General features: G+C 60.2%; 77 protein-coding genes, 2 tRNA genes, 1 other RNA gene, 1 pseudogene and 1 riboswitch (1 of these 82 only partly in view). Of the genes and pseudogenes, 15 read left to right on the forward strand and 66 right to left on the reverse strand.

The window, feature by feature from the left end:
• The 4 genes from hyfB to DXD16_RS03295 all read right to left on the reverse strand — a co-directional run.
• On the reverse strand, positions 1-1,092 hold the 5' portion of the coding sequence (gene hyfB / locus DXD16_RS03280) for a hydrogenase 4 subunit B (RefSeq protein ID WP_099431573.1). It extends 927 nt beyond the left edge of the window; only the first 1,092 of its 2,019 coding nucleotides appear in the window; it begins with the start codon at positions 1,090-1,092; its stop codon lies off the left edge, out of view.
• Positions 1,085-1,702 carry a 4Fe-4S dicluster domain-containing protein gene (locus DXD16_RS03285; protein WP_022095203.1) on the reverse strand — a complete coding sequence of 206 codons (618 nt, stop codon included), beginning with the start codon at positions 1,700-1,702 and terminating at the stop codon, positions 1,085-1,087. The genes hyfB and DXD16_RS03285 overlap by 8 nt, the downstream gene beginning before the upstream one ends.
• A 78-nt stretch (positions 1,703-1,780) precedes the next feature.
• Positions 1,781-4,003 carry a formate dehydrogenase subunit alpha gene (gene fdhF, locus DXD16_RS03290; protein ID WP_117655107.1) on the reverse strand — a complete coding sequence of 741 codons (2,223 nt, stop codon included), beginning with the start codon at positions 4,001-4,003 and terminating at the stop codon, positions 1,781-1,783.
• A gap of 76 nt (positions 4,004-4,079) precedes the next feature.
• On the reverse strand, positions 4,080-4,772 hold the full coding sequence (locus DXD16_RS03295; RefSeq protein ID WP_369831462.1) for a 4Fe-4S dicluster domain-containing protein: 693 nt from the start codon (positions 4,770-4,772) through the stop codon (positions 4,080-4,082).
• 253 nt (positions 4,773-5,025) lie between these two features.
• Here DXD16_RS03295 and DXD16_RS03300 point away from each other — a divergent pair, with 253 nt between their 5' ends.
• Both DXD16_RS03300 and DXD16_RS03305 read left to right on the forward strand, forming a co-directional pair.
• Positions 5,026-5,349, forward strand: a complete 324-nt coding sequence (locus tag DXD16_RS03300) for a type II toxin-antitoxin system RelB/DinJ family antitoxin (protein ID WP_117655108.1) — start codon at positions 5,026-5,028, stop codon at positions 5,347-5,349.
• Positions 5,342-5,797: a PIN domain-containing protein gene (locus tag DXD16_RS03305; RefSeq protein WP_199408082.1), complete on the forward strand. Its 456-nt coding sequence runs from the start codon at positions 5,342-5,344 to the stop codon at positions 5,795-5,797. Before DXD16_RS03300 ends, DXD16_RS03305 begins: the two co-directional genes overlap by 8 nt.
• 310 nt (positions 5,798-6,107) lie before the next feature.
• On the opposite strand, the gene DXD16_RS03310 is transcribed toward DXD16_RS03305, so the two are convergent.
• The 15 genes from DXD16_RS03310 to glp form a co-directional block, all read right to left on the reverse strand.
• Positions 6,108-6,181, reverse strand: a tRNA-Gly gene (locus DXD16_RS03310).
• Positions 6,182-6,187: 6 nt separating this feature from the next.
• Positions 6,188-6,264 (reverse strand) — tRNA-Pro (locus DXD16_RS03315).
• Positions 6,265-6,355: 91 nt separating this feature from the next.
• Positions 6,356-7,714 (reverse strand): branched-chain amino acid transport system II carrier protein, encoded by a 1,359-nt coding sequence (gene brnQ / locus DXD16_RS03320; RefSeq protein ID WP_117655109.1) that lies wholly within the window; start codon positions 7,712-7,714, stop codon positions 6,356-6,358.
• 76 nt (positions 7,715-7,790) lie between these two features.
• Positions 7,791-8,930 (reverse strand): aminotransferase class V-fold PLP-dependent enzyme, encoded by a 1,140-nt coding sequence (locus DXD16_RS03325; RefSeq protein ID WP_117655110.1) that lies wholly within the window; start codon positions 8,928-8,930, stop codon positions 7,791-7,793.
• A complete protein-coding gene (locus DXD16_RS03330) occupies positions 8,927-9,178 on the reverse strand; it encodes a DUF3343 domain-containing protein (RefSeq protein ID WP_022095212.1) in 252 nt (83 codons plus the stop codon). The genes DXD16_RS03325 and DXD16_RS03330 overlap by 4 nt, the downstream gene beginning before the upstream one ends.
• 19 nt (positions 9,179-9,197) lie before the next feature.
• A complete protein-coding gene (yedF, locus tag DXD16_RS03335) occupies positions 9,198-9,824 on the reverse strand; it encodes a sulfurtransferase-like selenium metabolism protein YedF (protein WP_055286145.1) in 627 nt (208 codons plus the stop codon).
• A gap of 59 nt (positions 9,825-9,883) precedes the next feature.
• On the reverse strand, positions 9,884-10,933 hold the full coding sequence (gene selD, locus DXD16_RS03340; RefSeq protein ID WP_117655111.1) for a selenide, water dikinase SelD: 1,050 nt from the start codon (positions 10,931-10,933) through the stop codon (positions 9,884-9,886).
• 70 nt (positions 10,934-11,003) lie between these two features.
• Positions 11,004-11,768 carry an acyl-CoA dehydratase activase gene (locus DXD16_RS03345; RefSeq protein ID WP_117655112.1) on the reverse strand — a complete coding sequence of 255 codons (765 nt, stop codon included), beginning with the start codon at positions 11,766-11,768 and terminating at the stop codon, positions 11,004-11,006.
• Positions 11,769-11,927: 159 nt separating this feature from the next.
• Positions 11,928-13,091, reverse strand: a complete 1,164-nt coding sequence (locus DXD16_RS03350) for a double-cubane-cluster-containing anaerobic reductase (protein ID WP_117655113.1) — start codon at positions 13,089-13,091, stop codon at positions 11,928-11,930.
• A gap of 150 nt (positions 13,092-13,241) precedes the next feature.
• A complete protein-coding gene (locus tag DXD16_RS03355; RefSeq protein WP_117655114.1) occupies positions 13,242-14,525 on the reverse strand; it encodes a double-cubane-cluster-containing anaerobic reductase in 1,284 nt (427 codons plus the stop codon).
• A gap of 431 nt (positions 14,526-14,956) precedes the next feature.
• Entirely contained in the window at positions 14,957-16,027 is a 1,071-nt protein-coding gene (locus DXD16_RS03360; RefSeq protein ID WP_117655115.1) for a sulfate/molybdate ABC transporter ATP-binding protein, read from the reverse strand.
• Between the two features lie 3 nt (positions 16,028-16,030).
• The gene (gene modB / locus DXD16_RS03365; RefSeq protein ID WP_233502594.1) at positions 16,031-17,473 is read right to left on the reverse strand and encodes a molybdate ABC transporter permease subunit; all 1,443 of its coding nucleotides are present in this window, start codon (positions 17,471-17,473) and stop codon (positions 16,031-16,033) included.
• A 68-nt stretch (positions 17,474-17,541) separates the two neighbouring features.
• Entirely contained in the window at positions 17,542-18,414 is an 873-nt protein-coding gene (gene modA / locus DXD16_RS03370; RefSeq protein WP_117655117.1) for a molybdate ABC transporter substrate-binding protein, read from the reverse strand.
• A 171-nt stretch (positions 18,415-18,585) separates the two neighbouring features.
• On the reverse strand, positions 18,586-19,065 hold the full coding sequence (locus DXD16_RS03375) for a molybdenum cofactor biosynthesis protein B (RefSeq protein ID WP_117655118.1): 480 nt from the start codon (positions 19,063-19,065) through the stop codon (positions 18,586-18,588).
• 10 nt (positions 19,066-19,075) lie between these two features.
• Complete coding sequence (glp, locus tag DXD16_RS03380; RefSeq protein ID WP_117655119.1) at positions 19,076-20,338, reverse strand: gephyrin-like molybdotransferase Glp; 1,263 nt, start codon at positions 20,336-20,338, stop codon at positions 19,076-19,078.
• A gap of 211 nt (positions 20,339-20,549) precedes the next feature.
• Here glp and DXD16_RS03385 point away from each other — a divergent pair, with 211 nt between their 5' ends.
• Together DXD16_RS03385 and DXD16_RS03390 are read left to right on the forward strand one after the other, a co-directional pair.
• Positions 20,550-21,971, forward strand: coding sequence for a chloride channel protein (locus tag DXD16_RS03385; protein WP_199408086.1), 1,422 nt, complete (start codon positions 20,550-20,552; stop codon positions 21,969-21,971).
• A gap of 86 nt (positions 21,972-22,057) precedes the next feature.
• Positions 22,058-23,020 (forward strand): diacylglycerol kinase family protein, encoded by a 963-nt coding sequence (locus tag DXD16_RS03390; protein WP_117655120.1) that lies wholly within the window; start codon positions 22,058-22,060, stop codon positions 23,018-23,020.
• 87 nt (positions 23,021-23,107) lie between these two features.
• Here DXD16_RS03390 and DXD16_RS03395 read toward each other — a convergent pair.
• From DXD16_RS03395 to DXD16_RS03410, 4 genes and pseudogenes are all read right to left on the reverse strand, one after another.
• Positions 23,108-23,419, reverse strand: a pseudogene (locus tag DXD16_RS03395) (peptide chain release factor-like protein); the annotation flags it as partial.
• 152 nt (positions 23,420-23,571) lie between these two features.
• Positions 23,572-24,150 (reverse strand): xanthine phosphoribosyltransferase, encoded by a 579-nt coding sequence (locus tag DXD16_RS03400; RefSeq protein ID WP_117639195.1) that lies wholly within the window; start codon positions 24,148-24,150, stop codon positions 23,572-23,574.
• Positions 24,151-24,308: 158 nt separating this feature from the next.
• On the reverse strand, positions 24,309-25,613 hold the full coding sequence (locus DXD16_RS03405) for an MFS transporter (RefSeq protein ID WP_117655121.1): 1,305 nt from the start codon (positions 25,611-25,613) through the stop codon (positions 24,309-24,311).
• Positions 25,614-25,754: 141 nt separating this feature from the next.
• Entirely contained in the window at positions 25,755-27,038 is a 1,284-nt protein-coding gene (locus tag DXD16_RS03410) for an O-acetylhomoserine aminocarboxypropyltransferase/cysteine synthase family protein (RefSeq protein WP_117655122.1), read from the reverse strand.
• A 229-nt stretch (positions 27,039-27,267) separates the two neighbouring features.
• On the opposite strand from DXD16_RS03410, the gene DXD16_RS03415 reads away from it, so the two are divergent.
• Entirely contained in the window at positions 27,268-27,714 is a 447-nt protein-coding gene (locus DXD16_RS03415; protein ID WP_117655123.1) for a C-GCAxxG-C-C family protein, read from the forward strand.
• Between the two features lie 67 nt (positions 27,715-27,781).
• Here DXD16_RS03415 and DXD16_RS03420 read toward each other — a convergent pair whose 3' ends face one another.
• The 3 genes from DXD16_RS03420 to rpsA all read right to left on the reverse strand — a co-directional run bounded on the left by DXD16_RS03420 (position 27,782) and on the right by rpsA (position 30,513).
• Entirely contained in the window at positions 27,782-28,420 is a 639-nt protein-coding gene (locus DXD16_RS03420) for a YigZ family protein (RefSeq protein WP_199408088.1), read from the reverse strand.
• A gap of 224 nt (positions 28,421-28,644) precedes the next feature.
• Positions 28,645-29,006, reverse strand: an RNA gene (gene rnpB / locus DXD16_RS03425) — RNase P RNA component class A.
• 340 nt (positions 29,007-29,346) lie between these two features.
• The gene (gene rpsA / locus DXD16_RS03430; RefSeq protein ID WP_022095232.1) at positions 29,347-30,513 is read right to left on the reverse strand and encodes a 30S ribosomal protein S1; all 1,167 of its coding nucleotides are present in this window, start codon (positions 30,511-30,513) and stop codon (positions 29,347-29,349) included.
• 315 nt (positions 30,514-30,828) lie between these two features.
• On the opposite strand from rpsA, the gene DXD16_RS03435 reads away from it, so the two are divergent.
• On the forward strand, positions 30,829-31,587 hold the full coding sequence (locus DXD16_RS03435) for an HAD family hydrolase (protein WP_117655125.1): 759 nt from the start codon (positions 30,829-30,831) through the stop codon (positions 31,585-31,587).
• On the opposite strand, the gene DXD16_RS03440 is transcribed toward DXD16_RS03435, so the two are convergent.
• Positions 31,584-32,903 carry a serine dehydratase subunit alpha family protein gene (locus DXD16_RS03440; RefSeq protein WP_117655126.1) on the reverse strand — a complete coding sequence of 440 codons (1,320 nt, stop codon included), beginning with the start codon at positions 32,901-32,903 and terminating at the stop codon, positions 31,584-31,586. The genes DXD16_RS03435 and DXD16_RS03440 overlap by 4 nt on opposite strands.
• 270 nt (positions 32,904-33,173) lie before the next feature.
• On the opposite strand from DXD16_RS03440, the gene rpiB reads away from it, so the two are divergent.
• Positions 33,174-33,641 (forward strand): ribose 5-phosphate isomerase B, encoded by a 468-nt coding sequence (gene rpiB / locus DXD16_RS03445; RefSeq protein WP_035138007.1) that lies wholly within the window; start codon positions 33,174-33,176, stop codon positions 33,639-33,641.
• Positions 33,642-33,821: 180 nt separating this feature from the next.
• Here rpiB and ndk read toward each other — a convergent pair whose 3' ends face one another.
• From ndk to DXD16_RS03460, 4 genes are all read right to left on the reverse strand, one after another.
• Complete coding sequence (gene ndk, locus DXD16_RS03450) at positions 33,822-34,226, reverse strand: nucleoside-diphosphate kinase (RefSeq protein WP_055251725.1); 405 nt, start codon at positions 34,224-34,226, stop codon at positions 33,822-33,824.
• A 377-nt stretch (positions 34,227-34,603) separates the two neighbouring features.
• A complete protein-coding gene (argH, locus tag DXD16_RS03455; protein WP_117655127.1) occupies positions 34,604-36,034 on the reverse strand; it encodes an argininosuccinate lyase in 1,431 nt (476 codons plus the stop codon).
• 118 nt (positions 36,035-36,152) lie between these two features.
• The gene (locus DXD16_RS10290) at positions 36,153-36,323 is read right to left on the reverse strand and encodes a hypothetical protein (protein WP_156058436.1); all 171 of its coding nucleotides are present in this window, start codon (positions 36,321-36,323) and stop codon (positions 36,153-36,155) included.
• Between the two features lie 233 nt (positions 36,324-36,556).
• A complete protein-coding gene (locus tag DXD16_RS03460; protein ID WP_117655128.1) occupies positions 36,557-37,783 on the reverse strand; it encodes an argininosuccinate synthase in 1,227 nt (408 codons plus the stop codon).
• A 554-nt stretch (positions 37,784-38,337) separates the two neighbouring features.
• Between DXD16_RS03460 and DXD16_RS03465 the strand changes: the two genes are divergently transcribed.
• Complete coding sequence (locus DXD16_RS03465) at positions 38,338-39,165, forward strand: Cof-type HAD-IIB family hydrolase (RefSeq protein ID WP_117655129.1); 828 nt, start codon at positions 38,338-38,340, stop codon at positions 39,163-39,165.
• A 211-nt stretch (positions 39,166-39,376) separates the two neighbouring features.
• Here the strand turns inward: DXD16_RS03465 and polA are convergent, their stop codons facing one another.
• Entirely contained in the window at positions 39,377-42,121 is a 2,745-nt protein-coding gene (gene polA, locus DXD16_RS03470) for a DNA polymerase I (RefSeq protein WP_117655130.1), read from the reverse strand.
• A 166-nt stretch (positions 42,122-42,287) separates the two neighbouring features.
• Here polA and DXD16_RS03475 point away from each other — a divergent pair, with 166 nt between their 5' ends.
• Both DXD16_RS03475 and DXD16_RS03480 read left to right on the forward strand, forming a co-directional pair.
• Positions 42,288-43,685 (forward strand): aminopeptidase, encoded by a 1,398-nt coding sequence (locus DXD16_RS03475; RefSeq protein ID WP_117655131.1) that lies wholly within the window; start codon positions 42,288-42,290, stop codon positions 43,683-43,685.
• 103 nt (positions 43,686-43,788) lie between these two features.
• Positions 43,789-44,598 (forward strand): YaaA family protein, encoded by an 810-nt coding sequence (locus DXD16_RS03480; RefSeq protein ID WP_117655132.1) that lies wholly within the window; start codon positions 43,789-43,791, stop codon positions 44,596-44,598.
• Positions 44,599-44,621: 23 nt separating this feature from the next.
• Here the strand turns inward: DXD16_RS03480 and DXD16_RS03485 are convergent, their stop codons facing one another.
• Positions 44,622-45,137, reverse strand: coding sequence for a hypothetical protein (locus DXD16_RS03485; protein WP_117786656.1), 516 nt, complete (start codon positions 45,135-45,137; stop codon positions 44,622-44,624).
• Positions 45,138-45,200: 63 nt separating this feature from the next.
• Positions 45,201-45,316, forward strand: a riboswitch (TPP riboswitch).
• On the opposite strand from DXD16_RS03485, the gene thiC reads away from it, so the two are divergent.
• A complete protein-coding gene (gene thiC, locus DXD16_RS03490; RefSeq protein WP_117655134.1) occupies positions 45,309-46,643 on the forward strand; it encodes a phosphomethylpyrimidine synthase ThiC in 1,335 nt (444 codons plus the stop codon). (Overlaps the previous riboswitch by 8 nt.)
• A gap of 182 nt (positions 46,644-46,825) precedes the next feature.
• Positions 46,826-47,656 (forward strand): bifunctional hydroxymethylpyrimidine kinase/phosphomethylpyrimidine kinase, encoded by an 831-nt coding sequence (gene thiD / locus DXD16_RS03495; protein WP_117655135.1) that lies wholly within the window; start codon positions 46,826-46,828, stop codon positions 47,654-47,656.
• Between the two features lie 252 nt (positions 47,657-47,908).
• Here the strand turns inward: thiD and DXD16_RS03500 are convergent, their stop codons facing one another.
• The 4 genes from DXD16_RS03500 to DXD16_RS03515 form a co-directional block, all read right to left on the reverse strand.
• Positions 47,909-48,568: an SGNH/GDSL hydrolase family protein gene (locus DXD16_RS03500; protein ID WP_117655136.1), complete on the reverse strand. Its 660-nt coding sequence runs from the start codon at positions 48,566-48,568 to the stop codon at positions 47,909-47,911.
• 78 nt (positions 48,569-48,646) lie between these two features.
• Positions 48,647-49,780, reverse strand: coding sequence for a TIGR02452 family protein (locus DXD16_RS03505; RefSeq protein WP_022094505.1), 1,134 nt, complete (start codon positions 49,778-49,780; stop codon positions 48,647-48,649).
• 137 nt (positions 49,781-49,917) lie between these two features.
• Complete coding sequence (locus DXD16_RS03510; protein WP_117655137.1) at positions 49,918-50,613, reverse strand: Bax inhibitor-1 family protein; 696 nt, start codon at positions 50,611-50,613, stop codon at positions 49,918-49,920.
• 84 nt (positions 50,614-50,697) lie between these two features.
• Positions 50,698-51,036 (reverse strand): hypothetical protein, encoded by a 339-nt coding sequence (locus DXD16_RS03515; RefSeq protein WP_138374472.1) that lies wholly within the window; start codon positions 51,034-51,036, stop codon positions 50,698-50,700.
• Positions 51,037-51,285: 249 nt separating this feature from the next.
• On the opposite strand from DXD16_RS03515, the gene DXD16_RS03520 reads away from it, so the two are divergent.
• The 3 genes from DXD16_RS03520 (at position 51,286) to DXD16_RS03530 (ending at position 53,842) form a co-directional block, all read left to right on the forward strand.
• Positions 51,286-52,335 (forward strand): inorganic phosphate transporter, encoded by a 1,050-nt coding sequence (locus tag DXD16_RS03520; protein WP_117655139.1) that lies wholly within the window; start codon positions 51,286-51,288, stop codon positions 52,333-52,335.
• 67 nt (positions 52,336-52,402) lie between these two features.
• Positions 52,403-53,026 carry a DUF47 domain-containing protein gene (locus tag DXD16_RS03525; RefSeq protein WP_117655140.1) on the forward strand — a complete coding sequence of 208 codons (624 nt, stop codon included), beginning with the start codon at positions 52,403-52,405 and terminating at the stop codon, positions 53,024-53,026.
• Positions 53,027-53,311: 285 nt separating this feature from the next.
• Positions 53,312-53,842: a nitroreductase family protein gene (locus DXD16_RS03530; RefSeq protein ID WP_117655141.1), complete on the forward strand. Its 531-nt coding sequence runs from the start codon at positions 53,312-53,314 to the stop codon at positions 53,840-53,842.
• 165 nt (positions 53,843-54,007) lie between these two features.
• On the opposite strand, the gene DXD16_RS03535 is transcribed toward DXD16_RS03530, so the two are convergent.
• From DXD16_RS03535 to argF, 29 genes are all read right to left on the reverse strand, one after another.
• Positions 54,008-54,685, reverse strand: coding sequence for a DivIVA domain-containing protein (locus DXD16_RS03535; RefSeq protein WP_117640320.1), 678 nt, complete (start codon positions 54,683-54,685; stop codon positions 54,008-54,010).
• A 61-nt stretch (positions 54,686-54,746) separates the two neighbouring features.
• A complete protein-coding gene (locus DXD16_RS03540) occupies positions 54,747-55,034 on the reverse strand; it encodes a YggT family protein (RefSeq protein WP_164473347.1) in 288 nt (95 codons plus the stop codon).
• Between the two features lie 15 nt (positions 55,035-55,049).
• Entirely contained in the window at positions 55,050-55,772 is a 723-nt protein-coding gene (locus tag DXD16_RS03545) for a cell division protein SepF (protein ID WP_022094497.1), read from the reverse strand.
• Positions 55,773-55,832: 60 nt separating this feature from the next.
• Positions 55,833-56,570 carry a YggS family pyridoxal phosphate-dependent enzyme gene (locus tag DXD16_RS03550; RefSeq protein WP_117655142.1) on the reverse strand — a complete coding sequence of 246 codons (738 nt, stop codon included), beginning with the start codon at positions 56,568-56,570 and terminating at the stop codon, positions 55,833-55,835.
• 119 nt (positions 56,571-56,689) lie between these two features.
• Complete coding sequence (locus DXD16_RS03555) at positions 56,690-57,547, reverse strand: PhoU domain-containing protein (RefSeq protein WP_117655143.1); 858 nt, start codon at positions 57,545-57,547, stop codon at positions 56,690-56,692.
• 92 nt (positions 57,548-57,639) lie between these two features.
• Complete coding sequence (pstB, locus tag DXD16_RS03560; RefSeq protein WP_089571588.1) at positions 57,640-58,443, reverse strand: phosphate ABC transporter ATP-binding protein PstB; 804 nt, start codon at positions 58,441-58,443, stop codon at positions 57,640-57,642.
• A 12-nt stretch (positions 58,444-58,455) separates the two neighbouring features.
• Positions 58,456-59,361 (reverse strand): phosphate ABC transporter permease PstA, encoded by a 906-nt coding sequence (pstA, locus tag DXD16_RS03565; RefSeq protein ID WP_055251684.1) that lies wholly within the window; start codon positions 59,359-59,361, stop codon positions 58,456-58,458.
• 3 nt (positions 59,362-59,364) lie between these two features.
• On the reverse strand, positions 59,365-60,291 hold the full coding sequence (gene pstC, locus DXD16_RS03570; RefSeq protein ID WP_117584223.1) for a phosphate ABC transporter permease subunit PstC: 927 nt from the start codon (positions 60,289-60,291) through the stop codon (positions 59,365-59,367).
• A gap of 1 nt (position 60,292) precedes the next feature.
• Positions 60,293-61,129, reverse strand: a complete 837-nt coding sequence (locus tag DXD16_RS03575) for a phosphate ABC transporter substrate-binding protein (RefSeq protein ID WP_055251678.1) — start codon at positions 61,127-61,129, stop codon at positions 60,293-60,295.
• Positions 61,126-61,926: a polyphenol oxidase family protein gene (locus tag DXD16_RS03580; RefSeq protein ID WP_117655144.1), complete on the reverse strand. Its 801-nt coding sequence runs from the start codon at positions 61,924-61,926 to the stop codon at positions 61,126-61,128. The genes DXD16_RS03575 and DXD16_RS03580 overlap by 4 nt, the downstream gene beginning before the upstream one ends.
• Positions 61,927-62,136: 210 nt before the next feature.
• Positions 62,137-63,291 carry a cell division protein FtsZ gene (gene ftsZ, locus DXD16_RS03585; protein ID WP_055251674.1) on the reverse strand — a complete coding sequence of 385 codons (1,155 nt, stop codon included), beginning with the start codon at positions 63,289-63,291 and terminating at the stop codon, positions 62,137-62,139.
• Positions 63,292-63,490: 199 nt separating this feature from the next.
• Positions 63,491-64,279 carry a cell division protein FtsQ/DivIB gene (locus DXD16_RS03590; RefSeq protein WP_233502595.1) on the reverse strand — a complete coding sequence of 263 codons (789 nt, stop codon included), beginning with the start codon at positions 64,277-64,279 and terminating at the stop codon, positions 63,491-63,493.
• 424 nt (positions 64,280-64,703) lie between these two features.
• Entirely contained in the window at positions 64,704-65,615 is a 912-nt protein-coding gene (murB, locus tag DXD16_RS03595) for a UDP-N-acetylmuramate dehydrogenase (RefSeq protein WP_117655146.1), read from the reverse strand.
• Positions 65,616-65,620: 5 nt separating this feature from the next.
• Complete coding sequence (murC, locus tag DXD16_RS03600) at positions 65,621-67,039, reverse strand: UDP-N-acetylmuramate--L-alanine ligase (protein WP_099431529.1); 1,419 nt, start codon at positions 67,037-67,039, stop codon at positions 65,621-65,623.
• A 97-nt stretch (positions 67,040-67,136) separates the two neighbouring features.
• Positions 67,137-68,252 (reverse strand): undecaprenyldiphospho-muramoylpentapeptide beta-N-acetylglucosaminyltransferase, encoded by a 1,116-nt coding sequence (gene murG, locus DXD16_RS03605; protein ID WP_117655147.1) that lies wholly within the window; start codon positions 68,250-68,252, stop codon positions 67,137-67,139.
• Positions 68,242-69,735 carry a putative lipid II flippase FtsW gene (gene ftsW / locus DXD16_RS03610; protein ID WP_117655148.1) on the reverse strand — a complete coding sequence of 498 codons (1,494 nt, stop codon included), beginning with the start codon at positions 69,733-69,735 and terminating at the stop codon, positions 68,242-68,244. Before ftsW ends, murG begins: the two co-directional genes overlap by 11 nt.
• Positions 69,736-69,771: 36 nt before the next feature.
• Positions 69,772-71,178 (reverse strand): UDP-N-acetylmuramoyl-L-alanine--D-glutamate ligase, encoded by a 1,407-nt coding sequence (gene murD / locus DXD16_RS03615; protein ID WP_117655149.1) that lies wholly within the window; start codon positions 71,176-71,178, stop codon positions 69,772-69,774.
• A gap of 9 nt (positions 71,179-71,187) precedes the next feature.
• Positions 71,188-72,207, reverse strand: coding sequence for a phospho-N-acetylmuramoyl-pentapeptide-transferase (gene mraY, locus DXD16_RS03620; RefSeq protein ID WP_089571579.1), 1,020 nt, complete (start codon positions 72,205-72,207; stop codon positions 71,188-71,190).
• A 3-nt stretch (positions 72,208-72,210) separates the two neighbouring features.
• On the reverse strand, positions 72,211-73,635 hold the full coding sequence (gene murF / locus DXD16_RS03625) for a UDP-N-acetylmuramoyl-tripeptide--D-alanyl-D-alanine ligase (RefSeq protein WP_117655150.1): 1,425 nt from the start codon (positions 73,633-73,635) through the stop codon (positions 72,211-72,213).
• A gap of 128 nt (positions 73,636-73,763) precedes the next feature.
• The gene (locus DXD16_RS03630; protein ID WP_233502596.1) at positions 73,764-75,464 is read right to left on the reverse strand and encodes a penicillin-binding protein 2; all 1,701 of its coding nucleotides are present in this window, start codon (positions 75,462-75,464) and stop codon (positions 73,764-73,766) included.
• Positions 75,465-75,646: 182 nt separating this feature from the next.
• Positions 75,647-76,117 (reverse strand): hypothetical protein, encoded by a 471-nt coding sequence (locus DXD16_RS03635; RefSeq protein WP_117655152.1) that lies wholly within the window; start codon positions 76,115-76,117, stop codon positions 75,647-75,649.
• Between the two features lie 90 nt (positions 76,118-76,207).
• Positions 76,208-77,173 (reverse strand): 16S rRNA (cytosine(1402)-N(4))-methyltransferase RsmH, encoded by a 966-nt coding sequence (rsmH, locus tag DXD16_RS03640; RefSeq protein WP_006234266.1) that lies wholly within the window; start codon positions 77,171-77,173, stop codon positions 76,208-76,210.
• Between the two features lie 20 nt (positions 77,174-77,193).
• The gene (locus DXD16_RS03645; RefSeq protein ID WP_006234269.1) at positions 77,194-77,628 is read right to left on the reverse strand and encodes a division/cell wall cluster transcriptional repressor MraZ; all 435 of its coding nucleotides are present in this window, start codon (positions 77,626-77,628) and stop codon (positions 77,194-77,196) included.
• Between the two features lie 462 nt (positions 77,629-78,090).
• Positions 78,091-79,032: a site-specific tyrosine recombinase XerD gene (xerD, locus tag DXD16_RS03650; protein ID WP_199407928.1), complete on the reverse strand. Its 942-nt coding sequence runs from the start codon at positions 79,030-79,032 to the stop codon at positions 78,091-78,093.
• 2 nt (positions 79,033-79,034) lie between these two features.
• The gene (locus DXD16_RS03655; protein WP_117655153.1) at positions 79,035-80,696 is read right to left on the reverse strand and encodes a CTP synthase; all 1,662 of its coding nucleotides are present in this window, start codon (positions 80,694-80,696) and stop codon (positions 79,035-79,037) included.
• Positions 80,697-80,874: 178 nt separating this feature from the next.
• A complete protein-coding gene (locus tag DXD16_RS03660) occupies positions 80,875-81,213 on the reverse strand; it encodes a hypothetical protein (protein WP_117655154.1) in 339 nt (112 codons plus the stop codon).
• A gap of 256 nt (positions 81,214-81,469) precedes the next feature.
• Positions 81,470-82,951: a DUF1846 domain-containing protein gene (locus DXD16_RS03665; protein WP_117564670.1), complete on the reverse strand. Its 1,482-nt coding sequence runs from the start codon at positions 82,949-82,951 to the stop codon at positions 81,470-81,472.
• 556 nt (positions 82,952-83,507) lie between these two features.
• Positions 83,508-84,995 carry a YfcC family protein gene (locus DXD16_RS03670; RefSeq protein WP_369831463.1) on the reverse strand — a complete coding sequence of 496 codons (1,488 nt, stop codon included), beginning with the start codon at positions 84,993-84,995 and terminating at the stop codon, positions 83,508-83,510.
• Between the two features lie 138 nt (positions 84,996-85,133).
• The gene (gene argF, locus DXD16_RS03675) at positions 85,134-86,129 is read right to left on the reverse strand and encodes an ornithine carbamoyltransferase (protein ID WP_117564674.1); all 996 of its coding nucleotides are present in this window, start codon (positions 86,127-86,129) and stop codon (positions 85,134-85,136) included.
• Positions 86,130-86,288 lie beyond the last annotated feature (159 nt).

Consider the following 86,288-nt stretch of genomic DNA (forward strand, 5'->3'; position numbering starts at 1 on the left):
GGCATAGAGCAGGGAGCCCGCGCCGAGGAACAGCTCGCCCTTGAACATGGCGTGGTTGAGCGTGTGGTAGAGGGCGGCCATGAGCGCGATCGTCGCGATGACGTCGTTGCCCAGGGCGTGCGCCGTCATGGACGCGCCGACACCGAGCAAGATGATGCCGATGTTCTCGACGGAGTGATAGGCAAGCAGGCGCTTGATGTCGTGCTCGTGGAGGGCGTAGACGACACCCAGGACCGACGAGATGGATCCGAAGACCAGGACCATGAGGCCCCACCAGAGCTGGACGCCCGAACCCGCGAGCAGGTCGAGACCGACCTTGAGGATTCCCAGGATGCCGATCTTGATCATGCCGCCGGACATGAGGGCGGACACGTTGGACGGCGCCTCGGGGTGCGCCTGGGGCAGCCAGGAGTGCAGCGGGATGATACCGGCCTTCGCGCCAAATCCGAAGAACGCGAGGACGAAGCACGCGGAGGAGACGGCGGGTCCAAAGTCATGCGTACGGAAATCACTGAAGCTGAAGGAACCGCCCACGCCGTTGGTCATGAGCAGGAAGCTCGCCATGATGAGAACGAAGCCCACGTGCGCGATGACGAAGTAGAGCCAACCGCCCCTAATGGAGTTCTTGTTCTCCTCGATAACGACAAGGAAGTAGCTCGTAAGGGACATGAGCTCAAAGGCGACCAGGAACCAGAACACGTTGTCGGCGGTGATGACGAGCATCATCGAGGCGACGAAGGTGTTCATAAAGAAGCCGGCGCGCCCGACCTTGCCCGGGTACTCGTCGAAGTAGGACAGACCGTAGATGAAGCCCGCAAAGGCGAGAATCGAGATGAGGACCACGATCAGGCCCGCAAGGCCGTTGAGCAAGAGCTCGAGACGGGCGAACGGGAAGAAGAAGACCGTGTTGAGGGACGAAACGTCGCCAAGCACGGCCTCGAGGCCCGCGATGAACGAAAGCACCGCGGCGACGGCGCCGATAAGGCAGCCGGCGGTCTTGGCGGCGTTATCGGCCTTGATCAGCAGAACCGAGGCGAGCGCACCGATGCACGAGACGGCAAGCGATGCGATAAACAGCGTCATGCTATCCATTGTTTACGCTCCCTTCTGCTTTCTCGGACAGGCCCTGGGCCACAGCGGTAACGTCGACGACCGGACCGTTTTCGATCGAGCGCAGGCGCTTGGCCTCGTCGAGCTCGCGATCGGCCGCGCCGCCCATGACGGTCAGCGCCTTGGTGGGGCACGCCGCCACACAATGCGGGCCGTCCGGATCGAAGGCGCACAGGTCGCACTTGACAGCGCAGGTGTACTGGCCGGGAGCCCACGTAAGAAGGCTGCTCAGGGACTTAGGATACGAAGGCGTCGGGTCGCACATGCCTGCGACACCGGCGATAGACGTGCCATCGGGGTGGATGGCTCCGAAGGGGCACGCGATGGCGCACAGCCTGCACCCGATGCACTCCTGCTCCTTGACGTGGATGCGATCGCCATCGTGCTCGATGGCATTCACCGGGCAGACCTCGGCGCAGGGGGCACCCTCGCAATGGTGGCAGGCAAGGGCGGCCGAAATACCGCCGGTCTTCACGAGCGCCAGGCGCGGCGTATCCTGAAGACCCTGCATCCGGTGGGCGTCGGCACAGGCGGACTGGCATGTTCCGCAGCCGATGCACCTCTCCGGGTTGATGTCGATGAAGCGGTTCATCCCCACTTCCTTTCAAAATAACGGGCCGGGCTCCCGAACGTACGGGACGCCCGGCCCAAAAAGCCAACGAGAACGGGACTACACGATTTGGTTCACGTGCGTCTCGTCGTCGAACTTGGCGGCGCCAGGCTCAACGTCCTGGGGAGCGGCGGCGTCGACCAGAGCCTGCTTGAGCTCGGTGTACTGGCGCTCGACTTCGCCCTCGGCCCAAACCTGGTCGGCAATGGCGTCGACCTGGCAGGCGGAGAACTTGTCCTCGGGCGTGTGCGAGACCGGGTCGACCTTGTGCATGGTCAGCTCGTTGCACTTGCCGATCCACCACTGGTAGGTCATATAGACCGTGCCCTTGTTGATACGGTCGCTCACGTCGGCGCGGCTGTATACCTGGCCGCGGCGGCTGTGAATCGAGACGATGTCGCCGTTCTTGATGCCGCGCGCCTGGGCGTCCGCGGGATTCATGCGGACAAAGCCGGGCTCGTCGGCAAGCAGCGCCAGCGTCTTGCAGTTGCCGGTCATCGAGCGGCAGCTGTAGTGGCCGACCTCGCGGACGGTGCACAGGATGAGCGGGTACTCATCGTCGGGAAGCTCGGAGGGCGCCTCCCAGTCGTGCGCCATCAGGTTGGCGCGGCCGTCCTTGGTGGTGAACTTGCCACCAGCGAACATGTCGGCCGTGCCGTGGTCGTTCACATCGGTGCTCTTGACGGGCCACTGGGCGTAGCCGCCCTCGGGAGCCATCTTCTCGTAGGTCGCGCCCACAAAGTTGGGGCACAGGCTAATGCACTCGTTCCAGATCTGCTCGGTGTTGTCGTAGTGCATGGGATAGCCCATACGCGTGGACAGGTCCGCGAAGATCTCCCAGTCGTGACGGCACTCGCCCTTGGGCGGAACGGCCGCGTCAAAGTGCTGGAAGCTACGGTCGGATGCGGTAAAGACACCCTCGTGCTCGCCCCAAGAGGTAGCGGGCAGGATGACGTCGGCGAGCATGGTCGTCTGCGTCATAAAGATGTCCTGGCAAATGAACAGATCCAGCTCGGAGAGCGTCTTGCGCATACCGGCCGAATCGGGCTCGGTCTGCACCGGGTCCTCGCCGTAGTTGTAGAAGCAGTGCACCTTGCCCTCGTCGACCAGGTGGCCCAGGTCGGTGAGCTTGTAGCCCTCCTCGAGCGGGAGCTTTTCCTCGGGCACGCCCCAAGCCTTGGCAAACTTGGCGCGAGCGGCGGGGTCGGTGACTTTCTGGTAGCCAGGGTACAGGTTGGGCAGCATGCCCATATCGCAGGAGCCCTGGACGTTATTCTGACCGCGCACGGGCGCGAGGCCGGAGTTGGGTTTGCCGATCTGGCCGGCAACGCAGGCGATGGAGGCGATGGTGTGCACCGTCTTCAGGTTCTGCTTCTGCTGGCATACGCCCATGCCCCAGCCAATGATGGCAGAAGGCTTCGCCGTGGCGTACATCTCGGCAGCTTGGTGGATCAGCGCGGGATCGACACCCGTGATGTCCTGTACGGATTCGGGAGTGTAGTTCTTGATGGTCTCCCACCACTCGTCAAAGCCGTTCGTATGCTCGGCGACGAATTCCTTGTCGTAGAGGCCATCATTGACCAGACAGTTGGCAAAGGCGTTGAGGAACGCAACATTGCAACCGTTCTTGATCGGAAGGTAGAGATCGGCGATACGCGCGGTTTCGATATGGCGCGGGTCGGCGACGATGATCTTGCAACCCTTTTCTTTGGCTCGCACGATACGCCTTGCGACGATGGGGTGCGAATCGGCAGGGTTATAGCCGAAGAGGAAAATGCAGCCCGCATCCTCCATACCGGGGATGGAGCATGACATGCAACCTGAACCAACCGTGTCCATCAGACCGAGGACAGTAGGGCCGTGTCAAGTACGGGCGCAGTTGTCCACGCTGTGGGTGCCGATGCACGCACGCGTAAACTTCTGCATGACGTAGTTCGCCTCATTGCCGCCGCCTCGCGAAGAGCCGGTGGTCATGACAGCGTTAGGACCATATTCGTCAATTATGGCCTGCATCTTAGATGCGGTGAAATCCAGTGCCTCGTCCCAGCTTACGCGCTCAAGATCCGCGCCCTTGGTGCGGCGGATCATCGGGTGCAGTACGCGAGGAGTCAAGATCTTGGTGTCGTTGATGAAGTCGTAGCCACTCATGCCCTTAAGGCACAGCTCGCCCTGGTTGGTGATGCCGTTAAGCGGTTCGGTACCCACGACCTGGCCGTTTTGGACCAAGAGGTTAAACTGGCAACCGGCACCGCAGTACGGGCAGATCACTTTATGCTTCTCCATGACACCCTCCTTCCTTTCTCTGCTACCGATTAATCGGTTCTTGTTTGACAATCATTGGGCCTGTATGGCCGCCCGCCTACGCCTCGTTTTCGATGGTGGCGCGGGCACGCTCGGCGGTCAGTTCCGCCAGGCGCTCCTCGTCTACCAGGGTGAGGCCCTTAGTCGGGCACGCTTCGGCACACGCCGGACCGCCGGGACGGTCCACGCACAGGTCGCACTTGAGCACGAAGCTCTTGGTCTGCGAACCCACGCGCACGTCGCCCATCAAGACGGGGACCTGCGTGGTCGCCACGCTCACGGCGCCAAAGGGGCAGGCCATGACGCAGCTCTTGCAGCCGATGCAGTTGTCCTCGTTGACGCCGATGCGATGGTTCTTTGGATCAAAGAACAAGGCGCCCGTGGGGCAGGCCTTAGCGCACGGGGCATCCTCGCAGTGATGGCAAGCCACCGGTGCGGAGATCTCGTACGTACGCGTCACGCGCAGACGCGGCGCGGCAATGTTGCCGGGGATGTCGTGTGCCTCGATACACGCTGCCATGCAGGTTTGGCACCCAATGCAGCGCGATGAATCGGCTACGACTCGTTTATTGCCCATGTTGTTCACTCCCTCCTGAATCCCATGCCGGAGAGACCCTGTCGACGTTGCCCCGGACCGCCCGTGATCCGGCATCGGCGTATCGAGAGCATGCGGCGAAACAGGCACTCGGTAGAATATCTCCAACGGTATACAGGTTAAATATACGCAGTTGCAGGGGGTAAACTTGAGCATAGGCCCTGCATTACGAGTGTATTGCAGGGGTTTGGGCTGGTTAGGATTATTCTTGAGTAGCTATAAAGGTGAGTGTATTACATGCGTACGCCCAAGAAAGATTTCCCGCTCGTTTCTGGTGAATGTAGTACGTTTGTAATATCGTTTACACTCAATTACTCGAGTGCAATAAGGTCGTGGGTAAAAGATTGGCTATTGTCAGCACATATCGTATTGACCATTCTTATTGCACGCTCATTAAGGGAGGCCAGTGATGTCATCGACTCAAAAAAGAGCCATCCTGCAGGTGCGCATTCACGAGGAAGACAAGCAGCATGCCGAGCGTCTCTACGACGCCATGGGCACATCGCTCGCCGAGGCCGTACGTCTATTTGTCGCGCAGAGCATTTTGATGCGCAAGCTCCCCTTTCAGCCGGTCGCCGTACGCTCAAAGGACGGCACCGCCGCCTATGGATCGCTTAAAGCATATGGGGACCCCAATCGTCGCTCCGAGGAGCGCAATGCCTGGATTGAATACCTTGCTACAGAAAGCGACGATTCGATTTTGGGTCCCGAGGAAGTAGATATCCATGAGTAGCACCATCATCGACGAGACCGTCATCCTGCGCTATCTGCTCGACGACGACGAAGTCCTGTCACCGCGCGCCGCCAAGGTCATCGCCACCCGCACCGCTCGTGTCTACCCCGAAATCATCACGCGCGTCGTAGTCACGCTGCGCGACGTCTATAAGGTTCCCCGCGTTGAGATTGCTGCGGCCATGAAAAGGCCGCTCGATGACGTCATGGTCGACGAGCCCACCGTTGTCGCCCTTGCCGTCAAACTCTTTGGCAAGACTCATATGGACTTTACCGACTGCCTCCTCGCAGCCCGAACCGCCATCTACAACGATGATGTCGTGAGCTTTGGCAAACCCATCATCCAAGGCATGATCGATTACCGCCGCAAGCGCCAAACCGCAGCCGAAGCCCGCAGCCGAAGCATCGACTCCACCATCGACAAGCTCCGTCATCGCCCCCGCAGCTAACCCCATGCCCACCTAAGTTGCGGTGCGGGATCGATTTCCATCACCCGGCACACTTATGAAAATGGCTCTGTTCCCAAAGGAAACCAAAGCCGTTAAAACAATTCATATGGAGCGGGCGACGGGAAGTCCAAGGATTCGCTTCGCAAATCCTTGTTTCGCTGCGGGCCTTCGGCCCTTGCGTGCTGCGCTGGAAAATGCTCACGCATTTTCTCAGCTCCGCACCCTGGCGGGTTCGATTCCCGTCGCCCGGCGCGTAAACGAAAACAGCTCTGATTCCCAAAGGAAACCAAAGCCGTTAAAACAATTCATATGGAGCGGGCGACGGGAATCGAACCCGCGTCATCAGCTTGGAAGGCTGGGGTTCTACCATTGAACTACGCCCGCAAGATATGGTCGGGACGACAGGATTTGAACCTGCGACATCCTGCTCCCAAAGCAGGCGCGCTACCAAACTGCGCCACGTCCCGAAGGTGTTGAGCAGCTAAGGTCTAAACCTTGCGTGTCCCAAAGCGAAGGAAATTATAGGGGAGACTCCCCGCCTGTGCAAGCATTGATGCCTTAGCTCCTCGAATGTGCGACAAAACGACTATGGAGCAGACCGATCACAAAGGCAACCACGGCAACCGGCGCCCACGCGGCACCGATATCCGCCAGCGGCAACGCATCGAACGGCAGCCACGCGCCCGCAAAGAACGCGTCGCGGACCGAGGTAATCACGCTCTGCACTGCGACAACGCCGCCGACCCAGACCCACACCTGCGGATGCGCGTCGCAAAAACCGTGCACCAGACCCATAAGCACCAGCACGATGGCGACGGGGTACAGGGCGTTGAGCATGGGCACCGAGAACATAAGAATCACGTCGAGGCCCACGTTGGAAAGCACGCACGAAAACGCCGCGAACACAAAGGCGAGAGCCGCAAAGGGGCGGCGCATGGCCTCCTCGGAAGCCTCCGCTCCCCCTTTGACCACATACGTCTCGCAGAAATAGCGCGAACAGCAGCTGATAAGGCCGATGCACACGTTCATGCAAGCAAGGAAGAAGATCGCAAAGACCACGACCGTGCCGGCGAGGCCAAAGTGCATAGAGGCGGAACGGGCGAGGATGGCGGCACCGTTGGTGGCATCGGGCATCACGGTGCTGAGCTGCGCGCCGGCAAGGCCCAAGCCGCAGTAGATGATGGCCATGAGCACACCGGCGATCACGCCGGAGCGCGAAATCTCGAAGGCAACGCGCTTGTCATCGGTAACACCCAGCTCGTGGATGGTCTCGGCGATGATGATGCCAAAGGCGAGCGACGCGAGCAGGTCCATGGTCTGATAGCCGGTCAAAAAGCCCTGTACGGCAGCGCCAGCATTATAGGGAGCCTGCGGCGCGGCAGCGGAGCCCAGCGGCGAGACCACAGCGGCACCCACGACCAATACGATAAGGGCAATGAGCGCGGGGCCCGTAATGCGGCCGAGCACGCGCGTGATGACGCCGGGGCGCAGCGTGAGCGCAAACGCGATGATAAAGAATCCAACGGCAAACACCAGGCGTGCCGTGCTGAGCGAGACGCCCTCGGGCAGCAGCGGCACCAGCATCTCGAAGGCCGTGGAGCTCGTGCGCGGAATGGCCAGGCACGGGCCAATGGCCAGATACACCGCCGCAACAAAGAACTCGCCAAACTTGGGGTGCACGCGGCCGGCAAGCTCGCGCGCCGTTCCGGCAAGCGCAACGGCGATAAAGCCCATGACGGGCAGGCCGATGGCGGCAATGAGAAAGCCAAGCATGGCAACCGGCGTGGCAGAGCCTGCCTGCAGCGCCAGCAGCGGCGGGATAATAAGGTTGCCGGCGCCAAAGAGCATCGAGAACAGGGCGATGCCGACGGTGACGACATGGTCGGAGCGCAGACCGCGCGGTGCAGATGAGGGCATAGGCACACCTTTCGGGTCGAAACAAAAACGGGACGGGCAAAATACCCGTCCCGCAAGTATAAACGGTCCAGCAGCTTTAGCAGACTAAATTGCGCAGAGCATCGATAGCCGTGTCGACTTCTTCGGTCGTGTTGAAATACCCAAACGAGAAGCGAACGACACCCTGGCGCTCGGTACCTAACGCGCGGTGCATGAGCGGAGCGCAATGGGCACCGGAGCGCGTCGCAATCCCCCACCCTTGCATGAGCGCGTCCGAGATCTCGGCAGAGTCGATATCGCCCACGTTGAGCGACACGATCGCCGAGCGCGCAGGTTGGTCAAACGCACCGTAAAGTACAATGCTGGGGATTTCGCGAGCGCCGGAGAGGAAACGTTCGGCGAGTGCGCGTTCGTGAGCTGCAATCGTCTCCACCCCGCCTTGTGCCTCGATAAAATCAAGGCCTGCGGAAAGGCCCGCTATGCCGTGACCGTTGAGCGTGCCCGCCTCGAGCCGCGTGGGCCACTCCATGGGCTGTAACGCATCGAAGCTGTGCACGCCCGTGCCGCCCATGGCCCAGGGCGCCACGTCGACGCCCTCCGCCACGGCCAGGCCGCCGGTGCCCTGCGGGCCCATGAGCCCCTTGTGGCCGGTAAAGCACACCACGTCGAGCCCCATGGCCTGCATATCGATATGCGCCGTACCGGCAGACTGCGAGGCATCGACGATCACGAGCGCACCCGCGGCATGTGCCAAGGCCGCCACGCGCGCAATGTCGACCGCGTTGCCGGTCACATTAGAGGCATGCGTCACCACCACGGCACGCGTACCGGGCGTGACCAGCCGCTCGAGCTCGTCATAGTGGAGCACGCCGCTTACGTCACAGCCCGCATGCTCAACGGTCACACCCCGCTCCGCTGCCAGGCGGTTGAGCGGACGCAGCACGGAGTTGTGCTCGAGCACCGTCGTGACCACGCGGTCGCCGGGGCGCACCACGCCACAGATGGCGGTGTTGAGCGCCGCCGTAGAGTTGGGCGTAAAGCACACATGGTCCGCCCTCGGGCAACCTAAAAGGCGCGCGAGCTTGGCACGGCAACCGTGAATCGTACGAGCGGCATCGAGGGCACCCGACGTGGCGCCGCGCCCGGCATTGCCGAGCGAGCACATCGCCTGCGTCACGGCATCGATGACCGTCTGCGGCTTGTGCATGGTCGTCGCCGCGTTATCCAGGTAGATCATCGCACGACCTCCCACATATCAATCACGGTATAGCCCTCGGTGGGAACGCCCGCCGCGGCGAGTTCGCCGCGCAGCAGCTCCTCATCGGCAGGCAACGCTTTCCACGCCAGACCACAGCCGGCAGCGACCTCCCCGGGCACGGGAATCGTTCGCCCGGGAAGGCCGCGCTCGATGCACAGGGACTCGCAGCCCATGGCGGCAGCCGTGGTGGGAAACGTGATGACAAGCGCTGGGCGCTTCTCCCTCATGGCAACTCCAACCAATACGCTACGGGCGCACGACGCGCACGGCCTGTTCCATCTTCTCCACGATCACATACATGTTCGTGACCTCGCCCACGGCAAGCTGGTCCTTAATGCCATAGTGGTCGAGGCAGGTGCCACAGGTGAGGATTTCGACGCCCTGCTCAGCCAGCCCCTTCAGGTCGTCGAGTACCGGCGAGCCCTCGACGGTGAGCTTGGCGCCGCCGTTGTAGAACAGCATGGTCGCGGGCAGCTCCTCCTGCTGCGTCACGGCAAAGATGAAGGCCTTCATGAGCTTGTGGCCCAGCTCGTCGTCGCCGCGGCCCATGCAGTCGGTGTAGACGGAAATGACGAGCTTGCCCTTGCCGGCGCTGGCATCACAGAAGGCAGCGCCATCTTGCTCGGGATCGGCAACGGCAACGGCGCCAGAGGTCGCCACGGTCACGTGCCACTCGGCGTCAGAAACCTTCTCGACCGAGGCCGTGCAGCCTTTCTCCTGCGCCATCTTGGAGATGTTCTTGACGGCGGTCTCGTTGTCGACCGAGGTCACCACAGCGCCCTCGCCATCAAGCTGCTTCAGAGCTTTGAGCGTCTTGACGACGGGCAGCGGGCAGGCATCGCCCATGGCATTAACTTCAATTTTGGTAGACATAGTTTTTCCTTTCAAAAGGGACCGCCCAGAACAACGGACGGTCGCATAAACGGTTTTCCTTAATGAACAACACGAACGGCAGGACCGCCCGGCACCGCCTCGCATACGCGACCGATAACGGCAGCGATGCGATCCTCAGCATGCAGACGGTGCGCGAGCTCATCCACATCGGCAGCAGGCGCCGCGATGAGCAAACCACCCGAGGTCTGCGGATCGTACAGCGCATCCAACATGCCCGGCTCCAGGTCCTCGTCGGCAGCCACGCGCGGGCCAAAGAAGTCCTGGTTGCGGTAGGAGCCAGCGGGGATAATGCCCAGACGCGCCATGTCGAGCACCTGGTCAAAGAGCGGCACCGCCCCCGACGCAAGCTCAATCTGCACGCCCGAGCCCTCGGCCATCTCGCACGCATGCCCAATCAGGCCAAAGCCCGTAATGTCGGTGCAGCCGTGAAGTTCGAGCCCCTCGGCCAAACGGATCGGGGCCTCGTTGAGGGTGCGCATAGAATCAAACATCCGGCTGGCCTCGTCCTGATCGATGAGCTTGCCCTTAATGGCCGTGGTGATAATGCCCGAGCCGATCGCCTTGGTCAGCAGTAGGACATCGCCCACGCGCGCACCGCTGTTGGCGAGCATGCGGTCGAGTGGCACAAAACCGCTCACGGACAGGCCGTACTTGGGCTCGTCGTCGTTGATGGTGTGGCCGCCCGCGATGGTGCAGCCAGCCTCGACGCACTTGTCGGCGCCACCCGCCAAAATCTGCCCGGCAACCTCAACGCCCAGGCAATTGGGAATGCACAGCAGGTTCATAGCATGACTCGGTCGTCCACCCATGGCGTATATGTCCGACAGCGAGTTTGCCGCCGCGATCTGGCCAAACAGGAACGGGTCGTCGACCATCGGCGGGAAGAAGTCGATGGACTGCACGAGGCCCAGGTTATCGCCGACGCGGAAGACGCTCGCATCGTCGGAGGTATCGAACCCCACGAGCAGGTTGTCGTTATGCACATTGGGTAAGTCGCCCAAGACCTGGGCGAGGGCTCCAGGAGCCAACTTAGCGGCTCAACCGCTCGCGGCAGTCATAGACGTGAGCTTAATCTGATCGTCAGGCATCGATACCTCCTCTCATCGGTCAATCATTTTCTCTCAGTATACGCATGAATGCGAGCCCAAGGCGGATGCATTAATTGAGCGCCTGTGCGCGAATCGCCGCGCCGATGGCACCGGCAAAGCGAGCCTGGGGCGAGGTGGTCACCGGCGACCCCAGTAGCTCGCCCAACCGCTCCACCACGAAGGTGTTCTCGCACAGGCCACCGGTCAGGTAGTACGGGGCGCCCGCCGCCTGCCCGGCCATGGTCGCCACGCGCGAGACCACGCTGTCGATCACGCCACGCGCAATGTTCTCGCGCGGCTCGCCGCGGCCGATCAGGCTGATGACCTCGCTTTCGGCAAACACCGTGCACATGCTGCTGATCTTGGTGGGCTCGCCGGAACGCGCCAGGTCGGCCATCTGCTGCTGGGTAATGCCCAGGCGGTCGGCCATGATCTCCAGAAAGCGCCCCGTGCCTGCGGCGCACTTGTCGTTCATGGCGAACTTGGCCACGCGGCCGCCCTTGAGTTGGATGACCTTGGTATCCTGACCGCCAACGTCGATCACCGTGCCGTGATCGCCAAACAGGCGCACGGCACCGGTGCCGTGGCAGGTGATCTCGGTCACGACCTTGTGCGCATAGGGCACGGCGACACGACCGTAGCCGGTCGCGATCACGCGCACGTCGTCGTCAGCCACGTCATAGCCAGCCGCTGCCAGTGCCTCGCGCAGCCGCTCGGAAGCATCGACCGAGGAGAACCCGGTTGGCTGCACGCACGTCCACGCCAATGAACCCTCCCCGTCGACCACAGCAGCCTTAGCCGCCGTAGACCCGATATCGATCCCGATCCCTATCATGGCTCTCTCCTAATCAGCAAGAAAATCAAACGATCAGACACTGCTGCAACAACGGCCCTCTGGCGTCTGAGGTGCCCGAGATTCCGAGCGACAAGCCCGACGAAGCGTACTCAAGGTACGCGAGGAGGGTTGGAGCCGGAAGGTCGGGCGCCTCAGACGTCAGAGGGTTTCGATAAAGGCGGCGATGCGCGTCTCGATCTGGCCCATGTCACCGTTGCTGTAGTCGGTCTCGATCTTCATGTACGGAATGCCCGCGCCCTCAACGGCCTCTTGCATTCGCGCACTCTCCACGTTAAAGGTGTGGCAGGCCTGCAGCACGCTCTCCACTACGCCATCGACGTGATACTTCTCGCACATGGCCAGCGTGTTTTCCATACGACCGTCATTGGGCGTCATGACCGAGCAGTTGATATCCAGGTAGCGGTCGGCGATGGCGCGCAGGATGTCGGGAGCCTCCGGGTCGATCATCATGGCCGCCGTGCGCTCGCCCGAGCAGTCGTCCATGCACACGACCACACCGCCGTTGGACTCGATGGTGCGACCGATCTTGTTAATCACGCCGCCCACGGGGCAGCCGGTGATCAGAATGCGCTTGGCATCCGCCGCGACCGGGCGCTCGCCCGCGTCGTAGGCCTCGCGCAGCTTGGCGACCTTTTGCTCCAGCTGCTGCGTATAGGCCTCGATATCAAAGCTGAACGTACCGGCAAACATGGTGCTCATCAGGTCGACGCCGCTCATGGCCGCCGGCTGGTTAGCCTGCAGCGCAAACATCTCGAGCTGGGCCGCACGCAAGCGGTTGCGACGACGGACGGCAGCGCGCAGGTCATCGTCGGTAATCGTGATGCCGTAGAAGCCCTCGAGCTCCTCCTTGAGCAGGCGGCACTCCTCGTACCAGCCTTCACGCTCGTAGGCACGATCGCGACCCTGCGGAAGATGCAGAATGTGCGTGCGCTTGAGCTCGTTGAGTAGCTCGTACATCTTCTTCTTGCCGTCGCAGGTGGTCTCGCCGATGATCATGTCGCTAAAGTACGTAAACGGGCACTTTTGCGAGTAGGCAAAACCGTAGGTCGACTTAATGAGCGGGCAGAGGTTCGCGGGCAGCACCTTCTCGGCCTCGGGAATCACCTCATCGGACGTACCGCACAGAGCCACGCTCGCAGCCCCCGCGGCATCGATAATCTCGAGCGGCGTATAGCTGCACAAAAAGCCGACCAGGCGATTACCCGCCTGCTTATAATCCTTGACGCGAATAAACGCCGCTTTGCGTTGCTCGTTGAACTCCTCAAACGTGCGCGGCAACGGCTGTTCATTATTTTCCGACATATAACTCCTAAACCTTTTAACCAACCAAGGAAACGGCTTTCCCAGGTGCCCGAGGTTGCCGTGAAAGAGGAGCGCCGCGTACTTTGGTATGCAAGCGACGGTTTGAACGGCAAGATCGGGTGCCTGGGGAAGCCGCCAGGACGAATAGTCCTAAATGGTTTCCAAGAAAGCCTCAATCCTGGTTTGCAGTTGGCCTGCATCCTCGCCGGCGTAGTCGGTCGTGATGTGCATAAACGGAATGCCGGCCTCCTCGGCAGCCTTCTCCACGGCAAACGACTCCATCTCGTAGAGCGTGCAGAACTGCAGGGCCACGTCGACAATGCCGTCGGCATGCAGGTTCTTGGCCATCTGGACAATGTCCTTCATACGCTGGTCGTTGGGCGTAAAGACGGCACAGTTGATCTTAAAGTAGCGCTCGGCGATAGCATCGAGCATCTCGTCAACCGTCTCACCGGACTCATCGACCAAGTCCTTGTAATAGCGCGAACCCGTGCAGGACTCCTCGCCCACCACAACGCCGCCGGCCTTCTCGATGAGGTTGAACAGCTTCCAGTTGGGCACGGCCATGGGCGTGCCGGTGTACAGGATGCGCTTGGTTCCCTTGGGCGCCACGCCCTCTCCGGCCTCGACACGCTGCTCACACTCGGCCGCCATATCGTTGATGGCTCCGCTCAGACGCGGCGTGTCGTCCATAAAGGCGGCCTGAACGGTCAGCAGGCTGTCGAGACCGCTGATGGGCGCTGGGTCGGCAGCGCGCGTGGCAGCGAGGCGCTGCAGGGCGCGACGCTTCTCATTGACGGCGTGGATGGCGGCCTTCAGACGCTCAGGCGTAATCGTAACGCCGCACTCTTCCTCGATCTTGGCGGCGAGCTTCTTGACCTCGGCCTTCCAGGTCACGAGCGTCGACTCGTTGTGCACGTTGGGAATATCCATGACGTACATGTTCTTTTGCGTGGCAAAAAACTCGTAGGCCTTCTTCTTGCCATCGCAGGTGTTCTCGCCTACCACCAAGTCACTCGACTCAATGTAGGGGCAGACCTCGCCCAGCTTAAAGCCGGCAAAGCTCTTGATAAGCGGACAAGTGTTGCGCGGCAAGTGCTCCTCGACCTTGTCCGTTGCCCAATCGGCACCCGAGCACAGACCAACGGGAATGCCGTCACAGGCAAGCACGATCTCCTCGGGCACGTAGACGCAGAACGAGCCCACGATCTTGGTGGCCTCGCCAGCCTCCTTCTTGTCGAGCATCTCCTTAATGCGGCCGCTATGGATGTTGGTGGCCACAAAGTCCAGATAGGACGTGGACTTGGGGCGGTTGTTCTGCGTCAGGTACATATCCCCGTACATCTGGCCCACAGCGCCCAGCAGCATGTCGTGGTCGGCAAGATTCATGCCCAGGCTCTGCCACATCGGATGGAAATCAAATTCTTCAGCCATGACGGTTCCCCTCTCGAACCAAATATGAATAGCTACGGTATTGCTGCACGGTGGGTGGCGAAAACCCAGCCGCGCCTAAACCCGGAATTTTGGGGAACCTGCCTTGCGGTCGATTATTTAGCTGTGCGTCGTCTCTCCCGGAGCCGTGAACATACCTGCTCATATGCGACTCCGAGCCATATACAGGGCGCGCGCGGCAACGCGGCGAATGTATGTCGTCTGCGGCATGTGCGCACCCTCCTTAACAAGTTGAAGTCAACTATATCAACGGTCATTGACCATTCGAACACCGTTGACATTCGTACGACAGCGTCGTGTTCCGTCATTCAATAAATTATTATCTTGATTGATAAGAGTTTGTCATCCCTCATTCGGCGAACGGCAAAAACAAAGCCGCCGAGGCTTATATCCCCCGACGACATTACCCGGCGCTATCGACAAACCAAATGAATCCTGCTCGCATCAAAATGCATGCGCAAGGTCTCCCCCGCCTGTGGCAACTCCTCTACAGGTACGCCCACCTTGTTGACCTTCCACTGCAGGCGCGTGGGCGCATCGACACGTGGCACGTCCAACAGCACCAGCCGTTCAAAGCGTGAATCGCTCACACGGGCCACATGCAAATCGTAGCTGTTGCGACCCCGCTCGGCACGGTTGTCCACATGGAAGTAGCTCGCACGAATACCCAGGTACGCCACGTTATCGGGAACATCACGGCCCACGTTGAAGGTCATGCCCCAGTCCAGGGCTTCAACTTCCTGAAGCTCGATCTTGCGCGCGCGGCTCGTATTCTTGCAGCCCGTCAGACGCAGCGCAGCCAAGGTTTGCGGCCGGCGGACCACGTCCTCGACGGAGCCGATCTCCTCCACATGCCCGTTATGCATCACACAGATGCGCTCGCACAGGCGGCACGCCTCGTCAATATCGTGGCTCACGTAGAGCACGGTGCGGTTGCACACGTCGAACAGGTCGAGCATGTTCTGCTCGAGCGCGCTCTTAAGGTAAGCATCGAGCGCGCTCATGGGCTCGTCGAACATAAAGATGCCCGGGTGTGCCGCCACCATGCGCGCGAGCGCCACGCGCTGCTGCTGGCCGCCCGAGAGACGCGCGGGATAGCGGTCGGCAAAGTCGGCCAGTCCAAAGATACTCAGGTAACGCTCGGCAAGTTGCTTGCGCGCCGCGGCGTCGCCCGCATCCTTTACGCCGGCGCACACGTTATCGGCCACCGTCATGTTGGGAAACAGCTGATAGTTTTGGAACAGCAGGGCGCATTTGCGCTCCTGGGGCGACAGGTTGATGCCCGCGACCGAGTCAAAAAAGGTCACGCCGTTGACGACGATTTTGCCCTCGTCGGGCGTCTCCACACCGGCAATGCAGCGCAGCGTACAGCTCTTGCCGCAACCCGAGGCGCCCAGCAGCGCCACACACTCCTCGCCGGCTTCGAGTTGGATGTCGAGGGTGAACCCCGGATAGCGCTTTTTGATATCCAGAACAAGCGACATGGCTTATCGACCTCCCTTTGCGACCGTATCATCGCGCATGAGCTCGGCCAGCGCCTCGCGATCGACACGCAGCGCATCGCCGCCGACTGGGTCGAGCGAATCGGTCTGGCCGCCCAGCTGCTTGGCCTGCTTGCGCTCCGCGCGGGACAGGCCGCGCTCGCGGTACTTTTGCGAATGCGCCGTGTACATATTGATGAACAGAATGACCAGGAAGCTGAACGCGATTACGACCACGACCCAAAAGAGGGCCACCGACGTATTGCCGCCCATCCACTCAAAGTAAATCGCAATGGGAATGGTCTGCGTAATGCCGGCATAGTTGCCCGCAAAGAACAGCGTGCAGCCAAACTCGCCCATCGCGCGAGCGAAGGCGAGCACCGTGCCGGCAGCAATCGAGGGCCAGCCGAGCGGCATCATGAGCTTGGCAAAGATGCGGCGCTCGGACCAGCCCAGCGTGCGCGCCGCATCGAGCATCTGCGTGTCGAGGCTCTCGAAGGCACCGAGCGCCGTACGGTAGACCAGGGGAAACGACACCACCACGGCAGATATCACCGCCGCGGACCAGGTAAAGACAATCGAGATGCCATGCGCGATGAGCCACTGGCCCACCGCGGTCGAGCGGCCAAACAGCATGAGGAGCAGAAAGCCGCAGACCGTGGGCGGCAGCACCATAGGAATCGTAAAGACCGAATCGAGCAGGCCCTTGATGCGACTCGAGGTACCCATAGTCTTCCACGCGGCGAACAGGCCCAGCGCAAAGGAGATCAGCAGGGCAAGGCCGCTCGTTTTAACGGACACCCAAAACGGGCTATAGTCGATGTCGCCTAAAAAGGAGGCCAAAGAGGTCAAGGGGCCCTGCTCATCCCGCAACACGACAGACGATGCTTCAACCATTTGAGCACTATCAAGCCAACGCGCGCCGCCCTTGGCATCACCCGAGGCTGATGCAATCACCACATAGCGGTCCCCATCCGCACCGCGCTCATCAAAGTTATAGGTATACCCGCCGGCATCAAACGTTGTTTCCGCCGTGACATACCAAGGAAGATCCACGTCCCCTAGCTGCGCACCTCCCATGCAGTTTGCGCTGTCGAGCTCACAGACGAGGGCCTTGAGACCCGATACGCACTCGTTATCCTGCGGATCCAATCCATACTTCTCGACCGCCTTGGGCGATATCCACGCCACAACGCGATCGGCAGCAGGTGCCACTACAAGGTCCACGTCCTCGTCAACGGGAAACCGGTAGCCCTCAGGCTGGCCCTCCATGGCACGAGCGGTCCCCTTGGCCAACCGCTCAAAACCCTCGATCCCATAGGAAAGCCCATGAGCGGTCGCAGCAACCTGGGCCCCGTCCTCAGCGGCCCCAGCAAACGCAAACCCCGGCACCCAGCAAAGCGCGAAAGTCAAAGCACAGGCGACAAGCATGCGAAATCTATTAAGCACGAAAAGCTCCAAGCGAATACAAGGACGGAGTGAAACACAAAACGATGGAATTATCGCGCCAAGCCGCACTACGCGGAAAGCTCAAAGCCGTATTTGGCCCAAATCTTCTGGGCCTTCTTGTTGGACAGGCAAAAGTCGATAAACGCCTTGGCCTCGTCGGCATGTTCGGAGCCATCGGCGACAGCGCCCGGATACACGATGGGCTTATGCGAGTCCTCGGGACACACAAAGGCCTCCTCGATGCCATCGTAGCGGAAGATGTCGGAGCTATAGACAAAGCCAGCCACGCAGTCGCCCGTAGAGACGTAGGACGCAGCAGTGCCGACCTTATCGGCCAGGGCCACCATGTCGGCGATCTCGGGGGCGTACTCGCCGTCGTCGCCCTCGGTGCCGGTGTAGAGGCCCACGGAGGCCAGGGCCTGGTTGGCGTACTTGCCGGCGGGAACGGTCTCGGCGTCGCCGATGGCGATCTTGCCGTCCAGGTTCGCAACGTCGGCGATGGCCTCGACCTTGGTATCGGAGCCCTCGGCGCGAATGATCACAAGGTCGTTGACGAACATATCCTCACGGGTGTCGGCGTCGACGAGCTCGGCAGTCTCGGCGTCATCCATGGTGCCCTTGGAAGCGGTGATGAGCACGTCGACGGCGGCACCGGCGCGCATCTGCTCGACGAGGTCGCCAGATGCCTTAAACTGCGTGTCGGCAAACGTGGCGCCGGTCTGCTCGGTGTAAAGCTCCTGAACCTCGGGCAGAGCTTTCTCGAGCGAGTTGGCGGCAAAGACCTGCAGCTCGACAGCGTTCTTGGACGAAGTCTTGGCGGAGCCGGCATCGGAGCCAGTCGACTCAGGCGCCTTATTGCCGGAGCACCCGGCAAGGCCAAGGCCGGCAGCGGCAACAGCAGAAAGCGAGACGAATCCGCGGCGAGAAACCATATCGAACATGTTCAACCCTTTCGGACCTTGTGCCCGGGTGCCCCACCGCGGGCTTTGTTCTGTTACTAGATCATACTGTCGCGCGAATAATATCAGCGATAAAGCCTTCTCGTCTGATAATTTTCTTTTGCTGATAGTCTCAGGACGTACCGCGCTGTCGCCCCGCCGCAGGCAGTGCGCTTATTTGGCGTGCCCGCCGCCCGCCGTCATCTGGGCCGCATGCTCCAGCTGGTCGCTCACAGCCTCCCAGCTTTCGCGGGCCGCTTTCGTGGATCCCGGAAAGTTGATGACAAGCGTATACCCACGCTGCATGCACACAGCACGCGAGAGCATGGCGCGGCGTGTCTTGGTCATGGAGTACGCACGGATTGCCTCTGCAATACCCGGCACATCGCGGTCGCAGACGGCACGCGTCGCCTCGGGCGTTACATCGCGCATCGAAAGCCCCGTGCCGCCGCAGGTGAGCACGACATTGGCGTGGCACTCATCGGCGGCTTCCACAATGGCATCACCGATCTCGCTGACGTCGTCGCGCACGACCATATGCGAGGCGACCGTCCAGCCCCGCGCCTCGATAAGTTCCTCGAGTGCGGCTCCGGCCTCATCCTGGGCAAGATCGCGCGTGTCCGAACACGTCACGATCGATATCTTCAGCTCCATAGCATTCCTCCTACAACACGGCGCCCTCAGGCAGATCGACACGAACGACGCCCACGACGTCGCCCGGCTTGAGCTCACACGGCCCTTCGTCAATACGCAGCAGACAGTTGGCCCGCTGCATCGTGCCGAGCAGCGCCGAATTCTGCGTCTTGGCCTCGGTCACCAACAGCTCACCGGTCTCGGGGTCGCGCAAAACCGTGGCGCGATCGAAGAAGCGTCGGTCCTGGCGCTTCTTTACGCCGTGCGTCAATATCGCCTGCTGCACGGGGCGCGTACCCTCGGCAAAGCCGCGCATCTTGCGGATCGCGGGGCGGGCGAGCACCTCAAAGCCCACATACGCCGCCGCGGGATTGCCCGAAAGCCCCAAATACGGCTTGCCCCCAAGCAGGCCAAACGTGATGGCTTTGCCGGGACGCATCGAGATGCGGTCGAAGAGCACCTCGCCCTCGCGCCGGACGAGCGCCGTCACATAGTCGTAATCGCCCGCCGAGGCACCGCCGCTCGTAATGACAAAATCGCACTCCTGCACGGCGCGATGCACGAGCTCGGCGATTGCCTGCTCATCATCGGGAGCGATGCCAAAGAACACCGGCTCGGCGCCGGCATCGAGTGCCTCGGCCATCAACGCCGACGAGTTGGAGTCGCGAATCTGCCCGCGCGCCGGCAGCTCACCCGGCGCGACCAGCTCCGTGCCCAGCGAGATAATGCCCACACGCGGCGCGGCATGCACCTTCACGCTCGCATACCCGGCGCTCGCCAGCAGGCCAGCGCCGGCCGGGGCCACAACCTCGCCGGCGTGCATCACAACATCGCCGACATGGGCCTCCTCGGCGGCAGAGCGAACGTTCTCCCCCACCTTGGCAGGCGCCGAGAAGCTCACGTGCGAGCCCTCGTTGCCGTCGCCGTCAAGCACCTCGACGATCTCGTATTTCACCACGGCATCGGCACCTTCGGGTACCGGCGCGCCCGTCATGATGCGGACCGTCTCGCCCACGCCGACCACGCCCTCAAAGACATGGCCCGCGGCCTCGTGTCCGACAACGTCGAGCGTCACCGGCGCCTCGCCAGATGCCTGCGCCAAGTCCGCCGAGCGCACGGCATATCCGTCCATAGCGCTGTTGGCAAACGGCGAAATGTCGATATCGGCCACCGCGTCCTCTGCCAAGGGAAGACCGGCGGCCTGCCACACGGGAATCTCGACAACTTCGGTGCGATTCACGTGCGACAAGACGATCGCCTGTGCGTCCTCCAACGGAATGAGTTTCTCAGCCATATGCACCTCTTAATGCCACGGCGCACAACAGGAGCGCCGATTCTTTATGCTTGTCTCAGTATAATCCCCCGACGCACGACCGCGACTCGGCCTGTACCCGCAAATACACCTGTCGGTTGCAAGCCGCGAAACAGAATGGAAACCAACCCACCGGCTCGTCGCGTTTACCGCGTTTTATAATGCTCGTGTTGCAACCCAAAAAGAGGAACGTATGGCTTTTACCGACAAACCCGAAAGCGCAAACGAGGCGCAGGATCATTCCCAGCCGCTCGACGACGGCGGCCTTTTCTCCCTTAACGACGTCATCATGGCAGGCAGGCAACAGCTCACCCGCTCCGAGCATCTCTTGGCTGCCGACACGCGCCGCAACGCCCGCAACCTACTAGCGAGCGCTAAGTTGCTCGTACTCGTCGCCATCGTCTCGCTCGCCATGGGCGTTGCCGCTTGGGCGTTTTTGGCCTCGCTGAATATCGCGACCGACTATCGCGAGCACCATGAGTGGATCTACGCCCTGCTCCCCGTTGTGGGCGTTGCCACCGCATGGGTGTACAAAAACCACGGCCTCGCCGCCAAGCGTGGCAACAACCTGGTCATCGACTCCGCTCTGGGCACACGCCTCATCCATATGCGCATGGCCGTCCTCACCTTCGTCTGTTCCACGCTCACGCACCTAACGGGCGGATCGGCCGGTCGCGAGGGAGCCGCGGTGCAGATTGGCGGCACCATCGCCAGCAACATCTCGAACCTCGCCCACCTCAAAAAGCATGACCACCACGACCTCATGCTCGCCGGCATCTCGTCGGCCTTTGGAGCCGTATTCGGTTCGCCCCTTGCCGGAGCTTTCTTTGGCATGGAGATGTGCTTTATCGGCAAGATCGACTACACCGCGGGCATCTACTGCCTGGTCGCCTCGTTTACCGGCTACTTTACATCACTCGCCCTGGGTACCGAGTACGAAGTGAATGTCATCGCCAGCGTCCCCGACATGACGCCGCGGACGGTTGCCATCGTTGTTATCAGCGCCATTATCTTTGGTCTCACCGCGCGCCTCTTTGCGTGGTCGGTTCGAACCGTCAAGAACCTGTACGGTCGCTTTATCACCAATTACCTCATTCGCGCACTTATAGGCGCACTCGTGGTTTTGGCCGCCTATGCCCTCCTCGACGCCTGGGACTACGCCGGCCTTTCCACGTGGCTTTCCGGCGCCGGATTTGCAGGCAACACCACCCTGGCGGACGCAGCCATCAAGTTGGTCGTCACAGCGCTTACCCTGGGCGCGGGCTTCCAAGGCGGCGAGGTCACGCCCCTGTTTGGCATTGGTGCGGCACTCGGTGGCTGGATCGGTTGCCTTACCGGGCTTGACCCCAGTTTTCTGGCGGCTCTCGGCATGCTCGGCGTGTTCTGCTCCGGCCTCAACGTGCCCATCACCACCTGCATGATGGCCATCGACCTGTTCCACGGCACGGCCGCCGGGTTCTTTGTCATCGTGGCCTTTATCAGCTACCTAACCGGCGGACACCGCGGCGTGTACCCCGCCCAGCGCATCATCTCACCCAAGCGCCGTTCGCTTATTGTGGATGAGGGCGGTACGGTAGCGGATGCTATCGAGCGCCACAACGACCTGATAGAGTAGATGTAATAATCGCCGTGCAGCCACAATCGGGGGCAATTCGACCTGAGCGCGACCGCACTGTCATGCCACACGCCGGGAGTCGCCCCATGCACGCAACTGATTTTGGTCGCACGCTCATCATCGCCAACCCAGCCGCCCAGTCGGGCGCGGCACGCGAAGTTGCCGAGCGCCTGCAACGCTTTTTGGACATGACTGCACGCGCATCCCAGTTTGACCTGGTGTTGACCGAGCGTACGGGACACGCCAAGGAGCTGGCAGCGCAGGCTCAGGGCTATCGCACCGTTATCGCCCTTGGCGGCGACGGCGTGATTCACGAGGTCGTCAACGGGCTTATGACGCAAAAGGAGGACGCCCGCCCCGCTCTTGCCGTCCTGCCCGTGGGCTCCGGAAACGATTTTGCCCAGACGCTCGGCATCGACGATTTCTCCGGCAAGGATTTTGGCGCGCTGCTCACCTGCGAGCTGCAGCGTCAGGATATCGGACGCATTCGCTCGTGGAGCCCTGCGAGCGGCAGCGGCGAGGCTACCGTTGAGTACTACGACCAGACGCTCTCGGTCGGCATCGACGCTGCCATCGGCCTTGGCACCACCGAGCTGCGCAAAAAGACCGGCTTGACGGGCGCGCCGCTCTACACCCTCTCGGGACTTGAGCAGTTTGGTCTGCGCTATCGCAACTACCCCATGACAGTCAGCTTTGACGGCGCGCCCGCCGAGCGCGTGAGGGCGATCATCATGGCAATTCAGCTGGGCCCCACCTATGGCTCGGGCTATCGCATCTGTCCCGATGCCGATCCCTGCGACGGCATACTCGACGTCTGCTACGCCTGCGGCCCCGTCCCACGCGCGGTTGCCCTGCCAATGTTCCTTTCGGCCAAAGACGGCCACCATACCAAACTGCCGCCGATTCGCATGCGCCGCTGCCGCCATGCCGAGCTAACTTTTGAGGAGCCCGACTACCCCATCCAGGCCGACGGCGAGCCCGTTGTCGCCTCGCGCATCGAGGTCGACATCCTACCCGGCGCCCTCCAAGTCTGGCACCCAACCCGCTAACCCCACCTAAGTTGCAGTGAAATAGGGACTGTTTATGCAGCTAAAGCCGCGAAACAGTCCCTATTTCACCGCAACTTATTGAGAAGATCATTCCTCCCCGCCCGGCTTGCGACGGTTGGCCTTTTTAATCGCGTTGAAGTGCTTGTCATTGAGCCTGCGCTGGCGAGAGCGCAGAGGCACCTTAGTCTTTACGCGTCGGCGCGGTGGACGCCCGCGACGCTCCAGCTCAGCGCGCAGCTTACGCAGACAGCTCGCGCGATTCTGAAACTGACTACGGCTCTCGCGCGCCGTCACGACAATCCCCGTGGGCCCATGCTTCATACGCACCGCCGAGTCCGTCGTGTTCACGCCCTGCCCGCCCGGACCCGTCGCGCGAAACACCTGCACCTCGCAATCGCGCGCCAACTCCTCGACCGACATCTCGGCATAGCGCGCATATTCGCGCCATCCCATCTTGTTCTCATCCATATCAACACCTCCCCTCATACAAAAAATGTGACAAAGGGACGGTCCCTTTGTCACATCGCATACCAATCGCTTGTGTTGCGCGCTTAGGCGAAGGTGATCTCGCCGGTCTCGCAGTCCATATCGGCGATACGGGCCAGGCTCTCAACGCGGAAGCCGCGCTCGCGGAGCTTATCACCGCCGCCCTGGAAGCCCTTCTCCACCGCAATGCCAATACCGGACACCTCGGCACCCGCAGCCTCGCAGATCTTGATAAGACCCTCGAGCGCGCAGCCGTTGGCCAAGAAGTCGTCGATGATCAGGACCTTGTCGCCCTCGGACAGGAAACGCTTGCCAACGATGACCGGGTACTCCTTCTGCTTGGTAAAGGAGTAGATGGTCGTGGCATACTGCTCGCCGTCGAGGTTGATGGACTGGGCCTTCTTGGCAAAGACCACCGGCACGCCGCCAAAGTGCTGGGCTGCAATGCAAGCCATACCAATGCCCGAAGCCTCAATCGTCAGGATCTTGTTGATCTCGACATTCTTGAACAGACGGGCCCACTCGGCGCCCATGTGGTCGAACAGCTCAACGTCGCACTGGTGGTTGAGGAAGGCATCAACCTTAAGGACGTTACCGGCCTTTACGATGCCGTCATGGCGAATACGATCCTCAAGCTCCTGCATGGCGCAACCCCTTCTCGCGGCAACGATACCGCGCGATTAATAAACGTTGTTCGATAGTCTACCACGGACCGACCCCCGCCTGTCCCACAAGCCGCATCGCACCACAAACCAGTCTTTTTGGGACGGCGCGAATACGTGGCAGGCAGCCTCCCAACACGCTAATGGCGGGCGCGCATCCTCACCAAACGCACCATGGCGAGCGCAAAACCCACAGCGGCCACAGCCATAAGCACGTAGAACACCGAGCGAAAACCGAATAGGAATACATCCGGACGGCCTGCAACGAAACTGGTCACGGCCTCGCCCATCGCCACGCTCATCTGCCCATACAGGATATGCGACGCCACCGTAATGCCGAATGCCATGCCAGCGTAGCGCGCCAAACTGCCCAAGCTGCCCGCAAAACCGAGCGCCTCGCGCGGGGCCGAACCCATATACAGGGAGTTGTTAGGGCTTTGGAAAATCGACGTACCGAGCGACATAAATGCGACGCAGCACACGATCGCAAGGATGGAGGAATGCTCGTTGAGCGTGCTCACCGCAAAGAGACCGCACACGTACACACCCAGGCCGACTGCCGTGGGGCCCTCGCAGCCAACACGGTCCGAAACCGTGCCCGAAAGCGGGCCGATAAAGGCATTCACCATCGGCAGCGCCAAAAAGAGTAGCCCAGAGATGTCGGAACCAAAGCCGTGGGCGTCCTGAAAATAGAACGGCAGAATAAACTCGGATGCGCCAATACCAACGAACACGATGAGCATGCAAGCAAGGTTGATGGTGAAGGCCGAATTTGCAAAGCAGCGACGAGCGGCCTCGATCAGGGACATGGGGCGCTCGCCGGCCTCCGGCTTAACATGCGGTAGTGTATAGAGTCCCACGATAAACGAGATGACGCCAATGGGCAGGTTGATGAGGAAGATGCTCTCCCAGGGAAAGCTTGCCACCAGCATGCCGCCGAGCACGGGGCCGCACATCATGCCGAGGGCCACGAAGGTCGCGAGAATACCCATGGCACGACCGCGCTCGCGCGCCGGAAACGACTCGGTGATGATACCCATGTTGTTAGCCATGGCCGCCGCGCAACCGACGCCCTGAACAATGCGTGCCAGGATAAGAACCTCGAGCGAGGCCGAAAGGCCGCACAGCAGCGAACCGACCGTAAAGACGATGACGCCCAGCTGGAATACGCCCACCTTGCCGCGCACGTCGCCCAGACGGCCAAACGGCAACATAGCCACGCATGTCGCAAGCAGATACACCGAGCTCACCAGCTGAATGCGATCGAGGCCCACGCCCAGCTCCTTTTGCATCACGGGCAGCGCCACGGTCACGACGGTCGAATCCAGACACACCATAAACGTCATGATGAGCACGGTAAACAGAATCGCCCATTTGTTCTTGCCATGGGTGTCGCCCTCTAGGGCAATGCGCTCGCGGCGCAGCTGCTCTGCAGTTTTTTCCATATCCATCCTTTCGAGTGGTGCAACGCAAAAACGGGGCCCCAATCGCCTGCGAACAGTCGCGATTGGGGTCCCGCCTACGGAATCGGAACGAAAGGTCACCGAAGCTTTCTGCTGGCATCGGCGACTTATGCGAACGCTAGCCTAGCACTGCTCGAGCGCCTGCTCAAGGTCGGCAATCAGATCGGCCGTGTCCTCGAGGCCGCACGACAGGCGCACCATGTCGGCGGAGATGCCGCAGGCGATGAGCTCCTCATCGTTCATCTGGCGATGCGTAGCGTTAGCGGGATGCAGGCAGCAAGTGCGGGCGTCGGCCACATGCGTGGCGATCTGGGCGAGCTTGAGGCTCTTCATAAAGGTCTCGGCCGCCGCGCGACCACCGTTAAAGCCAAAGCTCACAACGCCGCAAGTACCGTTGGGCATGTACTTCTGAGCCAGGTCATAGTACTTATCGCCCTCCAGGCCCGGATAGCTCACGAAGCGCACCTTGGGATGGCTCTGCAGGAACTTGGCAACGGCAAAGCCGTTCTCGCAATGACGCGGCATGCGCACATGCAGGCTCTCGAGCGAGCTGTTCAAGAAGAATGCCGCCTGCGGGTTCTGCATGGGGCCGAGGTCGCGCATGAGCTGCGCGGTGGCCTTGGTAATAAAGGCGCCCTCACGGCCGAACTTCTCGGCATAGGTCACGCCGTGGTAGCTCTCGTCAGGCGTGGTGAGACCCGGGAACTTGTCCGCATGGGCCATCCAGTCAAACTGGCCGTGGTCGACAATCACGCCGCCCAGGTAGGCAGCATGTCCATCCATGTACTTGGTGGTGGAGTGCGTAACGATGTCGGCGCCCCACTCAAAGGGACGGCACATCACGGGCGTCGGGAAGGTGTTGTCGACCATCAGCGGCACGCCGTGGTCATGCGCGGCCTTGGCAAAGCGCTCAATATCGAGCACGGCAAGGGCGGGGTTGGCAATCGTCTCGCCAAAGACAAGCTTGGTATTGGGCTCAAAGGCTGCCTCGAGCTCCTCATCGGTGCAGTCGGGGGCGACGAACGTGCAAGTCACGCCCATGCGGCCCATGGTATGGGCAAGCAGGTTGTAGGTACCGCCGTAGATAGCAGAGCTCGCGACCACGTGATCACCGGCACCGGCCACGTTAAAGATCGCGAGGAAGTTCGCGGCCATGCCCGAGCTCGTGAGCATCGCAGCGGTGCCGCCCTCCATCTCGCAGATCTTGGCGGCAACCAGATCGCACGTGGGATTCTGCAGACGGCTGTAGAAGTAGCCCGACTCCTCCAGGTCAAACAGCTTGCCCATGTGCTCGGACGTGTCGTATTTCCACGTGGTGGACTGGTAGATGGGCACCTGGCGCGGCTCCGCATCTCCCGGGTGATAGCCGCCCTGAACACATGTAGTACCGATGGTCTGCTCGCTCATATCCAACTCCCTTACTTGGGTTTTGTTTTATTCGGTTCACGATACCGCTACCCCGCACCCCTCTCAACCCATCCCGCCGATAGGTTATGGGACAAATGAATCAGGGGCATTCGTCTCAGCCTTAGGCATTTGTTCGATGGATATAAATGAGGCATACCTGAAGCTCTCAATGATTACATACACCGGCAAGGGTACCATAGGCGGGTACACCGTAATCAAGGAGACACCGATGAAGCAAATCGATACAGCCCAGCTCGGCATCACCGCCTGTCAGGCTCAGGCTGCCGAGTACCACGCCCGCGGCTTTAACTGCGCGCAGGCCGTCGCCTGCACGCTCGCGCCCGCCGTCGGGCTCGACCCCCAGGTCGCCTTTACCCTCACCGAGGGCTTTGGCGCCGGCATGGGCGGCATGACCGAAACCTGCGGCGCCATCTCGGGTGCCGTGGCCATCATGGGCTTTGTAATGAGTGAAGGCATGGAGAACCCCAAGACCAAGGGTCAGACCTACAAGCTGTCGCGCGAAATCGCCAAGCGTTTTGGCGAGAAGAACACGACGACCGTCTGCGGCACGCTCAAGGGCATCGGATCGGACAAGGGTCCGCTCCGCAGCTGCCCCGGCTGCATCGACGATGCCGTCGAGATCGCCTGCGATGTGCTAAAGCAGCTCGCCGAGTAAACGGCAGCAACATAAAACGACAGCCGGCGCGCTTGGGATTCATCCAAATGCACGCCGGCCGTCGTCGTTAGAACTCAGCAAACACGGGAGCGCTGACCTCAATCTCCTCGCGCCCCGCCATAAGCTCGCACATCTTAGCGCAAAACGGCTCTTGCTCCCCCGCTTTAAACACCAAGTGAAGTGTCACAGCATCCGCGTAATCGGTATCCGAAACCTTGGCGCCCGAATCCTGCGCCAAGCGAAGCACCTGCTCATACTGTGGATAGGCCACATGCACATCAACCGGCACGACGCTCGTCATCTCGACGATCTGCCCGGCCTCCTGAGCCGCGGCCAACGCCGCCTGCGTCGCCGCGGTATAGGCACGCACCAAACCACCAGGCCCCAACAGCGTGCCACCAAAATAGCGCGTTACTACGCAGCAAACATTTTTGAGCCCCGCACCGCGCAGCACCTCGAGCGTCGGCATACCACTCGTGCGGCTCGGTTCACCATCATCGCTCTGGCGCTCGCGTCCATCGACCAAAATCCACGCGGGAACATTGTGTCGAGCGTCATAATGACGCTTGCGAACCATCTCGATAAAGGCATTCGCCTCATCCTCGGACTCAATATGGACCAGCTGGGCAATAAACCGGCTCTTGCGGTCCACAAACTCGCCCGAAGCCTCATTATTCGATTGCAGAGTAAAATAGCTGTCCAACAAAGCCCCTCAACAACAAGCAAAGCAACAAACAGCCTCAATAATACGGCAAAGAGTACTTCGGCTACCTCACCAAAAAGAACGGAGCCACCGATGATAAGGCAAAAACAGCGAGACGGCGTCAGCTGAGTCGATTTGGCCCGAAAGAGGAGGGAGCACGCCTTATGGCGGCGACCGACGAATGAGCGACAAATCGGCCAGCTGACGCCGTCGCAGCGTCAACAAGAAAGCTGAGTGGGCCTGTAAGCCGGGTTCTGTCGTGAACGGTCATTTATCTTGTCTGCACGTTACCGTGCAGCTCCACGCACGCTACCCGAACGCGGACCGGGCCGGCCCATAGCGTTCCTATTCGCGCTTGCTCCGGATGGGGCTTGCCAAGCCGCCGTGTTGCCACGACGCTGGTGGTCTCTTACACCACCGTTTCAGCTTTTCCCTTTACGCCTTGCGACGCAGGTGGGAGTCTTCTTTTCTGCGGCGCTTTCCGTCGGATCACTCCGCCCGGCCGTTAGCCGGCATCCCGCCCTCTGGAGCCCGGACTTTCCTCACGCGTGCTGCAAGCAGCACATCGCGCGACCGTCTGGCCCACTCAGCAGTGCAAGAGTGTAGCACACCGTTGCCGCAGGCAACGGCACAACACAAGCGCTCGCACGATAAACCAAGAACCACCCATGCGCTACAATAATCACGTCGATGGGCAACGTCGTCAGTCGAGACGCGACCGCGCTCCGCACCCCTCCGTCTACTCGGTGCGTTCCCGCCTCCTCCCCGAGGCGGGATGTCGGCATTTTTCATGCACCGACAACCCAATAGCCTGTGGACAGCCCGGACATCATTGCGCACGAGCAGCATCGCGCGCATCAGCAGCAGATACAAAAAGGGACCCATCCATTACGGACGGATCCCTTAAAACAAGTGATCGTCAAACCGATTTACTCGGCGTCGGTCTCCTCGTCCTTCTTCTCGGAAGGCAGCGGAGTAACCTCGATCTCGACGCCCAGAGTCTCAGCAGCGGACTTCATGGACAGGGAGATACGACGACGGTCGAGGTCGATCTCCATGACCTTGACCTGAACCTTGTCGCCCACGTGGGTGACCTGAGAAGGCTGATCGACGTGCTTGTTGGCCATCTCGGAGATGTGCACCAGGCCCTCGATGCCCTCGCCCAGGTCGACGAAAGCGCCGAACGGGACAAGCTTGGTCACAGTGCCCTCGACGATAGCACCGACGGGATACTTCTTGACCAGTGCGCGCCACGGATCCTCGGTGGTCTGCTTGAGACCCAGGGAGATACGCTCGCGGTTGAGGTCGACGTCGAGAACCTCGACCTCGACCTCCTGGCCGACCTTGACAACCTCGGAAGGATGGTTGACGTGGTTCCAGGAGAGCTCGGAGATGTGGATGAGGCCGTCGATGCCGCCGAGGTCGACGAAGGCGCCGAAGTCGACGATGGAGGAAACAGTGCCCTGGAGACGCATGCCAGACTTGAGCTTGGACAGGATCTCGGAGCGCTCGGCCTTACGGGACTCCTCGAGCACGACGCGACGGGAGAGGACGACGTTGTTGCGGTTGCGGTCCATCTCGATGACGCGGGCCTCGATGCGGGTACCCATGTAGGACGTGAGGTCCTTGACGCGACGGAGGTCGACGAGGGAAGCGGGCAGGAAGCCACGCAGGCCGATGTCGAGGATCAGGCCGCCCTTGACAACCTCGATAACCTCGCCCTCGACGTTCTCGCCAGAGTTGAACTTCTCCTCGATGCGGTTCCAAGCACGCTCGTACTCGGCACGCTTCTTGGACAGGACCAGACGACCGTCCTTATCCTCCTTCTGGAGAACCAGTGCCTCGATGGGATCACCGAGTGCAACGATGTCTGCAGGGTTAGCGTCCTTGCGGATGGACAGCTCGCGGACCGGGATAACGCCCTCGGACTTGAATCCGATGTCAACGAGCACCTCGTCATGCTCGATCTTAACGACAGTGCCGTTAACGAGATCGCCCTCATCAAAGTCGGTAATCGTACCGTCGATGAGGTTGTTCATCTCCTCCTCGTTGACATCGTCAAGAGAGAAAATGGACGAGTTCTGAATCTCACTCAAAGGTGGACCCCTTTCGAACTACGGGGCCCCGATTGCTAGGACCTACAGAAGGGTGCGACAAGCACACAACGTTTAGGAACACTCGGGAGCCGACAGATACTAATGTGACGCTTATGCAATCACGTTCGTATAGGTTACGGGGAAATCATTTCGATTTCAAGCGTGAACTGCGATTTTTTACTCGTATGGAGACTTTTTCGCAATCTTGTGAACGACTGTCTCCACAAGTTGACGATAAGCAGTGAAGCATACTGCTTTGGGGTAAAGTATCCCAGACATACGATTCTGGAACGATTTTTCGAGAAAGGTGCCCGCGTGCTCAAAGCAGTCGTTTTCGATATGGACGAGACGCTTCTTAGCATCAACCTCAACGCGTTCATCCTTCGCTATTTTAAGGATGTCTCATCGATGCTCGCGGATATCGGACGTCGCAGCCGCGGGGGCACGATGGCACGCCTCGGCACCATCCTGGTCGACCTCAACGCCAATCGTCGCAACAGTACGGACAATCGCACCAATCTTGAGTTTTACCAGGAAGAGGTTGAGCGCCGGTGCGGCATTTGCCTCTCGGACCCACTCATCTACGAGGCGTTTACCTACTACGATCGCGAAGTCCTGCCGTACAAGAATGACGAACTCATCAACGCCCATGCCATGCCGGGCGCACACGCCGCGCTCCAGGCCGTACAGGACGCAGGGCTGCGCTGCGCGCTCTTTACCAACCCCAGCTTTCCGCAGGGGGCCATCGAGTGCCGCATGGGTTGGGGCGACCTGGCCGACGCCCCCTTTGAGCTCGTCACGCACATGGGAAACGCCACCCGCTGCAAGCCTGATGCCACCTACTATCTAGAGCAGCTTCAGGTGATGGGGCTCGAACCGCACGAGGTCCTTATGGTGGGCAACGATCCCAAACGCGACTTCCCTAGCCCCGCCTGCGGCATTCAGACTGCCTATGTAGGCCAGGGCAAGCCCAACCGAGTCACCTGGCGCGGAACCATGGAAGGCTTCGCCCGCGACTTTAACGCCGTAGTAGAAGCCTTCTACGAACACCAAGTAGCGGAAGAGTTGTCCTAACAGACTCGAGTCTTGCCGATCATGATGTTGAGGATCTCGACGTCGGTGTCCTTCATGCCCACGCGGCCTACGTAGCCCATACTGGCGATTGTCTGCTCAACGGTATCTTGGATCAGGCCCTCGCCGGCGCGGAAGCCGCGACCCTGCATGGCCAAATCATGGCCCAGGATCGCTGCATCGACGGCAGCCGAGATCTTGGCGGCACAGCTCGCCTTGGCGCCATCGCACACGATGCCGCCAACGTTACCGAGCGTGTTCGAAACCGTCGCGCCAATCTGCTCGCGCGTGCCACCGCACAGCCAGGTAATCGCAGCACCGGCACCGCACGCAGCGCAAATAGCACCGCAAAACGCCGAGAGCGCACCAATATAGCTCTTGATATGCACGGCGATAAGATCGGACAGCATCACGGCGCGCACCAGGCGCTCGTGGTCGCAGCGCAGGTACTCGGCATACTCCATGACGGGCAGTGCGCAGGTAATGCCCTGATTGCCCGAGCCGCACACAATGGCGACCGGCAGCGCGCAACCGTTCATGCGGGCGTCGGACCCGGCGGCCGCACGGGCACGGGCACGGCAGGCGACGTCATCGGCACGAGCACCCAGCAGCGTACGACCCACCTCGGCGCCCCAAGCGTGCGCAAGGCCCTCGGCACTGATTGCGCCATTCAGCTCAATCTGACGCTCAACGGCAGCGCGGGCGCCCTCAATGTCACCGTCCTCGATAAAGTCGATGATGGAATCAATGGACATGGGCGTATCGGCGTTATCTGCCGCACGCTCGGCCACCACGCGCTCGGCGCAGGCGGCGCACTCCCCCGCCGACTTGCCGCATACCGGAATACCATCGAGCGTATGGCACGTGACATTAGTGTGGTGATCGGTAATCTCGACGACCGCGGTATGGCCCCCGGCCGTCGCAGTCACCTTGATGTAGAGGTTGGGCACACCCTCGACAAGCGACACATCGCAGTAGCCGGCGTCGGCGAGGAGCTCGGCCACGCGAGCGCGGTCTTCATCGTTAACGCTCTCGAGCACCTCGAGCGCGCTCTTAGCGTCGCCGCCCACGGCACCCAGCACGGCCGCGGCTTCAATACCGTGCATACCGCCCGAGTTGGGCACGGTCACGCTCTTAACGTTCTTGATAATGTTGCCCGAGCAGGCAACATCCATATGATCGGGTTCGCAACCGAGCGTCTGGCTCGCCAGCGCCGCTGCATAGGCAACGGCAATGGGCTCGGTGCAGCCGAGTGCACAGACAAGCTCGCGGTTCAAAACATCGCAAAACGCGGCATCACGGATGGAATCGGTAGGCATAGGTATCTCCTGCTTGCATAACGGGCTGGACTTTCAAAAAAGTTGGCTCCTTTATTTGATAACAATGCATCAAAAACCGCAACCACGGTTCCGGCGGACGGCGCTCAAGCACAAATTGGCGGCATTATTCATGAGAGGCCGGTCTTGTTGCCTGCTAAAGCGTTTGACCAAAAAACGCCCGAGCGTTTACGCAAAAGTCGCGCTATCATGCAGTCGAACGCGGTAAACACCTTTAGCATTTGCGCCGCACAGACCAGAGAGGAACCATCCATGAAGATCGGTATCGGTAACGACCACGCCGCCGTCGAGCTCAAGAACATCATTTCCGAGCACCTGAAGGAGCGCGGCTGCGAGGTCGTGAACTTTGGCACCGACACCTCCGAGAGCTTCGACTACCCCATCGCCGGTTACAAAGTGGGCAAGGCCGTTGCCAACGGCGACGTTGACCTGGGTATCCTGATCTGCGGCACCGGCGTCGGGATCAGTCTGGCTGCCAACAAGGTCGAGGGCGTACGCGCCGTCGTGTGCTCCGAGCCCTTCAGCGCCAAGCTCTCGCGCATGCACAACAACACCAACGTGCTCGCCTTTGGCGCCCGCGTCGTTGGCTCCGAGCTCGCCAAGATGATCGTCGACGAGTGGCTCGACGCCGAGTTTGAGGGCGGCCGTCACGAGCGTCGCGTTAACCTCCTCAACGAGATCGACCACACGCGCGGCCTTAAGATCGTCGACGAGGCCTAAAGATTCACAAAGCCATACGACGCTAACGCCAGCCCCCGCCCGGAAGAAACATCCGGACGGGGGCTCTTTAGTAGATTTGTGGGGGTTTACCAAAAGTCTACTGGAATAAAAAGGGCGCCGCGGATGAAGTTCCGCGGCGCCCAAGCCACACGCTAACAGCTTTAAGGAGTCAAAGCTGGTTTAGCCAAAAAAGCGCTTGATCTCGATCTCGGCGTTCTCCAGGCAGTCGGAGCCGTGGATCACGTTGGCGTTGACATCGACAGCAAAGTCGCCGCGAATGGTGCCGGGGGCAGCATCAAGCGGGTTGGTGGCGCCCATAAGGGTGCGCATCTTGGAGACAGCGGAGAGGCCGGAAACGACCATCTTGACGACCGGACCGCTCGTCATAAAGTCGCAGAGACCGCCAAAGAAGGGCTTGTCGGCCAGATGGGCGTAGTGCTCCTCGACGGTAGCGCGCTCGAGCGTGGTCATCTCCATGCGCTCGATAACAAGGCCGCTGCGCTCAATGCGAGCAACGATCTCGCCGATCTTGCGATCGCGCACGGCGTCGGGCTTAATCATGATGAAGGTCTTCTCGATAGCCATAAGGTAGCCTTTCAAGTAGGTTCGCGCGTGCCCAAGTCCCATTCCGGCACCCGCCCGGACTGCATCGTAACAGAGTTCTAGCTGCAGTTAAACAAAAAGCCGTTTATTGAAGCGTTATTATTTATTAAAGCGCTCCATATGTGTCACTTCTGTTTCGAAGCCCGACTAGAGTACCATCCGTCCCACTTTCAACTGCAACGAACAGAACGGGCGGTCGATTGTCGCCCGTGAACGCACCCCCTTCACAACCTGCGCAAATGTCCTACAGAAGTTCTCGACAAGCTCCTTCCTTCTCTATAACAAAACGGGTGCCCACCATAGCGGGCACCCGTAAAGGCAAAATATGATGAACACACCAGACAGACGCATCCAATAAGCTAATTAGCTCCGTGGCCCATCTCGACGACCTTGGATAACGAGCCAAACACACCCTCATCGGCCGCGAGCTGCGCCTCGGCGCTTCCCAACTGCACGGCAACGGCAGCAGGGGCGGTACCACCCTCGGTCGTGCGCGCGGCGACAATCGACGGGATGTCGAGTGCCTCGGTAATGTCGCGCTCAAAGAGCGGACTTGCCTCCTGAAACACCTCAAACGGCAGGTCCTCAAGATTGCAGCCGCGCTTCTCACACATCAGGACAAGATGACCCACCACGGCATGTGCCTCGCGGAACGGCAGGCCGCGCTTTGCCAGGTAATCGGCAACATCAGTGGCTGCCAAGTGGCCCACACCACACTCGCGCGCCATGGCATCCTCGTTGACGGTCCAGGTCGAAATCATTCCGGCCATAACGGACAGGCACTGCATGAGCGTGTGAGCGGTATCGAGCGCGCCCTCCTTGTCCTCCTGCAAGTCCTTGTTATAAGCGAGCGGCAGGCCCTTCATGGTCACCAGCAGCTGCACCAGGTTGCCGTACACGCGACCGCTCTTACCGCGGATAAGCTCGGCAAAGTCGGGATTCTTCTTCTGCGGCATGATGGACGAGCCGGTGGAGTAGGAGTCTGAAAGCGTGATAAAGCCAAATTCGGAGCTCGACCACAGCACGATCTCCTCGGAAAGACGCGACAGGTGCATCGCCATGACGGATCCGGCGTAATGCAGATCGAGCAGGAAATCACGGTCGGAAACCGCATCGAGCGAGTTGGGAATCACGCCCGCAAAGCCAAGTTCGGCAGCCGTCATCTGGCGATCGAGCGGATAGCTCGTACCGGCAAGCGCGGCAGCACCCAGCGGGCAGTTGTCGGCGGCATCAAAGGCGGCCTTCAGGCGCGTAAAGTCGCGCGCGAACATCCAGGAATACGCCAGCAGATGATGCGAGAGCAGCACGGGCTGAGCGTGCTGCATATGCGTGTAGCCCGGAAGAATCACCTTGTCGTACTTCTTGGCCGCATCCACCAGCACATGGCGCAGCTCAAGATTGGCCTCCATGAGCTCCTTGGCCAGCGCCTTGACGCCCAGGCGCGTATCGGTCGCCACCTGGTCGTTGCGCGAACGCCCAGTATGCAAGCGTTTGCCAGCCTCGCCGATACGACGCGTCAGCTCGCTTTCGATGGACATATGAATGTCCTCGTCGTTGATATCAAAGGTGAAGTTGCCGGCATCGATATCCTGTTCGATTCCGGTCAGGCCCTCGGCAATCGCCTGCTCGTCCTCGGCGCTGATAATGCCCTGGGCCGCCAGCATCTTGGCATGTGCCTTAGATCCGGCGATATCCTGCTTATAGAGATGTTTGTCAACCGGCAACGACGCGCCAAACTCCTGCGTGACCTCGGCCACGCCTGCCTCAAAACGACCGCCCCAAAGAGCCATGGAACCGTCCCCTTTCATCAAATCCCAAAACAAGCGCCCAAAGCAATGCGCCCTGTCGCTAAAGCGATTTCTCAACCGCTAGTTTTGTATATTCCCCACCATGTGCGAGGCCATATAGCTAATTTGCAAAGAAGTGACGCGCCATGCACTTGGCGCCCAACGTCTCCCTCCGAATGTTGCCCTGCGAACCATCGATCCAGGCCTTTAGGCTCATAGGAACGTCCTCGACCTTTGCAGCATCGAACTCGGGCGCGAGGGCAAGTAAAGCATGCGCGATAGCATTGAACATAATGGATACTCCCCATATATATAGGCGCAGGGCCGTCAAATTGATAGGAGGAGCCCCGCCGGACAACCCCGGCGGGGCTCGGACTCAGCCGCAGACGCGGCATCATATATGCGGGCGGAACGTAGGGGCCACCGATGTTAAGAAGTGTCAGCAAGCATAACGAAAGGTAGGGACCCCATGCGCCCGTTATGTATCACGCGGATGGGCCGCGCGGATACCAAAGGAAGGAGGCGCTAGGCCTGGGCGGCAGCAGAGCTGGGGCCCTGGACCTTAGCCCACGTCTTGAGCGACAGCGTATCGATCTCGATAAAGCCGGCGCTGGCCTTCTCGTCAAACGTAGTGTCGCGGTCGTAGGTAGCCAGACCGTAGTCATACAGGCTAAACGGGCTCTTGCGGCCGACGACATGGCAGTTGCCCTTAAAGAACTTCAGACGGACGGTGCCGGTCACGAACTTCTGGGTGTCGGCCATAAAGGCATCGAGCGCGTTTTTGAGCGGGCTGTACCACTGGCCGTTGTACACGGCGGTGGCCCAATCCTGCTCGAGCTTAATCTTGGTCTTGAGCAGGTCGCCCTCGACGCAGATGTCCTCGAGCGCCTTGTGGGCGGTGATGAGCGTCAGGGCGCCAGGAACCTCGTAGCACTCGCGACTCTTGAGGCCCACCAGACGATCCTCGACCAGGTCGAGACGGCCAAAGCCGTTGTCACCCGAAATCTTGTTGAGGGCGATGACGATCTCGGAGAGTTTCATCTTCTTGCCATCGACGGCGACGGGCTTGCCCGCCTCAAACTCAATCTCGGTGCAGGTCGGGGTGTCCGGCGTGTCCTCGGGGTTCTTGGTCATAACCCAGGCGTCGTCGAGCGGCTCGTTCCAGGGATCCTCCAGGTGACCGCACTCGATGGCGCGACCCCACAGGTTGTCGTCGATGGAATAGGGGTTGTCGTTGGCGCCCTCGGGAACCGGCACGTTGTGGGCGTGAGCATAGGCAACCTCATCGGGACGGCACTTCAGATCCCACTCGCGAACCGGGGCGATAACCTTAAGCTCGGGGTCGAGGGCCTTGACGGCAGCCTCAAAACGAACCTGGTCGTTACCCTTGCCGGTGCAGCCGTGGGCGACGTAGGTCGCGCCAAACTCGTGAGCGACCTCGACAAGCTTCTTGGCGAGCAGCGGGCGAGACAGCGCGGAGAGCAGCGGGTACTTGTTCTCGTACATGGAGTTTGCGGCGATGGCCTTAGTCAGGAACTCATCGGAGAACTCGTCGCGCAGGTCGAGCACCTGGCAATCGAGAACGCCCAGGTCAAGCGCCTTCTGCTTCTTGGCATCCAAGCCGGTCTCCTCCTGGCCCACGTTGCCGCAGACGCAAACGACATCGAGATTCTTCTCGTCCTGGAGCCACTTGACACATACGGATGTATCAAGACCACCGGAATATGCGAGAACGACTTTTTCCTTGCTCATGGCTGTTTCCTTTCGCCCTTGGTAGCTAGTTAGAACATCGGTCAGCTGCAAGTCATTTCGAGGTCAAAAAACCGTGCAATATCAGGTTAAATAGCAAAAAGCAGCACAGCATGCCCTAGAAACATGCGTTTATATCGTGCTAAAACCCAACGACCTCAAAATGACTCTGTTGGGGCATTTCACCCCATACGAACAGAGACGATTGCTATCGTCGTCGGGAAATTGCGCGCTGGCGTCGGATGGCATTATCTGCAGTGGTGATGATCTTTACGAACTGCATCTGCCTCTCCTTTCACCTATCGCCGGGCGCAATTCTAATATCGTAAACGGTACCTTTTCTTCGGTAAGCGGTTGTATTTCCGTCTCCGTTTTCGATGGTCGCTATATTACGCTAAAGTGCCCGCAGCACAAGCGACAAATTCAAATTTCTGAAAAGTTTTTTCATTACTTTGTGAAGCGTGGTGCAAATACGCTCCGTTCCTGCGACAATACGCTCAGTTACTGGTTGATGGTTATAACGTCTGAAACAATTTCGAAACGAAAGGCGCGCTTTTATGCAAACTTACGAATCGGACACCAATATCGGAAGCATTAAGATTCTCGCCGTCGACATGGACAAGACGCTACTCACCGACAAGCGCGTGTTGCCGCAGGGTCTTGATGAGCGCCTGGACAAGCTCGCCGACGCAGGCATTGTATTCTGCCCCGCCAGCGGACGCCCCGCCCCCAAACTCGAGGAAATGTTCGAGAGCATTAAGAACCGCCTTGCTTTTTGTCCCGACAACGGAGCCTGCGTCATCTATCGCGGCAGCTATATCTATAAGAGCAACATCGATGTGGCGCTGTATCAGCAGGTGCTCGCCCGTGCCTCGGAGGACCCGCGTGCCGTTCCCGTCTTGTGCTGCTACGACGAGTTCTATGTGCTCGCCCGCGACCATCAGTACCACGACGAGATCAGCGTGTACTACAACACGATCAACTACGTCGATAGCTTTGAGGGCCTTGATATCGAGTCCAACAAGATTTCGATCTTCTTCCCCGCCTACGACGCCGAGCCCGCTTTCCGCGAGACCTATAACCCCGAGTTCTCGGACAAGCTCTACGTCACCAACGCCGGGCGCGAGTGGATCGACTTTATGAACCTGGGCGTCGACAAGGGCGCCGGCGTCGCGCACCTGTGCGAGCACCTGGGCATCGATATTGCCGATGCTGCCGCCGTGGGCGACACCTACAACGACATCCCCATGCTGGAGCGCGTCGGGCATAGCTTTATCGTGGACAATGCCGAGGAGCACATGAACGCGCATGCTAAATGGCGCATTCCGAGCAACAACGACGGGGGCGTACTGACGCTCATCGACGCCATCTTGGCGGCTCGTTAACGTGGCTCGTCGGACCCGGCCGGGCGCCAAGATGGCGTCTTGAGTGTCTAGATACTTAGCTGAAATGATTTGAGCAGAGGGGAGCTCCTTGTTGGGAGGGGCTCCCCTCTGTTTTGGTTACTGTGGGACAAATTAATCAGTAGTGTTTGTCCCAAATCTTAAGTATGTGGGGGCTTGCGTCTTGGGCGAGCCTGCCTTACCGAGTGCTTTCCTATTTCGCGTCGGCCCAGGTTATGCCGGTGCTGGCTTCGGCAATGAGGGGTACGCGGAGGCCTACTACGTGCTCCATGACGTCGCGGACCATGGCGGTGAGGCGCTCGACTTCGTCGACGGGGCACTCAAAGTCCAGTTCGTCGTGCACTTGCAGGATCATGTGAGCGGCAAAGCCCTCTTCTTCCAGGCGGCTGCTTACGCGGGCCATTGCGATCTTGATGATGTCGGCCGCGGTTCCCTGCATGGGGTGGTTCATGGCCGTGCGCTCGCCAAAACCGCGGAGCTGCGGATTTTTGGCCTTGAGCTCGGGAATATGGCGACGACGGCCGTACATGGTCTCGGCGTAACTCGTCTGCTTGGCACGCGCCACCACGTTGTCGAGGAACGTGCGTACGCCCGGGTATGCCTCGTAGTAGCGGTCAATCATGTCGCGCGCCTCGGCCATCGAGATATGCAGCGACTGCGACAGACCGTAAGCCTGCTGACCATACACGATGCCGAAGTTCACGGCCTTGGCGCGGCTGCGCAGGTCGGGCGTCACCTCGGACACCGGCACGCCAAATACGCGCGCGGCCGTCTCGGCATGGAAGTCCTCGCCCTCGTTAAAGGCGCGCACCAGATGCTCGTCGCCCGAAAGATGCGCGAGCAGGCGCAGCTCGATCTGTGAGTAGTCCACCGCCAAAAAGACGCTGCCCTCGCCTGCCGAGAACGCCGTCTTGACGGTACGTCCCAGCTCCGAGCGCGTCGGAATGTTTTGCAGGTTGGGGTCGCTCGAAGACAGACGTCCCGTCGCGGTGATGGTCTGGTTGTACGTGGTGTGCACACGCCCGTCACCACGGCGCAGCGGACCTAGCGTGTCCAGATAGGTCGACTTAATCTTGGACTTCTCACGCCAGTCCAAAATCAGGCGCACGATCTCATGGTCGCGGGCAAGGTCGCTCAGCACCTTGGCGTTGGTCGAATAATAGCCGCGCTTGGTCTTTTTGAGGCCCTTGGTCGGAAGCCCCATAACATCAAACAGCACGTGCGAGAGCTGCATGGGGCTGCCGATGTTAAAGGCCTCGTCGCCGGCCAGATCGCGAATGCTCCGCTCGACCTCGGCAATCTGGGTCGCCAGACCCTCGGACAGACTGTGCAGGCGGTCGGGATCCACGAGCATGCCCGCGCGCTCCATCTTGGCAAGCACCGGAACGAGCGGCATCTCGATGCCATCGAACACGTTGGCGGCGTTCTCGCGGGCCATGCGGTCACGCAGCGGTGCAACCAGCGCCAGCGTCAAGGCCGCCGTGCGAGCGGCGGGCGCAGGAGCGTCCTCGCCAGCACCCTCTGCGCCGCGCGCCGCAGGCAGCGCCATCTGCAGATACGTATCGGCCAGATACACCTCGTCAAACTCGGAGCGGTCGGAATCCAACAGGTAGGCGGCAACAACGGTATCGAAGATGCGCGTGGAATCGACTGCCAGCGGATCCATGAGCTCGAGCTCAGAAGAATCGATGGGCGAAAGCTCATGCAAAAGCGCCTTCATATCCGGGCTCGCCACACGGCCTTCCATAAACAGACGCGCGAGCACGCCGGCAATCACGCCGTGGGCGAAGTTGAAGCCCTCAACCTCAGCCGCCGCACCGCTGTCGCCCTCCTCGAGCGCAAACAGGCCCTTGGACGTCGCCAACCACAGCGTGCGCGTCAGCCCAAAGAGCGCGCCCTCTTCCTTGTCATCGTCCACCACGGCGGCGACCCACTCGCCGGCATCAATCACGCGGGAGACCTCAGCCGCAACGGCACCAAGCGCGCCAGCATCGCCGGCGGCTGCGCGCAAAACGGCGGGAATCTCAAACGTGCTGGCAGCTGCCCCGCCCTCGCCGCCGATCAGCGCCAAGAAACGGTTCTGCATGGCGGTGATACCAAGCGTGCCCAGCGCCGCGGAAACCTCATCGGCGGAAAACGCCGGGAAGGACGTCGCCTCAAAATCGAGCTCAACGGGTGCATCGGTGCGGATGGTCGCCACCTTACGGCTCAGCAGCGCGTCGTCGATGTGTGCGCGCAGGTTTTCTCCCATCTTGCCCTTGACCTCGTCAGCATGCGCGATGACCTCGTCCAGGCTACCGTACTGCGCAATGAGCGCGCTCGCCTTTTTGGGGCCGATGCCCGGTACGCCGGGAATGTTATCGGACGTGTCGCCCTTCAGACCATAAAAATCGGGCACGAGCGCCGGCGTGATGCCGTGATACAGGTCGTCCACGCTCTCGGGCGTCATGATCGCCACGTCGGACAGGCCCTTGCGAGTCGAGACCACGTTGACGTGCTCGGTCACGAGCTGATACATGTCGCGGTCGCCGGTCACCAGCAGCATGTCGCAGCCGGCCTCCTCGCCCAGGCGCGCCATGGTTCCCAGGATATCGTCGCCTTCCCAGCCCTCGGACTGCAAAATGGGCACGTTGAGCGCGGCGAGCAGCTCCTTGATCATGGGGAACTGCGCGTGCAGGTCGGGGTCCATGGGCGGGCGCTGCGCCTTGTACTGCGGCAGCATCTCCATACGCACGCGCGGCTTGCCCTTGTCAAACGCCACGACAACGCCGTCGGGATTAAAGGCATCGATCATCTTGAGGAACATGTTCAGAAAACCAAAGATCGCGTTGGTGGGGCGACCGTCCGGCGCGTTCATGGTCGGCGGCACGGCGTGGAAGGCGCGATGCATGAGCGAGTTGCCGTCGATGACGGCAAAGGTACGGCGCTTTTCAGACATATTGAATACCTCGCTTTGGGCTGGGCACGGTTTGCTCACACCAGTTTACACGCTCCCCGCCCCGCGGCCACCGCACATCAGGCTTCCCTGCCGCCGCGGGCCCGCGCGTGATACGATGGCTCACGGTACATCAACCAGCACGATCGATCCGAAAGGAGCCTGCGTCATGGAGCGTCCCAGCGCATGGAAAAAGTACACGCCACAGCAGATCGAGGAGCTCGAGGAGCTTTGCCGCGGCTATAAGCAGTTTTTGAGTGAGAACAAGACCGAGCGCCTGTGCGTCAAGGCCGGTATCAAGATGGCCGAGGAGGCGGGCTACGTCAATCTGGAGACCGTGATCGCCGAGGGCCGCGCGCTCAAGGCCGGCGACAAGGTGTACGCCGCCAACCACGGCAAGGACCTCATGCTCGTCAACCTGGGCACCGCCCCGCTCGAGCAGGGCTTTAACATCCTGGGCGCCCACGTGGACTCGCCGCGCCTGGACCTCAAGCAGAACCCCGCCTTCGAGGCCGGCGACATGGCTTATCTCGACACGCACTACTATGGCGGCGTCAAGAGCTACCACTGGGTCGCTTCCCCGCTCGCACTCGTGGGCGTCATCTGCAAAAAGGACGGCACCACCGTCGACATCAACATCGGTGACAAGGCCGACGACCCGGTCTTTACCATCTCCGACCTGCTGATCCACCTCTCGAGCGAGCAGATGGCCAAGCCCGCCAAGGACGCCGTCGACGCCGAGATCCTCGACGTGATCGTGGGCGGCCGCCCCGTCAAGTTTGACGAGGACGACAAGGACGCTCCCAAGGAGCCCGTCAAGCAGATGTTCCTGGATATCCTCAAGGAGCAGTACGACGTCGAGGAGGAGGACTTCCTCTCCGCCGAGATCGAGGTCGTGCCCGCCGGCCCCGCCCGTGACATGGGCCTCGACCGCTCCATGATTCTGGGCTATGGCCACGACGACCGTGTCTGCGCCTATCCGTCCATGCTCGCCCAGATCAACGTCGCCAACGTGGAGCGCACGAGCATCACACTCATCGTAGACAAGGAGGAGATCGGTTCCGTGGGTGCCACCGGCATGACGAGCCGCTTCTTCGAGAACACCGTCGCCGAGATCATGACGCTCGCCGGCGAGGATAGCCCGCTGGCCCTGCGCCGCGCGCTCGCCCGCAGCCGCATGCTCTCCTCCGACGTGTCCGCCGGCTTCGACCCGGGCTACGCCGGCAAGTTCGAAACCAAGAACGCAGCCTTTATGGGTCGCGGCCTGTGCTTTAACAAGTACACGGGCAGCCGCGGCAAGGGCGGCTCTAACGACGCCGACGCCGAGTATGTGGCCCTCATCCGCGACATCATGGACGAGGCGGGCGTGGACTTCCAGACCTGTGAGCTCGGCCGCGTCAACGCGGGCGGCGGTGGCACCATCGCCTACATCATGGCCAAGTACGGCATGAACGTCATCGACTCCGGTGTTGCCGTCCTGTCCATGCACGCCCTGTGGGAGGTCGCCAACAAGGCCGACATCTACGAGGCCTATCGCGGCTACAAGGCCTTCATCGAGCGCGCCTAACCAACCCTTCATCAGTTGCGGTGAAATACGGACTAAACTGGCCCATAAACGGCCAAAACAGACCGTATTCCACCGCAACTTCCTTTTTGGCAGAGGAGAGTCCATGCTGCAGGTCATCATTTCGCCCGCCAAGCAGATGCGTGCGGCCCAAGATGCTTTTGAAGTCCTGGGCATTCCACCTTTTGCGCACGAGACGGCTCACCTCCACCGCGCACTGCTAGATATCGAGCGGAATGAAGGCAGCGGTGGCCTGCAGGCGCTCTGGAACGTGAGTGACAAACTGCTGGGGCCTTGCCTCAACACCCTGCATGAGTTCCGGCCCATCCTGAATAAGAGCGATCTCGACAATCCCGCACTCGCCCGCCACCTCTCCCCTGCCGTCATGTCCTATCACGGCATTCAATACCAGAGCATGGCACCCGAGGTGATGGATTCCGCGCAGCTCGCATGGCTGCAAGACCATCTGTGGATCCTCTCGGGCCTTTACGGATGCGTACGCCCCTTTCATGCCGTTGAACCGTATCGGCTGGAGATGGGCGCGAAGCTTGCCGTCGACGATGCCCGAGACCTCTACGCGTTTTGGGGCGACAAGCTCGCACGGGCCATCGCTCCGGCGGGCTCCAACATCACGATCGTCAACCTCGCCAGCATAGAGTATGCCAAAGCCGTTCTGCCCTGCCTCGCGTGCGACGCCACGGCCGTCACATGCCTCTTTGGCGAAGGCATTCGCAACGGCAAGCCCATCCAGCGCTCGACCGCCAGCAAAAAGGCGCGCGGCTCCATGGTGCGCTGGATGGCAGAAAACAAGCTCGAGGATGTAAGCGGGCTCACCGCGTTCGATGTTGGCTATCGCCACTTTCCCGAGCTTTCAGACAAAAACACCCTGGTTTTCATGAACGCGCAGGCACAATAGACCCGCCGTTTCCAAACACCTCGTTACTCCGCCAAGCCATCGGCCTTTGCAATCTCGCTCGTCGAGCCATCTTGGTAGGTAATCTTAACGTGCTCCACCTCGGATACCGCAGCGCCCGCCGGGGGCTCCAAGCGCCATTCCGTCAGCGCAATGTCCATGGTCGTGGGCACGTCCCCTTGATCTTTGAGCTTCACCGTCAGCGTTTTGAGCGTCGCATCAAACGTCACGCGTTCGATTTCTTCGCCCGGAATAGACCCGCCGCTCAGCTGCAGCTGCACAAACTCGTCGCGCGGATACCAATAGTCGCCCGGCGCGGCAACGGTATTGCCGCCCGTAACCTTCACTGTCATGATCGGCAGGGCATCGTCGGCCTCGAACTCCCATGCAGCGCCGCCGCGACCACCAAACGTCCAGATACAAAAGGCAATCACCAGCACGGCAAGCACCGCAAAACCAATCGCGACCAACCCATGGTGCGCACGGCTTTCCTCGGCCGATACATCCCATTGTGTCTCTCGATATAGATGCTTGTCTTCCATGTACGCCTCCCCACAGGCACGCTCGTTAGGCCAATCGTACCCATTCGAGCTATACTTGAGCCCATTACATAAACGGGGAGCTTGCAGGACAAGACGGCAGGCTGAGACTGGGCGCGCCCGCCCTGACCCGCAAACCTGATATGGGTAATGCCAACGAAGGGAGCCGTGCCAATGAGCACACAGACCGAGCCCAAGCTCGTCACGCAAATCGACTTCGCCCGTGCCGGGCAGATCACGCCGCAGATGAAGGAAGTCGCCGAGCGCGAGCATCGCGACCCCGAGTACATCCGCGAGCGCGTGGCCGACGGCCGTATCGCCATTCCCGCCAACATCGTGCACATCAAAAAAGGCATGCGCGCCTTTGGCGTCGGTGAAGGCCTGTCCACCAAGGTCAACGTGAACTTGGGCATCTCGGGCGACAAGGCCGATGCCGCCGAGGAATGGAAGAAGGTCAAGATCGCCGAGGACTACGGCGCCGACGCCATCATGGACCTCTCCAACTCGGGCAAGACGCGCCAGTTCCGCCAGCAGCTCATCGACGAGACGCCGCTCATGGTGGGCACCGTCCCCATGTACGACGCCATCGGCTACATGGAAAAGCCGCTGGTCAAGCTCACCAAGGACGACCTGTTCGAGGTCGTGCGCGCGCACGCCGAGGACGGCGTGGACTTTATGACCATCCACTGCGGCATCAACAAGTCGGTCACCAAGACTTTTAAGGAGACCGGCCGCCTGATGAACATCGTGAGCCGCGGCGGTTCACTGCTGTTTGGCTGGATGGAGGTCACCGGTAACGAGAACCCGTTCTATGAGTTCTACGACGAGTTGCTCGAGATTTGCCACGAGTACGACGTGACGATTTCGCTCGGCGACTCCTGCCGCCCGGGCTGTCTCTACGACTCCAACGACGCCACCGAGACCGCTGAGATGATCGAGCTGGGCAAGCTGTGCAAGCGCGCTTGGGCCGCCGGCGTCCAGGTCATGGTCGAGGGCCCGGGTCACATGGCGCTCGACGAGATCGCCGCCAACATGAAACTGCAGAAGCGCCTGTGCCACAATGCTCCGTTCTATGTGCTCGGACCGCTGGTGACCGATATCGGCGTGGGTTACGACCACATCACCGCCGCCATCGGCGGCGCCATCTCCGCCAGCTCCGGTGCCGACTTCCTGTGCTACGTGACACCGGCCGAGCACCTATGCCTGCCTAACGCCCAGGATGTGCTCGACGGCCTCATGGCCACCAAGATCGCCGCACACGCCGCCGATATCGCCAAGAAGGTGCCCCACGCCCGCGGCATGGACGACAGGATGGGCCAGGCACGCCGCAAGCTCGACTGGGACGCCATGTGGAAGTGCGCGCTCGACCCGGTTACGGGCAAGAAGCGCTATGAGGAGTCCCCCGCCGCCACCGAGGGCACTTGCACCATGTGTGGCAAGATGTGCGCCGTCCGAACCGTCAACAAGATCTTCGAGGGCACCACGATCGACCTTGGCATGGAGGACTAGCCCTGTCGCCGCGGCCGCTTCTGGCGGCGAGCCGGTGCCTGTCAATTGTTGACGTGTGAACATTTGCTTGCATTTGCGTAAAGATTGCATCGCCCGCCCGGGTTCGACATAGAGTCGGCCCGGGCATCTTTATAATGCTGGCTTATAGACCCATTTGATTCCGACCGAACAAGGGAGCGAACATGGATCGCAGTAAGGTACCTGCCGTTCTATCCATCGCAGGATCCGATTCCAGCGGTGGCGCCGGCATTCAGGCCGACATCAAGACCATCACGGCGCACCGCCTGTATGCCGAGACGGCCATCACCGCCATCACCGCACAGAACACCCTGGGCGTCACCGCCGTGCAGAACATCTCCCCGGATATTGTCGCGGCGCAGATCGATGCCGTTTTTGACGATATCCGCCCCAACGCCGTCAAGATTGGCATGGTTTCCTCTGCCGAGATTATCGATGTTATCGCCGACCGCCTGAGCGCCTGGAACGCGACAAACGTGGTCGTCGACCCCGTCATGGTAGCCACCTCGGGCGCGCGGCTGATTGCCGAAGATGCCGCCGAGGCGCTCACCCGCCGCCTGTTCCCGCTAGCGACGGTTATCACACCCAATATTCCCGAGGCCATGGCCCTGCTCGACTACGAGGTCGACTCCGAGCGCACGCAGCAAAATGCTGCCATGCTCCTCACCCGCCGCTTTGGTTGCGCATCCCTCGTTAAGGGTGGACATCTTGTCAACGAGGCCAACGATGTACTGGCCGAACCCGCGCCACTCGATGACGAGGGCAACCATCTGGGAGATCCACTCACCACGTGGTTCCGCCACAAGCGCATCGAGACCGACAACACACACGGCACCGGCTGCACGCTCTCGTCCGCCATCGCCTGCGCGCTGGCCCAGGGTATGGATCTTGCCGATGCCGTCAACGCGGACAAGGCATACCTGACAGGCGCTCTGGCCGCCGGCCTGAACATGGGCAAAGGCTCCGGCCCTGTCAACCACATGTGGCAATATTAAGATTCGCAGCCCAAAACCGCCGCAAAGGGGACAGGCACCTTTGCGGTGACTCCCACAAACATCTCGATCTGTAACAGTAACTCGGCAAAATCGACCCTAGATGTTACAGATCAAGACAAACAATCGATATCGACCTAAATAATCTTAATCTGTAACATCTAGCCCGTTTTCGGCCTTGGAACTGTTACAGATCAAGACAAACAAACGAAACAAGCCCCCGCAAGGGGAACTCTGTGGTGGTTTGGGGCCGTGCTACTCACCGAGCATCTCTTGGAGCTTGGCTGCCACGGCATGTCCCAAGCTCTCGTGGCTTTCGGGCATCATATGCAGATAGTCGATATCGCCCGGCTCGGCAAACTCCGCTGCATTCAAAAAGTCGCAGCCAAACTGCTTGGCTACGTGCGCATAGTATTCAGCAAAATGCTCCGAGGCCTCGACGGAACGCTCGTCAAAATCGGTCATATATACATCGGCGATTTGCGGCTTGATCTTGATAGGTGCCATCAGCAGAATACGCGGGCAGGGTGCGACATTGGTCCAGGGAAATGCACGCACCGCGCGAATCAGTGCCATGGTGCCACGGGCAATATCGGAGGCCGTCACACCAAAGACCGTCTTGCAATCGTTAGTTCCCAGCATAATAACGATCGCATCCAGCGGCTTATGGGCCTCGAGCAGCATCGGCAGCGCGCGGATGCCGTTAAGATTGGTATCCAGATGGCACATGTCGTCGCGTACCGTCGTGCGGCCGTTGAGGCCTTCTTCAATTACATGCCAGCCCTCGCCTAAGTCACGTTGGGCCACGCCGCACCAGCGCACATCCTGCGCATAGCGCACCGCGGTGCCGTCGCGCATGCCCGCCGGATCGTAACCATAGGTGTTGCTGTCGCCAAAGCATAGAACGTTTTTCATCGTAAGCCCCTCGCTCAGTAAAAAGCCGACGGAAGCAGCCTCTCCCGTCGGCTCGGCCTATCTGTCAGCACGTACCGATTACAGGTACTTGCGCCAATCGTCCTCGTCCTCATCATCCTCGGTAGCAGCCTGGGCCTGCTCGGCGGCGCGAGCTGCCGCAGCGCGAGCGGCAACCTGGGCATAGGACTCCTCGTTGCGCTCGGGGAAGTTTGCCAGCACGTGCTCGAACTTGGCAAAATCCTCATCCCAGCGCGTAGAAGGCACGGCAAAGAAGACCTGCTTGACCTTAAAGTCGCCCGACGCGAGCTCCTTGCGGAAGAGCTCGGCCACGGTCTCTGCGTCAAAGCCGTTGTTGTCGCAGCCCCAAGCGCCCAGCACGAGCTTCTCGCGACCCAGCTCGTCGCAGATGGCAAGCACAAAGCGAATGCGGTCGCGCAGGGCATCCAGCAGAGCATCGTCGCTCACGCGATACTCCTGGCGGGCGCGCTTGACGTTGGGCGCGGCGGCCACGATCACGTCGGCGTATGCATGCACGTGGTTGCGGTCGAAGCGCACCGCAGGCACCACCAGCGCACGGTTTCGGTAAAGCTCGCAGTTGATGTTGCGGCGACGGTTCTCGCCGTACCATTTGCGCTGCTTATCGAGAACGTTGTACAGATACGAATCGGCGCACAGCGTGGCCTCCTGGCCCAGATAACCCTGAATATAGCCACCGCCCGGGTTGGTGAACGAGGCAAAGGCGAGCACGGCCATGTCGCAGAACTGCGCATAGCCACGACCGTTGTCCAGGATGGCCTGCGTGGCGGAGGCATCGAGCACGGTGACCTCGGGCAGAACCGGAGCGGGCTCCTCAGCAGGCGCGGACTCAGCTTCAGCGATTTCCTCGGCAGACTCCTCGACGGGCTCAGGCGCTGCCTCGGTCTCGGGCGCCGCCTCGGTCTCGGCAGCCTCCGCGCCCTCGACGTCCTCGGCAACCTGTTCTTCGGCGGCCACAGCACTCTGAACCTTGGCCTTCATCGCCGCGACAAAGCCGGCAGGCATACCGTCAAACTCGCGAACACCGGCAAGCGAACGCTCGATATCCTTGGCGCACGCTTCGGACACAGTTGCCACGTGACGCTCGGCGGCCTTGGCACGGGCCTCGCGCTTGGGATTGGGCTGACCCGCGCGATTAGACCTGCGGTTACGGTTCCTGTTGTCGACGTCTGCCATACGTGGCCACCTTTCCTGTCGCTGCCGCTATCGGCTTTTTCCATCCATGATACCCCGCCGCATACAAAAAAGACGGCCCCGAAGGACCGCCTTTCGCATCGATTTACACGCACGGCGAGCACCACCGCAATTCGCCACTAGTCGCGACGGCCAAGGATGTTCAGGATGCGCAGGAACACGTTGATAATGTCCACGAACAGATTGGACGCCATGAGCACGGCGTTGGGCAGTGTAGGCGGCACTGTCGTGGCAACATAGGTGTCGTAGCCAATAAAGCCGGCGAACACCACGATCACGATCAGGTCGGTGATGGTCTGCGAGACGCCCATGAACATCAGCACGATCTCAACCAGAATAGTGGCGAGCAGAATGCCAAAACCGATGCCATATACGCGCTGGAAAAACTTGGGGAACGTCACGCCCAAGGCGCCAAAGACAAAGGTGATGGCGGCCGTGGCGATAAAGGCAGTGTTGATGGTGGGCAGGTCGTAGTTGGCAAGGCCAAACGACGCGGTCAGGCCAAAGGTACTCGCAAAGATTACGTAGCCCACAAGGGACAGGCCCACGGACTGTTTGCTGGCAGCAGCCGACATCATAACCATGCCGACGATGGTCAAAATAAACGAGCCAAAGACCAGCGGCAAGGCGGCGCCGCTCATCATCATGCGCGCAAACGACATGGTGCTCGTAAAGTAGGCGCCGGCGCCCATGGCGCAAAAGCCCAAGAAGATCAGGGCAGACATGGTGAGATTGTACGCGCGCGGCGACATCTCCTTGGCGCGGCTTGCGCCGCTCTCGACGGGGCCGTTCTGATAGCCCTGGATATCGTTCATAGGTTCGTCCTTTCAAAAAGCGCCACAAATAACGGCGCAGTAGCTGACAAGATTCCTGTCATTGTACCCGAACGCCGTGCGTCCTTACCTACGGCGCTCGCCCTCAAGCGTACGGTCGAATGCCCACACCCACCAACGCATCAGGTGGGCCTGCGAGCCATCTGGTCGTTCGCGCGTCTGGTCCTCCAGATACAACTCGGTCGCGTGCCCGCCAAAACGCACCTTATAGGTTGCCGTACGGATGCCGTGAACCGTCAGGCCAAACCCAGCGGTCGAGACAATCTCGTCAATCGTAAAGCAACGACCGTCGACCCAGCAGACGGTGACCGGCACGACCTGTCCGCCCGCGAGGATGCGAGCCACGACGTCCACATACTGCTTGTGCACGCGCCGAGTTTTGCCATCTGTCTGTCGATATTCCATGTCTCCTATTATCGAACGCATGTTTGCATGTTGTAAAGCGAACAGACTGTGGTTTTGGAGTGTCGGAGCGAACGCGCGTGTCCGCATGGCGTGATAGCAAAAAGAACACCCACGGTCAACAGGGCTAATATTCAATTTTAGTGCCAAAAAATTACTTCTCCCATCAGAACTCGGCAAAGAAACCCGTAGGAGGTGATACGATTTATCATGTTTTTGTAACGTGTCTGCAAACTTCGAGAAAGCCCATATATGGACGTAACGTTCTCAACCTTCCTCGGCCAAATTGTGTCGAACCCAGTCCTTGCCGTCACCGTGATCCTCGCGTTGGGCGCCATCTTCGTCAATGGATGGACCGACGCGCCCAACGCCATCGCGACCTGCGTCACTACGCGTTGCATGCCCGCCCGCGCCGCCATTCTCATGAGCGCCGCATTCAACTTCCTCGGCGTGCTCATCATGACGCACTTTAATGCGAGCGTCGCCAACACCATCTCACATATCGTCGATTTTGGCGGAAACAGCACCATGGCGCTCGCCTGCCTGTGCGCGGCGTTGTTCTCCATCGTCGTCTACGGCGCCACAGCGTCGCGTTTTGGCATCCCCACCTCGCAAAGCCACAGCCTTATCGCCGGCCTGACCGGTGCCGCTATCGCCCTCGGCGGCGCGAGCAGCGTCAACGTCCACGAGTGGATGAAGGTCATCTACGGCCTGGCGCTCTCCATCGGCCTGGGCTTTGTCATGGGCTGGGTCCTGTGCAAACTCGTCTCGATTCTTTTCGCCGCCGCCAACAGGCGACGTGCCAATGTCTTCTTTAAATACGCTCAGATCGCGAGCGCTGCGGCCATGAGCTTTATGCACGGCGCGCAGGATGGACAGAAGTTCATCGGCGTGCTCTTTTTAGGCGTGGCCTTCGCAAACGGCCAGACCAGCGTCGGCGATGCCGGCATCCCCATCTGGATTATGCTGCTGTGCTCGGCCACCATGGGTATCGGCACCAGCGTGGGCGGTGAGCGCATCATCAAGTCCGTCGGCCAGAGCATGGTTAAGCTCGAGAAGTATCAGGGCTTCTCCGCCGACCTCGCGGGCGCCGCGAACCTGCTGCTTGCCACCCTTACCGGCATCCCCGTGTCCTCCACACACATCAAGACCTGCGCCATCATGGGCGTCGGTGCCGTCAAGCGCCTCTCGGCCATCAACTTCGGCGTCGTCAAGGACATGATGTTCACCTGGTTCTTCACCTTCCCCGCCTGCGGACTCATCAGCTTTGTCATGGCCAAGCTGTTCATGATGTTCCTCTAGTCAAACCGAACGTCCATCTGGACCGCAACACTTCGCCCACCCGTCTTCGCCTCGAAAGGACCCACCCATGGCAAAGAAACCCGATTCGTTCTACTTTGACAACTACGTCGCCTGCGCCGACCTTGCTGTCCAGGCCGCAGAGTTGCTCATCAAGATTTTTGAGAACTTTGATCCCGCGCAGATCCACGACATGCTCGAGGAGATGCATGCGATTGAGCATGCGGCAGACAAGAAGCACCACGAGCTCGAAGACGCCCTGCTCACCGCCTTTATCACCCCGCTCGAGCGCGAGGATCTGGATCTGATGAGCTGCGCGCTCGACACCGTGCTCGACCGTATTGAGGGCGTCGTGCAGCGCGTCTACTTCACCAACATCCAGAGCATCCATCCCGACGCCATCGTCATCGCCCACAAGGTGACCGACGCCTGCCGCGCCATGAAGGACCTGATGGTCGAGCTGCCCAACTACCGCAAGTCCAAGACGCTGCGCGAACTGGTCATTCAGATCAACACCATCGAGTCCGAGGCCGACGAGCTCTACATCAACGCCATGCGCAACCTGCACGTCAACGGCAAGGACCCGCTCGAGGTCATCGCTTGGCGTGACGTATATGCCTTCCTGGAGTACTGCGCCGACTGCTGTGAGAATGTGGCCGATGTCGTGGATTCGATTGTCATGAAGAACAGTTAATTGGGGGTACATGTCCCACCGGTCGCGGGCCCGGCCACTAATAACCTTTTTCACTCCGGCTGCAAGCAGAGTCGTCAAAAGGTTATTAGTGGCCGGGCCCGCTCCCTTATGCACCACCATTGGGAACTTTGGCTGATAGGTTTAGCGCAATGGGGGTTTGGCTGAAGGGACCTTTGGTATCCGTTCGGACACTTTGGCCCTTGATGAGCGTTTGGCTGATTGCTGCTTTGGGTACTGTTTGGGTTACTTTGGGTTTGGTTGATTTTTAATTGTTGGAGGGCTTGTATGTCTTATTTGGATCTGGCTCGGGGTCGTTATTCTTGTCGCGAGTTTGAGGATCGTTCTGTTGAGCAGGCTGTGGTGGATGCCATTGTTGAGGCTGGGCGTATTGCTCCTTCTGCTTGCAATAATCATCCTTCGCGTGTGATGGTGCTGGATACGCCCGAGCTGTTGGAGAAGGCTGCTGCTTGTCAGCCTCGGTTTGCTCGTGATGGGTCCATCTTTGGCGCTCCGCTCATTTTCCTTGTTTGCAGCGTTACCAATGATGCTTGGGTGCGCCCTTATGACCAGATGAACTCGAGTGCCATCGATACCTCGATCGTTTGCGATCAGATGATGATGGAGGCCGAGGAGCAAGGCTTGGGAACGTGCTGGGTGTGCCATTTTAAGCCCGAGGTGGCCCTTGAGCAGTTCGACCTGCCCGAGGGTGTCTATCCCTATCATATGCTCGTCTGTGGCTATCCTGCCGACCATATCGCCGACCCCGAGCATCGAGAGGCTCGCACCATTCCCCTCTCCGACTTCCTCCTCAAGTAGATTTTTGGGACATGCCTTAAAATCTACCTTCTACCACGCGCCCTTCGCCGAGTTCTGCGCCACCGCATCCAGAGCTCGGCGTTTTGTTTTCCAACCCGCATGCATCCAAAAAAGGAGCCCACTAATGCGAGCTCCTCTTACGGACACTAGATTGTAGTTCTGGTGCTAGTCCAGGTCGTCGGCGGCAAAGTTGTCGATCGGGGCGAAGGGATCGGCCACGGGGACAACCGGATCGGCGACGGGCAGCGGCTCGGCGGCGGGAACGGTCACCGCGGGAGAAGCGGCAGAACCGACCGGCGTGGAGGCCATGAGGTCGGCCGGGAAGGAGTTCTGGGCGTCGTCCATAAAGTGCTGGATGAGCTTGAGATACTCGGCCTTGAACTCCTCGCGGGAAGCCTTCAGACGGTCGATTTCCTCGAGCTCGGCCTGCTTCTCGGTCAGAGCCTGGCGGATAACCTCGCGGGCCTTGGCGTCAGCCTCGTTGCGGATGCGATCAGCGTTCTCGTTGGCGTCGTTGACAATTGCCTCGGCGGTCTGCTGGGCAGCGATCAGGGCAGCGGAGATCTGACGCTCCTGAGCGGAGAAGTCGGGTGCGGGAGCGGCCACAGGAGCAGCGGGAACGGCCTGAGCGGCGGTATCCTGGGCCTGGGCAAGCTGAGCCTGCGCGTCGGCAAGCTGCTGCTCGGTGGCGGTCAGGCGACCCTTAAGATCAACGATCTTGGCAAGCATAGCGTCAACCTCGGAGGACAGCGTCTCCAAGAAGACGTCGACCTCGGCAGGATCGTAGCCACGCTTGGCCTCAGAGAAAGTCTGAGCCTGGATGTCTGCAGGGGTAATAGCCATAACAAGTCTCCTTTTTCATCGCCTCGGCGCTACACGCCCGACGTAAGTTACTAAGTCAGTTCTATACGAGTATACCTATAAGAAGCTGCAGAATCAGCCTCTGCACCAACTGCAACGCAATAATCGCAACGACCGGCGAAAAATCAACGCCGCCCATCGGCGGGATAAACCGACGAAAGAGGTTGAGCCACGGGCCGCAGACGCTATCGAGCACTGCAGCGATATCCTGCAGCAGGCCGCCCTGCTTCATGGGAATCCACGTCATAAAGCAATAGACCACGATGAGCGTGGAGTAGAAGTTGAACAGCGTGTTGACCAGCTGGACAATGGTGTAGATGTTGATGAGAATCTCCTCGTCTTGTCTTTACTTAAGGTAGCCGTCGGCACGAAGCTTCTTGAGATCGGAATCTTTGACCTCGCAACCGGCGGGCAGCACCATGAACACGCGGTCGCCTACCTCCTTGACCGTGGCGCCCAGACCGCAGGCAAAGCCGTAAGAGAAGTCCAAGACGCGCTTGGCAACTTCGGTGCGTACGCCCACAAAAATCAGTGCGACAGGCTGCTTGGTGCGAACGCGGCGCACCACGGTCTCCACGTCGTCATAGCTCTCGGGGCGCAGGACATAGGCCGGCAGCTGCGGCGTGGCGTTGATGATATTGCTCGCATAGGCCGAGGCATCGCTCGGTGCAGGCGCGGGTGCAGCGGCGGCACGGGCGCGGGTGTTCTCGGCGTAGCTCGACGGCGTGTCATAGGCACCAGGACGATAACCGCTCGCAACACTGTCCTGCGAGCGCGAAGGCGGGTTATACGTCGTGGCATGGCGGGAGTCATCGCCGACCAGCTGACCGGAGCGCGTATACACGGCAACCGACTCAGCTTCACCACGGCGCGTCTGACCAAGCAGGCCGTTGCTCGGCTCGTCTTGGGTGTAGAAGCCCTCGCCCGAAGCACCGCTGTAGCCGTTGCCCTGATAACCATCGTCATAGCCGTCATCGTAGCCGTAGTCGTCGTCCTGGCCATAACCCTGGTCGTAACCCTGCTGGCCGCCCAGGTGCATCTTATTTTTAATCTCGTCAAGGAAGCCCATGGTTGTGTCCTCTCGCGGTTTAGTGCAGGCGCCCCGATAATCAGTGCGCACTTCAGAGCCTTATTTTACTGCAAACTCCGGGCTAAATACTACCCTGCCCAGGCGAACGAGCGTAGAGCCCTCCTCAAGGGCAGGCTCAAAGTCCTCGCTCATGCCGCAGGAAAGCTCAGGCAGGTTCAAATCGGGATGCGCCGCCTCCAGCTCATCCCTCAGCTCACGAAGCCCCGCAAAGGTGCGGCGTGCCACATCCTTATTCCCCCGGGGCGCCATAGTCATAAGCCCCTGTACGCAAATTCCCTCAAGTTCCGCAAGCTCACCCGCGGCGGCGCGAATCTCATCGGGCGAAAAGCCTCCCTTCGACTCCTCACCACTCACATTGACCTCGATGAGCACACACTGGGGGCCGGCGAGCTCGCCTGCCTCAATCTTGCGGACAGCACGGCTCGAGATCGCCTGCGCCAGATGCAGCGAACCCACCGAGTGAATCAGCTCGGCTGAGCCCAGCACCGCATTGATCTTATTGGTCTGCAGGTTGCCGATCATATCGAAGCGCACCTCGGGCAGCTCCGGATGCTCCGCCAGACCCGTGAGCTTGCGAACCAGCTCCTGCGGGCGGTTCTCGGCAAAATGGCGATACCCCGTCTGGATGGCGGCAACGGTCTCATCGACACCAACGGTCTTGGACACGGCAATGAGGCGCGCGGCGTCGTGGGGGCGGCCCGCGCGATCGAGCGCCGCATAAAAACGTTCCAGAATCTGCTCGCGGCGAGCGCGCATCAAGTCCAAATAGTTATCCATTGCTAATCGCCTCCGCTGACAGCCAAACAAGTAGTCCCATGCTAACGCAAGAGCGCGGCCCCGCATGTGCAAGGCCGCGCTCACTTAGGTATTTACAATCTTTCGACGAACGGGGTCACTTACTCCTCGTCGTCCTCGCCATCGTCCTCGTCCTCAAGATGATCGAGCAGGTAGCGAAGACCCTCGCTGACCTCGTTAGCGGGCACCTTGGCAACGTAGCGAGCGTCGACGGCGGGCCTCATGATAACACCCTCGCCCGAAGGCACGCGCATGCTCTCGAGCTCATCCTCGTCCACACGGGCGATATCGCCGGCGTTCATACGCTGACCAGTCAACAGGAAGGTCAGACGGCAAGCGGCATCGATGGAAATGGAAGCGATGCGATCGAGGTAGCGCGAAACCATGATGGCGCGGCGCAGGTCGTCATAGTTGCTGTCGTCGTCCATAAAGTCGCCCGTATCCATACGGTTAAAGGTGCGGAAGAACTTCTCGTAGGCGGCGTGCACTGGCTCGTCCTCGACGGCCAGGTTGCAGATGATGGACATGTCATTGGTGACGAGCGCAGAAAGCGAAGAGCCCAGCACCTGGTAAACAGCTTCGGCCTCGGCCTCAACCGTACCGACGAGCTCCTGGGGCAGCGAGATGTCGGCCTTGATCATATGACGCGTGGCACGGCAGATCTGACGGACCTTATCGGTCATGCGCTGCAGGTTAAAGTCGACGTAGATGATCGTCTGAAGCAGGCGGAAGTCGGAGGCGACCGGTGACTGCGTGGCGATCAGGTTGTAGCAGACGGCCTCCAGGTTGGCGCAGCGCGCGTCAATCGAAAGCGTACGTTTCTTGGTCTTGGTGGCGAGCTTGCGGTCGTCGGTCACATAGGCCTTAACGGCATCGTGGAGGGCCAGATCGACGGCCTCGTAGATGCTCAGCATCTCGTGGCGGGCCTCGATGAGCTGACGGGAAAACAGTTTACGCATGGTTCACTCCAATCAGTTGGGTGCGGTCATGCCGCCCGCACAGTGAATACGCACCGGACCAGGTCCGATCGGCTTGGGACTAGTCGCACCGATCAGCCAAAGCGGCCGGTGATATAGTCTTCCGTCCGCGAGTCCACCGGGCTGGTGAAGATCGCGTCGGTTTGACCATACTCGATGAGCGTGGCAGGCTCACCGGCAACTTCCTGCAAGAAGAATGCGGTGTAGTCGCTGATACGAGCTGCCTGCTGCATTGAATGCGTGACGATGATGATCGTCATCTCGGGCGCCAGCTCGGCCATCAAATCCTCGACCTTAGAGACGGACGTGGGGTCGATGGCGGAGCAGGGCTCGTCCATCAGGAGGACATCGGGTTGCACCGCAAGCACGCGCGCGATGCACAGACGCTGCTGCTGACCGCCCGAGAGCGCCAAACCATCCTTGTTGAGCTGATTGGATACCTCTTTCCAGAGGTTGGCGCGCTTGAGCGATTCTTCCACGATGTCATCGAGGTCGCTTTTGCTAGTCACGCCCTGCAGACGAGGGCCAAAGGCGACATTCTCGTAGATGGATTTGGGAAACGGGTTGGGCTGCTGAAAAATCATGCCCACGCGGCGACGGAGGTCGACCGGGTCGACGCCCTCGGCATAGATATCGTTGCCGTCGAGCGTCATGGTGCCCTCGACGCGCGTACCCTCGATCAGGTCATTCATGCGGTTGATGCAGCGCAAAAACGTCGACTTACCGCAGCCCGAAGGGCCAATGAAGGAGGTAATGGCGTTTTTGGCGATGTTGAGGTCGAGCCCCGTCAGCGCATGAAAGTCACCGTACCAAAAGTTGAAATCCTTGGCCGTAATGGCCGCTTGCTCCAGCGTGGGAGCGGACTGATAAACGGACATGGGACTCCTTAACTAGCGACGCTTGCGCGACAGGAAGCGCGCAAACAGGTTGAAGGCCAGAATGATCACCATCAGCAAGAGCGCGGTGCCGTAGGCTGCGTTCATGTTGATGCCGTCGTTGGCAAGCAGGTACAGGTGAACGGTCATGGGGCGGCCGGAATCGAGCGGCGAGATAGGTAGATTGATGGCCTGACCCATGGTGTAGAGCACCACGGCGGTCTCACCGATGGCGCGGCCGATGGCGAGGACGATGCCCGTGGCAATACGGCCAAAGGCAGAAGGAAGCACGATCTTAGAGACGACCTGCCACTTGGTGGCGCCCAAGCCGTACGCGCCCCAACGGATATAGCGCGGAACGGCCCGAATGGCCTCTTCGGTGGTGCGCATGACGATGGGAAGCATCAAGAGCGCAAGCGCCAGAGCGGCCGAGACCATCGAAAGGCCCAGACCCATAGCCTCGACAAACAAGGCGTAGCCAAACAGGCCCATAACGATGGAGGGCACCGAGGCCAAAGCGTCAGCAGCGTAGCGAATGAGCTCGACGATCTTGCCCTGCTTGGCGTACTCGGCCAGATAGACGGCTGCCAGCACAGCGATCGGCGTGCAGATAAGCATGGCGAGCGCCGTCACATAGACGGTCGAGACGATCGTGGGCCAAATACCGCCCTCGGCGTTGACGCCCTGGGGCCAACCGAAGATAAAGTCGAGCGAGATGTGTGGCAGGCCGTTGATGACCACGTAGGCGATGATAGCGACCAGCACCAGCGTGGTGATGTATGCCGCGGCACGGAACACGCCAAGCATGATCTTGTTGGACAGGTCCTTGTTGATGCGGCCCTTCTTGCCGTGGGAAAGGGCACGCTTGATGCGCTCGCGCGACGAGGTCGTATCGACCGTCGTGTCAACGGAATCGGACATAGCCTACCCCCTCTTCTTCTTGGAAACCAGGCGGACGATGCCCACCAGCGTGGCGGAAATGATAAACAGGACCACGCCCATGCCGAACAGCGCCGAGCGATGCAGACCCGAGGAATAGCTCATGTCGAGCGCAATCTGGCTCGTGAGCGTCGAGATGGGGCTCGCAATGCTGTCGGGAATAACCGGGGCGTTACCCACGACCATGAGCACGGCCATGGTCTCGCCGATGGCACGGCCCATACCCAGCACGATGGCATCCACGATACCCAGCTTGGCGGCAGGTAACACGACCTTATAGATAGTCTGCCACTTGGTGGCGCCCATGGCATACGATGCCTCGCGAATGCCCATGGGAATGGAATTGAGGGCATCGATGGTGAGCGTGGTGATGGTAGGGACGATCATGATGGCAAGCACGAACCACGCCGTCAGCGCACCAAAACCAAGACCACCGGTCAGCTGCGCGATAAATGGACGGATGATGATCATGCCAAAGAAGCCATAGATGATAGAAGGGATGCCGGCCAACAGGTCAACGGCAGGGCTGATGAGCTTGCGCACGCGCTTGCTGGCGATCTCGACCAGATACACGGCCGTGCCCACGCCTAGGGGCACACCCATGGCGAGCGCACCGACGGTCACCAGACCCGAGCCGGCAAGCAGCGACACGATGCCGTAGTGACCCTCAGAGGGCGCCCACGTAAAGCTAAAGAAGTCCGCCAGACCGATGTCGGTAAAGACGGGCAGCGCCGAGTACGTGGTAAAGACAAAAATCAGGATGACGGTAACGACCGCCAAGAACGCGCAGGCAAAGAAGATCCACTGCAGCGCCTTCTCCTTGATATAGGTACTGCGCGATACGAGCGCCAGCTCGCGCTTCTTGGGCGTCTGAACATTCCGCTCAGTCTGGGAGTTTTCCTGTGCTTCCATGCTACTCACTCCCCTTCTCGTCGTTGGTGACGGGGATAAAGCCCGCCTCGCGAATCTGCTTGTCCATCTTTTCGGACGTCACGTAGTCGATGTAATCCTGCGCCTGTTGCGAAGGCGCACCCTTCACAAAGAAGTAAAGGTCGCGTGAGATGGGATAGCCGCCGCTCGCGACCGTCTTCTCGGACGCCTCAACATGATTGACCGAGACGGCCTTGACCGAGGTCTTGGCGTTGAGGCTATCGACGAAGCCCAGCGAAATGTAGCCAATGGCACCGCGCGAACGAGATACCACGTCGCGCACCTGGCCCGTGCCCGAAAGAACGGCCGAGCGGCGATCGAACGGGGTGCCGTCCATCACGATGGTGCGAAAGGCCTCACGCGTGCCGGACGCCTCATCTCGGTTGATGACCTGAATCCTCAGGTCCTCGCCACCGACTTCTTTCCAGTTGGTGATCTTGCCGGCGTAAATATCGCGGAGCTGCTCGGTCGAGAGGTTATCGACCGGGTTATCGTCGTTCACGATGACCGCGATACCGTCGTGGGCAATGACGATGGGAGTCAGGCCCAAATCCTGTTCGTCGGCATTGAGTCCACGGGAGGAGCTGGCGATATCGGCCGTGCCAGCGCTGACGGCTTCGATGCCAGCGGAAGAACCCAAACCGGAAACGAGCACGTCGATGCCGGTCTCCTCCTTAAAGCCCTCTGCCGCAATCTCGGCGATAGGAAGGCAGGTCGTGGAGCCGGCCACAGTAATGGAAGAGGTAGAAGATCCCGAAGAACAGGCGCACAGCGTAAGCGTAAGCACAGCGGCGCTCAGGACCGATACGATCTTTCTCATAGCATCACGCCGATCGCGGCATGGCGCCCACAGGTGCCGTCCTCGTTACGGTAGGAATAAAAGCGGTCGTTCTGACGCACGGTCGAAAGCTGGGTATCCACGATATTATCCGCGTCGACACCGACATCTACCAGCGCCTCGCAAATGGCAGCGGAAAGATCGAGCATGCGAGAGGTACTCGCATCGATCCAAGAGAACTCGGCGGCAAAGCGATCCATGAGCTCCTGGGAAACCTCGTACTCGTCACCCAGGATATGGGGCCCGATATAGGCGGAAACGTCGCTCGCATCGCAGCCGGCAGCATCGCAAAGCGCCTGGCACGCCTTGGCAGAAATACGTGCAATCGTGCCCTTCCAACCGGAGTGCACCACGGCAAATCCGCTGGGGGCCACCAGCACCACGGGAACGCAGTCGGCAAAGCAGAGCAGCACGGGCACGTCATGGGCCGTACAGACGATGGCGTCGCAGCCCTCGGCAATCTGCTCGCGAACAGCCTCAAGATCGTCGGCGCCGTTCGAAGTCACCGTAACGATATGGTCACCATGTACCTGATTGGGCACGAGCAGATTATGCTCGCACTCAGTGGCGCCCATAGCTTCGAGCGCTCGACGACGATTTTCTTGAACAGCAAAGGGGTCATCGCCTACATGCGAGCCCAGGTTGAGCGAGGAGTACGCATCTTCAGAAACGCCACCGGTGCGCTCGGTAAAGGCAAAGCGGACATCGGATGTCGCGCCCTCCACCAACGTAACTCCATCATGGTCGACACGCGAAACGTTGTCCGCACGTGCTGCCATACTAAAGCCTCCTAATAACACAAGTACCGCGGCGTCGCCGCGCAGTCCGCGTTTATACGGCTGTCATACTTCCTTAAAAGGATACCCGCAGCGGTAGGGACCAAACGTAAAGGGAACGTAAGGAGATTGGAGGCTTTCGTTTACAAACGAGAAACAAAACGGGGTGCATCCGAATGGACACACCCCGTGCAGGTCGTTGAGAAAAACGAACTAGAAGCTACCGCGCTTTAGGAAGTCGGGAAGCTCGAACTGGTCGTTGCCAAAGTTGGGCAGCTCGGTACCACCGACGTTGCGGGTCGGAGCGGCCTGAGCCGGGCTGGCAGCCGGAGCGGTGCGCTGCGGCTCAGCGGAGGCAGCGGCCTTGCTCTGAGACTGCTGAGCAGCAAAAAGCTCATCCTGACGGTTGACGTTGGAGTCGGAGAAGCCCGTAGCGATGACGGTGATACGCACCTGATCGCCCAGGGACTCGTCGACAACGGTACCGAAGATGATGTTGGCCTCGGGGTCGACGGCGTTGGCGACAACGTCGGCGGCGTCGCTGATCTCCTGGATGCCCAGGTCCTTGGAACCGGCGATGGAGAGCAGCACGCGCGTGGCACCATCGATGGAGCTCTCGAGCAGCGGGCTGGAGATGGCCTGCTGGGCAGCGTCGACGGCACGAGTATCCCCAGAAGAGGTACCGATACCCATCATGGCGGTACCGGCCTGCTTCATGATGGTCTTAACATCGGCGAAGTCCAGGTTGATGATACCGGGGACGGTGATGAGGTCGGTGATGCCCTGGGTGCCCTGGGAAAGGACGCCATCGGCAATCGCGAAGGCCTCGAGCATGGTGGTCTTCTTCTCGGCGATGTCGAGCAGCTTATCGTTAGGAATGACGATCATGGTGTCGACGCAATCGGAGAGGGTCTTGATGCCCTCCTCGGCGCTCTTCTTACGCTTGCGGCCCTCGAAGGTGAAGGGCTTGGTCACGACGGCGACGGTCAGTGCGCCGACCTCGTTCATCGCGATATCGGCAACGATGGGAGCAGCGCCGGTACCGGTGCCGCCGCCCTCGCCGCAGGTGATAAACACCATGTCGGCGCCAGCGAGCGCCTCGGCGATGTCGTCGCGGGACTCATCGGCAGCCTTGCGGCCAACCTCGGGATTGGCGCCGGCGCCCAGGCCGCGGGTAAGATCGGTGCCGATGTGCACCTTGATATCGGCATCAGAGATCGCGAGTGCCTGAGCATCGGTGTTGATGGCAACAAACTCGACGCCGCGGATGCCCTCTTCGATCATTCGATTGACCGCGTTGGTACCGCCGCCGCCGACGCCGACCACCTTAATGACGGCAAGGTAGTTGTTGATCTCTGTCTCGTGCATGTCGGTCCTCCGAACAAAGGTTATAGCCATAGCATGGGTCGACCCCTGCGCACATTAACCTTCAGGTTGAAAGTAAATGCAAAGGTAAACCGTATTATGTTTGCACATTATGAACGTATCAGTCAAATAATTGACCGTGAAAACCAAACAAACCAGATAAACGGCGTGGTATGGCCCCTCAACAAAGCATCAACCAGCGCTACGAGGTCGGAGCATTCCTAAATGTGTAGTTGCCCGGAGAGCGCACATTGATATACGTTACGCCCTCTACCTGCGAAAGCAACTTGGTGACTACGCGTTCCTTCTTGGCGATATCGTCCGAATCGCCCAGCGACACCTCAATGCCGTTATTGAGGTTTGCCGAGATGGCTTCGACCGAAGGCGTGGAAATATCCTTGACTTGTCCCAAGAACTCGCTCGAAAAACCACGCACATAATCCAGGCCGGCCTTAACGGCTTTGGAGTTCACCGCCTGGCCGGAAACCGGAGCGACATCCGCCGAGACATCAGTCAACAACACCGCGCCATAATGCTTGGCGAGCGCCAGCGCGGCATCGATTCCGGTCAAGGTATTTGAGCCCTGCCCTGTCGTGATGGCGTTGCCCTGGTCGTCCACTTCGACCGACGTCGACAGCGGGGCGATCCAGGTGTCATCGTCTCCGATAGCCCAGGCAAGGTCGTCGGAGCTGATATACGCAATGGCGATAACTTTACGCTCCGTCGGCGTGATGATAAGCGTATGGGGAAACTGGCGCTGGACATCCACGCCCGAAACCCACGGGTTCTGCTTGAGATCCTCGGTAATCTGGTCGGGATCGACGTTAAAAAGCGACGTTCCCTCGGGCAAGTCGATCAGCTGGATAGCATCGTGCTTCGTCACATGCTCGCTGCCTTGAATCTGAATATCAGTGGCAGTAAACAGTCCAGAGTTGATCACCACGATGGCAACGACGACGAGCACGGCCAAGACGGCCAGAACGCCGCCCACGATTTTGCCTTTGCCTGTAACGACAGAAACGGCGTCTGATGTTTTATTTGCCATCGCTCCAAGTGAAGATAACGGGTTGAAACCTTTTTTACTCGAAGGCTTCTTGGCGGTAGCCGGCACCGATGTCAGCGAGCGCGGTTTCGATGCGCCCAGCGTGCGACCTGGACGCGCCGCTTTAGTTCCCGTCGAGGGCTTGGGAGCTGCCATGGGACGGGCAGGCTTGGCGCCCATAACAGGCTTTGACGTCACCGAGGGACGCGAGGACTTTTTTGCGGCCGGACGATTACCGAGCTGCGAGCCGACGACCGGACGACTGGTCTGTCGAGCATGCCCGACAGACTTAGAGTGCGCGACGGTATTGCGTTGAGGTTTGGCAGGCGCGCCGGAACGCCCTCCGGCGCGGCGGAAGGTGGGTTTCGATGCTCTAGAAGCCGAGGAATTTAACTTCCGGTCTGAGCTCGATGCCATACGCCTCCCTCACCTTTCCGTGCACATGTCTAATAACCGCGGCAACGTCATCGGCCGAGGCAATTCCGTTATTAACGATAAAATTAGCGTGAACGGGCGAAACTTCCGCGCCGCCAATCGAAAAACCCTTTAATCCACAATCCTCGATAAGCTTGCCCACACTCGCATCGGGCGGGTTGCGAAAGACAGACCCGCAGGATGCGCGACCCATGGGCTGCGTACGCTTGCGCCTTGTAAGGTACCGCTCCATGCGCTCGCGAATGTCGGCCTTGGGCGCCGGTTTTAGCTTGAGCACGCACTCGAGGATGATCTCATTGCGGGGAAGGCTACATTCGCGGTAGCCCCAAGTGATCTCGGACCCCGCATAATGCTTGATACCGGATGCCGGGTCAAACGTTACGACATCCTCAACCAGCGAGCCAATCCACTCGGTCCGTGTGCCGGCATTCATAGATATCGCACCGCCGACCGAACCAGGAATGCCAACGGCAAACTCAAGGCCCGAGAGGCTACGCGACAGGGCATCGTTGACCAGGCGCGCAAACATCACGCCCGCACCGACCGTCAGCGTACAACCGTCATCGGCAACAACCGTGCGCTGAAACTCACGTCCGAGCGAAATGACGGCACCGCGATAACCGCCATCGGCAACCAGCAGATTGGAGCCCTTGCCGATGATGACCCACGGCACCTGCTCGCGATCGAGCACCGCCACGGCGCGGCGGAGGGCATGATAGCTATGGCACGTCACAAAGAGGTCGGCCTTGCCGCCGATACGATAGCTCGTATGACGCGCAAGGCGCTCGTCCTCGATCACATCCGTGTCGATCATGCCCGAGAGCGCCATGACGGCGTTAAACAGACCCATTAGACTTAAGCGTCTTTCTTGGCAGTCAGATACTCAATGAACTCGGGACCGACGGTCGTAACGTCGCCGGCACCCATGGTGAGCAGCAGGTCGCCCTCGCCCACCATCTGCTCGAGCTCCTGATTGAGCTCAAGACGGCTGGAGCAGTACACGACCTCCTTGCCAGGATGCTTGGCGCGCACGGTATCGGCGAGCATCTTAGAGGTGACACCCGGAATGGGCATCTCGCCAGCCGAGAACACATCAATCAGCAGCAGTTTATCGGCATTGGCAAATGCATCGGCAAAGTCGTCGCACAGGGCCTGCAGGCGCGAATAGCGGTGCGGCTGGAACACGACGTCGACGTGCTTGTAGCCCAGCGACGAAGCGGCGGCAAGCGTCGCCTTGATCTCGGTGGGGTGATGGCCGTAATCATCGACCACGGTGATGCCATCGATATCGCCCACGTGGGTAAAGCGACGGCGGACGCCCTCAAAGCTCGAGAGCGCCTTGGCGGCGGCGTCGATGTCAAGGCCCAGGACATGGGCGACGGTGAGCACCGCCGTGGCGTTGAGCATGTTGTGGCGACCGGGATTGCTCTTGATCTCCACAGCGTGCTCAGTGCCGTCCTCAAAGCGAACGATAAAGTCACTCTGGATGCCCTTGACATCCGGGTGCACGCAGACGATGTCGTTGCTCTCGGCAAAGCCGTAGGAAAGCACGTGACGGCCCGTCGACTTGGCGAGCTCGACCAGATGCGGGTCCTCGCCGCAGACGATGACGGTGCCGTCCTCGCCCACCAGGCTCATGAATTTGGCGAAAGTTGCCTCGATCTCCTCGATACCCGAGTAGTGATCGAGGTGGTCGGCCTCGACGTTGGTCACAATGACCACGTTGGGGTTCAGGAACAGGAAGGAGCTGTCGGACTCGTCGGCCTCGGCGACAAAGTAGTCTCCCGAGCCGTTCTTGCCGTTCGTGTCATAGCCCTCGACGATGCCGCCGATCAAGAAGCTCGGATCCAGACCCATGCGGTCGAGCATGGTGGCGCACATCGAAGACGTGGTGGTCTTGCCATGCGTGCCGGCAACAGCGACGGTAGTGTAGCCGTGGCCCAAAGCAGAGAGCATCTTGGCACGGGGCCACACGGGAATGCCCAGCTCGCGAGCGCGCACGAGCTCAGGGTTGGACTCCGGAATAGCGGTGGAGACAACAACCACGTCGGGCTTGACCTCGTCGATCGTGGCTGCCTCATGGCCCACATGCACCTTCACACCAGCGCGGGTAAGCTGGCGGATATAACGTGACGTCTTAAGGTCGGAGCCGGTAACGGCATAACCGCGCTCGTGCAGAACGAGGGCGATGCCGCTCATGCCGGCACCGCCGATACCGATAAAGTGGGCGCTCTTAAACTCGGGCGCGGAGGTTGCAGTCTGGGAATCAGCCATGTGCTCGTGTACTCCTTGCGTAAACACTGCCTGTAACCTGTTAACTGTACCGCACCTACCGCATCAGCGCGAGGGCGACCGACGATATCCCGTCAAACTAACGCAAACCCTCTACCGCATCGGCCAGAAGAGCGGCGGCCCTATCCTGAGCCAGACCACGCGCCGCCTGACGCATGACGTCGCGCTCTGCCGCGTCATCGACCAGGTGCAGCAGCTCATCGGCAAAGGCAGAACCGTCGATATCGGCATCGGCACAGAGCACGCCGGCCCCGGCGTCGGCCAGATAACGGGCATTGGTGGTTTGGTGGTCGGCCGTCGCATGCGGATACGGCACGAGTATCGAGGGCACGGCGAGCGCAGCGATCTCGGCCACGCTCGATGCACCCGAACGCGAGAGCACCAAATCGGCAGCAGCCAGCATATCGCCCATGTTGTCGATGTAAGGCTGGACGCGGTAACGCTTCGCCTCCTCGAGCGTCAGCGCCAAAGCGCGCTCGGTCTCCTCAAAGCCGTCGGCACCCGTCGAATGCAACACATAGAGGTTCTTGCGCGAAAGCAGCTCGTTTTTGAGCGAAGCCACGCGCTCGTTGAGGTGCTGGGCGCCGAGTGAACCGCCAAAGACGAGCAGCAGCGTAGCGTCCTCGGGAACGCCAAGTGCCTTGCGGCCGCGAGCGCGATCGCCCTCGATCACCGAGCGACGTACGGGGTTGCCGGTCATGAGCACGTGGTCAGGGTCACCTTCGCGCTCAAAGACCGAACGCGCTGCCGGCACCGAGATGCACACGCGGGCGGCGTGGGAGTTCATCATCTTGTTGGCCAGGCCCGGAACAGAGTTCTGCTCATGCAGCAGATACGGAACGCCTGCGCCCTTGCACCACCCCAGCAGCGGAACCTCGACATAGGCACCAAAACCGATGGCGGCATCGGGCTTGCCGACCTTTGAGAAATGACTGGTGAGCGCACGCTTGGCCTTATTGACACGCCACAGCGAGGTCAGCGCCGTCCAAGGACGGGAGCGGTCGAAGCCCGTGACCGTAATGGGCACAAAATCAAACCCAGCCTCGGGGACCAAACGACCCTCGAGCTTGCGCGACTGGCCCACGAACACAACGTGGTGGCCACGGTCACGCAGTTCTTCGGCCAAGGCGAGCGCGGGGTTGATGTGTCCTGCCGTGCCGCCGGCTGCAATAGCAACGGTCATCTTATCGGTCATGGTAGTCCCTTCGTACACGCGGTCCCTGGTCGTCGGTGCGTAGACGCGCCGACGGGTCCGAGTTCAAATCGATTCGATTATATCCGCCGCCCGCGCTGCGAGGGCTGGGGCGCTGAGGACGACCTTGCGGAGCCGTCCGCGGACGTGGACGAGCTGCCGGCTCGGATGTAGAACCATCCAGAACGGTAAAGCCGCTACGCGAAGGTCGTTCACCGCGCACATGGGCTACGCCGGCGGTACTCTCATCCATAACGGCAAAGCTCTCGCGGCGACGGTCGTACTCATCGCGACGGGCGCTCTCGTACGAAACGCGCAGGATCAGACCGGCAAGCATAAGCGACACAATAATCGATGAACCGCCGTAGCTAATAAACGGCAACGGTTTGCCCGTCATGGGAAACACGTTGAGGATGCCCAGCGCGTTAATCAAAAACTGCACCGCGAGAATGACCGCGGAGCCAGACGCCATAAGCGCGCCCCGACGATCGGTCGCCTGCTCGGCAATGCGAAACGCCGAGTAGATCAGCATCGCAAACACCAAGAAGAACAGCACGGTTCCGACAAAGCCGACTTCCTCGCCAATGATGGCCAGGATGTAGTCATTGTGCGCCTCGGGCAGATACGAGTACTTCATGGTTGAGTTGCCGATGCCACGGCCGAACAGACCGCCCGAGGCAAAGGCCATGATGGCAAGCGTGGCCTGATAGCCGTCACCATACTCGTCAGCCCAAGGGTTCAAGGCAACCTGAATACGCACCATACGGTACGGCTCTGCGACAAGTGCAATCACGATCACGAGAATGCCGAAGATTAGCACGCCGATGATAAATCTCGGGTCGAGACCCGCAAACAACGCCATGCACATGAGGGTCAACAGGATGATCAGGACAGTACCGAAATCGGGCTGGATAAAGATCAGAAAGAGCGAAATACCCAGGTAGATGCCCATCTTGCGAAGGAATTCGTTGATGTTGCCACCGGGCGAAAAGAAGCGATCAAGCATGATGGCCGAATACGCAATGGCAAATGGCTTTAAAAACTCGGAAGGCTGGAACTGAATACCGGCGATGTTGAGCCAGCGCGTGGCGCCACGGCTGCCGCTGCCCACCAAGAACACCAGAAACAGTAGCCCTATCATGCCGATAAGGAAGATCCTAAGCACATCCTCCCCAAACCAGCTGTCCGGCAAAACGCGCGCGATGGCAATCAGCGCCAGAACACCAACCACGGCAAACGCGGCCTGTCGACCCAGGAAAAACGTCGCCGAGCCATTCTCGTGCAGCGCCTCGACCGAAGACGCCGAGTACACCATCAGCAGGCCAAAGCACACCAAAGTAAACAGGCAGGCCATAAATATCAGACGGGGGCGCATGATGCGGGCGGGAACGCCGGCAATATAGCGTTCGCTAAACGACTGCCTGCCACGACCGGAACGCGGTGTGCTGCGCCGCGAGGAAGCACGGTCCGAGTCGGGCCTCCTCATACCTTGTCGGGGGCTCTCCTCTCTCACCGGCAACCCCTATTCCATTTGCGATTTCGCTGCAGCGGCAAGCTGAGCCACGTAGTCCTTAAACACGCGGCCGCGCTCCTCATAGCCCGAGAACTCATCGAACGAAGAGCAGGCAGGAGAAAGTAAGATCACGTCGCCACGGCTCGACAGCGAACGGGCAACGTCCACGGCATCGCGTAGGTCATCCGCCTGGGCGATATCCACATCGCCATCGACATCGGCCTCGTCCATAGCGGCGGTGAAGCGCTCGCGCGCATCGCCAAAGCAGACGACCGAGCGCACGTTATCCATAACAACGCGCGCGAAGTCCGTGAGCGGCGTGCCCTTATCGTGGCCGCCGAGCAGCAAGATCACGTCGTCATCGGGAAATGCCGTCAGTGCCTTCTCGACCGCGTCGGTGTTGGTCGCCTTGGAATCGTTGACGTAGCGCACACCGTCAATCTCGCCGCACGGCTCCACGCGATGCTCGAGCGGCTGGAACGAGGCCAGACCGCGGCGGACACCATCGACATCGGCACCGACGGCCAGAGCAGCCGTGGCGGCACATAAGGCATTGATGACATTGTGATGGCCCGAGATCTTGAGCTCGGACGTGGCGACAAGCTGGGTCTCGACGCCCTTCAAGCGCACGACCATTTTGCCGTCGCGCACAAAGGCGGCGTCTGCACCCTCGGGCTCGTCAAAAGCGACCTTGCAGATGCGGCGACCCGGCGTATAGATGTACTCATCGAACTCGTGAATGCCGGCGTCTTCGACGTCGACAACCACCAGATCGTCATCGACCATATTGTCAAACAGCTTGATCTTGGCAAGCGCATAGTTCTTATGGCTCTTATGCCAGCCCAAGTGGTCGGGAGTGATGTTGAGCAGCACTGCCACGCGAGGGTGGAGCTCGGTGGTCGTAGCAATCTGATAGCTCGAGAGCTCAGCCACAAACCACTCGTTGTGGGCTCGGCCGTCAATCTCGTTGACCGGCGGCTCGCCGATGTTGCCGACAGCTACGCTGGCCTCGCCGGCAGCCTTGAGCAGATAATCAGTCAGCGACGTGGTGGTCGTCTTACCGTTGGTGCCCGTGATGGCAATCCAGTTATCGGGCGACAGGCGATAGGCAAACTCTGGCTCACCCATAATCTGAGCGGCATGTTCGCGCCCGGCCTTAAAGAAGCCCGAGAACTCCGAGATGCCCGGGCACGTCACGCATACGTCATAGGCGCCCTCGACCTGTTCGGTCCCATAGACAAACGACGCACCAGCAGCCTCGAGCGCACGCGTGGCGTCATTGGGCTCAGAGGTGCCGCCGCCATACACGGTAGCGGCGCTTACGCGCTCGGGATGTGCCAGCGCCCAGCGGGCGACATCGAGACCGGATTTGCCCTGACCCAAAACGAGCAGGCTAAAGACATCAGCAAGAGGCATGAAAGACCACTATCCCAACTGGAAGAACAGAGCAAGGCCAACGGCACCAAAGGCCGCAGCGATAATCCAAAAACGGATGACGACCTTGGTCTCGGCCCAGCCCTTCTTTTCGAAATGATGATGGATGGGCGCCATAAGGAAGACGCGCTTGTGCGTAAAATGGAAGTAGACAACCTGAATCATGACCGACAGGGTCTCAACGATAAACAGGCCGCCGATGATGAGGGAGACGACCTCGGTGTTGGTCATGATGGACGTGCAGGCAAACGCGGCGCCCAGAGCAAGCGAGCCGGTATCGCCCATAAAGATGCTCGCCGGATAGCAGTTGAACCACAGAAAGCCCAAGCAGGCACCGGCACACGCGGTACAGAAGATGGACAGGTTCACGTCTCCGTGCAAAAACGCCATGGCAGCCATGGCGAGCATGGCGATCATGGAGGTGCCGCCAGCAAGACCGTCAAGGCCATCGGTCAGGTTCACGGCATTAGAAAGACCGGCAATCATCAGCCAGCAAAAGACAATATAGAGCCACGGGAACGAATAGCCGCAGATGGTGGTCGAAAGCACGCCAAGGTCGATCGTCAACCCACCGGGAAAACGAATCTCGGGGGCGACGCCGCACCAGTTGACGGCAAGTACCGTAAAGGTGACACAGATAATGGTTAGGCCGATCATCTTGGCATGAGGCGTCAGACCGAGCGAGCGCCCATGCGTAACGGAGGTCAGGTCGTCGATCAGGCCCAGCACGCCGGTCGCCAACGTGGCGAGCAGTACGAGTACGAGCTCGGTGGTGAGCTTGCCCATCAGCAGGCAGGTCAGCGAGATCGCGACGAGGATGACAACGCCACCCATGGTGGGCGTTCCCTGCTTAACCAAATGACGCTTGGGGCCGTCGGCACGAACCTGCTGGCCGATACCCTCGACCTTGAGCAGCTTGATCCACCACGGCATGAGCAGCAGCGCAATGGCTGCGGCGATGCCAAGCCCCAAAAAAGCCTGATACGTTGGATACGAGGGATTGCCGAACATGGGCTAGCACACACCTTCCACAAAGCGGTCGAGCTCAACAAAGCGGGAACCCTTGACCAGTACAACATCATGTTTTTCAAGCGCGCCGCCCATGCGGTCGAGCACCTGCTGATAATCGGAGAACACCTGGATGCGGTCCTCGTCCATGCCCATCATGCGTGCGGCATCGGCCATAAGCTGGGCCAGCTCACCACCCACGCACGCCAGCATGTCGAGCTTCTTGGCGGCGGCATAGGCGCCCACGAGCTCATGCATGCGAGGAGCCTCATCGCCCATCTCGCCCATCTCGCCCAGGATCGCCATGCGAGACCCCGTGCACGAAAGCGAGCACAGCAGATCGAGGCCAGCAGCCATGGATTCGGCACTGGCGTTATAGGAGTCATCGATGACGCGTGCACCGCTCTTGGCGCGCTTGATCTCCTGGCGGTGTCCGGTGATCGTGAGACCCCTAAAGGCAGCATCGATCTGCTCGGGCGTCACGCCCAGGCGATAGGCAACCGCGGCGGCCTTAACGGCATTAGGAACGGACTGCACGCCGGGGATGGCAAGCATGGTATCGATCGTCTCACCCTGGCCAAAATCGAGCGTAAAGACCGGACGGCCTTCGTCATCAACGCGAACGTCGCGGGCACGGACCTCATCATCGTCCGAGACGCCGGCCAGCATCACGTCGATACCAGCAGGTTGGGCGAACGTGTCGCGAATGAACGGCGTAAAGTCGTCCTCTCCGCCCAAAACCAGCAGCGGCAAATAGTCGCCGGCGGCGCACATGCCCTGGACAATCTCGGCCTTAGCGCGGGCGATGTTCTCGCGGCTGCCCAAAATACCGATATGAGAGGTGCCAATCTTGCTCACGATGGCAAGGTTGGGATTGGCGGACTGGGACAGGCGCTCGATCTCGTGGAAATGGTTCATGCCCATCTCGAGCACCAGGACCTCGGTATCGGCCGGAGCGGAAAGCACCGTGAGCGGCATGCCGATCAGGTTATTAAAATTGCCCTTGGTGGCCCAGACACGATAGCGCTTGGCGAGAACAGCGGCGAGCACGTCCTTGGTCGTCGTCTTGCCGATGGAACCGGTAATGCCAACGACCAGGCAGCCAAGCTCCAGGCGATACGCGTGCGCCAAACGCAGCAGAAACTCCTCGGGATCATCGGTCAGCAAGATGGCACAGCCCTTGTCCTGCGCCAGCGAGACCAGCTCGGCCTCGGGCTCACGCGTCATCACGACGGCGCCGGCACCCGACTGGACGGCACGGGAAGCAAAATCATTGCCGTCGACGTTTTCACCGGGAAAGGCGACGAAAATCGTCCCTTCCTCGACCTGGCGCGAGTCGATAACGCACCCGCGGCATACCCGATCGACTTCTCCCGTCACGGTTCGGGCCCCTGTTGCGGCCGCGAGGTTGTTGACGGCGATCTCTATCATTGCAGCTCCCCTGTAAACCTAAATAATGCTATCGGCGTATTGTATCCCAGCGCCGCGCATGCGTGGTGCAGGGCATGTGAACACCCCTCATATGGGACAACAAACCACGCCCCAAAGATTGTAACCCCCTACTTCGTGTGTGGGATACCCAGCACGTCAAGCGCGTTGGCCATAATGGACTGGAACGGCACCGCAGCGGCATCTGAGCCGCTCGGCGTTCCGTCGAGCGTGATATAGCACATCACCTTGGGCGATTGTGCCGGTGCAAAGCCCATAAAGGACGACATGTAGTTCTCCTTGAGGTAGCCGCCGTTCTCGTCGGCACGTTCGGCCGTACCGGTCTTACCCGCCACGTCATAGCCGTCAACCGCGCCGCCAACGCCCGTTCCCTCCGACACGACCGTCTGCATGCACGATGTCACCTGGGATGCGGCGTCCTCCGAAATCGCGCGCTCGCCTTCGCCCCAGTCCTTCTCGTCGCCTTTGCTGGACTTATAGAAGTGCGGGGTCATCATCACGCCGCCGTTGGCGATGCCGCCCACGGCACGTGCGATCTCAATCGGTGAGACAGACAGCGCCTGTCCAAAGCTCATCGAGCCCAGCGTGGCGCCGTCATACTGGTCACGCTCCTTGACGATGCCCAGGCTCTCGCCCGGAAAATCGACACCAGAGCTGTGACCGATGCCCCACTTGTCCACATAGGCGGCAAAGTCGTCGGCACCGATCTTGCGCCCCACCAGGACAAATCCCACGTTGGACGAACGGCGCATCATCTCGCGCACATCCATGGTCATGGCGTAGTCGCGCTTGTCGGCATCGGTGACGGTATCGTCGCCCACCTTGATGCTCGCCGGCACCTCAAACGACGTACTCGACCGCACGACACCCAAGTCGAAGCCGGCGCCCGCCACGAGCGTCTTAAAGACCGAGCCGGGCTCGTAGGCGTCGGTGACCAGGCGCAGGTTCATATCCTCGGTCTTGGCGTTTTCCAAATTGGTCTGGTCGTAGGTCGGATACGAGCAGGCTGCCAAGATCTCGCCTGTCGTAGGATCGGTGACCAGCGCCGAGCCGTTCTTGGCCTTTGTCTTCTCGACAGCCTCTGCCAGGGCATCCTCGGCCGCACGCTGGATATTGACGTCGAGCGTCGTCACGAGATCAACGCCGTCGACCGCAGCCACCTTTTTATAGGCACCGCCCGCGATATAGCTGCCGTCCCTCGCGCGCTCGCGTACGAGAGAACCGTTCGTGCCGGTCAGAAGCTTGTTGTATTGCTTTTCGAGACCCGTCAAGCCGTCGTTGTCTACGTTCACTACACCCAGCACCTGCGATGCCAGATTGCCGTATGGATACACGCGCTTCATGGCCTGCTCAAAAAGCACGCCGGGCAGGTTCTTCTTCTCCAGCGCCGCAGCGTCGTCTTCGTCCACCTGGCGCTTGATATACACCCAGGTTCCATCGGACTCAACGAGCTTGCGGCAGGTCTTTTTATCGATTCCAGTTGCCTTGACCAGCGCCGACACCGTCTTGTCAACATCCTCGACAAGCTGGGGGTTCACGGCGATGTTGCGACATTCGACCGACGACGCCAGCACGTTACCGTTGCGGTCGTAGATGGTGCCACGTTTGGCATAGAGGGTCTGCGCAAGCAGGCGGCGCGCATCGGCACGCTCGCGCAGTTTATCGGCTTCGACAATTTGATAGCCGGCAAGGCGAAAGACGCCCAAGCCCAAGCCAAGCCCAATGAAGCCCATGACGGCTTTGCGGCGAGGCAGAGGCGTGCCTGTGAGCCATTCGGTCGACGAACTCTTGCGCGACCTGGTGTTATGCACTTGAGGGCCGCCCGAGCCGCGAAGTCGCGACGCCGGGTCGTTGCCACGGGACTGCCCGGCGTTGTAAGATTGCCGACCCGTTCCTTGATAACCAGAACGTCCCCGCGACGAGGGACGTCCAGAACCGCGGCCCCCATCGGAACCGCGGCGATAGTCATTTGTCATACTCAGCTACCGTCTTGCTACCGAGCGGTCGCGGTCGCGTTGGCGCCCGCGGCTGCATCCTGCGAAAAGTCAAGTGTAACGCTCTCGCTGGGCTCCACCATGCCATAAGCGCCCGCAAGGTCGCGAATGCGCGTGTCGGCGCCATAGACCGAATGCATGACCTCCAGGTCGGAGCTCTCATCGGTCGCTTTTTCGAGCGTGTTGGTAAGCTCGGCGTTGCTGTTGAGCACCTGGGCCGTAACGCCGGCGAGCGCCACGCGGGCGACGCCGATCGTCATGAAGATAGCCGCAATGATGCAAAACGTTTTAAGAACGCTCATGAAAACCGGGCTTACCGCCTGGTTTGCCTGACGGCCCGCGCCCGTGTAGACATCAAAGCGCGGCGTGCGCTGCTCACGGGGAGCAACGGGGGCCTGCGGCGTCTCACGATAGGCGGGCATGGCGTTCATATCATAGGCGAGTGCTGCGCTTGAAGTGTTGTAGCCCATGATATGCCGCCTCCCATCCCGAGTACGTTGGTAGTGTGTTTAAGCTTCGTTTATGGTGCGAGCGGGAGGTCCAATATCGCGCGGTCGCGCCTACAGACGCTGCGCCACGCGGATTTTGGCTGATCTCGCCCGAGGGTTGCGCTCAACCTCATCAGGCTGGGCAACCAAGGGTTTGCGGGTGATGACCTTGAGTATCGGCACGTTGCCGCACACGCACACCGGAATCTCCGGCGGACACGTGCACCCCTGGCTCATCTCCTTAAAGTGGTTCTTTACGATACGGTCCTCGAGCGAGTGATACGAGATGACGCAGATACGTCCGCCCGGGTTGAGCCACCTGGTGGCGGCATCAAGCCCTCGTTCGAGCACATCGAGCTCGTGATTGACCTCGATGCGAATGGCCTGGAAACTTTTCTTGGCCGGGTGTCCGCCATGCCGACGAGCGGCAGCCGGGATACCCGCCTTGATGATCTCGACAAATTGGCCGGTGGTTTCGATCGGTTCTTGCTCGCGGCGGCGCACGATCTCGCGCGCGATCTGCGAGGCGAACTTCTCTTCGCCGTAGACGCGTAGAATCCGGGCGAGGTCGTGTTCGTTATAGGTGTTGATGACCTCAGCTGCGTTTAAGGTGTTATTACCCGGATCCATCCGCATGTCCAATGGGGCGTCCTCGTTATACGAAAAGCCCCTGCCAGGGATATCGAGTTGCGGTGACGAAACGCCCAAATCGAACAGGAAGCCATCGACCCCGGGCACCTCGGCCGAGCAAAGCAGCTCGTCCAAGTCGCCGAAGTTGCCCTTCAGCAGCTGGTGCGGAACGCCGGGAACCTCGCGGTCCAGACGGGCGCCAGCGGCCTCGAGGGCCATGTCGTCCTGATCGACGCCGAGCAAAAGACCCGTCTCCCCCACCTGCGCGGCCATCTTTACCGAATGGCCGGCACCGCCAAGGGTGCAATCGCAGACAACGGAGCCGCTCTTTAGCCGCAGCGACTCAAGCACTTCGCCGAGCATGACAGGTTCATGCCGATATTCTTGTGTCAAGATCCCACGCTCCATCCGTTACCCGTGCCTTGCCCTTACGAGAAGAAGAGGTCCAGCAGGGCCTCATCGTCATCGTCCTCATCGGCCGCGGCGCGATCCCAAACCTCAAGGTGGTCGTAGTTGCCCACAACCGTGACCTCGCGGTCGAGGTTCGCCTGCTTGCGGAGAGACTCGGAAAGGCCGATACGACCGGCGCTGTCCACGTCCATCGACGTGGTGCGCTTGTTGATCGCCCTCATGAGCTTCTGGTCGTTGATGTCACGCGGGTTAAAACCCTCGTGGCCCTCACGACCCGCGAAGAGTCCTTCGACCCACTTATCGAAGGCCTCGGCAGAGAACACGTACAGAGCATCGACATCCAGGGCTTTGAACACGCGAACGTGCTCTCCAAGCTCCTCGCGAAGGGGTGCAGGCAGGGACAGACGACCTTTTGCATCGAGATTGCGCTCGTATGCACCAGTCATTCCCATGTGCGCCCTCCCCTCGGTTACTCAGATGGCACGTACGCGGGGAACCACCCCGCCTGTCGACGTCATTAATAATATGGGGAACCGCCCCATTTTTCAACACCTTTCCCCACCCCTTCCCCCACCCCTCCCCACTATTCCACCCCCAATATGTTGTAAAACACCCCCGAGCATATGTTCGAAAACACAATATGTTGTGTTTGCAGCAAAGGCGGGATGCCACCTGTAGAACCACGCCCGCGAACCTCAACCTTCAAGTTGACCTTGAGGCGATTTTTACGTCCCTTTACACGCCGTTCACATCGCCCCCAAACTCCCCCACCCACGGTACACACGGCCCACCGCCGCGTCGGTGTCTAGCGAAAAATGGGACGAGCCCCAGATTGCCCATGCGCGCAAAAGTGCGTCTCGGCAATCTGGGGCCCGTCCCCTTTAGTATTTATAAATATGCAGGTCAGCGAGCTGCTAGCGATGTGCTAGCGGATGCGCCGCCAGATAGACCTCGGTCAGTTGCGTTCGGTCGACATGCGTGTAGACCTGGGTGGTCGAAATATCGGCATGGCCCAAAATCTCCTGCAGCACACGCAGGTCGGCACCGCCCGCGAGCATGTGGGTGGCAAAGGAGTGGCGCAAGGTATGGGGATGGAGCCCCACCAGCCCCACCTGACGCCCATACCGCTCGCATATCGCATGCACGGCCTGGCGCGACAGGCGACGTCCGTTCTTATTTAAAAAGACCGCCGAGGTCTCGGTTCCGCGGGCATGGGCCGCCAAGCGAGAACGTCCCTCAGTTACATAGAGCGTCAGAGCTCGCGCCGCGCTTCCCACCAGTGGGGACAGGCGTTCCTTTGAGCCCTTACCGCGAACGAGTACAAAGCCATCGTCAATATGGATATCGCCCACATCGAGCCCAACCAGCTCACTCACACGCAAACCGCATCCGTAGAGCACTTCCAAGATGGCATGGTCGCGCAGTCCCATCTCGCCCTCGGGAAAGTCTTGATCGAGCAGCGCCGAGACATCCTCCACCGATAGATACTCCGGCAAACGCTCAGCCTTTTTAGGCAGGCGCAACGCCGCCGTCGGGTTTTGGGCCACGGCCCCATCGCGCACCAAAAAGGCATGCAGGCCCTTCACGGCAGCAAGCGCACGCTCCACCGAGGCGTCGGAATAGCCTCCGCCGCGGCGATCGGCGACAAAGCCCTCCACGACCTGACGGGTCACCTCTTCAAAAGACACAATACCCGCCCGCTCCAGATAGGCGCAGTACGTCGTCAGGTCACGACGATAGGCCACAATCGTGTTGCGCGCCAAGCCGCGCTCGACCGCGAGGTAATCGAGATACTCCCCCGCCGCCACGGCGAGCGACGAGGGAGTAGCTTCGGTATGTTCTTTGTTCGCCGGCACCCTTAGTCCGTAGCGAGGTTCATGGGCGTCACCTGCAGACGGTCGACACCCTCGTGCTGGCCGATCGAAGCGCGCACGAACTCGCGGAACAGCGGCTGCGGGTTGGTCGGGCGGCTCTTGAACTCGGGGTGAGCCTGGGTTGCCACATACCACGGATGAACGTCGCGCGGCAGCTCGACCATCTCGACCAGGCGCTCGTCGGGCGACAAACCCGAGATAACCAAACCGGCGTCCTCGAGCTGGTCGCGGAAGGCGTTGTTGAACTCAAAGCGGTGACGGTGACGCTCGTAGACGAGTTCCTCGCCATATGCCTCACGAGCAAGAGTATCGGCGGCGAGCTTGCACGGATAGGCGCCCAGGCGCATGGTGCCGCCCTTCTCGGTCACGTCCTCCTGCGAGCTCATCAGATCGATGACGCTATACGGACCGTCCGGATCAAACTCGGAGGAGCTGGCACCAGCAAGGCCAACGACATTGCGGGTGAACTCGCACACGGCGACCTGCATACCCAGGCAAATGCCCAGATACGGAATCTTGTGCTCACGGGCAAACTCGGCCGCGAGGATCTTGCCCTCCAGGGCGCGCTTGCCAAAGCCGCCGGGGACCAGGATGCCCGAGGCGTCGCCCAGAACCTCGGAGACATTCTGCTCGTCGAGGCTCTCGCCGTCGACTAGCTGGACGTCCACATGGCGATCGTAGAAGACGCCCGCATGGTGCAGGGCCTCGATAACCGACAGGTACGCATCGGGCAGCTGCGTGTACTTACCCACGACGGCGATCTTCACCTTGTCGGCGTGATGGTTGGCGTGATTCTGTTTGCGCAGGAACTCGTTCCACTCGCTCATGTCGCGCTCACGCGGATCCAGACCCAGGCGCTCGCAAATGCGCAGGTCAAAGTCCTGCTCGGCAAGCAGCTGCGGAACATCGTAAATGCTCGCGCAGTCCTCGTTGGTAAAGACGCAATCGGTGTCGACGTCGCAGAAGCTTGCGATCTTTCCGCGGATAGCGTCATCGATATGGTGGTCGGAGCGCAGCACGATAATATCGGGCTGGATGCCAAAGCTGCGGAGCTCCTTGACGGAATGCTGCGTGGGCTTGGTCTTGACCTCGTGGGCGGCGGCGATATAGGGAACGAGCGACACGTGGATGTAGCAGACGTTCTCGGGGCCGGCCTCCTTGCGGTACTGACGGATGGCCTCGACAAACGGTTGGGACTCGATGTCGCCGATCGTGCCGCCCAGCTCGGTGATGACTACATCGGAGCCGGTCTGCTCCTCGATGCGGCGGAACTTGTCCTTAATGGCATTGGTGACGTGGGGAATCACCTGCACGGTACCGCCCAAAAAGTCGCCGCGACGCTCACGGGCGATGAGGCTTTTGTAGATGGCACCGGTCGTAAAGTTGGAATCGCGGGTCAGGTTCTCATCAATAAAGCGCTCGTAATGACCCAAGTCCAGGTCGGACTCGTAACCATCCTCGGTAACGAAGACCTCACCATGCTGGAACGGGCTCATGGTACCGGGGTCGACGTTCAGATACGGGTCGGCCTTCTGCATCGTTACTTTGTAGCCACGCGACTTGAGCAGACGGCCCAGCGAGGCCGCGGTGATACCCTTGCCCAGGGACGAAACCACGCCGCCGGTTACGAACACATGCTTGGTCATATTGAGTTACCTGCGCTTCCCGTAGAAGTTGTTTATCCACATCTTACGGGTCTTCATTGTAATACTCGCGCCGCGGACCGTTCGCAATTTTTCTCGCGTGCGATTGCATTTCTCAATCTTGAAACAAAACGCCGCCCGGTTTCCCAGGCGGCGTCGCTATGGCAAGGGTTACATGCTGCTATCGATCAGCAACCTCGTCCTCAAGCATTTCCTGAACGAGCATGCCGGTACGGACGCCCTCAAGATACCACTCGCCACGTTCGGTGAGGCAAATGCCATTTGCAAGCTGACCGCCGTCGTCGCTATAACGCGAGACGACATCAATCATGCCTTCGGAATCCAAGCGATCGATTGCGGCGCGGGCACGATACGGCGAAACCCCCACGCGCTCGGCAAGCGTTTTGCGCGAGAAACCATACGGCCCGCCATTGTCTTCGGTTTGCTGGGCGATCTCCATCAACACCAGCACCTCGACACGCTTCATATCGTTGACACTCGCACGACCCTTGCCCGCCATAGCAGCCTCCTCAAACCGAGCACGAGCATCTAACGCGCCGTGCGCGACCGACACACCTCACGATGGCAGGTAATATCCATCATGCGGCATCCCGCTAAGGATGAAACAGTTATGGTTATTGTATACCGCTCAAATTGTTTCTAGGCAGGTAAACGGCTATTTTTCGCCGAAATAGGCGCTTTATTGATCAAAAAGCCGTACCGGGCGCTAACCCGATACGGCCAAAATGCAATGCAATTACCGCGGTGCTTCAAACTTAGCGATGGAAGAAACCGCGGCGCTCAAACTTGGGCTCGCAGCACACGTTGATACCCAGTTTGCGCAGTACCGTCTCGTCCGTCGGCGAGATGATCACGCTAAAGAAGGCATCGCAACCGCGCAACTGCTCCAGGCCCAAAAGGACGCGAGCGGCCGTCTCACTCGTGGCCGAGGTGATCGACAGCGCCATAAGCGTCTCGTCGGTGTGGAGGCGCGGGTTTTTACTTCCCAGGAAATGCGTCTTGAGCTTGCTGATGGGCTCGATCGCCTCATCGCTAATGACCTCGAGCTCAAGGTCGACGCCCGAGACATGCTTGAGGGCGTTCATAATGAGCGAACTTGCGGCGCCCAGGCGCGTGGAGGTCTTACCGGTCACCACGGAGCCATCGGGCATGACCATGGCACCCACGGGACCACCCGTCAGCTGCTCCCTGGTGAGGGCCGCCGAGCGCGCCGGTGAGTAGTTCTTATCGATGCCGGCTTTCTTCATAATAATCTTGAGACGGTCGACTTGCTCATCGCCCACGCCGGTACGGCGCACATTTTCGACCGCGGTAAAGTAGCGGCGGACGATCTCCATCTTGGAAGCGTCGCGGCAGGCATCGTCATCGGTGATGGCAAAGCCGACCATATTGACGCCCATGTCCGTAGGGCTCTGGTAGGGGCTCTTGCCCAGGATCTTTTCCATCAGGGCACGGACTACCGGGAAGGCCTCGACGTCGCGGTTGTAGTTGACCGTGGTCTTGTTGTAGGCCTCAAGGTGGAACGAATCGATGATATTGGCGTCGTCGAGGTCAGCCGTGGCGGCCTCGTAGGCAATATTGACCGGATGCGTCAGAGGAAGATTCCAGACCGGGAAGGTCTCAAACTTGGCATAGCCGGCGGCGGTACCGTGCTTATGCTCGTGATACAGCTGCGAGAGGCAAGTGGCGAGCTTGCCCGAGCCGGGGCCGGGTGCCGTCACGACAACGAGCGGACGCGTGGTCTCGACAAACTCGTTCTTGCCGTAGCCATCGTCGGACACGATCAGATCGACATCGTGCGGATACCCCTCGATGGGATAGTGCAGCTTGGCGGGAATACCGAGCGCGTTCAAGCGGTTGCGGAACACATCGGCAGCAGGCTGGCCGGCGTACTGGGTGATAACCACAGCCGCGACGGCAAAGCCGTTGCCGCGGAACAGGTCAACCAGGCGCAGCACATCCTCGTCATAGGTAATGCCAAGGTCACCACGAGCCTTGTTTTTCTCGATGTGGTTCGCGTTGATCGCGATGATAACCTCGACATCGTCGGCGATGCTCTTGAGCATGCGGAACTTGCTGTCCGGTTCAAAACCCGGCAGCACGCGGCTCGCATGATAGTCATCGAACAGCTTACCGCCAAACTCCAAATAGAGCTTGCCACCAAACTGCGAGATGCGCTCCTTAATATGAGCGGCCTGCAGCTCGATATACTTCGCGTTGTCGAAACCCTGGCGCATGTATGGCTCCCGTCCCGTTTCGTAAATTAAGTTCCTACGCGATTATAACGGAGCCTGCCCTCCCCGATGCCCAGGCCATCAACAGGCACCAACCAAACACGCCCACCGCAACCGCCGGGGACCCGGGGTGGCTCATTTGGAACGGGAAACAAGGCACTCAGCACCAACAATGAAAACGTCGCAGGTTAAGCATAAGCCAGCGAAAGCCCGCCAGAGTAGGCAAAGCGCCCCTGCACCAACAATGGAAAGCGCCGCAGGCAGAGGACGGACAGCGAGCGCCGTCCAGAACGTACAAGTTGGCATGAAAAAGGCAAGGCATAGACCTTTTGGTCATGCCTTGCCTTTTGAATGACAAATTGTCGTTCTGGACGGCGCGCAGCGTCGACTGGTTGCGCGGTTCGTAGAACCGCGCAACATAAGAGCGCCCCCTCCCGCGCACGGAACGGGAGGAGGCTAAAGGTAGGAGTCTACCGGTGGGGTTACCCCACCGGACAGACGATGACCAGGTGATCCTTTACAGGATCGTCATGGTTTCCGTGGGGTACCCAAGGGGTACTTAGAGCATCACGCAAGCGACGGTCAGAATGACGGCGCAGACGACGGAGAGAGCGACGATGAGCTTAAGCGCAAACTTGAGCCAGGTCGTCCACTCGATCTTGGCCAGAGCAAGACCGCCCATGATGGCGCCGGAGGTCGGGGTGAACAGGTTCACGACACCGATGGCGGCGGAGAAGATCATGACCATGACCTCGGGCGAGAAGCCGAGCTTAACAGCCAGCGGTCCCATGATGGGCATGGAGACAGTAGCCATACCGGAGGTCGAGGGGATCAGGAAGGACAGGCCGAAGTAGACCAGGAAGCTCATGGGAGCGAAGATCACGCCGGACAGGCCAGCCAGAGCATTGGCGGCAGCGTCGAGGACGTAGACGTCGAGGCCGGTGCTAGCCATGAGGACGGAGATACCACGGGCAAGAGCGATGACGAGGACAACGGACATCATGTCGGCAGCGCCGGTGATGAAGGTGTTGACGATCTGCTTCTCGGAGAGGCCACCGATGATACCGATCAGGACAGCCATGAGGAAGAACCAGGTGGAAGCCTCGTCGAAGTACCACTGGCCAATGGGCAGGCCGGTGATCAGGGCAGACCAGCCCTGAACGATGGCGTTACCGTCGGCGTCATAGACAGCGCCAGCATCGAAGAAGTTGGCGACGGCCTCGTTGAGGTCGGCCAGCGGGATGAAGCCGACGATCATGACGACGAAGGTGAAGGCAAAGGCGATCAGAACACCCTTCTGACGACCGGTGAGCTTGACCTCCTTGTGAACCTCGGAAGCAGCCTTGCCGTGAGCCTCTTCGGCGTCCTTGAGCTCCTGCATCGAAAGGATGGTGGAACCCTTGTCAGCCTTGACCTTCTTGGCATAGCTCATGACGAAGAGGATGGACATAACAGTGGTAACAATCCACAGGACGGCACCGAGACCGATGATGATGGACTGGTTGACCTCAATGCCAACGCCGGTCAGAGCGTCGACGGCAGCACCGACGGCGAACGGGTTAACCGTGGAGCCGAGGCAGCCGCAGCCAGCGCCGAGCAGGACGGTGGCAGCGCCGACCATAGGGTCGAAGCCAGCAGCCATCATGGTAGCGGCAAGCAGGGCGTAGAAGGGAACGGTCTCCTCGCACATACCATAGGTGGTACCACCGAGGGAGAAGATGAGCATCAGCACGGGAATGAGCATGATCTCATTGCCCTTAAGCTTCTGCACCAGAACGGCAATGCCGTTGTCCAGGGCGCCGGTCTCGGTCATCATGCCGAGGAAGCCGCCGAGGATCATAACGAAGAGACAGACGGGCAGAGCGTCAGCGAAGCCCTTGACCGGGGCGGTGCAGAAATCGCTCAAGCGGGCAGCGGTAACCGCGCCACCGGACGTACCGGAGACGATAACGGTAACAACCGCGACGATTGCCAGCAGAGCAAGAAGAATGGTGAACGATGAAGGCATACCGCGCTTTTTCTTAGCGGTCTCAGTCATAGTTCTCATCCCCCCTTCATAAATCATTTACTGATCTCGCCCGAAGCGGCTCTTCCGTGCCGTGCATGTCGTTCGGTGCGAGATTTTTACCAGACAAAAGTGCTCGGGGTGCGCAGCAATGCACCCCGAGCGAGATGCTAGATGCTCTTACTTGAGCGTAGCGTACATGACAGCCTTGATGGTGTGCATGCGGTTCTCGGCCTCGTCGAAGACCTTGGAAGCGGGGCTCTCGAAGACCTCGTCGGTGACCTCCTGCTCGGTGATGCCGAACTGCTCGCACTTCTCGGCGCCAATCGTGGTGTTGGTGTCGTGGAAGCTGGGCAGGCAGTGCAGGAAGATGGCACCCGGGTTGGCCATAGCCATGACCTCGGAGGTAACGCGATACGGGGTGAGCTGAGCGATGCGCTCGGCCCAGACCTCGTCGGGCTCGCCCATGGAGACCCAAACGTCGGTGTAGAGAACGTCGGCACCGGTGACGCCGTCCTTGACGTCGGTGGTCAGCTTGATGGTGCAGCCGTTGGCCTCGGCGATGGGCTTGCAGGCCTCGATGACGTCGTCAGCGGGCATGCACTCCTCGGGGCCGCAGGCCACGAAGTTCATGCCGAGCTTGGAGCAGACAACCATGAGGGAGCGAGCGACGTTGTTCTTGCAGTCGCCCATGAAGACGAGGGTCTTGCCCTTGATGTCGTAGTTGAAGTTCTCCTGGACGGTCAGGATGTCGGCGAGCATCTGGGTGGGGTGCCACTCGGTGGTCAGGCCGTTCCAGACGGGAACGCCAGCCTTAGCGGAGAGCTCCTCGACGTCGTCCTGAGCGAAACCACGGAACTCGATGCCGTCATACATGCGGCCGAGAACGCGAGCGGTGTCCTCGATGGACTCCTTCTTGCCCATCTGCGACGAACCCGGATCGAGGTAGGTGACGCCCATGCCCAGATCCATGCCGCCGACCTCGAAGGCGCAGCGGGTACGAGTGGAGGTCTTCTGGAAGAGCAGGACGATGTTCTTGCCCTCGAGATAGCGGTGCGGAACGCCAGCGCGCTTCATGTCCTTGAAGTTCTTGGAGAGCTTGAGCAGGTACTCGATCTCCTCGGTGGTGAGGTCGAGAAGCTTGAGGAAGCTACGGCCGGAGAGGTTAACACCCATGGTTCGATTCCTTTCGAAGAAATGAATTACGTAAGTATTAGTGTTGCCCGTTTAACGGGCGAAGCCGGTGCGGTTGTAGGGGGACCGCACCGGAAACGGAAAGACTTAGAGGTCCTCGCGCCAGAAGGGCATGCTCATGCAGCGCGGGCCGCCGCGGCC

Source organism: Collinsella sp. TF11-5AC (assembly GCF_003436775.1).
In the GTDB taxonomy this organism is placed as follows: domain Bacteria; phylum Actinomycetota; class Coriobacteriia; order Coriobacteriales; family Coriobacteriaceae; genus Collinsella.

Excerpts from the sequence above, each read along its gene's own strand:
- DXD16_RS03285 (WP_022095203.1), bottom strand. The coding sequence starts at position 1,702 with ATGAACCGCTTCATCGACATCAACCCGGAGAGGTGCATCGGCTGCGGA.
- DXD16_RS03295 (WP_369831462.1), bottom strand. The coding sequence starts at position 4,772 with ATGCTCAAGTTTACCCCCTGCAACTGCGTATATTTAACCTGTATACCG.
- DXD16_RS03300 (WP_117655108.1), top strand. The coding sequence starts at position 5,026 with ATGTCATCGACTCAAAAAAGAGCCATCCTGCAGGTGCGCATTCACGAG.
- DXD16_RS03305 (WP_199408082.1), top strand. The coding sequence starts at position 5,342 with ATGAGTAGCACCATCATCGACGAGACCGTCATCCTGCGCTATCTGCTC.
- brnQ (WP_117655109.1), bottom strand. The coding sequence starts at position 7,714 with ATGCCCTCATCTGCACCGCGCGGTCTGCGCTCCGACCATGTCGTCACC.
- DXD16_RS03325 (WP_117655110.1), bottom strand. The coding sequence starts at position 8,930 with ATGATCTACCTGGATAACGCGGCGACGACCATGCACAAGCCGCAGACG.
- DXD16_RS03330 (WP_022095212.1), bottom strand. The coding sequence starts at position 9,178 with ATGAGGGAGAAGCGCCCAGCGCTTGTCATCACGTTTCCCACCACGGCT.
- yedF (WP_055286145.1), bottom strand. The coding sequence starts at position 9,824 with ATGTCTACCAAAATTGAAGTTAATGCCATGGGCGATGCCTGCCCGCTG.
- DXD16_RS03345 (WP_117655112.1), bottom strand. The coding sequence starts at position 11,768 with ATGATAGGGATCGGGATCGATATCGGGTCTACGGCGGCTAAGGCTGCT.
- DXD16_RS03350 (WP_117655113.1), bottom strand. The coding sequence starts at position 13,091 with ATGTCGGAAAATAATGAACAGCCGTTGCCGCGCACGTTTGAGGAGTTC.
- DXD16_RS03355 (WP_117655114.1), bottom strand. The coding sequence starts at position 14,525 with ATGGCTGAAGAATTTGATTTCCATCCGATGTGGCAGAGCCTGGGCATG.
- DXD16_RS03360 (WP_117655115.1), bottom strand. The coding sequence starts at position 16,027 with ATGTCGCTTGTTCTGGATATCAAAAAGCGCTATCCGGGGTTCACCCTC.
- modA (WP_117655117.1), bottom strand. The coding sequence starts at position 18,414 with ATGTTCGATATGGTTTCTCGCCGCGGATTCGTCTCGCTTTCTGCTGTT.
- DXD16_RS03375 (WP_117655118.1), bottom strand. The coding sequence starts at position 19,065 with ATGGAGCTGAAGATATCGATCGTGACGTGTTCGGACACGCGCGATCTT.
- glp (WP_117655119.1), bottom strand. The coding sequence starts at position 20,338 with ATGGCTGAGAAACTCATTCCGTTGGAGGACGCACAGGCGATCGTCTTG.
- DXD16_RS03385 (WP_199408086.1), top strand. The coding sequence starts at position 20,550 with ATGGCTTTTACCGACAAACCCGAAAGCGCAAACGAGGCGCAGGATCAT.
- DXD16_RS03390 (WP_117655120.1), top strand. The coding sequence starts at position 22,058 with ATGCACGCAACTGATTTTGGTCGCACGCTCATCATCGCCAACCCAGCC.
- DXD16_RS03400 (WP_117639195.1), bottom strand. The coding sequence starts at position 24,150 with ATGCAGGAGCTTGAGGATCGTATTCGCCATGACGGCATCGTAAAGGCC.
- DXD16_RS03405 (WP_117655121.1), bottom strand. The coding sequence starts at position 25,613 with ATGGAAAAAACTGCAGAGCAGCTGCGCCGCGAGCGCATTGCCCTAGAG.
- DXD16_RS03410 (WP_117655122.1), bottom strand. The coding sequence starts at position 27,038 with ATGAGCGAGCAGACCATCGGTACTACATGTGTTCAGGGCGGCTATCAC.
- DXD16_RS03415 (WP_117655123.1), top strand. The coding sequence starts at position 27,268 with ATGAAGCAAATCGATACAGCCCAGCTCGGCATCACCGCCTGTCAGGCT.
- DXD16_RS03440 (WP_117655126.1), bottom strand. The coding sequence starts at position 32,903 with ATGCCTACCGATTCCATCCGTGATGCCGCGTTTTGCGATGTTTTGAAC.
- rpiB (WP_035138007.1), top strand. The coding sequence starts at position 33,174 with ATGAAGATCGGTATCGGTAACGACCACGCCGCCGTCGAGCTCAAGAAC.
- ndk (WP_055251725.1), bottom strand. The coding sequence starts at position 34,226 with ATGGCTATCGAGAAGACCTTCATCATGATTAAGCCCGACGCCGTGCGC.
- argH (WP_117655127.1), bottom strand. The coding sequence starts at position 36,034 with ATGGCTCTTTGGGGCGGTCGTTTTGAGGCAGGCGTGGCCGAGGTCACG.
- DXD16_RS10290 (WP_156058436.1), bottom strand. The coding sequence starts at position 36,323 with ATGTTCAATGCTATCGCGCATGCTTTACTTGCCCTCGCGCCCGAGTTC.
- DXD16_RS03460 (WP_117655128.1), bottom strand. The coding sequence starts at position 37,783 with ATGAGCAAGGAAAAAGTCGTTCTCGCATATTCCGGTGGTCTTGATACA.
- DXD16_RS03465 (WP_117655129.1), top strand. The coding sequence starts at position 38,338 with ATGCAAACTTACGAATCGGACACCAATATCGGAAGCATTAAGATTCTC.
- polA (WP_117655130.1), bottom strand. The coding sequence starts at position 42,121 with ATGTCTGAAAAGCGCCGTACCTTTGCCGTCATCGACGGCAACTCGCTC.
- DXD16_RS03475 (WP_117655131.1), top strand. The coding sequence starts at position 42,288 with ATGGAGCGTCCCAGCGCATGGAAAAAGTACACGCCACAGCAGATCGAG.
- DXD16_RS03480 (WP_117655132.1), top strand. The coding sequence starts at position 43,789 with ATGCTGCAGGTCATCATTTCGCCCGCCAAGCAGATGCGTGCGGCCCAA.
- DXD16_RS03485 (WP_117786656.1), bottom strand. The coding sequence starts at position 45,137 with ATGGAAGACAAGCATCTATATCGAGAGACACAATGGGATGTATCGGCC.
- thiC (WP_117655134.1), top strand. The coding sequence starts at position 45,309 with ATGAGCACACAGACCGAGCCCAAGCTCGTCACGCAAATCGACTTCGCC.
- thiD (WP_117655135.1), top strand. The coding sequence starts at position 46,826 with ATGGATCGCAGTAAGGTACCTGCCGTTCTATCCATCGCAGGATCCGAT.
- DXD16_RS03500 (WP_117655136.1), bottom strand. The coding sequence starts at position 48,568 with ATGAAAAACGTTCTATGCTTTGGCGACAGCAACACCTATGGTTACGAT.
- DXD16_RS03505 (WP_022094505.1), bottom strand. The coding sequence starts at position 49,780 with ATGGCAGACGTCGACAACAGGAACCGTAACCGCAGGTCTAATCGCGCG.
- DXD16_RS03510 (WP_117655137.1), bottom strand. The coding sequence starts at position 50,613 with ATGAACGATATCCAGGGCTATCAGAACGGCCCCGTCGAGAGCGGCGCA.
- DXD16_RS03515 (WP_138374472.1), bottom strand. The coding sequence starts at position 51,036 with ATGGAATATCGACAGACAGATGGCAAAACTCGGCGCGTGCACAAGCAG.
- DXD16_RS03520 (WP_117655139.1), top strand. The coding sequence starts at position 51,286 with ATGGACGTAACGTTCTCAACCTTCCTCGGCCAAATTGTGTCGAACCCA.
- DXD16_RS03525 (WP_117655140.1), top strand. The coding sequence starts at position 52,403 with ATGGCAAAGAAACCCGATTCGTTCTACTTTGACAACTACGTCGCCTGC.
- DXD16_RS03530 (WP_117655141.1), top strand. The coding sequence starts at position 53,312 with ATGTCTTATTTGGATCTGGCTCGGGGTCGTTATTCTTGTCGCGAGTTT.
- DXD16_RS03535 (WP_117640320.1), bottom strand. The coding sequence starts at position 54,685 with ATGGCTATTACCCCTGCAGACATCCAGGCTCAGACTTTCTCTGAGGCC.
- DXD16_RS03545 (WP_022094497.1), bottom strand. The coding sequence starts at position 55,772 with ATGGGCTTCCTTGACGAGATTAAAAATAAGATGCACCTGGGCGGCCAG.
- DXD16_RS03550 (WP_117655142.1), bottom strand. The coding sequence starts at position 56,570 with ATGGATAACTATTTGGACTTGATGCGCGCTCGCCGCGAGCAGATTCTG.
- DXD16_RS03555 (WP_117655143.1), bottom strand. The coding sequence starts at position 57,547 with ATGCGTAAACTGTTTTCCCGTCAGCTCATCGAGGCCCGCCACGAGATG.
- pstB (WP_089571588.1), bottom strand. The coding sequence starts at position 58,443 with ATGTCCGTTTATCAGTCCGCTCCCACGCTGGAGCAAGCGGCCATTACG.
- pstA (WP_055251684.1), bottom strand. The coding sequence starts at position 59,361 with ATGTCCGATTCCGTTGACACGACGGTCGATACGACCTCGTCGCGCGAG.
- pstC (WP_117584223.1), bottom strand. The coding sequence starts at position 60,291 with ATGGAAGCACAGGAAAACTCCCAGACTGAGCGGAATGTTCAGACGCCC.
- DXD16_RS03575 (WP_055251678.1), bottom strand. The coding sequence starts at position 61,129 with ATGAGAAAGATCGTATCGGTCCTGAGCGCCGCTGTGCTTACGCTTACG.
- DXD16_RS03580 (WP_117655144.1), bottom strand. The coding sequence starts at position 61,926 with ATGGCAGCACGTGCGGACAACGTTTCGCGTGTCGACCATGATGGAGTT.
- ftsZ (WP_055251674.1), bottom strand. The coding sequence starts at position 63,291 with ATGCACGAGACAGAGATCAACAACTACCTTGCCGTCATTAAGGTGGTC.
- murB (WP_117655146.1), bottom strand. The coding sequence starts at position 65,615 with ATGGGTCTGTTTAACGCCGTCATGGCGCTCTCGGGCATGATCGACACG.
- murC (WP_099431529.1), bottom strand. The coding sequence starts at position 67,039 with ATGGCTGATTCCCAGACTGCAACCTCCGCGCCCGAGTTTAAGAGCGCC.
- murG (WP_117655147.1), bottom strand. The coding sequence starts at position 68,252 with ATGACCGATAAGATGACCGTTGCTATTGCAGCCGGCGGCACGGCAGGA.
- ftsW (WP_117655148.1), bottom strand. The coding sequence starts at position 69,735 with ATGAGGAGGCCCGACTCGGACCGTGCTTCCTCGCGGCGCAGCACACCG.
- murD (WP_117655149.1), bottom strand. The coding sequence starts at position 71,178 with ATGCCTCTTGCTGATGTCTTTAGCCTGCTCGTTTTGGGTCAGGGCAAA.
- mraY (WP_089571579.1), bottom strand. The coding sequence starts at position 72,207 with ATGTTCGGCAATCCCTCGTATCCAACGTATCAGGCTTTTTTGGGGCTT.
- murF (WP_117655150.1), bottom strand. The coding sequence starts at position 73,635 with ATGATAGAGATCGCCGTCAACAACCTCGCGGCCGCAACAGGGGCCCGA.
- DXD16_RS03635 (WP_117655152.1), bottom strand. The coding sequence starts at position 76,117 with ATGGGCTACAACACTTCAAGCGCAGCACTCGCCTATGATATGAACGCC.
- rsmH (WP_006234266.1), bottom strand. The coding sequence starts at position 77,173 with ATGGAGCGTGGGATCTTGACACAAGAATATCGGCATGAACCTGTCATG.
- DXD16_RS03645 (WP_006234269.1), bottom strand. The coding sequence starts at position 77,628 with ATGGGAATGACTGGTGCATACGAGCGCAATCTCGATGCAAAAGGTCGT.
- DXD16_RS03655 (WP_117655153.1), bottom strand. The coding sequence starts at position 80,696 with ATGACCAAGCATGTGTTCGTAACCGGCGGCGTGGTTTCGTCCCTGGGC.
- DXD16_RS03660 (WP_117655154.1), bottom strand. The coding sequence starts at position 81,213 with ATGGCGGGCAAGGGTCGTGCGAGTGTCAACGATATGAAGCGTGTCGAG.
- DXD16_RS03665 (WP_117564670.1), bottom strand. The coding sequence starts at position 82,951 with ATGCGCCAGGGTTTCGACAACGCGAAGTATATCGAGCTGCAGGCCGCT.
- DXD16_RS03670 (WP_369831463.1), bottom strand. The coding sequence starts at position 84,995 with ATGAGAACTATGACTGAGACCGCTAAGAAAAAGCGCGGTATGCCTTCA.
- argF (WP_117564674.1), bottom strand. The coding sequence starts at position 86,129 with ATGGGTGTTAACCTCTCCGGCCGTAGCTTCCTCAAGCTTCTCGACCTC.